This window comes from Streptomyces spinosisporus (assembly GCF_022698145.1).
In the GTDB taxonomy this organism is placed as follows: domain Bacteria; phylum Actinomycetota; class Actinomycetes; order Streptomycetales; family Streptomycetaceae; genus Streptomyces; species Streptomyces spinosisporus.
Genome location: NZ_JALDAX010000010.1, coordinates 1 through 113,374 on the forward strand (window position 1 = coordinate 1; position 113,374 = coordinate 113,374).

Annotated in this window: 103 protein-coding genes and 2 pseudogenes (1 of these 105 cut by a window edge); 68 read left to right on the forward strand and 37 right to left on the reverse strand. The window is 71.0% G+C overall.

What is annotated here, in order from left to right:
• The first annotated feature begins 283 nt into the window (after positions 1 to 283).
• Entirely contained in the window at positions 284 to 694 is a 411-nt protein-coding gene (locus MQN93_RS24720; RefSeq protein WP_242711327.1) for an ATP-binding protein, read from the forward strand.
• A gap of 33 nt (positions 695 to 727) precedes the next feature.
• A complete protein-coding gene (locus MQN93_RS24725; RefSeq protein WP_242711328.1) occupies positions 728 to 1,612 on the forward strand; it encodes an RpnC/YadD family protein in 885 nt (294 codons plus the stop codon).
• A 130-nt stretch (positions 1,613 to 1,742) separates the two neighbouring features.
• On the opposite strand, the gene MQN93_RS24730 is transcribed toward MQN93_RS24725, so the two are convergent.
• From MQN93_RS24730 to MQN93_RS24750, 5 genes are all read right to left on the reverse strand, one after another.
• A complete protein-coding gene (locus MQN93_RS24730) occupies positions 1,743 to 2,789 on the reverse strand; it encodes an ABC transporter ATP-binding protein (protein ID WP_242711329.1) in 1,047 nt (348 codons plus the stop codon).
• A gap of 26 nt (positions 2,790 to 2,815) precedes the next feature.
• Positions 2,816 to 3,841, reverse strand: a complete 1,026-nt coding sequence (locus tag MQN93_RS24735; RefSeq protein WP_016437794.1) for an ABC transporter ATP-binding protein — start codon at positions 3,839 to 3,841, stop codon at positions 2,816 to 2,818.
• 11 nt (positions 3,842 to 3,852) lie between these two features.
• Entirely contained in the window at positions 3,853 to 4,833 is a 981-nt protein-coding gene (locus MQN93_RS24740; protein WP_016437795.1) for an ABC transporter permease, read from the reverse strand.
• An 81-nt stretch (positions 4,834 to 4,914) separates the two neighbouring features.
• Positions 4,915 to 6,696 carry an ABC transporter substrate-binding protein gene (locus MQN93_RS24745; protein ID WP_016437796.1) on the reverse strand — a complete coding sequence of 594 codons (1,782 nt, stop codon included), beginning with the start codon at positions 6,694 to 6,696 and terminating at the stop codon, positions 4,915 to 4,917.
• Between the two features lie 81 nt (positions 6,697 to 6,777).
• On the reverse strand, positions 6,778 to 7,806 hold the full coding sequence (locus MQN93_RS24750) for an ABC transporter permease (RefSeq protein ID WP_016437797.1): 1,029 nt from the start codon (positions 7,804 to 7,806) through the stop codon (positions 6,778 to 6,780).
• A 426-nt stretch (positions 7,807 to 8,232) separates the two neighbouring features.
• Here MQN93_RS24750 and MQN93_RS24755 point away from each other — a divergent pair, with 426 nt between their 5' ends.
• The 5 genes from MQN93_RS24755 to MQN93_RS24775 are packed head-to-tail and all read left to right on the forward strand — an operon-like array spanning position 8,233 to position 13,815.
• A complete protein-coding gene (locus MQN93_RS24755) occupies positions 8,233 to 9,870 on the forward strand; it encodes a peptide ABC transporter substrate-binding protein (RefSeq protein ID WP_242711330.1) in 1,638 nt (545 codons plus the stop codon).
• 6 nt (positions 9,871 to 9,876) lie between these two features.
• On the forward strand, positions 9,877 to 10,800 hold the full coding sequence (locus MQN93_RS24760) for an ABC transporter permease (protein WP_016437799.1): 924 nt from the start codon (positions 9,877 to 9,879) through the stop codon (positions 10,798 to 10,800).
• Positions 10,793 to 11,770, forward strand: a complete 978-nt coding sequence (locus MQN93_RS24765) for an ABC transporter permease (protein WP_242711331.1) — start codon at positions 10,793 to 10,795, stop codon at positions 11,768 to 11,770. The genes MQN93_RS24760 and MQN93_RS24765 overlap by 8 nt, the downstream gene beginning before the upstream one ends.
• Positions 11,771 to 11,777: 7 nt before the next feature.
• Positions 11,778 to 12,752: an ABC transporter ATP-binding protein gene (locus tag MQN93_RS24770; RefSeq protein ID WP_242711332.1), complete on the forward strand. Its 975-nt coding sequence runs from the start codon at positions 11,778 to 11,780 to the stop codon at positions 12,750 to 12,752.
• The gene (locus MQN93_RS24775) at positions 12,745 to 13,815 is read left to right on the forward strand and encodes an ABC transporter ATP-binding protein (RefSeq protein ID WP_242711333.1); all 1,071 of its coding nucleotides are present in this window, start codon (positions 12,745 to 12,747) and stop codon (positions 13,813 to 13,815) included. The genes MQN93_RS24770 and MQN93_RS24775 overlap by 8 nt, the downstream gene beginning before the upstream one ends.
• Positions 13,816 to 13,960: 145 nt before the next feature.
• Here the strand turns inward: MQN93_RS24775 and MQN93_RS24780 are convergent, their stop codons facing one another.
• A complete protein-coding gene (locus MQN93_RS24780) occupies positions 13,961 to 16,081 on the reverse strand; it encodes a S9 family peptidase (protein WP_242711334.1) in 2,121 nt (706 codons plus the stop codon).
• Positions 16,082 to 16,257: 176 nt separating this feature from the next.
• On the opposite strand from MQN93_RS24780, the gene MQN93_RS24785 reads away from it, so the two are divergent.
• On the forward strand, positions 16,258 to 16,452 hold the full coding sequence (locus MQN93_RS24785) for a hypothetical protein (RefSeq protein ID WP_016437804.1): 195 nt from the start codon (positions 16,258 to 16,260) through the stop codon (positions 16,450 to 16,452).
• A 28-nt stretch (positions 16,453 to 16,480) separates the two neighbouring features.
• Here the strand turns inward: MQN93_RS24785 and MQN93_RS24790 are convergent, their stop codons facing one another.
• Complete coding sequence (locus MQN93_RS24790) at positions 16,481 to 16,675, reverse strand: DUF397 domain-containing protein (RefSeq protein WP_372504449.1); 195 nt, start codon at positions 16,673 to 16,675, stop codon at positions 16,481 to 16,483.
• A 5-nt stretch (positions 16,676 to 16,680) separates the two neighbouring features.
• A pseudogene (locus tag MQN93_RS24795) lies at positions 16,681 to 16,863 on the reverse strand (transcriptional regulator); the annotation flags it as partial.
• A 451-nt stretch (positions 16,864 to 17,314) separates the two neighbouring features.
• Between MQN93_RS24795 and MQN93_RS24800 the strand changes: the two are divergent.
• From MQN93_RS24800 to MQN93_RS24850, 11 genes are all read left to right on the forward strand, one after another.
• On the forward strand, positions 17,315 to 18,190 hold the full coding sequence (locus tag MQN93_RS24800) for a helix-turn-helix domain-containing protein (protein WP_242711336.1): 876 nt from the start codon (positions 17,315 to 17,317) through the stop codon (positions 18,188 to 18,190).
• 58 nt (positions 18,191 to 18,248) lie between these two features.
• On the forward strand, positions 18,249 to 18,626 hold the full coding sequence (locus tag MQN93_RS24805) for a hypothetical protein (protein WP_242711337.1): 378 nt from the start codon (positions 18,249 to 18,251) through the stop codon (positions 18,624 to 18,626).
• Between the two features lie 167 nt (positions 18,627 to 18,793).
• Positions 18,794 to 19,681 (forward strand): N-acetyl-1-D-myo-inositol-2-amino-2-deoxy-alpha-D-glucopyranoside deacetylase, encoded by an 888-nt coding sequence (mshB, locus tag MQN93_RS24810; protein WP_242711338.1) that lies wholly within the window; start codon positions 18,794 to 18,796, stop codon positions 19,679 to 19,681.
• On the forward strand, positions 19,678 to 20,088 hold the full coding sequence (locus MQN93_RS24815) for a DUF6113 family protein (protein WP_016437806.1): 411 nt from the start codon (positions 19,678 to 19,680) through the stop codon (positions 20,086 to 20,088). The genes mshB and MQN93_RS24815 overlap by 4 nt, the downstream gene beginning before the upstream one ends.
• A gap of 154 nt (positions 20,089 to 20,242) precedes the next feature.
• Positions 20,243 to 22,471 carry a hypothetical protein gene (locus MQN93_RS24820; RefSeq protein ID WP_242711339.1) on the forward strand — a complete coding sequence of 743 codons (2,229 nt, stop codon included), beginning with the start codon at positions 20,243 to 20,245 and terminating at the stop codon, positions 22,469 to 22,471.
• Between the two features lie 242 nt (positions 22,472 to 22,713).
• Entirely contained in the window at positions 22,714 to 23,118 is a 405-nt protein-coding gene (locus tag MQN93_RS24825; RefSeq protein WP_158693353.1) for a peptidase inhibitor family I36 protein, read from the forward strand.
• A gap of 72 nt (positions 23,119 to 23,190) precedes the next feature.
• Complete coding sequence (locus MQN93_RS24830) at positions 23,191 to 24,120, forward strand: hypothetical protein (RefSeq protein ID WP_016437809.1); 930 nt, start codon at positions 23,191 to 23,193, stop codon at positions 24,118 to 24,120.
• Positions 24,121 to 24,204: 84 nt separating this feature from the next.
• Positions 24,205 to 25,155, forward strand: a complete 951-nt coding sequence (locus MQN93_RS24835; RefSeq protein ID WP_242711340.1) for an ABC transporter ATP-binding protein — start codon at positions 24,205 to 24,207, stop codon at positions 25,153 to 25,155.
• Positions 25,152 to 25,883: an ABC transporter permease gene (locus MQN93_RS24840; RefSeq protein WP_242711341.1), complete on the forward strand. Its 732-nt coding sequence runs from the start codon at positions 25,152 to 25,154 to the stop codon at positions 25,881 to 25,883. Before MQN93_RS24835 ends, MQN93_RS24840 begins: the two co-directional genes overlap by 4 nt.
• 5 nt (positions 25,884 to 25,888) lie before the next feature.
• Complete coding sequence (locus tag MQN93_RS24845) at positions 25,889 to 27,082, forward strand: sensor histidine kinase (protein ID WP_242711509.1); 1,194 nt, start codon at positions 25,889 to 25,891, stop codon at positions 27,080 to 27,082.
• Positions 27,079 to 27,693, forward strand: coding sequence for a response regulator transcription factor (locus MQN93_RS24850; protein WP_242711342.1), 615 nt, complete (start codon positions 27,079 to 27,081; stop codon positions 27,691 to 27,693). Before MQN93_RS24845 ends, MQN93_RS24850 begins: the two co-directional genes overlap by 4 nt.
• Positions 27,694 to 27,737: 44 nt before the next feature.
• Here the strand turns inward: MQN93_RS24850 and MQN93_RS24855 are convergent, their stop codons facing one another.
• A complete protein-coding gene (locus MQN93_RS24855; protein WP_242711343.1) occupies positions 27,738 to 28,589 on the reverse strand; it encodes a transglutaminase family protein in 852 nt (283 codons plus the stop codon).
• A 29-nt stretch (positions 28,590 to 28,618) separates the two neighbouring features.
• The gene (locus tag MQN93_RS24860) at positions 28,619 to 29,629 is read right to left on the reverse strand and encodes a GNAT family N-acetyltransferase (protein ID WP_242711344.1); all 1,011 of its coding nucleotides are present in this window, start codon (positions 29,627 to 29,629) and stop codon (positions 28,619 to 28,621) included.
• A 140-nt stretch (positions 29,630 to 29,769) separates the two neighbouring features.
• On the opposite strand from MQN93_RS24860, the gene fdxA reads away from it, so the two are divergent.
• Both fdxA and MQN93_RS24870 read left to right on the forward strand, forming a co-directional pair.
• Complete coding sequence (gene fdxA / locus MQN93_RS24865; RefSeq protein ID WP_003973842.1) at positions 29,770 to 30,090, forward strand: ferredoxin; 321 nt, start codon at positions 29,770 to 29,772, stop codon at positions 30,088 to 30,090.
• A gap of 103 nt (positions 30,091 to 30,193) precedes the next feature.
• Positions 30,194 to 31,285 (forward strand): bifunctional succinyldiaminopimelate transaminase/glutamate-prephenate aminotransferase, encoded by a 1,092-nt coding sequence (locus MQN93_RS24870; RefSeq protein ID WP_242711345.1) that lies wholly within the window; start codon positions 30,194 to 30,196, stop codon positions 31,283 to 31,285.
• A gap of 74 nt (positions 31,286 to 31,359) precedes the next feature.
• Here the strand turns inward: MQN93_RS24870 and MQN93_RS24875 are convergent, their stop codons facing one another.
• Entirely contained in the window at positions 31,360 to 31,815 is a 456-nt protein-coding gene (locus MQN93_RS24875; protein ID WP_016437817.1) for a hypothetical protein, read from the reverse strand.
• A 279-nt stretch (positions 31,816 to 32,094) separates the two neighbouring features.
• Positions 32,095 to 33,060, reverse strand: a complete 966-nt coding sequence (locus MQN93_RS24880; RefSeq protein WP_242711346.1) for a heavy metal transporter — start codon at positions 33,058 to 33,060, stop codon at positions 32,095 to 32,097.
• An 85-nt stretch (positions 33,061 to 33,145) separates the two neighbouring features.
• Between MQN93_RS24880 and dapE the strand changes: the two genes are divergently transcribed.
• Entirely contained in the window at positions 33,146 to 34,225 is a 1,080-nt protein-coding gene (dapE, locus tag MQN93_RS24885) for a succinyl-diaminopimelate desuccinylase (RefSeq protein ID WP_016437819.1), read from the forward strand.
• A 69-nt stretch (positions 34,226 to 34,294) separates the two neighbouring features.
• Positions 34,295 to 35,053, forward strand: coding sequence for an LOG family protein (locus MQN93_RS24890; RefSeq protein WP_016437820.1), 759 nt, complete (start codon positions 34,295 to 34,297; stop codon positions 35,051 to 35,053).
• Positions 35,054 to 35,060: 7 nt separating this feature from the next.
• On the opposite strand, the gene folP is transcribed toward MQN93_RS24890, so the two are convergent.
• On the reverse strand, positions 35,061 to 35,921 hold the full coding sequence (gene folP / locus MQN93_RS24895; RefSeq protein WP_016437821.1) for a dihydropteroate synthase: 861 nt from the start codon (positions 35,919 to 35,921) through the stop codon (positions 35,061 to 35,063).
• A 141-nt stretch (positions 35,922 to 36,062) separates the two neighbouring features.
• Between folP and MQN93_RS24900 the strand changes: the two genes are divergently transcribed.
• Both MQN93_RS24900 and MQN93_RS24905 read left to right on the forward strand, forming a co-directional pair.
• Positions 36,063 to 36,419, forward strand: a complete 357-nt coding sequence (locus tag MQN93_RS24900; RefSeq protein WP_242711510.1) for a DivIVA domain-containing protein — start codon at positions 36,063 to 36,065, stop codon at positions 36,417 to 36,419.
• Positions 36,416 to 36,997, forward strand: a complete 582-nt coding sequence (locus MQN93_RS24905; RefSeq protein ID WP_308404392.1) for a DNA-3-methyladenine glycosylase I — start codon at positions 36,416 to 36,418, stop codon at positions 36,995 to 36,997. The genes MQN93_RS24900 and MQN93_RS24905 overlap by 4 nt, the downstream gene beginning before the upstream one ends.
• Positions 36,998 to 37,012: 15 nt before the next feature.
• On the opposite strand, the gene chcB is transcribed toward MQN93_RS24905, so the two are convergent.
• On the reverse strand, positions 37,013 to 37,816 hold the full coding sequence (gene chcB, locus MQN93_RS24910; RefSeq protein ID WP_242711347.1) for a 2-cyclohexenylcarbonyl CoA isomerase: 804 nt from the start codon (positions 37,814 to 37,816) through the stop codon (positions 37,013 to 37,015).
• A 383-nt stretch (positions 37,817 to 38,199) separates the two neighbouring features.
• On the opposite strand from chcB, the gene MQN93_RS24915 reads away from it, so the two are divergent.
• Complete coding sequence (locus MQN93_RS24915) at positions 38,200 to 38,367, forward strand: DUF3117 domain-containing protein (RefSeq protein ID WP_003966491.1); 168 nt, start codon at positions 38,200 to 38,202, stop codon at positions 38,365 to 38,367.
• A 96-nt stretch (positions 38,368 to 38,463) separates the two neighbouring features.
• Here MQN93_RS24915 and MQN93_RS24920 read toward each other — a convergent pair whose 3' ends face one another.
• Positions 38,464 to 39,096, reverse strand: a complete 633-nt coding sequence (locus MQN93_RS24920) for an O-methyltransferase (protein ID WP_078516769.1) — start codon at positions 39,094 to 39,096, stop codon at positions 38,464 to 38,466.
• A gap of 229 nt (positions 39,097 to 39,325) precedes the next feature.
• Between MQN93_RS24920 and sigE the strand changes: the two genes are divergently transcribed.
• The 5 genes from sigE (at position 39,326) to MQN93_RS24945 (ending at position 44,677) form a co-directional block, all read left to right on the forward strand.
• Positions 39,326 to 40,105 (forward strand): RNA polymerase sigma factor SigE, encoded by a 780-nt coding sequence (gene sigE, locus MQN93_RS24925; protein WP_016437826.1) that lies wholly within the window; start codon positions 39,326 to 39,328, stop codon positions 40,103 to 40,105.
• The gene (locus MQN93_RS24930; RefSeq protein ID WP_016437827.1) at positions 40,102 to 41,094 is read left to right on the forward strand and encodes an anti-sigma factor; all 993 of its coding nucleotides are present in this window, start codon (positions 40,102 to 40,104) and stop codon (positions 41,092 to 41,094) included. The genes sigE and MQN93_RS24930 overlap by 4 nt, the downstream gene beginning before the upstream one ends.
• 134 nt (positions 41,095 to 41,228) lie before the next feature.
• Entirely contained in the window at positions 41,229 to 43,070 is a 1,842-nt protein-coding gene (locus tag MQN93_RS24935; protein WP_242711348.1) for a trypsin-like peptidase domain-containing protein, read from the forward strand.
• A 248-nt stretch (positions 43,071 to 43,318) separates the two neighbouring features.
• A complete protein-coding gene (locus tag MQN93_RS24940) occupies positions 43,319 to 43,753 on the forward strand; it encodes a sec-independent translocase (protein ID WP_242711349.1) in 435 nt (144 codons plus the stop codon).
• 252 nt (positions 43,754 to 44,005) lie between these two features.
• Entirely contained in the window at positions 44,006 to 44,677 is a 672-nt protein-coding gene (locus MQN93_RS24945; protein WP_234024486.1) for a hypothetical protein, read from the forward strand.
• A gap of 76 nt (positions 44,678 to 44,753) precedes the next feature.
• Here the strand turns inward: MQN93_RS24945 and MQN93_RS24950 are convergent, their stop codons facing one another.
• Genes MQN93_RS24950 through MQN93_RS24960 form a run of 3 tightly spaced genes read right to left on the reverse strand, consistent with a single transcriptional unit; the run spans position 44,754 to position 47,803 of the window.
• Positions 44,754 to 45,887: an Mrp/NBP35 family ATP-binding protein gene (locus MQN93_RS24950; RefSeq protein WP_016437831.1), complete on the reverse strand. Its 1,134-nt coding sequence runs from the start codon at positions 45,885 to 45,887 to the stop codon at positions 44,754 to 44,756.
• Between the two features lie 43 nt (positions 45,888 to 45,930).
• Positions 45,931 to 46,524, reverse strand: a complete 594-nt coding sequence (locus MQN93_RS24955) for a DUF1003 domain-containing protein (protein WP_016437832.1) — start codon at positions 46,522 to 46,524, stop codon at positions 45,931 to 45,933.
• On the reverse strand, positions 46,514 to 47,803 hold the full coding sequence (locus tag MQN93_RS24960) for a magnesium transporter MgtE N-terminal domain-containing protein (RefSeq protein ID WP_016437833.1): 1,290 nt from the start codon (positions 47,801 to 47,803) through the stop codon (positions 46,514 to 46,516). The genes MQN93_RS24955 and MQN93_RS24960 overlap by 11 nt, the downstream gene beginning before the upstream one ends.
• 216 nt (positions 47,804 to 48,019) lie before the next feature.
• Here MQN93_RS24960 and MQN93_RS24965 point away from each other — a divergent pair, with 216 nt between their 5' ends.
• On the forward strand, positions 48,020 to 48,757 hold the full coding sequence (locus tag MQN93_RS24965; RefSeq protein WP_242711350.1) for a hypothetical protein: 738 nt from the start codon (positions 48,020 to 48,022) through the stop codon (positions 48,755 to 48,757).
• A gap of 28 nt (positions 48,758 to 48,785) precedes the next feature.
• On the opposite strand, the gene MQN93_RS24970 is transcribed toward MQN93_RS24965, so the two are convergent.
• Entirely contained in the window at positions 48,786 to 49,298 is a 513-nt protein-coding gene (locus MQN93_RS24970) for a hypothetical protein (protein ID WP_242711351.1), read from the reverse strand.
• A gap of 23 nt (positions 49,299 to 49,321) precedes the next feature.
• Complete coding sequence (locus tag MQN93_RS24975; RefSeq protein ID WP_242711352.1) at positions 49,322 to 50,440, reverse strand: magnesium and cobalt transport protein CorA; 1,119 nt, start codon at positions 50,438 to 50,440, stop codon at positions 49,322 to 49,324.
• A gap of 455 nt (positions 50,441 to 50,895) precedes the next feature.
• On the opposite strand from MQN93_RS24975, the gene MQN93_RS24980 reads away from it, so the two are divergent.
• Positions 50,896 to 51,480, forward strand: coding sequence for a suppressor of fused domain protein (locus tag MQN93_RS24980; RefSeq protein WP_016437837.1), 585 nt, complete (start codon positions 50,896 to 50,898; stop codon positions 51,478 to 51,480).
• A 52-nt stretch (positions 51,481 to 51,532) separates the two neighbouring features.
• Here the strand turns inward: MQN93_RS24980 and MQN93_RS24985 are convergent, their stop codons facing one another.
• The gene (locus MQN93_RS24985; RefSeq protein ID WP_242711353.1) at positions 51,533 to 52,759 is read right to left on the reverse strand and encodes an MFS transporter; all 1,227 of its coding nucleotides are present in this window, start codon (positions 52,757 to 52,759) and stop codon (positions 51,533 to 51,535) included.
• 148 nt (positions 52,760 to 52,907) lie between these two features.
• Between MQN93_RS24985 and MQN93_RS24990 the strand changes: the two genes are divergently transcribed.
• The 3 genes from MQN93_RS24990 to MQN93_RS25000 all read left to right on the forward strand — a co-directional run bounded on the left by MQN93_RS24990 (position 52,908) and on the right by MQN93_RS25000 (position 55,187).
• On the forward strand, positions 52,908 to 53,549 hold the full coding sequence (locus MQN93_RS24990) for a DUF6758 family protein (RefSeq protein WP_016437839.1): 642 nt from the start codon (positions 52,908 to 52,910) through the stop codon (positions 53,547 to 53,549).
• Between the two features lie 119 nt (positions 53,550 to 53,668).
• Positions 53,669 to 54,526 carry a PHP domain-containing protein gene (locus MQN93_RS24995; RefSeq protein ID WP_242711354.1) on the forward strand — a complete coding sequence of 286 codons (858 nt, stop codon included), beginning with the start codon at positions 53,669 to 53,671 and terminating at the stop codon, positions 54,524 to 54,526.
• Positions 54,527 to 54,581: 55 nt separating this feature from the next.
• Positions 54,582 to 55,187 (forward strand): MarC family protein, encoded by a 606-nt coding sequence (locus MQN93_RS25000; protein ID WP_016437841.1) that lies wholly within the window; start codon positions 54,582 to 54,584, stop codon positions 55,185 to 55,187.
• Between the two features lie 103 nt (positions 55,188 to 55,290).
• Here MQN93_RS25000 and MQN93_RS25005 read toward each other — a convergent pair whose 3' ends face one another.
• On the reverse strand, positions 55,291 to 55,443 hold the full coding sequence (locus tag MQN93_RS25005) for a DUF8834 family protein (RefSeq protein ID WP_016437842.1): 153 nt from the start codon (positions 55,441 to 55,443) through the stop codon (positions 55,291 to 55,293).
• A 173-nt stretch (positions 55,444 to 55,616) separates the two neighbouring features.
• Here MQN93_RS25005 and MQN93_RS25010 point away from each other — a divergent pair, with 173 nt between their 5' ends.
• The gene (locus tag MQN93_RS25010) at positions 55,617 to 56,510 is read left to right on the forward strand and encodes an NYN domain-containing protein (protein WP_016437843.1); all 894 of its coding nucleotides are present in this window, start codon (positions 55,617 to 55,619) and stop codon (positions 56,508 to 56,510) included.
• Positions 56,511 to 56,530: 20 nt separating this feature from the next.
• Here the strand turns inward: MQN93_RS25010 and MQN93_RS25015 are convergent, their stop codons facing one another.
• Together MQN93_RS25015 and MQN93_RS25020 are read right to left on the reverse strand one after the other, a co-directional pair.
• Entirely contained in the window at positions 56,531 to 57,439 is a 909-nt protein-coding gene (locus tag MQN93_RS25015; protein ID WP_242711355.1) for an alpha/beta fold hydrolase, read from the reverse strand.
• Between the two features lie 417 nt (positions 57,440 to 57,856).
• Positions 57,857 to 60,277, reverse strand: coding sequence for a DEAD/DEAH box helicase (locus tag MQN93_RS25020; protein WP_242711356.1), 2,421 nt, complete (start codon positions 60,275 to 60,277; stop codon positions 57,857 to 57,859).
• A gap of 471 nt (positions 60,278 to 60,748) precedes the next feature.
• Between MQN93_RS25020 and MQN93_RS25025 the strand changes: the two genes are divergently transcribed.
• The gene (locus MQN93_RS25025) at positions 60,749 to 61,486 is read left to right on the forward strand and encodes a ferritin-like fold-containing protein (RefSeq protein WP_016437846.1); all 738 of its coding nucleotides are present in this window, start codon (positions 60,749 to 60,751) and stop codon (positions 61,484 to 61,486) included.
• A gap of 57 nt (positions 61,487 to 61,543) precedes the next feature.
• Here the strand turns inward: MQN93_RS25025 and MQN93_RS25030 are convergent, their stop codons facing one another.
• From MQN93_RS25030 to MQN93_RS25045, 4 genes are all read right to left on the reverse strand, one after another.
• Positions 61,544 to 61,816, reverse strand: coding sequence for a hypothetical protein (locus MQN93_RS25030; protein ID WP_016437847.1), 273 nt, complete (start codon positions 61,814 to 61,816; stop codon positions 61,544 to 61,546).
• Positions 61,817 to 62,053: 237 nt separating this feature from the next.
• A complete protein-coding gene (locus MQN93_RS25035) occupies positions 62,054 to 62,281 on the reverse strand; it encodes a DUF3107 domain-containing protein (RefSeq protein ID WP_016437848.1) in 228 nt (75 codons plus the stop codon).
• A 156-nt stretch (positions 62,282 to 62,437) separates the two neighbouring features.
• The gene (locus MQN93_RS25040) at positions 62,438 to 63,082 is read right to left on the reverse strand and encodes a TetR/AcrR family transcriptional regulator (protein ID WP_016437849.1); all 645 of its coding nucleotides are present in this window, start codon (positions 63,080 to 63,082) and stop codon (positions 62,438 to 62,440) included.
• Between the two features lie 205 nt (positions 63,083 to 63,287).
• Positions 63,288 to 63,512, reverse strand: coding sequence for a hypothetical protein (locus MQN93_RS25045; protein ID WP_016437850.1), 225 nt, complete (start codon positions 63,510 to 63,512; stop codon positions 63,288 to 63,290).
• Between the two features lie 165 nt (positions 63,513 to 63,677).
• On the opposite strand from MQN93_RS25045, the pseudogene MQN93_RS25050 reads away from it, so the two are divergent.
• The 12 genes and pseudogenes from MQN93_RS25050 to moeZ all read left to right on the forward strand — a co-directional run.
• Positions 63,678 to 64,629 (forward strand): annotated as a pseudogene (locus tag MQN93_RS25050) (alpha/beta fold hydrolase); the annotation flags it as partial.
• 427 nt (positions 64,630 to 65,056) lie between these two features.
• Entirely contained in the window at positions 65,057 to 66,841 is a 1,785-nt protein-coding gene (locus tag MQN93_RS25055; protein ID WP_242711357.1) for a DUF3152 domain-containing protein, read from the forward strand.
• Between the two features lie 56 nt (positions 66,842 to 66,897).
• Positions 66,898 to 66,990 carry an Ms4533A family Cys-rich leader peptide gene (locus MQN93_RS44405; protein ID WP_324604415.1) on the forward strand — a complete coding sequence of 31 codons (93 nt, stop codon included), beginning with the start codon at positions 66,898 to 66,900 and terminating at the stop codon, positions 66,988 to 66,990.
• A 166-nt stretch (positions 66,991 to 67,156) separates the two neighbouring features.
• Positions 67,157 to 68,875 (forward strand): ABC transporter substrate-binding protein, encoded by a 1,719-nt coding sequence (locus MQN93_RS25060; RefSeq protein ID WP_242711358.1) that lies wholly within the window; start codon positions 67,157 to 67,159, stop codon positions 68,873 to 68,875.
• 4 nt (positions 68,876 to 68,879) lie between these two features.
• Entirely contained in the window at positions 68,880 to 69,908 is a 1,029-nt protein-coding gene (locus MQN93_RS25065; RefSeq protein ID WP_016437854.1) for an ABC transporter permease, read from the forward strand.
• Positions 69,905 to 70,903, forward strand: a complete 999-nt coding sequence (locus MQN93_RS25070; protein ID WP_016437855.1) for an ABC transporter permease — start codon at positions 69,905 to 69,907, stop codon at positions 70,901 to 70,903. Before MQN93_RS25065 ends, MQN93_RS25070 begins: the two co-directional genes overlap by 4 nt.
• A 50-nt stretch (positions 70,904 to 70,953) precedes the next feature.
• Complete coding sequence (locus MQN93_RS25075) at positions 70,954 to 72,663, forward strand: dipeptide ABC transporter ATP-binding protein (RefSeq protein WP_242711359.1); 1,710 nt, start codon at positions 70,954 to 70,956, stop codon at positions 72,661 to 72,663.
• A 190-nt stretch (positions 72,664 to 72,853) separates the two neighbouring features.
• Positions 72,854 to 74,587 (forward strand): DUF3492 domain-containing protein, encoded by a 1,734-nt coding sequence (locus MQN93_RS25080; RefSeq protein WP_242711360.1) that lies wholly within the window; start codon positions 72,854 to 72,856, stop codon positions 74,585 to 74,587.
• A complete protein-coding gene (locus MQN93_RS25085; RefSeq protein WP_242711361.1) occupies positions 74,584 to 75,849 on the forward strand; it encodes a hypothetical protein in 1,266 nt (421 codons plus the stop codon). Before MQN93_RS25080 ends, MQN93_RS25085 begins: the two co-directional genes overlap by 4 nt.
• A 393-nt stretch (positions 75,850 to 76,242) precedes the next feature.
• Positions 76,243 to 77,202 carry an NAD-dependent epimerase/dehydratase family protein gene (locus MQN93_RS25090; RefSeq protein WP_016437859.1) on the forward strand — a complete coding sequence of 320 codons (960 nt, stop codon included), beginning with the start codon at positions 76,243 to 76,245 and terminating at the stop codon, positions 77,200 to 77,202.
• Positions 77,190 to 77,939 (forward strand): spherulation-specific family 4 protein, encoded by a 750-nt coding sequence (locus MQN93_RS25095; protein WP_242711362.1) that lies wholly within the window; start codon positions 77,190 to 77,192, stop codon positions 77,937 to 77,939. The genes MQN93_RS25090 and MQN93_RS25095 overlap by 13 nt, the downstream gene beginning before the upstream one ends.
• 63 nt (positions 77,940 to 78,002) lie before the next feature.
• The gene (gene moeZ, locus MQN93_RS25100) at positions 78,003 to 79,181 is read left to right on the forward strand and encodes an adenylyltransferase/sulfurtransferase MoeZ (protein WP_016437861.1); all 1,179 of its coding nucleotides are present in this window, start codon (positions 78,003 to 78,005) and stop codon (positions 79,179 to 79,181) included.
• A 74-nt stretch (positions 79,182 to 79,255) separates the two neighbouring features.
• Here moeZ and MQN93_RS25105 read toward each other — a convergent pair whose 3' ends face one another.
• From MQN93_RS25105 to MQN93_RS25115, 3 genes are all read right to left on the reverse strand, one after another.
• A complete protein-coding gene (locus MQN93_RS25105) occupies positions 79,256 to 80,815 on the reverse strand; it encodes an alpha/beta hydrolase (RefSeq protein ID WP_242711363.1) in 1,560 nt (519 codons plus the stop codon).
• 137 nt (positions 80,816 to 80,952) lie between these two features.
• Positions 80,953 to 82,506, reverse strand: coding sequence for an alpha/beta hydrolase (locus MQN93_RS25110; RefSeq protein WP_016437863.1), 1,554 nt, complete (start codon positions 82,504 to 82,506; stop codon positions 80,953 to 80,955).
• Between the two features lie 95 nt (positions 82,507 to 82,601).
• Positions 82,602 to 85,400, reverse strand: a complete 2,799-nt coding sequence (locus MQN93_RS25115; RefSeq protein WP_242711364.1) for a lysylphosphatidylglycerol synthase domain-containing protein — start codon at positions 85,398 to 85,400, stop codon at positions 82,602 to 82,604.
• A gap of 185 nt (positions 85,401 to 85,585) precedes the next feature.
• Here MQN93_RS25115 and MQN93_RS25120 point away from each other — a divergent pair, with 185 nt between their 5' ends.
• From MQN93_RS25120 to nudC, 5 genes are all read left to right on the forward strand, one after another.
• Entirely contained in the window at positions 85,586 to 85,972 is a 387-nt protein-coding gene (locus MQN93_RS25120) for an MGMT family protein (protein ID WP_016437865.1), read from the forward strand.
• A gap of 258 nt (positions 85,973 to 86,230) precedes the next feature.
• The gene (locus MQN93_RS25125; protein WP_242711365.1) at positions 86,231 to 89,575 is read left to right on the forward strand and encodes an ATP-dependent helicase; all 3,345 of its coding nucleotides are present in this window, start codon (positions 86,231 to 86,233) and stop codon (positions 89,573 to 89,575) included.
• Positions 89,576 to 89,675: 100 nt separating this feature from the next.
• Complete coding sequence (locus tag MQN93_RS25130; RefSeq protein ID WP_242711366.1) at positions 89,676 to 93,311, forward strand: ATP-dependent helicase; 3,636 nt, start codon at positions 89,676 to 89,678, stop codon at positions 93,309 to 93,311.
• Positions 93,312 to 93,321: 10 nt separating this feature from the next.
• Positions 93,322 to 94,734 (forward strand): dipeptidase, encoded by a 1,413-nt coding sequence (locus tag MQN93_RS25135; protein WP_242711367.1) that lies wholly within the window; start codon positions 93,322 to 93,324, stop codon positions 94,732 to 94,734.
• Between the two features lie 156 nt (positions 94,735 to 94,890).
• The gene (gene nudC / locus MQN93_RS25140) at positions 94,891 to 95,835 is read left to right on the forward strand and encodes an NAD(+) diphosphatase (RefSeq protein ID WP_242711368.1); all 945 of its coding nucleotides are present in this window, start codon (positions 94,891 to 94,893) and stop codon (positions 95,833 to 95,835) included.
• Positions 95,836 to 95,913: 78 nt separating this feature from the next.
• Here nudC and MQN93_RS25145 read toward each other — a convergent pair whose 3' ends face one another.
• On the reverse strand, positions 95,914 to 96,156 hold the full coding sequence (locus MQN93_RS25145; RefSeq protein ID WP_016437870.1) for a mycoredoxin: 243 nt from the start codon (positions 96,154 to 96,156) through the stop codon (positions 95,914 to 95,916).
• A gap of 183 nt (positions 96,157 to 96,339) precedes the next feature.
• Here MQN93_RS25145 and MQN93_RS25150 point away from each other — a divergent pair, with 183 nt between their 5' ends.
• The 4 genes from MQN93_RS25150 to MQN93_RS25165 all read left to right on the forward strand — a co-directional run bounded on the left by MQN93_RS25150 (position 96,340) and on the right by MQN93_RS25165 (position 99,900).
• Positions 96,340 to 98,547, forward strand: a complete 2,208-nt coding sequence (locus tag MQN93_RS25150) for an ATP-dependent DNA helicase UvrD2 (RefSeq protein WP_242711369.1) — start codon at positions 96,340 to 96,342, stop codon at positions 98,545 to 98,547.
• Between the two features lie 164 nt (positions 98,548 to 98,711).
• Positions 98,712 to 99,035 carry a hypothetical protein gene (locus tag MQN93_RS25155; protein ID WP_242711370.1) on the forward strand — a complete coding sequence of 108 codons (324 nt, stop codon included), beginning with the start codon at positions 98,712 to 98,714 and terminating at the stop codon, positions 99,033 to 99,035.
• A 176-nt stretch (positions 99,036 to 99,211) separates the two neighbouring features.
• Complete coding sequence (locus tag MQN93_RS25160; protein ID WP_016437873.1) at positions 99,212 to 99,580, forward strand: WhiB family transcriptional regulator; 369 nt, start codon at positions 99,212 to 99,214, stop codon at positions 99,578 to 99,580.
• Complete coding sequence (locus MQN93_RS25165; protein ID WP_016437874.1) at positions 99,577 to 99,900, forward strand: putative WhiB-interacting protein; 324 nt, start codon at positions 99,577 to 99,579, stop codon at positions 99,898 to 99,900. Before MQN93_RS25160 ends, MQN93_RS25165 begins: the two co-directional genes overlap by 4 nt.
• Positions 99,901 to 100,012: 112 nt before the next feature.
• On the opposite strand, the gene MQN93_RS25170 is transcribed toward MQN93_RS25165, so the two are convergent.
• On the reverse strand, positions 100,013 to 101,374 hold the full coding sequence (locus MQN93_RS25170; protein ID WP_242711371.1) for an ABC1 kinase family protein: 1,362 nt from the start codon (positions 101,372 to 101,374) through the stop codon (positions 100,013 to 100,015).
• Entirely contained in the window at positions 101,367 to 102,581 is a 1,215-nt protein-coding gene (locus MQN93_RS25175) for a TOMM precursor leader peptide-binding protein (RefSeq protein ID WP_242711512.1), read from the reverse strand. The genes MQN93_RS25170 and MQN93_RS25175 overlap by 8 nt, the downstream gene beginning before the upstream one ends.
• Before the next feature lie 329 nt (positions 102,582 to 102,910).
• On the opposite strand from MQN93_RS25175, the gene MQN93_RS25180 reads away from it, so the two are divergent.
• From MQN93_RS25180 to MQN93_RS25195, 4 genes are all read left to right on the forward strand, one after another.
• On the forward strand, positions 102,911 to 103,507 hold the full coding sequence (locus MQN93_RS25180; RefSeq protein ID WP_242711372.1) for a M48 metallopeptidase family protein: 597 nt from the start codon (positions 102,911 to 102,913) through the stop codon (positions 103,505 to 103,507).
• Between the two features lie 117 nt (positions 103,508 to 103,624).
• Complete coding sequence (locus MQN93_RS25185) at positions 103,625 to 105,322, forward strand: TerD family protein (protein WP_242711373.1); 1,698 nt, start codon at positions 103,625 to 103,627, stop codon at positions 105,320 to 105,322.
• Between the two features lie 11 nt (positions 105,323 to 105,333).
• Entirely contained in the window at positions 105,334 to 106,011 is a 678-nt protein-coding gene (locus MQN93_RS25190; protein WP_242711374.1) for an AIM24 family protein, read from the forward strand.
• 18 nt (positions 106,012 to 106,029) lie between these two features.
• On the forward strand, positions 106,030 to 106,785 hold the full coding sequence (locus MQN93_RS25195; protein WP_016437880.1) for an AIM24 family protein: 756 nt from the start codon (positions 106,030 to 106,032) through the stop codon (positions 106,783 to 106,785).
• Positions 106,786 to 106,861: 76 nt separating this feature from the next.
• Here the strand turns inward: MQN93_RS25195 and MQN93_RS25200 are convergent, their stop codons facing one another.
• Both MQN93_RS25200 and MQN93_RS25205 read right to left on the reverse strand, forming a co-directional pair.
• Entirely contained in the window at positions 106,862 to 107,383 is a 522-nt protein-coding gene (locus tag MQN93_RS25200) for an NUDIX hydrolase (protein WP_016437881.1), read from the reverse strand.
• Positions 107,380 to 108,858 carry a zinc-dependent metalloprotease gene (locus MQN93_RS25205; RefSeq protein ID WP_242711375.1) on the reverse strand — a complete coding sequence of 493 codons (1,479 nt, stop codon included), beginning with the start codon at positions 108,856 to 108,858 and terminating at the stop codon, positions 107,380 to 107,382. Before MQN93_RS25205 ends, MQN93_RS25200 begins: the two co-directional genes overlap by 4 nt.
• A gap of 193 nt (positions 108,859 to 109,051) precedes the next feature.
• Between MQN93_RS25205 and MQN93_RS25210 the strand changes: the two genes are divergently transcribed.
• The 4 genes from MQN93_RS25210 to MQN93_RS25225 all read left to right on the forward strand — a co-directional run bounded on the left by MQN93_RS25210 (position 109,052) and on the right by MQN93_RS25225 (position 112,315).
• Positions 109,052 to 110,215, forward strand: a complete 1,164-nt coding sequence (locus MQN93_RS25210) for an SDR family oxidoreductase (RefSeq protein ID WP_242711376.1) — start codon at positions 109,052 to 109,054, stop codon at positions 110,213 to 110,215.
• 154 nt (positions 110,216 to 110,369) lie between these two features.
• Positions 110,370 to 110,831 (forward strand): molybdenum cofactor biosynthesis protein MoaE, encoded by a 462-nt coding sequence (locus MQN93_RS25215; protein ID WP_016437884.1) that lies wholly within the window; start codon positions 110,370 to 110,372, stop codon positions 110,829 to 110,831.
• Between the two features lie 168 nt (positions 110,832 to 110,999).
• Positions 111,000 to 111,164, forward strand: coding sequence for a hypothetical protein (locus tag MQN93_RS25220; RefSeq protein ID WP_016437885.1), 165 nt, complete (start codon positions 111,000 to 111,002; stop codon positions 111,162 to 111,164).
• 56 nt (positions 111,165 to 111,220) lie between these two features.
• Entirely contained in the window at positions 111,221 to 112,315 is a 1,095-nt protein-coding gene (locus MQN93_RS25225; RefSeq protein WP_016437886.1) for a YlbL family protein, read from the forward strand.
• Between the two features lie 45 nt (positions 112,316 to 112,360).
• Here MQN93_RS25225 and MQN93_RS25230 read toward each other — a convergent pair whose 3' ends face one another.
• Positions 112,361 to 112,903, reverse strand: coding sequence for a PPA1309 family protein (locus MQN93_RS25230; protein ID WP_016437887.1), 543 nt, complete (start codon positions 112,901 to 112,903; stop codon positions 112,361 to 112,363).
• 164 nt (positions 112,904 to 113,067) lie between these two features.
• Here MQN93_RS25230 and MQN93_RS25235 point away from each other — a divergent pair, with 164 nt between their 5' ends.
• A protein-coding gene (locus MQN93_RS25235) for a UPF0182 family membrane protein (RefSeq protein ID WP_037783616.1) crosses the window boundary here: on the forward strand, positions 113,068 to 113,374 show its 5' portion. 2,636 nt of this gene lie beyond the right edge of the window; 307 of the gene's 2,943 nt are visible here — the first part of the coding sequence; it begins with the start codon at positions 113,068 to 113,070; its stop codon lies beyond the right edge, outside the window.

Sequence of the window (113,374 nt, forward strand, 5' to 3'; positions counted from 1 at the left end):
CCGCGGCCTCACGCAGTTTCCGCAGCTCGATCCCTAGGCGCTCCTGACGTGCCGTGGCCTGCTGCCTGCGCGGCATGAATTCCTCCTTGCGCCCAACTGCCCGGTGGCAGCACCTCGTTCGGAGGGAAGATTACGGCAACGACTTGCACGGGACCAACATTGCGCCCTACCGTCAGTCACGCAACGTACACCCTGCGGAAGTGCACCGCTCCGTCGTGCCACGGCGGCTGCGGCAACGCCACCGCGTGCGGAACCCCAACTCACCACTCGCTGGAGCTGACCCATGCCCGAAAACGAACCGTGGGACTACACCCTCTACATCCCGAACGACCTCAGAGCCGTCACCGTCTGTCGCCGTACCCTGCGTCTGATCCTGACGCTGCACGGCCGGATCGGGCTCGTGGACACCGCCGAACTGGTCGCGACGGAGCTGATCTCCAACGCCGTACGACATACCAAGGGACCTGCGGCGCTCAGGGTCCGGCAGTCGATGGAGGGGGTGATCTGGATCGGGGCGTGGGACACCGACCCCGAACCACCGGAGCCCCCACGGCCGTTGAGTCAGGTCACGGAGCTGGAGGCGGGTCGCGGGCTGGGCCTGGTCATGGCGTGCGCGGACAGCTGGGGCTGGCAGCCGTCGGCCCGGTTCGGGGAGCGGGGCAAGTACATCTGGTGTGACCTGGCCGTCGCGTAGCTCGTTGATCAAGTCGGATGGAAAGGAGAGCCGATGGTCAGCTCGACGCACGAGGCGATGCACCGGATCTTCCAGAAGGACCCCGCGCTGCTGACGCGGGCGCTGCAGCAGGTGCTGGGTGTCGCCTTTCCCGAGCCGCGGGACTTCGCCGGCATGAACATCGACCTCACCGAGATCGAACCGGTGGAGCGGCGCGTGGACACGCTGTTACGGGCGGAGACGGACGAGGGTCCGTACCTGCTCGTGGTGGAGGCGCAGCGGCAGAAGGACGACCGCAAGCGCGGCAGCTGGCCGTACTACCTCACGTACCTGCACGAGAAGTACCGCTGCGAGCCCGTGCTCATCGTCACCACACAGTGCAGCGCCACGGCCCGCTGGGCGGCCGAGCCGATTCATCTCGGCGTGCCCGGCAGCCCCTCTCTGACGGTCCGCCCGCTCGTGCTCGGACCGGACAACGTACCGGTGATCGCCGATGCGCGGGAGGCCGCACGAGATGTACCTCTTGCGGTGCTCTCGGCCATGACACATGGCCGGGGATCGAAGGCCGCCGCCATACTGGAATCGCTGGCAACCGCCCTGAAAACCATTGACGCGGACAGTGCCGCGGCCTTCGCGCAGTTCGTCGACTCATGCCTGGACGACCCCCAGGTCAAGCACATGTGGAGGGACCTGATGACGGCGATGCAGTACTTCTGGCGGCACCCTCTGGCCGAGCAGGTGCGCGAGGAGGGGCGAGAGCAGGGACGGGCTCAGGCCAAGGCCGAGATGATCCTCCGCATCCTGGAGTGGCGTGGCATTCCTGTGCCTGAGGACGTCCGTGAGCGGGTGGAAGCCTGCACCGACCTGGAGCAGCTGGAACTCTGGGCGCAGCGGGCTGTGCATGCGGCCGATGCGGCGGAGCTGTTCGTCGACGGGTGACCGGGCAGGCAAAGGCCCGCGTCCAGTCAGACGCGGGCCTTCGATCCCCTGGAACCGGACACTCACGAGCTCGGGTCAATGGGCCGCAATAGTCCGTTCCGTGGTGGCGGCGGTGACGGAAAGGGGTGTGTCAGGCCGCTGCCTCGGGGTCTTTGGTGAGGTGGGGGGACGGGACAGTGTCCGCTGTTTCCGGGTAGTGGCAGGCCGTCAGGTGGCCGGGCTTGTTGCCCTCGACCTGGACCAGCGGCGGGGCCTCGCTCGCGCACTTGTCCGTCGCCTTCCAGCAGCGGGTACGGAAGCGGCAGCCGGAGGGCGGGGAGATGGGGGAGGGGACGTCGCCGACGAGGCGGATGCGCTCGCGGGCCGGGGTCTCGTCCGCCGTGGCCTCGGGGACGGCGGAGAGCAGAGCCCTCGTGTAGGGGTGGCGCGGGTTGCCGTACAGGTCGTCGCGGTCCGCGATCTCGACGATCTTGCCGAGGTACATGACGGCGACGCGCTGCGAGAAGTGGCGTACGACGGCCAGGTCGTGGGCGATGAAGACGAACGCGATGCCCAGGTCCCGCTGCAGCTGCTGCAGCAGGTTGACCACCTGCGCCTGGATGGAGACGTCGAGGGCCGAGACCGGCTCGTCCGCGACGATCAGTTTCGGTTCCAGGGCCAGGGCACGGGCGACACCGATGCGCTGGCGCTGGCCGCCGGAGAACTCGTGCGGGAAGCGGTTGTAGTGCTCGGGGTTGAGGCCGACGATCTCCAGGAGTTCACGGACGCGCTTCTCGCGGCCGCCCTCCGGTTTGATGTTGTTGATCTCCATCGGGCCCGAGATGATTTTTCCGACCGTCTGCCGCGGGTTCAGCGAGGCGTATGGGTCCTGGAAGATCATCTGGATCTCGGAGCGGATGGGTGCGAGGTCCTTGCGGCCCGCGTGGGTGATGTCCTGCCCGCGGTAGGAGATCTTGCCCGCTGTCGGCTCCAGCAGCCGGGTGATCAGCCGGCCCGTGGTCGACTTGCCGCAGCCCGACTCGCCGACCAGGCCCAGGCTCTCGCCCTCGGCGACCTGGAAGTCCAGCCCGTCGACCGCCTGCACGGCGCCGATCGTCCGCCGGATGGGGAAGCCGCCCTTGACCGGGAAGTGCTTGGTCAGACCCGCGACGTCCAGGAGGGGGGTGGTGCTGCTCATGGTGGTGAAGTCCCGTCTCTTGTACGTCAGTTGGTCCGCGCCGTGGCGTAGTCCGCGAACAGCTCGCGCTTCTGCTCCGGCGTCAGGTGGCACGCCGAGCCACGGCCGTCCGTGAGCTTCAGGGCCGGCTGCTCGGTGGAGCACAGGTCGCCGGGGACCTTCTCCGCGAACGTGCACCGGGGGTGGAAGCGGCAGCCCGACGGCGGGTTGAGCAGCGAGGGCGGGGCGCCCGGGATCGGCGACAGGGGCACGTCCACCGGTCCGTCCAGGCTCGGCATCGAACCGAGCAGCCCCAGCGTGTAGGGGTGCTCCGGCGTGCGCAGCACCTCCTGCTTGGTGCCCTTCTCCACACACCGCCCGCCGTACATCACCAGCACGTCGTCCGCGATGTCGGCGATGACCCCGAGGTCGTGGGTGATGAAGATGATCGCGGTGCCGAACTCCTGCTGCAGGTCCTTCAGCAGGTCCATGATCTGGGCCTGCACGGTGACGTCCAGCGCGGTCGTCGGCTCGTCGGCGATCAGCAGTTCGGGGTCGCAGACCAGCGCCATGGCGATCATCGCGCGCTGGCGCATACCGCCGGAGAACTGGTGCGGATAATCGTCGACCCGCATGTCCGGCTGCGGGATGCCCACCCGGCGCAGCATCTCGATCGCCCGTGCCCGGGCCACCCTCTTCGAGGCGCCGGTGTGCTTGCGGTACGTCTCGCCGATCTGCGCACCGATGGTGTGGTACGGCGACAGCGAGGCGAGCGCGTCCTGGAAGATCATGGACATCTTGTTGCCGCGCAGCTGCTCCATCTCCCGCTCGGAGGCGGTGATGAGCTCCTTGCCGTCGAGCAGGATCTCGCCGTCGAGCTTGGTGTTGCGCGGGTCGTGCAGGCCCAGGACCGCCAGGTTGGTCACGGACTTGCCGGAGCCGGACTCGCCCACGATGCCGAGGGTCCTGCCCTTCTCCAGGTCGAAGGAGAGCCCGTCGACGGCCTTGACGACACCGTCCTCGGTGCCGAAGTGCACGCGCAGGTCACGGATGGAGAGGAAGGGGGTGCTCATGGTCGCTCTCCTTACGCGAGGCGCACGCGCGGGTCGATGAAGGCGTAGACGCCGTCGACGATGATGTTGAAGACGACGATCGCAGCGGCGGCGACCATGACGACTCCGAGCAGCATGGGCAGGTCGTTGGTGCTGACCGCCTTCACGGAGAGCATGCCGAGGCCCTGCAGGCTGAACGTCGACTCGGTGATGATCGCGCCGCCGAGCAGCACACCGAGGTCGAGGCCGAAGATGGTGACGATCGGGCCCATCGCGCCGCGCCAGGCGAAGCGGAAGAAGACCGTACGGCGGGACATGCCCTTGGCGCGGGCCGTGCGGACGTAGTCCTCGCTGAGCGCCTCGACCATCTGCGAGCGCGTCATACGGGTGTAGTTGGCCGTCCAGATCAGGGACAGCACGATCCACGGCACCAGCAGGCCCTTGGCCCAGGCCGCCGGGTTGTCGGTAAAGGGCGTGTAGCTGGCCCGGTCCAGCAGGTGCCACTGGTCGACCAGCAGATACGTGGCGAGCACGCCGACGACGTAGATCTGCATCGAGGACGCGATCAGCGAGGCCGAGCTGGCGATCTTGTCCACGGCCTTGCCCTGCTTCACGGCGGCCAGCATGCCCGCGCCGATGCCGAAGATCAGGTAGATGACCGAGCTGCCCAGCGAGAGCGACAGGGTGGTCGGGAAGCGGTCCGCGATGGTGCTGAGGACCGACTCACGGCTCTGGAACGAGTAGCCCAGGCAGGGTGCGTGGCAGTGGCCGAACGACGTGTAGTCGCGGCCCACGAAGATGCCCTTGAGCCAGTCGAAGTACTGCACGGGAAGCGGATCGGCGATCCCCAGGTTCTTCCGCACCAGCTCCAGGGTCTCGGGGGTGCAGGCCTTGCCGCAGGCGATGCGGGCGGGGTCGCGCGGGGCGGCGTAGAACAGGACGAACACGATCGCGCTGATGATCACCAGGATCACCGCGGCACCGATGATTCGTCGGACAAGGAAGCGGAGCATGGCAGTTGGGTTTTCCTGACGGATGCCGAAGGGGGGTAGGAAGCGGGGCGGCCGGGAGCCGCCCCGCCACGAGGCCGGTCGTCAGGCCTTTACGTACGTCTTGTAGAGCAGGGTCGCGGAGAAGTTCGGGTCGAACATCGCACCGCCGACCTTGTTGCCGTAGACGTAGTAGCGGCGCTGGTACATCTCCGGGATGATCGGCGCCACTTCCTCCATGATCCGCTTGTCGAGCGCGGCCCAGGCGCTGCCGGCCTTCTTCTGGTCGGTGATGACCATGTTCTTCTGGATCGTGGAGTCGATCCAGGGGATGTTCGTCTGCGAGACGTTGTAGAGGCCGTCACCGATGTTGGCGCTGTCGAACAGCGGCTGGATCATCGTGTAGGCGGTCGGCCAGTCCGGGGACCAGCCGAACCACATCACGTCGTAGCTGTTGTCGACCTTCTGGACCTGGTCGTAGTACGTCGTGGAGTCGACCGGCTTGATGATCGGGGTGAAGCCGGCCTCCTTCAGGGCGTTCTCGATGACGACCTTGGTCTTGTTGTACGTCGGGTCCTGCGGGAAGGCGTAGACGATCTTCATGCCCTCCTTGCCGGCTTCCTTCAGCAGCTTCTTCGCGGCGGCCGGGTCGCCCTGCGGCTTCTTCAGCTTGCCGTAGACGTCGAACTTCTCGCGGCCCAGGATGTCGGGGCTGAGGATCGTCGTCGCGATGTCGCCGGAGGACGGGCCGCCGTAGATCTGCCGGATCTGCTGCAGCGGCCAGGCGTGGTTGAGGGCCTGGCGGACCTTCAGGTCGGTGACGCGCTTGGTGTTGATCGCGTAGTAGTAGGTGCCGGTGAGCAGACCGTTGAAGGTGCGCTTCTTGATCTCCGGGTCGGTGAGGACCTTCTGGATGCGCTCGGCGGGCACGCCCTTGTAGATGGAGACCGCGTAGGCGTCCTTGCCCTGGGAGGCGATGAGGCGGTCCACGCCGTCCAGGGTCTCGATGCCGAAGTCGAACTCGAAGCCGTCCGGGTAGGCGTTGCGGATCGAGTCGGTCGCCGGGTCCCAGTACTTGTTGCGGACCAGCGTCATCGACTTGTCGGTGACGTGGCTCTTGACCTTGTACGGGCCACAGGCGGCGGGGTGCTTGTCGTACTTCTCCTTGGTGTCCAGCTTCGGGGACACCGCGGCGTACGAGTGCATCGCCATCGTCCAGTTGAAGTCCGGGCGGGCCTCGGCGAGGTTGAAGGTGATGGTCCGCTTGGCCTTGTCCGTCACGATCTCGGACAGGTGCTTGCCCTTGTACGGGCCCTCGTACGCGTCACGCCACTTGCCGCCCTTGCCGGTCAGCGCGATCTGCACATAGCTGGCGGACTCGATGATGTACGGCGCCCACAGGCGCTCGATGCCGTGGCGGACGTCCTCGACGGTCAGCTCGCTGCCGTCCTCCCACTTCAGACCCTCCTTCAGCGTGAAGGTCCAGGTCTTGCCGCCGTTGGACATCGTGCCGGTGTCCGTGGCCAGGTCGCCGACGAGCTTCTGCGAGCCGTCGGAGGCGATCTTGTAGCCGGTCAGGCAGCGGTGCAGCAGCAGGGCCGCGGTGGAGTTGTACGCGTAGTAGATGCGGCCCGGGTCCAGGTGGGAGAAGTCGTCGGGGGCGATGCCGTAGATCGTGCCGCCCTTCTTGGCGCCCGGGACCTCCGGGGCCGGGCCCGTCGAGTCCTCCTTGGTGCCGATGGTGACCTTGGAGTAGGTCTTGGCGCCTCCGCCCGAGCCGCTGCCGCTGCCGCCGCCCGCGTCACCGCTGCTGCATGCGGACAGGAGCGTCGAGCCCGCGGCCGCGACAGAGGTGGCTATGACGAAGTTTCTGCGGGAGAGAGACATGGCAGACCCGTTTTCTCGTGGATGGGGAAGGTGCTTGGTGCGCTCCGGCCGGGCCCCGTCGCCCGTCGGAGTGGGGGACGTTCAGCGCTTGGTCTTCGGGTCCAACGCGTCGCGGACCGAGTCGCCGAGCAGGTTGAAGGCGACGACGAAGATCACCATCGACAGACCAGGGAAGAGCATGAAGGTGATGTCGTCCTGGTAGTACTTGGCGCCGAACTGGAGCATCACGCCCCAGTCCGGAGTGGGGTCCTGGAGGCCCACTCCGAGGAAGGCGAGACCGGCTTCCGCCGTGACGTAGATGGGCAGCAGGAGTGTCGACTGGATCAGGATCGGCGTCCACAGGTTGGGCAGCAGTTCCTTGAAGATGATCCGCGCCGGGGACGCGCCGGTGACCTTGGCGGCCTCCACGAACTCCCGCTCGCGCAGGGCGAGTACCTCGCCGCGCAGCAGTCGGGCGATGGAGGCCCAGCCGAACACGGTCATCACGATGATGAGGCTGGTGACGGTCAGCCAGACCGGGGTGTTCTCCTCGGGCGACACGAAGATCGCCAGCACGACCGGCCAGAACGCGATGAAGAACAGCGTCTGGGGGAAGGCCAGCAGGATGTCGATGACCCGGCCCACGAGGTAGTCCGTCTTGCCGCCCAGGTAGCCGGCGGTGATGCCGATGACGACGCCGAACAGGGTCGTCAGCAGCGTGGCCGCGGTGGCGATGAGCAGCGAGTTGCGGATGCCGTAGAGCAGGAAGGTGAAGACGTCGCGGCCGAGCTGCGGCTCGATGCCGAACCAGAACTCGGAGCTGATGCCGCCGTTGGGCTTGACCGGGAAGTTGAACTCGTTGAGCAGGCCCGGGATGTTGATGCCGTACGTCGTGTACGGATCCTTGCCGTACAGCTTGGAGATCAGCGGGGCGCAGATGGCCACGACGAAGAAGAAGAGAACCACGTAGCCGGATATGACGCCCGCGCGATCCCGCTTGAAGCGGCTCCAGGCGAGCCGTCCCGGTGAGCGGCTTTCATTGCCCTTGAGGGCCGAGGGCTTCGCCGGTGTCACGCTGTCTTCGTCGGTCACCTCGAGCGGGGCGGCCGGGGAAGGGGTAGGGGGGGTCATGATGCTCCGTGCCCTGTGGGTCAAGGACTCCGCAGGGCGCTCCCTACGGGCTACGCCGGACTTTTTCAACGCAATTCGTTCAAGGTCAATAAATTCTCACTCGACTTGGCGCGCTATTTACCTTCTTTGCCTGCGCTTGATCATTCTGTAGCTACGCGTGTAGCGCGTCGTAATCGATCCGTGTCCGGATTCGGGCCAACTGCGCGAAACGGGCAAGGAGTTCGATATACGGACGCCTCTGTATCGGAATCTGTACATCCCGGCGTCACAATCCAACGGTTCGGCATCGGATCGCGAAGATCCATTGCGCCCATTCGGATGGCGCGCCCCGTCCAAGATCCCCCAATGGCCTCGGTCCATGTGCGCCATGCCCCCTCTGAGCCGATATTTGCCGGTAATGGACCGGCAGTCATGAGGAGGCACTCCATGCGTGGAGCCACGCACGCCACATGGGCCGCAGGCGCGGCGGCGATCGCACTCGCCGCGACGGCCTGCGGGGGCGGCGGCAGCGACAACGGCGGTGGCAGTGGTGACAGCGGTGCGGTGCTCAGCTCCTCCTGGGGGGACCCGCAGAACCCGCTGGAGCCGGCCAACACCAACGAGGTGCAGGGCGGCAAGGTCCTCGACATGATCTTCCGGGGGCTGAAGAGGTACGACCCGAAGACCGGTGCCGCCCAGGACATGCTCGCCGAGAAGATCGACACCTCGGACTCGACGAACTTCACCGTCACCGTCAAGAGCGGCTGGAAGTTCAGCAACGGCGAGCCCGTCACCGCCCAGTCCTTCGTGGACGCCTGGAACTACGGCGCCAGCCTGAAGAACAACCAGAAGAACGCGTACTTCTTCGGCTACATCGAGGGCTACGACAAGGTCCACCCCGACAGCGGCAAGCAGACCGCCGACACGCTCTCCGGTCTGAAGGTCACCGGGGAGCGGACCTTCACGATCAAGCTCTCCCAGAAGTTCTCGACCTTCCCCGACACCCTCGGCTACCCGGCGTTCGCACCGCTGCCCAAGGCCTTCTTCGACAACCACGCCGCGTGGATCAAGAAGCCGGTCGGCAACGGGCCGTACCAGATCCAGTCGTACACCAAGGGCTCGAAGATGTCCCTGCGCAAGTGGGACGGCTACCCCGGCGACGACAAGGCGCAGAACGGCGGCGTCGACCTCAAGGTCTACACGGACAACAACACCGCCTACACCGACCTGATGGCCGGCAACCTCGACCTCGTCGACGACGTGCCCGCCGCCCAGCTCAAGAACGTCAAGGCCGACCTCCAGGGCCGGTATCTGAACACCCCGGCCGGCATCATCCAGACGCTCTCCTTCCCCTTCTACGACAAGAACTGGAACAAGAGCGGCTCGCAGAAGGTCCGCAAGGGCCTGTCCATGGCGATCAACCGCAAGCAGATCACCGACACGATCTTCCAGAAGACCCGCACCCCGGCCACCGACTGGACCTCCCCGGTCCTCGGCGAGAAGGGCGGCTTCCAGGACGGACTGTGCGGGGACGGCTGCGAGTACAAGCCCGACGAGGCCAAGAAGCTGGTCAAGGAGGGCGGCGGGCTGCCCGGCGGCCAGGTCAGGATCGGGTACAACGCGGACACGGGCTCGCACAAGGAGTGGGTGGACGCGGTCTGCAACTCCATCAACAACGCGCTCGACAACGACAAGGCCTGCGTCGGCAACCCGGTCGGCACCTTCGCCGACTTCCGCAACAAGATCACCGCGAAGAAGATGACGGGGCCGTTCCGGGCCGGCTGGCAGATGGACTACCCGCTCATCCAGAACTTCCTGCAGCCGCTCTACTACACCAACGCCTCCTCCAACGACGGCCACTGGTCGAACAAGGACTTCGACAAGCTGGTCAACCAGGCCAACAGCGAGACCGACACCGCCAAGGCGATCTCGCTGTTCCAGGACGCCGAGAAGGTCGTACGGGACAACATGGCGGCCATCCCGCTCTGGTACCAGAACGGCAGCGCCGGCTGGTCCGAGCGGCTCTCGAACGTCGCCCTCAACCCCTTCAGCGTCCCGGTCTACAACGAGATCAAGGTGGGCTGAGCGCCGATGGGCAGATACGTGGTCCGGCGTCTGCTCCAGATGATCCCGGTGTTCATCGGGGCCACGCTGCTGATCTTCCTGATGGTGAACGTGATGGGCGACCCCATCGCGGGACTGTGCGGCGAGCGGCAGTGCGACCCGGCCACGGCCGCCCAGCTGAAGAAGGAGTTCGGCCTCGACAAGCCCGTGTGGCAGCAATACCTGACCTACATGGGGAACGTCTTCACCGGCGACTTCGGCACCGCGTTCAACGGGCAGAAGGTCACCGAGCTGATGTCGACGGCGTTCCCGGTGACCATCCGGCTCACGATCGTCGCGATCCTCTTCGAGATCGTCATCGGCATCACGCTGGGCGTCGTCACGGGGCTCAGGCGCGGGCACCCGGTCGACACCTCGGTGCTGCTGCTCACCCTCGTCGTCATCTCCGTCCCCACCTTCGTCACCGGCCTGCTGCTGCAGCTGCTGCTCGGGGTCGAGTGGGGCTGGATCAAACCGTCGGTCTCGCCGGACGCGAACTTCGGCGAACTGATCGTGCCGGGCCTGGTCCTGGCCTCCGTCTCCCTCGCCTACGTCACCCGGCTGACCCGCACCTCCATCGCGGAGAACCGGCGCTCCGACTACGTCCGTACGGCCGTCGCCAAGGGACTGCCCCGCCGGCGGGTCGTCGTCCGGCATCTGCTGCGCAACTCGCTGATCCCCGTGATCACCTTCATCGGCACGGACATCGGGGCGCTGATGGGCGGCGCGATCGTCACCGAGCGGATCTTCAACATCCACGGCGTCGGCTACCAGCTCTACCAGGGCATCCTGCGCCAGAACACCCAGACGGTGGTCGGCTTCGTGACCGTGCTGGTGCTGGTCTTCCTGGTCGCCAACCTCCTCGTCGACCTCCTGTACGCCGTACTCGACCCGAGGATCCGCTATGCCTGAGCGCTACGAGTCCGAGGGGGCCATCTCCGGCGCGGGCATGGGCGGGGCCATGGACCTCGCGGTGACCGAGGCGGAGACGCTGGAGCGGACGCCCGAGGGGCCGGACGGCTCGGGCCCGGCCGGCAAGCCCCGCTCCCTGTGGTCCGACGCCTGGCGGGACCTGCGCCGCAACCCCGTCTTCATCGTCTCGGCCCTGGTGATCTGCTTCCTGGTCGTCATCTCCCTGTGGCCCTCGCTGATCGCCTCCGGCAACCCGCTCAAGTGCGACCTCGCCAAGGCCCAGGAGGGCTCCCAGCCGGGCCATCCCTTCGGCTACGACGGCCAGGGCTGCGACGTCTACACGCGGACCGTGTACGGGGCCCGCAAGTCCGTCACGGTCGGCGTCTGCGCCACGCTCGGGGTCGCGCTCCTCGGGTCGGTGCTGGGCGGGCTCGCGGGCTTCTTCGGCGGGTTCTGGGACTCGCTGCTGTCCCGCGTCACCGACATCTTCTTCGCGATCCCGGTCGTCCTCGGCGGCCTGGTCCTGCTCTCCGTCGTCACCAGCAACACGGTCTGGCCGGTGATCGGCTTCATGGTGCTGCTGGGCTGGCCGCAGATCTCCCGGATCGCCCGCGGTTCGGTGATCACCGCGAAACAGAACGACTACGTGCAGGCCGCCCGCGCCCTCGGCGCCTCCAACTCCCGCATCCTGCTGCGGCACATCGCGCCCAACGCGGTCGCGCCGGTGATCGTGGTGGCGACCATCGCGCTCGGCACGTACATCGCCCTGGAGGCGACCCTGTCGTACCTCGGCGTGGGTCTCAAACCCCCCACGGTCAGCTGGGGCATCGACATCTCGGCCGCCTCGCCCTACATCCGCAACGCCCCCCACATGCTGCTGTGGCCGGCCGGCGCCCTGGCCATCACGGTGCTGGCCTTCATCATGCTCGGCGACGCGGTGCGCGACGCCCTCGACCCGAAGCTGAGGTGATGACGCGATGCTGCTCGAAGTGCGGGATCTGCAGGTGGAGTTCAGGACCCGGGACGGGATCGCCAAGGCCGTCAACGGGGTCTCGTACAGCGTGGACGCCGGGGAGACCCTGGCCGTGCTCGGGGAGTCCGGGTCGGGCAAGTCCGTCACCGCGCAGGCGGTCATGGGCATCCTCGACATTCCGCCCGGCAGGATCACCGGCGGCGAGATCCTCTTCCGGGACCGGGACCTGCTGAAGCTCAAGGAGGACGAGCGGCGCAAGGTGCGCGGGGCCGAGATGGCGATGATCTTCCAGGACGCGCTGTCCTCCCTCAACCCCGTGCACTCCGTGGGCGACCAGCTCGGCGAGATGTTCGTCGTGCACCGGGGGATGTCGAGGAAGGACGCACGGGCCAGGGCCGTCGAGCTGATGGACCGGGTGCGCATCCCGGCCGCCAGGGAGCGGGTCAAGGACTATCCGCACCAGTTCTCCGGCGGTATGCGCCAGCGCATCATGATCGCGATGGCGCTCGCCCTGGAGCCGGCGCTCGTCATCGCCGACGAGCCCACCACCGCCCTCGACGTCACCGTCCAGGCCCAGGTGATGGATCTCCTCGCCGACCTGCAGCGCGAATACAACATGGGGCTCATCCTCATCACCCACGACCTCGGCGTGGTCGCCGACGTCGCCGACAAGATCGCCGTCATGTACGCGGGCCGGATCGTGGAGTCGGCCCCCGTGCACGACATCTACAAGGCCCCCGCGCACCCGTACACCCGGGGCCTTTTGGAGTCGATCCCGCGCCTGGACCAGAAGGGCCAGGAGCTCTATGCCATCAAGGGCCTGCCGCCCAACCTCATGAACATCCCGCCCGGCTGCGCCTTCAACCCCCGCTGCCCGATGGCCCAGGACGTGTGCCGCACCGATGTACCGCCCCTGTACGAGGTGGACGAAGTGCGGCGCAGCGCCTGCCACTTCTGGAGGGAGTGCCTGCATGGCTGAGCCGATTCTGCAGGTGAGCGGGCTGGTCAAGCACTACCCGCTCACCCAGGGCATCGTCTTCAGGAAGCAGGTCGGCGCCGTGAAGGCCGTCGACGGCGTGGACTTCGAGCTGGGCCGCGGCGAGACCCTCGGCATCGTCGGCGAGTCCGGCTGCGGCAAGTCGACGGTCGCCAAGATGCTGGTCAACCTGGAGAGGCCGACGGCCGGGGAGATCCGCTACAAGGGCGAGGACATCGCGCGCCTGTCCGGCAAGGCCCTGCGCGCGGTGCGACGCAACATCCAGATGGTCTTCCAGGACCCGTACACCTCCCTCAACCCCCGGATGACGGTGGGCGACATCATCGGGGAGCCGTACGAGATCCATCCCGAGGTGGCGCCCAAGGGGGACCGGCGCAAGAAGGTCCAGGAGCTGCTGGACGTCGTGGGGCTCAACCCCGAGTACATCAACCGCTATCCGCACCAGTTCTCCGGCGGCCAGCGACAGCGCATCGGCATCGCACGGGGGCTCGCCCTGCGCCCGGAGATCATCGTCGCCGACGAACCGGTCTCCGCCCTCGACGTGTCCGTCCAGGCCCAGGTGATCAACCTGCTCGACCGGCTGCAGAGCGAGTTCGAGCTGTCGTACATCTTCATCGCGCACGACCTGTCGATCGTCCGGCACATCTCGGACCGGGTCGGGGTGATGTACCTCGGGCGGATCGTGGAGACCGGCCGGGACAGCGAGATCTACGAGCACCCCACGCATCCGTACACCCAGGCGCTGCTGTCCGCCGTCCCGGTGCCCGACCCGGAGGCGCGCGAGCACCGGGAGCGGATCATCCTGACGGGCGACGTGCCGTCCCCGACGAACATCCCCTCCGGCTGCCGCTTCCGCACCCGCTGCTGGAAGGCGCAGGAGCGGTGCGCGCTGGAGGTGCCGGCGCTCGCGGTGCCCGCCGAGTTCCGGTACGCGGCCGGCCCCGCCGCGCACGACTCGGCCTGCCACTTCGCGGAGGAGAAACAGGTCGTGCCGCCCGAGGAGCCGGGGCGCAAGGAGCAGGCTCAAGAGCAGGCGGAGGAGTAACACGCAGGCAACTTCGCCGACCCGCATCCGATATACGGACGCGTCAGGCTCGGGAGCGTACGGCCGTGCGGGTGCCGTGAAGCGGGCCGGGGTGCGCCATGTCACCCCGGCCCGCTGCCGTGCTCCGTCAGAACTGCGCCAAGGACTACGCCAGGCCCAACGACCGCCGCAGGAAGTCCAGTTGCAGGAGCAGCAGGTTCTCGGCGACCGACTCCTGCGGGGTCATGTGCGTGACGCCTGACAGCGGCAGCACCTCGTGCGGCCGGCCGGCGGCCAGCAGGGCCGAGGAGAGCCGCAGGGAGTGGGCGACCACCACGTTGTCGTCCGCGAAACCATGGATGATCATCATCGGGCGGTGCTGCTCGGCCGGATCGACCAGACCCGCGTCGTCGATCAGCGAGTTGCGCCGGTAGACCTCCGGCTGCTCGCCGGGGTGCCCGAGGTAGCGCTCCTGGTAGTGGGTGTCGTACAGGCGCAGGTCGGTGACCGGGGCGCCCACCACGGCCGCGTGGAAGACGTCCGGGCGGCGCAGTGCCGCGAGGGCGGCGAGGTAGCCGCCGAAGGACCAGCCCCTGATGGCGACCCGGTTCAGGTCGAGCGGGAAGTCGCCGGCGAGCGACTGCAGCGCGTCCACCTGGTCCTGGAGGACGATCGCCGCGAGGTCGTCGCGCACCGCCTTCTCCCAGGCCGGGGAGCGGCCCGGGGTGCCGCGGCCGTCGGCGACCACGACCGCGAAGCCCTGGTCGGCGAACCACTGCGAGGTCAGATGCGGATTGTGCGCGACGACCACCCGCTGGCCGTGCGGACCGCCGTAGGGATCCATGAGCACGGGCAGCGGACGCACGCCGTCGTGATCGCGGGGGAGCAGGACGGCGCACGGGATGCGGCGCGTGCTCCCCTCGGTGAGGGTCACGCGCGGGGACATACCGGGATCTTCGGCATATGACGCGATGGTCGTCAGCTGCCTGCCGTCGCGAAGTACCTGCGCCTGGGCGCCGGGCCGGTCGAGCGTGGCGGACACCAGCACGGTCACGCCCCCGGCGCGCACCGCCGAGTGCACGCCGGGCTCCTGCGAGACGCGCTCCAGGCCGAGCTCGTTGACGCGGTAGACATGCACCTCGCCGGTCTCGGAGTCCTCCGCCTCGGCGCCCGCAGACGCCGCGACCAGCACGTCGTCGGGTCCGACGTCCAGCACCGCGCGCAGATGCAACTGCGGTCCGGTCAGCGGGCGTTCACCGACCGCGAGGACCCGGGCGCCACCCTCGTCGACGATCCGCACGAGCTGCCCGGAGGGGCTCCAGCAGGGCACCCCTGGGAAAAGATCAAGCCAAACTGGATCTTCGTCCGCGTGCACCAGCCGGGTCTGACCGCTCTCCGGGGAGACGGCGAGGAACAGCTGGCTGCGCTGGTCGCGCGCCTGTACGAGCAGCAGCGGTGCACCCGCTTGTGACCAGTGCACATGCGCCAGGTACGGATAGCGCGCCCGGTCCCAGACGACCTCCGTGCGCGTCCCGTCCAGGCCGATCACGAACAGCCGTACGTCCGCGTTGTCGGTGCCCGCCGCCGGGTAGGCGACGTGCAGTGGATCACGTTCCGGCTGGGCCGGGTCGGAGATCCACCAGCGCCGCACGGGCGTGTCGTCCACGCGCGCGACCAGCAGCCGCTCCGAGTCCGGCGACCACCAAAAGCCCCGCGAGCGCTGCATCTCCTCCGCCGCGATGAACTCGGCCAGGCCGTAGGTGACGTTCTCCGACTCCGGTTCCGCCAGGGCCCGTTCGTCCTTGCCCTCGGTGCTCACGACCCGCAGCGCGCGGTGCGCGACGTAGGCGACGTGCCGTCCGTCGGGGGAGGGGCGCGGGTCGATCACCGGCCCGGCGGCGGGCAGTTCGCGTGCCGTGCCGGCCCGCAGCTCGGCCGCGAAAAGCCGCCCTGACAAGGCGAAAGACGCCAACTCGACGGCCGCGTCGGTGGCGTAGCCGACGATGCCGGCGCCGCCCTCACGACTGCGTTCGCGGCGTGCGCGCTCCTCGGGCGGGAGGTTCTCGGCGGCGCCGCCCAGCAGCGTGCGCGGGTCGGCCGCGACCCGCTCCTCGCCCTGCGCCGTGTCGAGCACCCACAGGGAACTCGCTCTGTCCGTACCGGAGGTGGAGCGCAGGAAGGCGACACGCGCGCCGTCGGGCGCCACGGTGAACGCACGGGGCGCGCCGAGCGTGAATCGCTGGGTGCGGGCGTGCCTGCGGGGGAAGGAGTCGGACCTCGTCGTCATGCTCCGACCATATTGGCCATGCGCCCCCTTGTGCGGCCGTGCGCCGACCGATGCGCACGCCCGGATAGTTATGATCACTACCGCATAGTGGGTATGAACCTGCTGGTTATTGCATGGATTTATCTGGCCCCTGAGTCCGACCCCCGCGCCCTTGGGACCTTTGGAGGTGAGCCGCCGTGGCACTCTCGATTTCGGCGGTTGTGCTGCTGGCGATCATCGTCGTCCTGCTGATCAAGAAGTCAGGACTGAAGGCCGGGCACGCGATCGTCTGCGCGCTGCTCGGGTTCTATCTCGCCTCCTCGACCGTCGCTCCGACCATCAACGAGCTGACGACGAACATCGCGGGGATGATCGGGAGCATCAAGTTCTGACGCCGGTGCTGCCCGGTCGACTGCGCCGTCAGCCCTCGGACGCGTACGCCACGAAGTCGGACCATGCCTCCGGCGAGAGCTGGAGGCGGGGGCCGGTGGTGTGTTTGGAATCGCGGACGTGGATGGTGGCGGATGTGGTGGCGACCTCTACACAGGAGTCGCCCTCGCTGTTGCTGCTGTAACTGCTCTTGAACCAGGCCAGATCGCGGGCGTCCCCGGTCATGGGGATCATGTTTCCCCCAGCAGTTGCTCGATGAAGGCTGTCGACTCACGTGGGGTGAGAGCCTGAGCTCGGATGATGCCATACCGCAGTTCGAGGATACGGAGCTGTTTGGGCTCAGACACCGGACGCCCGTTGGCGACGGCCGGGGAGCGGCCCATCGCGGAGCCGTCGGGGAATTTCAGCACCTCGTCGGCCATGTCGAGATACTCAGGCCGGGGGATCCGCTTCCCGGCCTCGATCCTCCCAACCCGGCTCGTCCGACTCGCCCATGAGCCGGCTGACCTCACCGTCCACAGACATGCGCACACCCTCCGTCGTACGGCCGTACCTCTACGTAACCGCACGCCACGCTGAGTGATGCTAATCAAGAAACCGCCACCGGAACCCGACCGCTCGCGTTCCGGTGCCAGGGGCGATCTCTTTCAAGGACCACGATGGTGAAAGAACCCGGCCAAGCCCCACCCCTCCCGCCCGCGGCGCAGGCTCACTCGCCCGGGTGAACATTGCCAACTCGGCTGGATTTTCGGCCCCTTGATGGCTCTACGCTCGCCGCAACACAACCGCAGACATGCGACGGCCCCCGCCGGGACGGCAATCCCAGTGCGAGGGCCTGACCACCGAGGAAGTAGGAGCTTCCCGATGGACACGCAGCACCCTAGCGCGCCCTCGCGCACCCAGTCCCGGCTTGCCGCCAACAACCACCCGAACCAGGGGCAGCCCCACACGGGCGGCGGCCTCCGGCACGACAACACCCGTCACACCGCCCGCTTCACGGTGATCGGCAACCACCTCGCCCAGCACGCGGAACTCTCCCTCCTGGCGATCGGCCTGGCCTGCCACATCCAGTCGCTGCCCAAGGGCGCCCGCGTCGACATCAAAACCCTGACCGCCCGCTTCCCGGAGGGCGCCACCCGCATCGCCGCCGCCCTGCGCGAACTGGAGGCCCACGGCTACCTGCGTCGTGAACGCATCCGCCTCCCCGAGGGCCGCATCGTGACCCGCACCGTCTCCTGCAACCGGCCGGGGCGAGCCCGTCACGCCGACCGCGAGCCCGCACGGCCGTCCCACCCGAGGGAGGCGCCGACGAAGAAGCCGGCGCCCCGCAAGAAGGCTCTCCCTGCCATCCCGCAGCCCGCGTGCACCGCCCCCGCCCTCCTCCAGCAGGCCATCGACCTCCTCGCCGACCTGCGCCGCCACGACCCCCGCCTGCTCTTTTCGCCCTGCGACACGGCCCACCTGGCCTCGGGTGTCGCCGCCTGGCTGGAGCGAGACGTCACCCCAACCGCCGTACGCCTGGCCCTGACGGCAGATCTGCCGGACGAGCCCCTCCGCCGCCCAGCCGCCCTCCTGGCGCACCGACTCACCGCCCAGTTGCCCCCTCCACCCCCGTTCCGCGCCCCCACCCCGCCACCGCCCACCCGGCACCCCCTCCAAAACTGCGAAGGCTGCGACCGCGCTTTCCGTGCCCCGGCTCCAGGACGCTGCTATGACTGCCGTACACCCCTTGCCGCCTGAACCGCGTTCCCGACTCGGTGTCCCGATAACCTGGCCAGGGCACCCCCGGGAGGACACCATGAGCAGTCAGGCAGATCACGGGCACGAGCTGATCCCGCGACCCGAGCTGACGCCGGATGCCTTGCGTGCCGCCCTCGCCGTCGTTGCTCCTGGGCGCCTGGACGAGATGCAGGCCATGAAGGAGGATGCCTTCGCCAAGGCCGTCGAGTGGCAGTCGCTCAGTCCTGTGCAGAGCTGGGTCCTCATCTGGGCCAAGGAGATCGAGATCGCTCGCCGTCCAGACCTCTCCACTCGCCTCGCCCGAGCGCGGCGCGATCTCGAACATGAGGATCCGGACATCGCACGAGAAGCCCTGCGTGAACTGAGCGCAGTCATGGACGAGGCCCTGAAGGCAGTGCGCGAGTGGCTGGTTCGGCTATCAAGTCGTCGTGCGTAGCGAGCGCGTCTACGTCGTCCACATCACGTATCTAGGGTGCTGAGGGCCTTACGGCCGGTAGAAGCACGATCCGGAACCGAGGGACCGGAACCGGACACTTTCACCGGACGCACGTCCCCGCCCGAGCCCAAGCTCGCTTCCTCCCGCGACCCTCGTAGGGTTGCCCCATGACCGAAGAGCCCTCCCGGCGTCTGCTGCTGGTGCATGCGCATCCGGACGACGAGTCGATCAACAACGGCGCGACCATGGCCGCGTATGCCGCCGGGGGTGCCCGGGTGACCCTGGTCACCTGCACGCTCGGCGAGCGTGGCGAGGTCATCCCGCCGGAGCTGCAGCACCTGGCCGGCCCGGCCCTCGGCGCGTACCGGCAGCGTGAGCTCGCCGCCGCCATGGAGGCGCTCGGTGTCGAGGACTTCCGGCTGCTCGGCGGCCCGGGCCGCTACAGCGACTCCGGGATGATGGGCCTGCCCGACAACGACGACCCGGGCTGCTTCTGGCAGGCGGACGTCGACGAGGCGGCCCGGTATCTCGTCGAGGTGATCCTGGAGGTGCGCCCGCAGGTCCTCGTCACCTACGACGAGAACGGCGGCTACGGCCACCCCGACCACATCCAGGCCCACCGCGTCGCCATGCGCGCCGCCGACCTGGCCGCCGAGGCGGGATGGCCGATCCCCAAGGTCTACTGGAACCGGGTGCCCCGGTCCGTCGCCGAGGACGCCTTCGCCCGGCTTGCGGAGAATCTGCCCGCTCTGCCCTTCTCCAAGGCCGCCGTCGTCGACGACGTACCGGGTGTCGTGGCGGACGAGCGGATCACCGCCACCATCGACGGCACCGCGTACGCCGCCGCCAAGGCCGCCGCGATGCGGGCACACGCCACACAGATCGAGGTCGCCGAGGGCGGAGGCTCCTTCGCGCTCTCCAACGAACTCGCACAGCCCCTCTTCTCCACCGAGTACTACGAGTTGGTGCGCGGGCAGGCCGGCGGGCCGCGGGAGACCGACCTGTTCGCCGGGCTGAACCCCGATGCCGGCACGACTGCCGGGGAGGCGTCATGAACGAGCAAGGCTCCCTGCTCACCCAGCCCCTGCGGCCGCCGTCCGCCGGACGCACGGTCCTGTACCTCGGGCTCTTCGTGCTCGGTGTGGTCGTCGGCGCGGCCGGTGCGCTGTTGCAGGGCGCCTGGTTCCCGGGCGGTCTGCTGCTCGCCCTGGCCGGCGAGGCGGGGCTCTGCCTCGGCGGCGGATGGGCCACCGGCGGCCGGGGCGGTGCCATCGCGCCCGCCGCCGGCTGGATCATCGCCGTCATCCTGCTCACCGCCACCCGGCCCGAAGGAGACTTCCTCTTCGGCGCGGGAGGGGGCTCCTACCTCTTCCTCCTCGGTGGCATGGCTGTTGCTGTGATCTGCGCCACCCTTGGGCAGGGGCGGCAACCGGGCGGCCGTGACGTCCGACTTGGCAAGTGACGTACCACTTCGCCGTTAAAGGCGCGTGCGAGTCCCGTGTGGGTTTCCCCGGCGGTCATGGGATACACGCCAGAGGTGGCCAGTATGGTGGTGCGCGCCGCCGAGCCGCCCGTGAGGTTGTGTCGGGCGGCGGAGCCAACCGGGAGAACCTGCCTTGAGTCGTGAAACTGACACTCCGTCCTCCGGGCCCAACGGGCACGGCGGAGCCGCATACCCGTCGGGTACGCCGCCGTACGGGACGCCCACGGCTTCCGACGCCGGTGCGGACGCGGGCCGTTCGGCCGCGCAGCCGGAGGACCGCAAGACCGAGACCACGCTGACGACCCGGATCCGGATCAACATCCCCGGATCGCGGCCCATCCCGCCGGTCGTCGTGCGCACGCCGGTCGCGGACACCGAGAGCTCCGACGAGAGCCCCCGGACCGATCCTCCCGCGCCCGCGGCGACCCAGGCCATGGGCACCGTCGAGCCGCCGGCCGAGCCCGCCCAGCCCGCCGAGGAGAAGACCAGCGACTGGTTCGCGCCCCGCAAGTCGGCCGCGCCCAAGGGCGGTCAGGGCGGCGGCGCCACCAACGGCGCCGGAACACCGGGCGGTTCACCCGCGACGGGCACACCCGGCGCGGGTGCCGGGGCTCCCGGCCCGGGCGCCGCTCCCGGCGCTCCGCGCCCGGCCGGCGGACGCCCCGGCGGCGTGGTCGGCTCCATGAGCGTGCCGGGCGGCTCGCGCCCCGGCGGTGCGAGCGGCGCCGGAACCCGTCCCGGCCAGACGAACGGCTCCGGGCTGCCCGGAGCGACCGGCGGGCCCGTGGCCCCCGGGCACGGCGGCGGCACCGGCTCCTTCGACGTCACCGAGGCGCTGGGCGCGGGACCGCTCGGCAACGGCCCTCGCTCCGACGGCGGCGAACCGCGCCGCGACGAGCTGCCGTACTTCTCGGACTCCGACACGGGCACCCAGAACACCCCGAACGGCCAGGGCGGCTACGGCGCCCCTGTCGGCGTGAGCGACTTCAACGCGCCCGGCGGCCAGGGCCCCGCGGGCCCGACGAGCGGTCCGGTCACCGGCGAAGGGCCGCTGGCCCCGCCCCGCGGCACCGGCGGTCCCGGTGGACCCGCCGGACCGGGCGGCCCCGGCGGCATGGGCGGCCCGCACGGCGCGGGCCTCGGCCCCGGCGGCGGCCTCAGCGACGACACCGCGATCCTCACCCCGCAGAAGCCCGCCCCCGAGCCGGGTGCGCAGGGCGGCTACCCCGCGCCCGACAACATCTCCGGGCACACCGTCACCAGCGGCATCCCGGTCGTGCCGCCCGGCGCGAACTCGCCCTTCGGGCCCGGCGGCACGGGCGAGGCGCCGGTGCCGCACACACCCCCGAGGCTCCCCGAGCCGGTCGCGCAGAACGTGCCGTCCTCCTCCTCTTCGAAGAAGAAGCAGAAGAAGGGGAGCAACAAGCTGGTGCTCGTCGGCACCGCTGTGGTCGTCGTGGCCGGTCTCGCCTACGGCGCCGGGCTGCTGATGAACCACTCCGACGTGCCCAAGGGCACCACCGTGCTCGGCGTCGACATCGGCGGCGGCACCCGCGACGACGCCGTCAAGAAGCTCGACGAGGCCTTCGGCGGCAATGTGAACAAGCCGCTGAAGCTGTCGGTGGGCGGCAAGACGGTCTCGCTCAAGCCGGATCAGGCGGGCCTCCAGCTGGACGAGCAGGCCACCGTCGGCGCGGCCGCGCAGAGCGACTACAACCCGGTCTCCGTCATCGGCTCCCTCTTCGGCAACCACCGCGTCGTCGACCCGGTCATGCCCGTCGACGAGGAGAAGCTGGCCGCCGCCCTGAAGGCCACCTCCACCTCCGGCGGCTCCGGCTCGATGACCGAGGGCACGATCCAGTTCAAGTCCGGCAAGGCCGTCGCCGTCTACGGCAAGGCGGGCAAGGGCATCGACGTCGCCAAGTCCACCGAGGCCGTCGAGGAGGCGTACCGCACCCAGGTGGAGACCGGCTCGGCCCCGGCGGTCGCCGTCCCGACGACGACCCAGAAGCCGTCGGTCTCCGATGCCGAGGTCGACCGGATGATGAACGAGTTCGCCAAGCCGGCGATGTCGGGCATCGTCACCATCGAGGCGGGCGGGGTGCAGGTCAAGTTCAGCCCCCAGAACTCGCTGTGGAAGTTCCTCGGCGTCAGGGCGGTCGGCGGCAAGCTGGTCGAGCACTACGACACGACCGCGCTGAAGAACCTGTACGGCGGCGCCTGGGACGGCGTCCTGGTCACCCGCGGCAACGGCAAGAAGACCCCCGTGACACCCCAGGACGTCATCAGCGCCATGCGCAAGCCCCTCCTCGGCAAGACACCGGCCGAGCGCGTGGGCGTGATCGAGACCAACGCCGGTTAGCCGCAGGGCGGTTGACGTTCGAGGGGGCGCCCGGGTCCATGACCGGGGCGCCCCCTCCGGCGTGGTGGCGGCTTTCCGCCGCCGTCGAACAAAATCATTTTTTCCGCACTCCCGTGCCACCTAGGATCACTGCGGCGCATGGGCCGAACCAAGTTCACCCCATGGAGTCGGGGGGTTCGTCGTGCGCTCGTTCAGGCACTCCTGCCGGCTCCGGCGGGTCCGAGTGCAGGATGGGTGAGTGGATGAGCGCAAGGAAGAAAGCCCTCGTGGGCCTGGCGAGTGCGGCACTGGTTGTCGGCTTCACCGGTACCGCGTCCGCGGGGAGCTACAACGGCAAGTGTGAGTCCGCGGGCGGCGGCGAGGTGTGCATCTACCGCCTCGCGAACTACGGCGGCGGCCTGTACGACACGCTCTACAGCAAGACCACGTACAGCGGCAGCACGTACTACGGCACCAGCACGGCCATCGACAACACCATGTCCTCGGTGAAGAACATGGACCCCGACACGCTCGTGTACTTCTACCAGTACTCCGGCTACACCGGCGCCCTCACCGGCATCCCCCCGGGCGAGCAGATCAACCAGGTGCCCAACGACAACACGGCGAGCTCGCACTGCTTCGGCTCGAACTCCGCCTGCCCGAACTGAACGCGACGATGCGCCCCTTCACCGGGGCGCATCCCGTTCGGGCCGCCCTTCTCGAAGGAAGCGTCTGACCTGATGCGCAAGAGCCCAGCGGCCGTCGGCGTCGCCGCCCTGTGTGCCGTACTGCTGTCGGGATGCCAGTCGTCGGGTGACGGGACGCCGAGCGAGCCCGAGATCTCCGCCTCCCCGGCCACGAAGACCGTCGCCGGTGTCCGGGTGCCGGTCCTCCCTCTCGACGCCTACACCGTCGACGCGCAGCAGCAGGAAGAGCTCGACCGGGCCGTCGACCAGCTGGCCCAGACGTGCATGAAGGCGAAGGGCTACACCTGGCCCGCCCGTCTCGAGCAGCTCGGCGTACCGCGCTCGGCCAACGAGCGGCGCTACGGCGTCACCGACCCCGAAGCGGTGAAGGTCTACGGCTATCAGCTGGCCCCGCCGGTCGGCGTGACGCCGGCGCAACTGGCCGAGGAGGCGCGGCAGGAGAAGAAGCGCAAGGCCCTCATGACGGACGCGCTCACCAAGGCCTACACCGGCCGCAGCGGCAAGACGGCCTCGGCGAGCCACACGGGCGGCTGCCGCGGCAAGGCCCTGAAGCAACTCGGCCTGCCCCAGGGCGGCGAGGCGCTGACCGCCGTCGACCTGGCCCAGCAGCAGAGCTTCCAGCGCACGGAGGCGGACAGCCGGGCCAGGGCCGCGAACGCCAAGTGGAGCGCCTGCATGAAAAAGGCCGGCTACCGCTACGCGAACCCGCACGTCGCCGCGGCCGACCCGGCCTGGTGGACGAAGGGCGCGGACCCCGCCGCCCCGAACAGGGCCGGAGCCCGTGAGATCGCCACCGCGGTGGCCGATGTGCGGTGCAAGCGGCAGGTGGACTATGTGACCGTCTGGCAGTCCGTCGAGACCACCTACCAGCACAAGATCATCGCGGCCAACAGGAAGGAACTCGACGCCGTCCGGCAGGCGCGGCGCAACGCCCTGCGAAAGGCGCACGAAGTCCTCCGCTGAACCGGCAGCCATGACATCTGTCATACGCCACTCAGGACCGCCGACACTGCCGGGCCCCGGCCCCGCGCAGCCACGATGGTTCACATGACGACGACAGCGACAGTGACCGCCGCCCCGGTGGTCGGCTTCGATCAGGTGAGCAAGGTGTACGGGAGCGTCCGGGCCGTGGACGGGCTGACGCTCGCGCTGCACCCAGGGGAGACCGTGGCCCTGCTCGGGCCCAACGGCGCCGGGAAGTCGACCACGCTCGACCTGCTGCTCGGGCTGAAGCACGCCGACAGCGGCACGGTCCGCGTCTTCGGCACCTCTCCGCGCGAGGCGATCGTCGCCGGGCGGGTGGGCGCGATGCTGCAGAGCGGCGGGCTGATGGACGAGGTCACCGTCGCCGAGCTGGTCGGGCTCGGCTGCGCGCTGCACCCGAAGGCGTACAAGGTCACCGACGTCCTCGCCCGGGCCGGCATCAGCCAGATCGCCGACCGCAAGGTCAACAAGCTCTCCGGCGGCCAGGCCCAGCGCGTCCGCTTCGCCCTCGCCACCGCCGGCGACAGCGATCTGATCGTCCTGGACGAGCCCACCACCGGCATGGACGTCTCCGCCCGCCAGGCCTTCTGGGCGACCATGCGCGAGCAGGCCGACCAGGGCCGTACGGTCCTGTTCGCCACGCACTACCTGGAGGAGGCCGACGCCATCGCCGACCGGGTGCTCGTCCTGCACCGCGGGCGCCTCCTCGCCGACGGCACCGCGGCCGAGATCAAGGCGAAGGCCGGGGCGCGGCGGGTGGCGTTCGACCTGGAGGGCCAGGTCGACGAGGCGACCCTGCGCGGGCTTCCCTTCCTGACCTCGATCTCCGTGTCGAACAGCGGCCCCGCCGAGGGCTCCGTGCACACCGTCCGCCTGCAGTCCTCCGACGCCGACGCGACCGTGCACGCCCTCTACGGCCTCGGCCTCTACCCCCGCAATCTCGAAGTCGCCGGGCTCGGCCTGGAGCAGGCCTTCGTCGCCATCACCGCCGCCGAGGAGGCCAAGCAGTCGTGAACAGCCTGATCAAGCTGGAGCTCGCCCGAGCCCTGCGCAACCGCAAGTTCCTGTTCTTCTCCGTGATCTACCCCTCGGTCATCTTCCTGCTCGCCTCCAGCCAGACGGGCACGGTCGACGGCACCGGCCTGAGCGTGGCGTCGTACGTCATGGTCTCCATGGCCTCCTTCGGCGCCCTGACCGCCGTGCTGATGGGCAACAGCGAGCGCATCGCCAAGGAGCGCGAGAGCGGCTGGGTACGGCAGCTGCGGCTGACCACGCTGCCCGGGCGCGGCTACGTCCTCGCCAAGACCGCCAGCGCCGCCGTGGTCAGCCTGCCGTCGATCGTCGTCGTCTTCCTGGTCGCCGCCGCCGTGAAGGACGTACGCCTGGAGGCCTGGCAGTGGCTCGCCCTCACCGGCGCGATCTGGGCCGGCAGCCTGGTCTTCGCCGCGCTCGGGGTCGCCATCGGCTATATCGCCTCCGGCGACGCGGTCCGCCCCATCACGATGATCATCTACTTCGGTCTGTCGATCCTCGGCGGTCTGTGGTTCCCGTCCAACGGCTTCCCCCAGTGGCTGCAGGACATCGCGAAGTGGCTGCCCACGCACGCGTACGCTGCGGTGGGACGGGCCATCGAACAGAGCCAGGCCCCGCACGCCCAGGACGTCGGCATCCTCGTCGTCTTCTTCCTGCTCTTCGCGGGCGGCGCGGCCTGGCTGTACCGGAAGGACACGCTGAAGGCGTGAGCACCATGACGGAAGACCCGCATGTGGACGAGGCCCGGGCGGAGCGGCTGGTGCGCCTGGGGGAGCCGGCCCGCACCCCGCGTGAGGCCATGTACAAGCTGGTGTGGATCCTGCCCTGGCTGGTCTTCCTCGCCGCCCCGGTGCGCGACCTGACCGGCGGCCACCACTCCACCGGTGCCACCGCCGCCGGCTGGGCGGGCCTGCTCGCCTTCGTCGCGGTCTACATGACGGTGGTCTTCCGGAACATGGGCCGGGCCCTGCCCGCCCGCGTCGTCGCCGGCCTGCTCGCCGTGCTCGCCGTCCTCGCGGTCACCCTGTGCCTCACCCTCGGCGGCCACTGGCTCGGACTGTTCGTGTACGTCTCGGTCAGCTGCGGGCTGACCCTGCCGCTGCGGGCCTCGTACTGGACGATCCCGCTGACCACCGCGGCCTTCCTGGCCGTCGGGCTGCGCGAGGACCAGGACACCGCCTGGGGCCTGGTCCTGGTGGTGCTGCTGGTCGGTTACTCCATGACCGGTGTACGCCAACTGGTCAGCACGACCATCGAGTTGCAGAAGGCCCGCGCCACCGTCGCCCAACTGGCCGCCAACGAGGAGCGGTTGCGCCTCGCCCGCGACCTGCACGACCTGCTCGGCCACTCCCTGTCGCTGATCACGCTGAAGAGCGAGCTGGCGGGCCGTATGCTCCCCGGCCACCCCGACAAGGCGGCCCAGCAGGTCGCCGACATCGAGCAGGTCAGCCGCCAGGCCCTGGTGGACGTCCGCGAGGCCGTCACCGGCTACCGCCGCGCCCGGCTGTCCGCGGAGCTCGCGGGCGCCCAGGTCGCCCTGACGGCGGCCGGCATCGTCGCCGACGTGCCGCACGAACCGGACCTGTCCGCCGTCCCCGAGGAGAGCGAGGCCGCCCTGGCCTGGGCGGTGCGCGAGGCGGTCACCAACGTCGTACGGCACAGCGGCGCCGGGCGCTGCACGGTGGAGGTGCTCCGACGGCAGACCCTGGACGGGCAGATGCTGGAGGTCTCCGTCGAGGACGACGGCTCCGGCGGTTCCGGCGACGGCCCGGGCAACGGTCTGACGGGCCTGCGCGAACGGCTGGAGAAGGCGGGCGGCACCCTGGAGGCGGGCCGTGCCAGGCACGGCTTCCGGCTGGTCGCCCGGGCGCCCGCGGACCCGCCCCCGGCCGTAGGATCCGAGGCATGAGCCCTACGATCAAGGTCCTGCTCGCCGAGGACCAGTCGATGGTCCGTGAGGCCCTGGCGGCCCTGCTCGGGCTGGAGGACGACATCGAGGTCGTGGCGCAGGTGGCGCGCGGCGACGAGGTACTGGCGGCGGTGCGCGAGCACGCCGTGGACGTGGCCCTGCTGGACATCGAGATGCCGGGGTGCACCGGCATCGAGGCGGCCGCCCAGGTCCGCCGCTCGCTGCCGGAGGTGAAGCTGGTCGTCCTCACCACCTTCGGCCGCCCCGGCTACCTGCGCAGCGCCATGGAGGCCGGCGCCGACGCCTTCCTGGTCAAGGACGCCCCGGCCGCCCAACTCGCCGAAGCCGTACGCAAGGTGCTGGCGGGCGAACGGGTCATCGACCCCACCCTCGCCGCAGCCGCCCTCGCGGAGGGCGCCAACCCCCTCACCGACCGCGAACGAGAGATCCTCCGCGCCGCCTCCGACGGCTCCACCAACGCAGAACTGGCAAAAGCCCTCCACCTCTCCCAGGGCACGGTCCGCAACTACCTCTCGACAGCCATCCAAAAACTGGCGGTACGCAACAGAGCAGAAGCGGTCCGGATCGCACGGGAGAAGGGCTGGCTGTAGGGCTTTTTGCTTTTGGCTTTTAGGGGCGCGGGGAACCGCGCACGTCAATTCAACCGAGCCCGAGCAGCCCGAGCCTGCCCCAGCACCCGCTCCCCCGCCGCGACATCAACACCCCCCACCACATCGGCATACGCCTCCAACTCCGCGGCCCCCCGCAAAAACTCCCCCCTCTGCACCAGCAACTGCGCCCGCTCATACCGCAACCGCGCCGGATGCGACGGCAGCAACAACGACAACTCCACCGCCCACAACCCCACATCCGACCGCTCAGGCCGAGCAGCAGCCCACGCCCGCACATTGTTCAAGATCCGCACCACCACCTCCAAAGGCGCCGCAGGCACGAGCATCGACCGGTCCAACGGCGCCCCCGTCGCCCCGGCCACCAGCAACTCCGCGTCGCTCCCGTCGAGCACCCGCCCCCCGTCGAACGGATCGACGAGCACCTGCTGCTCCTCGGGGCCGAACCCGACGACGAAGTGCCCCGGCAGGGCGACCCCGTACACCGGCGCCCCCGCCCGCCGCGCGACCTCCATCCACACCACCGACAGCAGGATCGGCAGCCCGCGCCGCCGCCGCAGCACCTCGTGCAGCAGCGAGGACTCCAGACGCCGGTAGTCGGCGGGGGAGCCCCGGAAGCCCTCCCGTGCCCCGAGGAGATGGTGCAGCGCCGCCGCCCAGGACTGCGGGCCGCCCGGCCGGAACGGCAACTGCCCGGCCAGCCGGTCCAGCTCGATCTGCGCGGCGTCGATGCCCGCCTCGTCCAGCGTCCCGTCCGCCTCCGCGCCCAGCAGCAGACACAGCACGGCCAGGTCGGGCCGCTCGGAGCGCGCCTCCTCGGCGAACCGCCGCCGCACCTCGGCGGACCGTTCGGGCGAAGGGGGGTGTGGGGGACGCATAGCAGGCTCGTGCCCTTTCACGGCGATCGCTACGACTGGCCGCTGCCGGGAGCCGCCGGTTCCCGGTAGTGGTGGTACGCGTGGTGTGCGGCGAAGCCCAGCCCGGCGTACAGCACGCGCGCTCCCGTGTTGTCCTGCTCGACCTGCAGCCAGGCCGCCGAGGCGCCCTCGTCCAGGGCCGGCCGGGCCAGCGCGGCCAGCACGGTGGTGGCCAGGCCCCGCCGGCGCAGCGCCGGGTCCACCTCGACGGCGGCGAAGGACGCCCACCGCCCGTCCACCACACACCGTCCGATCGCGGCGGGCGACCCGTCGCCGGGGACGGTCGCGAACCACACCGAAGGGCCGCTCCCCAGCACCTTCAGCGCCACCTCGCTCACGCCCTTGCGCTGATAGCGCGTGAGCCACGCCTCGTCGGCCGTCCGGGACAGCTCCACGCCCGCGCCCTCCGCCCGGTCGGCGACCGGCGCGAGCGCTCCCGTCCACAGCTCGGCGCTCACCTCGCGCACCCACCCGCGCCGCTCCAGCTCCGCGCACAGCAGCTCCTGCGTGCCCTCGGCGCCGGTCGCGGTCTGGACGTAGGCGGGCAGCCCGCGCTCGCCGTACCAGTGCCGTACGGCGGTGAGTGCCTCGTCGAGCGGCAGGCCGGGGTCGCCGAGCGGCAGCACGGAGTTGGCGCGCCGGGTGAACCCGGAGGCGGCCCGCAGCTCCCACTCGCCGAGCCGCTCGCTCTCCACCGGCCGCCACGCGCGCGAGGAGACCTGTGCGAGCTCCTCGTAGGAGGCGGCGGGTCCGCGGCGCCGGGCCGGGGCCGCGGGCACGACCTTTCCCGCGACCAGCGCGGATTCCGGGATGCGGACGCTTTCGCCGTCCTTCCGTGTGATCAGCAGCACACCGTCGTCCCATGATGTGAGAACACCCACCGTGTCGGTGAACTTCTCCTCCGGGACTCCAGATTGGATCAAGCGCCGTACGGAGACTCGTTTACCCACGTCAGCAGCGGTGACACGGACCTCGAGACGGCCTCCTGCCGAGATTTCCACAGGTCAGTTCACCCCTCCTGTTCGGATCATGCCCAGGAACGGAGATACTAGGGGCGGGCATCGACGACGCCGCGCTCCCGCGCGCCAGGCGGCGGAGCCTGAGGAGGCCCGCCAGCGCCCAATCGAGGAGGAACGACAGCGTGACCTACGTCATCGCGCAGCCTTGTGTCGACGTCAAGGACAAGGCGTGCATCGAGGAGTGCCCGGTCGACTGCATCTACGAGGGCCAGCGGTCCTTGTACATCCACCCGGACGAATGCGTCGACTGCGGTGCCTGTGAGCCGGTCTGCCCGGTCGAGGCGATCTTCTACGAGGACGACACTCCGGAGGAGTGGAAGGACTACTACAAGGCGAACGTCGAGTTCTTCGACGAGCTCGGCTCCCCCGGCGGCGCCAGCAAGCTGGGCCTGATCGAGCGCGACCACCCCTTCGTCGCCGCGCTGCCGCCGCAGAACCAGTAAGAGCGGCCCGCACAGACGTGCCGCCTCGGTCCCGTACGGCCGGATCACCATGATCGCCGTACGGGGCCGAGGCGTTGCCGTACCAGAAAGTGAGTCAGAAACCGTGTCCGCAGTCTCAGACCGCCTGCCCACATTCCCCTGGGACAAGCTGGAGCCGTACAAGAAGACGGCCGCCGCGCACCCGGACGGCATCGTCGACCTCTCCGTCGGCACCCCGGTCGACCCGGTCCCCGAGCTGGTCCAGAAGGCTCTGATCGACGCGGCGGACTCCCCGGGCTACCCGACCGTCTGGGGCACCCCGGCACTGCGCGACGCGATCACGGGCTGGGTCGAGCGCAGACTCGGCGCCCGCGAGGTCACCCACCGGCACGTGCTGCCCGTCGTGGGCTCCAAGGAACTGGTCGCCTGGCTCCCCACGCAGCTGGGCCTCGGCCCCGGCGACCGGGTCGCGTACCCGCGCCTCGCGTACCCGACGTACGAGGTCGGCGCCCGGCTGGCCCGCGCCGAGTACGAGGCCTACGACGACCCGACCGAGCTGGACCCCGAGGGGTTGAGGCTCCTCTGGCTCAACTCGCCCTCCAACCCGACCGGCAGGGTCCTGCCGAAGGAGGAGCTGACCCGGATCGTCGCCTGGGCCCGCGAGCACGGCGTCCTGGTCTTCTCCGACGAGTGCTACCTGGAGCTCGGCTGGGAGGCCGACCCGGTCTCGGTGCTGCACCCGGACGTCAACGGCGGTTCCTACGACGGCATCGTGGCCGTCCACTCCCTGTCCAAGCGCTCCAACCTGGCCGGCTACCGCGCCGCCTTCCTCGCGGGCGACCCGGCGGTCCTCGGCCCCCTGCTGGAGATCCGCAAGCACGGCGGCATGATGACGCCGGCGCCGACGCAGGCGGCCGTCGTGGCGGCGCTGGGCGACGACGGCCATGTCCGCGAGCAGCGGGAGCGGTACGCGGCCCGCCGCACGGCCCTGCGCGCGGCGCTGGAGGGGCACGGCTTCCGCATCGAGCACAGCGAGGCCAGCCTGTATCTGTGGGCGACACGGAACGAGTCCTGCTGGGACACGGTGGCCCACCTCGCCGACCTCGGCATCCTGGTCGCGCCGGGCGACTTCTACGGCCCTGCGGGCGAGCGCTTTGTCCGGGTGGCGCTGACGGCGACGGACGAGCGGGTGCGGGCGGCCGTCGAGCGCCTGTAGCCGCTCCACAGACACGGCGAAGGGGCCCGGGAGACTCTCCCGGGCCCCTTCGCCATGCGGATCGTGCAGATCGGTCAGCCGCCGATCGGCAGGCCCTTCACCGGCAGGGTGCCGGTGGCCGGCAGGCCGCCCTTGGTCAGCGAGTCGGTCGGCAGGCCGCCGCCCTTGGTCGCGGACTGCGTGGTGACGCCGACGATCTCCCCGACGGAACCGGCCGCGGTGCCGGCCGCCTTCTGGGCCGCGGGCGCCGCCTTCTTCGCCACGCTGCCGCCGGTCTTGCCCGCGTTCGGAACCGCCTTCTTGACCGCGCTGGCACCGGCGTCGCCCGCGAGCCCGGTGACGTTCTGCGCGGCACCGTCGACGGTGTTGCCGACGCTCGCCCCGTCCAGGGCGGTCAGGCCGCCGACGTTCGGGGTCGCGGGCAGTTCGGGGGCCGCGCTCGCCGCGCCGGCCGCGCCGACACCGGCAGCCGCTGCGCCTGCGACGAGCAGGGCGGCCTGGGCGATGCGACGGGTCAGGGGGAGGGACATGATGCTCCTTCGATGGGCGTTGATCGTCCGGGCTCGGACGCAGTAACTACCGCTCGAAGTCCCCGAAGGTTGCGGCGCCCCAAGGTAAAGAGTTGGCAATGCGTCGCATTATCGGCTGCGGATAAAAACGGGCAAAAGGTGCGGGGGTTGAAAGCCTGCGGAATCCTTACACCCCTTTGCTTCCATGGGCTTTTACGGATTCGAGGGTGACGGCGCGAAAACCTGCGCCCACGGCGCCGGACGCATGCCCCGGGTAACCCGTGCGGGTGATCGGCCGTACTACTGCGCAGTGACGATCCGTACGGCGTCCGCCGTCCGCTGGGCACCGCCGGCCCCCGTCGTGGCGGCCCTGCGCCACTCGCTGTCGGTGTTCCCCGCGGTCCACTCCCGGCCGCCGTACGAGACGCGTTCGATGTGCAGTGCCGTCGCGTTGGCGACCGCCCAGTGGGCCAGCTGCCAGCCGCGCTGCCCGGCGGTGCGGCCCTTGGCGGGGCTGTCGCCGGAGCCGACGGGCAGGGTGACGGTCCGTGCGCCCGGGCTCGCGGACGGCTTCGGCGTCGCGGCGGAGCCCACTTCCGCGCCGGCCGGCTGCAGCACGTCGCGCCCGAAGTCCCGTACCAGCGCGGCCCGTACGCCGGCCGCTCCCGCCGCCAGCGTCGTGCCGGGGCGGCCGTCGCAGGTCAGCGTGGCGGCCGCGTTGCCCGTGAGGGCGGCGGAGAGCAGGGCGGCGTCCGGCTCGTGCTTGGCGTACGCCTCCGGGAAGCCGCTGCGCTGCACGCGCTGCGCGGCCACGGTGAGGGGGAGCTTCGTGTAGTCGCGCACCTTGGCCAGGTGCTCGTAGAAGACGGTCGCCGCGTACGTCGGGTCCAGGATCTCCTTCTCGGTGCCCCAGCCCTGGGAGGGCCGCTGCTGGAACAGGCCGAGCGAGTCCCGGTCGCCGTGCTCGATGTTGCGCAGCCCCGACTCCTGCAGCGCGGTGGCGAGCGCGATGGTCACCGCCCGCTCGGGCATCCTGCGGCCGGTGCCGACGGCGGCGATGGTCGCCGCGTTCACCGCCTGCTCGGGGGTGAACTGGTACATCGTCCCCTCGTCGTCGGCCGAGACCACCTTGCAGCCCGGAGCGCCTCTGCCCCCGGTGACGTACTGCACGACGAGATAGCCCGCGACGGCGAGGAGGACCACGAGGGCCGCCCCGAAGCGGAAGAGGCGGCCACGGCGTTTGAGGGTGGATGACGGCTCTGGCACGCCGTACAAGGTAGCGGAGGGCGCTGGGGCCCATGCGCCGGATGTGGACAGTGGGCCCAAGGGGTGGCGGGTTAGGGTCGACGGCATGGCCGACACCCCTCTTGACCTCACCCTGAACGCCGCGGAGCTCACCGCCCGGCTCGTCGACTTCCCCTCCGAGAGCGGCACCGAGAAGCCCCTCGCCGACGCGATCGAGGCCGCCCTGCGCGCCCTGCCGCACCTGACGGTCGAGCGGCTCGGCAACAACGTGGTCGCGCGAACGGAACTGGGCAGGCCGGAGCGGGTGATCCTGGCCGGTCACATCGACACCGTGCCGATCGCGGACAACGTCCCCTCCCGCCTGGACGAGGACGGCGTCCTGTGGGGCTGCGGCACCTGCGACATGAAGTCCGGCGTGGCGGTGCAGCTGCGCATCGCGGCCACGGTCCCGGCTCCCAACCGCGACCTGACCTTCGTCTTCTACGACAACGAAGAGGTGGCGGCGGAGCTCAACGGCCTCAAGCACGTGGCCGAGGCCCGCCCCGACTGGCTCCGGGGCGACTTCGCGGTACTGCTCGAACCGTCCGACGGCGAGGTCGAGGGCGGCTGCCAGGGCACCCTGCGGGTCCTGCTCAGGACCACCGGCGAGCGGGCCCACTCCGCGCGCGGCTGGATGGGCTCGAACGCGATCCACGCGGCCGCCCCGATCCTGGCCCGCCTCGCCTCCTACGAGCCCCGTTACCCGGTGATCGACGGCCTGGAGTACCGCGAGGGCCTGAACGCGGTGGGCATCACAGGCGGCGTGGCCGGCAACGTCATCCCCGACGAGTGCGTCGTGACGGTCAACTTCCGCTACGCGCCCGACCGCACCGAGGAGGAGGCGCTCGCCCACGTCCGCGAGGTCTTCGCCGACTGCGGGGTGGCGGAGTTCGTGGTGGACGACCACAGCGGCGCGGCACTGCCGGGCCTGAGCCACCCGGCCGCAGCGGCCTTCATCGAGGCGGTGGGCGGCACCCCGCAGCCCAAGTACGGCTGGACGGACGTCTCGCGCTTCGCCTCCCTCGGCATCCCGGCGGTCAACTACGGCCCCGGGAACCCGCATTTGGCACACAAGCGGGACGAGCGCGTCGAAACCGCCAAGATCCTCGCGGGCGAGGAACGACTGCGCAGCTGGCTGACACGCTGACGTCCCTCGTCCTTAACCCGCGTAGATCTACGCTGAGGTGGAAACACCCCGCAAGCGGAGGGAGCGCGCATGGCTACCGGAAACCCCGAGGGCAAGAAGCAGCCGCCCGAGGAGCAGCGCCTGGGACCGGTCCTCCGGAGGCGGGAGCAGGTCACGGCCAGCACCACCGACCAGCGTCTGCTGGACGCCGGCGGCCCGTCGGACTGGGTCCACACGGACCCCTGGCGGGTGCTGCGCATCCAGTCGGAGTTCATCGAGGGCTTCGGCACGCTCGCCGAACTCCCGCCCGCGATCAGCGTGTTCGGCTCGGCGCGCACCAAGGCGGACTCGCCGGAGTACGAGGCGGGCGTCCGGCTCGGCCGCGGCCTGGTGGAGGCGGGCTGGGCGGTGATCACCGGCGGCGGCCCCGGCGCCATGGAGGCGGCCAACAAGGGCGCCGTGGAGGCCAAGGGGATCTCGGTCGGCCTGGGCATCGAGCTGCCCTTCGAGCAGGGCCTGAACCCCTACGTCGACATCGGCCTGAACTTCCGCTACTTCTTCGTCCGCAAGATGATGTTCGTCAAGTACGCGCAGGGTTTCGTGGTCCTGCCCGGCGGCCTCGGCACCCTGGACGAACTCTTCGAGGCGCTCACCCTCGTGCAGACCCAGAAGGTCACCCGCTTCCCGATCGTCCTGTTCGGCAGCGCGTACTGGGGCGGACTGGTCGACTGGCTCAAGAACACGCTGATCGCCCAGGGCAAGGCCGCGGAGAAGGACCTGCTGCTGTTCCACGTCACGGACGACGTGGACGAGGCGGTCGCCCTGGTGTCCAAGGAGGCCGCCCGCTAGCGCGCCGCTATGCGAGCCCCCGGCGCGCGACCGCCGGGGGCCGGTGACCCGCGATCGTCGCCACCATGTCCAGCACCTGCCGGGTCTCGGCGACCTCGTGCACGCGGTACACCTGCGCCCCGAGCCACGCCGATACGGCGGTGGTCGCGAGCGTGCCCAGCACCCGCTCCTTCACGGGCTTGTCCAGCGTCTCGCCCACGAAGTCCTTGTTGGACAGCGAGACGAGGACGGGCCACCCGGTCTCGACCAGTTCGCCGAGCCGCCGCGTCGCCTCCAGGCTGTGCCGGGTGTTCTTCCCGAAGTCGTGCCCGGGGTCGATCAGCACCGACTCCCGGGGCACCCCCAGCGCGACGGCCCGCTCGGCCAGCCCCAGGGTCACCCTCAATATGTCCGCCACGACGTCGTCGTACGTCACCCGGTGCGGCCGGGTGCGCGGTTCGGCGCCCCCCGCGTGCGTGCACACCAGCCCGGCGCCGTACCGTGCGGCGACCTCCGCCAGGTGCGGGTCGACCCCGCCCCACGCGTCGTTGAGCAGATCCGCCCCGGCCTCGCACACGGCCTCGCCGACCTCGGCCCGCCAGGTGTCCACGCTGATGACGACGTCAGGGAAGCGCCGCCGTACCTCCGCCACGAACCCGACGGTGCGCCGCGCCTCCTCCTCGGCACTCACCTCGTCGCCCGGCCCCGCCTTCACCCCGCCGATGTCGATGATCGCCGCGCCCTCGGTGACGGCCTGCTCCACGCGCGCGAGGGCGGGCTCGTCGCGGAAGGTCGCCCCCTGGTCGTAGAAGGAGTCCGGGGTCCGGTTCACGATCGCCATGATCACCGGCTCATGGGGCCCGAATTCGCGCCTGCCCAGCCTGAGCATCCCCTGTGACCTCTCCTCGTACGTCCTGGGTGTCCCGGCCTTTCGGCCGCCTGCGACCCTAACTGTCGTAGCCGCATGGCACGATCGGACCCTGACACTTTCCGCTTACGAGCATCGAGCGTGGGGGCCACAGCGATGGTTATGTTCTTGTTCCTGGTCGTCGCACTCGCCGTCGTGGTCGCCGCGGTGACGCTCGCCGTGGTGGGCGGCGGCGAGGGCCGGGGCGCGCTGCCCGAGGTGGCCCCCGAGCGACTGCGGGACCCACTGCCGCCGGACCGCCCGGTGGGCCGGGCCGACGTCGACGCCCTGCGCTTCCCGCTGGCCGCCCGCGGCTACCGCATGGCGGACGTCGACGACGCCCTCAACCGCCTCGGCGCCGAACTGGACGAGCGTGACGCCCGCATCGCGGACCTGGAGTCGGCCCTGGCCGGCGCGCAGGCCGCCGCCCACCACGCCGCCATGGACAAGCCGCACCACGGCGAGGAGGGCCGGCAGTGAGCGACGGCACCGCGATCGCGGGCCCGGACGGCGGCCTGCGCTGCCCCTGGGCCCTGTCCACCGAGGACTATGTGGCGTACCACGACGAGGAGTGGGGCCGCCCGGTCCACGGCGACGACGCACTCTTCGAGCGACTGAGCCTGGAGGCCTTCCAGTCCGGCCTGTCCTGGATCACGATCCTGCGCCGCCGCCCCGGGTTCCGCGCGGCCTTCGCCGACTTCAGGATCGAGAAAGTCGCCGCCTTCACGGACGAGGACCGGGAGCGCCTGCTCCTCGACCCCGGCATCATCCGCAACCGCGCCAAGATCGACGCGACGCTGGCCAACGCGCGCGTGCTCGCCGAGTGGGCGCCGGGCGAGCTGGACGAGCTGATCTGGTCGCATGCGCCGGCGCCCGGCCGCCCGGCCCCGAAGGCACTCGGCGACGTCCCCGCGGTCACCCCGGAGTCGACGGCCCTGTCCAAGGCCCTGAAGAAGCGGGGCCTGCGCTTCGTGGGCCCGACCACGGCGTACGCACTGATGCAGGCGTGCGGCCTGGTCGACGACCATCTGGAAGCGTGCGTGGCACGTCGGTCCTGAGCGGTGCGGTGCGGGTCAGCGACCCAGGTACTTCGGCTTCTCCTTGTTCACGAAGGCCTGCACCGCGATCGCGTGGTCCTCGGACGACCCCGCCCGCGTCTGCAGCTCGTCCTCCTTGTCCAGCGTCTCGGACAGCGAGTGCGAGAGCCCGTGGGCGACGGACTCCTTGATCGCCGCGTAGGCGACCGTCGGCCCCTCGGCGAGCGCGCGCGCCACCTTCTCCGCCTCGGCGCGCAGCTCACCGGCCGGCACCAGACGACCGGCGATGCCCAGGTCGTACGCCTCCTGGGCGGTGATGCTCCGCGGGAAGAGCAGCAGGTCGGTGGCGCGCCCGGGGCCCACGACCCGCGGCAGCGTCCAGGAGATCCCCGAGTCCGCGGTCAGCGCCACACCCGCGAACGACGTGTTGAACGCGGCGGTGTCGGCCACCACCCGGTAGTCGGCGGCCAGCGCGAAGCCGAAGCCGGCGCCCGCCGCGACCCCGTTCACCCCGGCCACCACGGGCTTCGGCATCCCGGCGATCGCCCGCACGATGGGGTTGTAGTGCTCCTTGACCGTGCTCATCGTCTGCCCGGACCCCGACTCCCGGTCCTGCATCAGCAGCCCGATGTGCTCCTTGAGGTCCTGACCGACACAGAACGCGCGGTCACCGGCGGCGGTCAGCAGCACCGCCCGTACGGCATCGTCCCCGGCCGCGGAGCCGACCGCCTCCCGCAGGGCGACCTTCGTCGCCACGTTCAGCGCGTTCATCGCCTCGGGGCGGTTCAGCGTGATCGTCGCGAGTCCGTCGCTCACCTCGTAGAGCACGGTGTCGGCCATGGTGTGTCCCCTCCGCTGTCGCGGTTCAGGCGTACCGGCCGGTACGCCCCTGTCCGTAGGACAGCATGGCGGAGATCACCGTCGGCGGACCGGAGCGGACGTGTGACCTGCGTCAAAGAATTCCCGGCGGTTTCCGGCCGACGGACGTCGGGGCGGTGGCGCAGTATCGCAGTCACATCGCCGAATTGAGTGGTTTTGCTCGCGCGCGTTGCCCAAGCGATGCCGACTGATGTTGGTCATCGGGTCCTGAGATGCGGGATAATGGCTTGGAAGCAATGTGTTCGATGCCGGTGTCGCGTGTCCCAGTCCCACGCTGTGGCCCGCGCGTGCCCTCCCGGGCCGTCGGCTTTGACGATGAGCTGGTTTCAGGAAGGGGAACGAGCATGGCGGCCATGAAGCCGCGGACGGGCGATGGCCCGCTCGAGGTGACCAAGGAGGGGCGGGGCATCGTCATGCGCGTTCCGCTCGAAGGCGGCGGTCGGCTCGTCGTCGAGCTGACCCCTGACGAGGCCGACGCGCTCGGCGACGCCCTCAAGAAGGTCGTCGGCTGACGCGGAAGCGACCATACCCTTTCAGCTGCCCCGGCACCCAAGCGGTGCCGGGGCAGCTGTTTGCCGTCCCTGCACCGGTTCCGCGCGGGCTCCTTCTCAGCGTTTGACCGCGCACAGCAGGCCGTCGCCCACCGGCAGCAGCGAGGGCACCAGCTCCTGGCTCTCGCGGACCGCGCGCAGCAGCTCCCGCTGCCGCAGGACCTCCGTCGGCTGGGGTCCCGAGCCCACCGTGCGGCCGTTGGCGAAGACCCCTTCGAAGACGACAAGGCCCCCCGGGCGCAACAGGCGCAACGATTCAGCGAGGTACTCCATGACCTCCTGCCGGTCGCCGTCGCAGAAGACGAGGTCGTAGCCGGCGTCCGCGAGCCGGGGCAGGACGTCCAGGGCGCGGCCGGGGATGAAACGGGCACGGTTGCTGGCGAATCCGCAGGCGCGGAAGGCCTGGCGGGCGAACTGCTGGTGCTCGGGCTCGGGGTCCACGGTGGTCAGCACGCCGTCCGGGCGCATGCCGTGCAGCAGATGGATACCGGAGACGCCGGTGCCGGTGCCGATCTCGGCCACCGCCTTGGCGTCCACCGACGCCGCCAGCAACCGCAGCGCGGAGCCCGTGCCGGACGACACCGAGCGCAGCCCTGCCTCACGCGCCCGCTCGCGGGCCCACAGCAGCACTTCGTCCTCGGCGACGTAGGCGTCGGCGAACGCCCAGCTCGTCTGCCGGTTGCCGGTAATGACCCTCTCCTGTCCCCGTGTATGCCTCGGCGTGACTGTATCCGTTGGGCCCGGGAACCCGCAGATGGGACCGGGCGTTTAGAGGGGTGGAGACGACAGCGGGGGGACACGGTTGGATCACGATGAGGGGCAGGTTCCCGAGCAACTGCAGACGCAGGGGTCCGAGGGGTATCAGCCCAGATCAAATTCTCGTAAAACCGCTTATCCGGTCCTAACGGGCGAGGTGGCTATGGTAGGGGCTCCACTGGACACCACCAGAGTTGATAGGGGAGGTGCGGCCGCGCCCAACGGGGATCGGGGAGGAGCGCTCAGGCGCTTCCTCGGATCGGCGGGCAGGCCGAAATCCGTGAACGACACCGCTGCTGACCACAGCCACGCCGCTGACCAGGCCCAGACCGCGACTTTCTCCACCGACGCGGACGGGCAGGCGTGGACTCCGCCCACCTGGGAGGAGATCGTCAGCACCCACAGCGGCCGTGTGTACCGCCTGGCCTATCGCCTGACCGGTAACCAGCACGACGCGGAGGACCTCACCCAGGAGGTCTTCGTCCGAGTCTTCCGCTCCCTGTCGACCTATACGCCGGGCACCTTCGAGGGCTGGCTGCACCGCATCACCACCAACCTCTTCCTCGACATGGTCCGCCGCAAGCAGCGCATCCGCTTCGACGCGCTGGGCGAGGACGCCGCCGAGCGGCTGCCCAGCCGCGAGCCGTCACCGCAGCAGGTCTTCAACGACGCGCACTTCGACGCGGACGTCCAGCAGGCCCTCGACACCCTCGCGCCCGAGTTCCGCGCCGCGGTCGTCCTGTGCGACATCGAAGGACTGTCGTACGAGGAGATCGCCGCGACCCTCGGCGTCAAGCTCGGCACGGTCCGCTCCCGGATCCACCGCGGCCGTTCGCAGCTGCGCAAGGCCCTGGCGCACCGTGCGCCGCAGACCCGGACGACCGAGCGCCGCTCCCTCGCGGCCCGTGTGCCCGCTCTGGGGGGAGGGGGCGCGACCGCGTGAGTGGATCACGACCCACCCCCGCCGAGAGGCGGCTGGCCGAGCAGCACCTGGGAGACCGACTCTCCGCCCTGGTGGACGGAGAGCTCGGTCATGAGACGCGCGAGCGGGTCCTCGCCCACCTGGCCACCTGCGCCAAGTGCAAGGCGGAGGCCGACGCGCAGCGACAGCTGAAGAACGTGTTCGCGGAAGCGGCCCCGCCGCCGCCCTCCGAGAGCTTCCTGGCGCGGCTGCAGGGGCTCCCCGCAGGAGGTGACCCGGACGGCGGTGGCTCGCCGTTCGGCGGGGGAGGCCTGCCCGGCGGACTCTCCGGACGGCCTGCCCTCACCGGAGTCTTCGGCGTGAAGCGCGACGAGCCCTTCGAGTTCGGCTACGTCCCCGCCTCGTCCGCGCACGCGCCGGTCCTTCCGCCGTCCGCGGACCGCGGCTTCCGTATCCATGACGTCAGCCGCCACGAGTCCGAGCGGTCGGCCTCGCGCGGGATGCGGTTCGCGTTCGCCGCCGCCGGTGCGGTCTCGCTCGCCGCGATCGCGCTGGGCGGTGTCACGGCCGGCACGGCCACCGACACCGCGGACGCCCGCGGCGGTGCGGGCGCGGGCAGCAATGTGACGCCCGCGCGTACGCAGGGGACGGGCGCCGCGACGGCCCCCGACTCCCAGCGTCGCCGTGGCGTGGGCCCCCTGCTCGCACAGGGTCAGCAGCAGCTGGGTGACGCCCCGGTCGCCCCGACCGAGGTGTCCGCGCCGCTGCTCCCGGGAGTGCCGAGCCCGGCCGCCGCGGGGCAGGCCCGCCGGCAGAGCGTGCCCACGCTGACCACCCCCGTGATGGCGGGCGCCGCAGCGATGTCCCCGCTGATACGTCCGCTCGACGCCACCCCTCCGCTCACCCTGACCTCCTGGTCCACAGCTCCCGAGGCCCCGTCCGCGGGCCTGCTCGCCGCGCCCGTCCCCGACTCGACCGCCGCATCCTCCTCACCCGGCACCTCCCGCTGACCGGCCTCTGCGCCACGGCCCGTGAACCTGGTTGAATCCAGGGTGGGACCGCGCCCACGGCAGCACGCCGTGCGCGGAGTCGACAACTGAGGCCATCGCCGACGTGCCGTGCCGTGGCCAGCTGTGGGGAGCGCATGAACGAGGGGAAGCCCACAAAGCCGAAGTGGTGGAACCGTCCACGCCGGCCGGGCTCTTTGGGGGACGGGGACTATGAGCTGGAGCGGCCGGTGAGCGCCGGTGAGCGGGACTCCGGTGAGCCCGGCTCCGGTGAGTCCGCCCCCGACGGTGACTCCGGCGGTGACTTCGAACTGCGCAGCCCGCACGAGGTCGCCGCTCCGGAGGTCTCCCCGGTGCCGGACCGGTCGGACCGCTCGGACCAGCCGGGCCGGCCGGGCCCGGACGGCGGCGAGGGCGACTTCGTGCTGGACAGCCCCGCGCCGCAGCCCGCCGCGGAGCGCCCCAAGCCCCTGCACGACCCCGACCCCTACAGCACCCCGCCGTACGGCGAGCCCGGCCCCTGGGCGCCCGCTCCACCCGTACAGCACCCGGCGACCACACCGGCCGCCGGCACCGCGATACCGACACCACCACCGGCCCCGGCCCCGGCGCCGCCGCAGGCGCACGCCATGCCGACACCGGCCCCGCAAGCCCCGGCCCCGCACGGCTCGGCTCCGCAAGCCCCGGCCCCGCACAGCCCGGTCCCGCAAGCCCCCGCCCCGCACGTAGCCCCGCCCCCGGCCCCAGCAGCCGTGGCCCCCGGGCCCACCGCACCCCCCACCCCCTGGCAGAACTACGACCCCTGGTCCTCCACCCCCCTCCAGCAGAACGGCGCCGCGGTCGAGAGCAAGGACAAGCGGCGACGGCGCGTGCGGCGGGCCCTCGTCGGGGGAGCGGTGGCGCTGGCGCTGGTGTCCGGTGGGGTCGGCGGGGTCATCGGCGCGCAGCTCGAGCGCAACGGAGGCATAGGGGCCGTAGAGCTTCCGCAGGCCGGGAAGGAGCCGGCGGGGCGGGCTCCGGACAGCGTCGCCGGGATCGCCGCGCGGGCCCTGCCCAGCGTGGTGACGCTGCATGTCACGGGCGCCGAGGAGTCCGGCACCGGCACGGGCTTCGTGCTCGACCCCCAGGGCCACATCCTCACCAACAACCATGTCGTCGAACCGGCCGCCGACTCCACCGGCCAGATATCGGTGACCTTCAACAGCGGCGACACGGCCAAGGCCACCGTCGTCGGCCGGGACAGCGGCTACGACCTCGCCGTGGTCAAGGTCGGCCATGTCCGCGGACTCAAGCCGATGCCCCTCGGCAACTCCGACAACGTCCAGGTCGGCGACCCCGTCGTCGCCATCGGCGCACCCTTCGACCTGGAGGGCACCGTCACCTCCGGCATCATCAGCGCCAAGGAACGGCCCATCACGGCGGGCGGCGACAGCGCCGACGGCAGCGACGTGTCGTACGTCGACGCCCTGCAGACCGATGCGCCGATCAACCCCGGCAACTCCGGCGGCCCCCTGCTCGACAGCGCGGCCCGGGTCATCGGCATCAACTCCGCCATCCGGTCCGCCGACGAGGGTCCGGACTCCGGCAGCGGCCAGGCCGGCTCCATCGGGCTCGGCTTCGCCATCCCGGTCAACCAGGCCAAGCGCGTCGCCGAGGAACTCATCAACACCGGCAAGGCGACCCACCCGGTCATCGGCGTCACCCTCGACATGAACTACACGGGCGACGGCGCCCGCGTCGGCACGAAGGCCGAGGGCGGCGGCCCCGCCGTCACCGCGGGCGGTCCGGGCGAGAAGGCCGGCCTCAAGGCGGGCGACGTCATCACCGCGGTGGACGGCCAGCGCGTGCACTCCGGCGAGGAACTGATCGTCAAGACCCGGGCCCACCGCCCCGGCGACCATCTGGAGCTGACCGTCCGGCGCGACGGCAAGGAACGGCGCATCTCACTGGTGCTCGGCTCCTCGGACGGCGACCGATGACCGCGGAGGGCGGCCCATGACCGTGGACGCACATCACAAAAAGTCACAGTGCGGACGTCCTGTCGCGGCCCCACCTGGGCTCCCACAAGGCAAACATCCCCCAAAACCGCCCACGCGACCGCACTCGGAACGCCCGGGACAGTACCGGTCGTACGGGGTGGCCGGGTACCGTGGATCCGGCCCGGACCACGGAAGACCCGCACAGACCACCGAGGGCCGAGGACCGAGGGACTCGCGAGGAGCTTCAGGTGTTCAATGACATAGGACCGCTCGAGCTGGTGACGCTCGTTGTCCTTGCCGTGCTCGTCTTCGGTCCGGACAAGCTCCCGAAGGTCATCCAGGACGTCACGCGGACCATCCGCAAGATCCGGGACTTCTCGGAGAGCGCCAAGGACGACATCCGGCAGGAACTGGGCCCGGAGTTCAAGGACTTCGAGTTCGAGGACCTCAACCCCAAGACGTTCATCCGCAAGCAGTTGGACAACGACGACCTGGGGCTCAAGGAGATCCGCAACGGCTTCGACCTGAAGAAGGAGATGGCCGAGGTCACGGACGCGGTGCACGGCCGCGAGACCGAGACGCCGTCCTCCTCGTCCGGCTCGTCGTCCTCCGGCGGCCGCGTCGACATGACCAAGAAGCCCGAGGAAGACGACCGCCCGCCCTTCGACGCGGACGCCACCTGAGCGCACACCACCCGGGTCGTGCGTCCGCCCTGCCCACGTGCGCCGGACGTGATGCGTTTCATACTCCGGGACGCCTTTGCACGGCTTGATCCCGCCCCTCGGTGCGACCCACGCGCCGGGCGATTTCCCTGCGCTCCGGAGTGGGGTGGCTATGCTGCCGAGTTGTTGTGCGGGCCGCATGCGAAAAAGTAACGCCGCCCGATGGGGGGCGGGCCGCTGCGGTCCGACGAGAACGAGGAGGCGTCCGGGCACATGGAGACGACGAGTCAGGCAGTCGCGCAGGCGCCGGGCACAGAGGGCGGCGGACCGCTCCCCTCGACCCGGCGCACGGTCGACGGCTACCTGCTGGCGCCCTTCCCGTGGTACGGCCTCGACGAGGCCTTCACGGGGCCGCGCTGGCTAATGCAGGTCGGGACGGCGGCCGACGGAGCCGTCGAGCACGGTTCCCTCGGACACGGCGACGAGCCCTCCGTGAAGAACGAGTATGCGGTCGGCTCGGGCGACGAGCCGCGGGAGAAGTTCGCGGTCGTGGTGACCGTCGCCGCGAGCCCCGTGCGGCGCAGCGCCGACGGCACGGGGCTGCTGGAGGCCACGTCGGTCTCCTCGGCGGCCTGGCTGGCCGGTGTGGGGCTGCTGTCCTTCACCTGGCCCGGACAGATGGACCACTCCCTGCGCGACGACTGGCTGGAGCAGCAGACGGAGACCGCGTGGGCGCTGGCGGACGATCTGACGGGCCCCGAGTGGTCGACGCTCTCCCTGCCGGTGGACGGCGTTCCCACGCCCTTCCACTACCGGGAGTCCGAGTTCGGGTGGGTGCTCGCCGGGTCCACCTCCGAGGGGGTCCATGTGGGGGCGTACGGCAGAGGCATGAGCGCGTACGGACTCGGCTTCGCCATGATCAAGGAGATCAAGGCGTACGCGTAGACGGATCAAGGCGTACGCATGACTGCATACGTATGACGAAGGGGCGCCGCACGGATGCGGCGCCCCTTCGCTGTGGTCAGAACTTGTTCTTCGGCGTGATCCCCAGGGACAGGCCCGACAGGCCGCGCTGCCGTCCGCCGAGCTTGCCCGCGATGCCCCGCAGGGCGGCGCCCGCCGGGGAGTCCGGGTCGCTGAGCACGACCGGCTTGCCCTCGTCGCCGCCCTCGCGCAGGCGGACGTCGATCGGGATGGCGCCGAGGACGGGGACCGTGGCACCTGTCGTACGGGTCAGGCCGTCCGCCACCGTCTGGCCGCCGCCGGTGCCGAAGACGTCGACCATCTCGCCGCAGTGCGGGCAGGGCAGGCCGGACATGTTCTCGACGACGCCGACGATCTTCTGGTGGGTCTGCACGGCGATGGAGCCGGCCCGCTCGGCGACCTCGGCCGCCGCCTGCTGCGGGGTGGTGACGACCAGGATCTCGGCGTTCGGGACCAGCTGGGCGACCGAGATGGCGATGTCGCCGGTGCCGGGCGGCAGGTCGAGGAGCAGGACGTCCAGGTCGCCCCAGTAGACGTCCGCCAGGAACTGCTGCAGGGCGCGGTGGAGCATCGGGCCGCGCCAGACCACCGGGGCGTTGCCCGGGGTGAACATGCCGATGGAGATGACCTTCACGCCGTTGGCCGAAGGCGGCATGATCATGTTCTCGACCTGGGTGGGACGGCCGTCGGCGCCCAGCATGCGCGGCACGGAGTGGCCGTAGATGTCGGCGTCGACGACACCGACCTTCAGTCCGTCGGCCGCCATGGCCGCCGCCAGGTTCACCGTCACCGAGGACTTGCCGACGCCGCCCTTGCCGGACGCGACCGCGTAGACCCGGGTCAGCGAGCCGGGCTTGGCGAAGGGCACCTCCCGCTCGGTCTGGCCGCCGCGCAGCGCGGTCGCCAGCTCCTTGCGCTGCTCGTCGCTCATCACGTCGAGGGTGACGTCGACGCGGGAGACGCCCTCGACCGCCGAGACCGCGTCCGTCACGCGCTGCGTGATCGTCTCGCGCATCGGGCAGCCGGAGACCGTCAGGTACACGGTGACCGCGACCGTCCCGTCCGCGCCGATGTCCACCGACTTGACCATCCCCAGCTCGGTGATGGGTCGGTTGATCTCGGGGTCGTTCACCGTCGCCAGTGCCTCGCGCACCGCGTCTTCGCTAGCCATAGGGTCGATGGTACGGCGCCGCGCGGCGAGCCCGGGATGCCCGTCACCGGTCGTCTACGTCACGTCCGTGGGACCGTTCTGCCGGGAATACGACATGCCCGTGATGACCGTCCTGCCGCTCCTCCAGCTCCTTGACGAGGTCCTGCAGCTCCGAGCGGATCCAGTCACGGGTGGCGACCTCGCCCAGGCCGATGCGCAGGGCGGCGATCTCGCGGGTCAGATACTCGGTGTCGGCGATGGAGCGCTCGTTCTGCTTGCGGTCCTGTTCGAGGTTGACCCGGTCGCGGTCGTCCTGCCGGTTCTGCGCGAGCAGGATCAGCGGGGCCGCGTAGGAGGCCTGCAGCGACAGCATCAGGGTCAGGAAGATGAACGGGTAGTTGTCGAAGCGCAGGACGCTCGGCGCGAAGACGTTCCACACCACCCACAGCACGATGACGACCGTCATCCAGACGATGAACCGCCCCGTGCCGAGGAAGCGCGCGATGCGCTCCGAGAGCCGCCCGAAGGCCTCCGGGTCCCACTCGGGGATGAGTCGGCGGCGTGGCGCCCGCGGCTGGTCGAGCCGGGCCCGCGGGCGCGAGGCGGCCGTCGCCCCCGCGGGCGTGCGCTCACGCGTGCCCTCCCGCTCAGGCGTCATGGGCACCCACCCCCTCGCCCTCCTCCAGATGGAACTCCGTCTCCCGCCAGTCGTCGGGCAGCATGTGGTCCAGTACGTCGTCCACGGTCACCGCGCCGAGCAGCGCCCCGGCCTCGTCGACCACGGGCGCCGCCACCATGTCGTAGGCCGCGAAGAACCCGGCGACGACGGGCAGCGCGGAATCGGGGGCCAGGGTCTGCAGATCGTCGTCGATGATCGAGCTGACCAGGGTGTACGGCGGATCGCGCAGCAGCCGCTGGAAGTGGACGGTGCCGAGGTACTTGCCGGTCGGCGTCTCGTCCGGCGGGCGGCAGACGTAGACCTGGGCGGCGAGTGCGGGGGAGAGGTCGCGGTTGCGGACCCGGGCGAGCGCGTCGGCGACCGTGGCGTCCGGCCGCAGCACGATCGGCTCGGTCGTCATCAGACCGCCCGCCGTGTGCTCCTCGTACGCCATCAGACGCCGCATGTCGGCCGCGTCGGAGGGCTGCATCAGGCTCAGCAGCCGCTCCTTGTCCTCCTCGGGGAGTTCGGCGAGCAGGTCGGCCGCGTCGTCGGGGTCCATGGCCTCCAGGACGTCGGCGGCGCGCTCCTCCTTCAGCTTGCCGAGGATCTCGATCTGGTCGTCCTCGGGCAGCTCTTCGAGCACGTCGGCCAGCCGGTCGTCGTCGAGCGCGGCGGCGACCTCGGCCCGGCGCTTGGCCGACAGATGGTGCAGCACGTTGGCGAGGTCGGCGGGGCGCAGCTGCTCGAAGGTGGCGAGCAGGTTCTCGGCGCCCTGTCCGTGCTCCTCCAGGGAGAAGCCGGTGACGGCCGACCACTCGACGGTCAGCTGCTCGCCCTTGGCGCGCCGGAAGGCGCCGCTGCGCCTGCCCTTGCGGACGAAGACACGGTCGACCTCCCAGTCCCGGCGGGCCGGCAGCTGCTGCACCGACAGGTCGAGGACGGTGACCTCCTCGCCGGTGTCGGTGAGCGTGACCCGGCGGTCCAGCAGCTCGCCGAAGACCAGGCGTTCGGTGGGGCGTTGCTCGAAGCGGCGGACGTTGAGCACACCGGTCGCGATGACCTGGCCCGACTCGATGCTGGTGACCCGGGTCATCTGCAGGAAGATGCGGCGCCGTGTGGGCAGTTCGACGACCAGCCCGAGCACACGCGGAGGCCGCCGGCCGACGCGCAGCATGACGACCAGATCGCGCACGCGGCCCACCTGATCACCGTTCGGATCGAAGACGGCGACACCGGCGAGGTGCGAGACGAAGATCCGGGGGGCGCCCGCTGCCATGGCTGCGCCTCCTTTCCTTGCGGGGTGTTTCGCAGTGCTTGTCGACGGGTGTGGTGCTTTTTTCGAATTGCCCGCTCGGATGGGCTTCAGGCTAGCTCGTACCGATCGGGTCCGCCCTGACAGGGGGTCCGGACGGACTGCTTCCGCCGGGCCCTCGTACCCCCGGTACGCTGCCGTACGCCGCTTACCTCCCACGACGGAAAGGCAGCCCCTTCTGTGACTGCGATTGCCCAGGGCCCCATCCGCCGGCCCGCGCTGCTGGGAGCGATGTGCGCACTGGTCGTGACGGGGCTGCTGGCAGGCTGCAGTGAGGACCCGGACGCGGGCACGAACGGCGTCGGCAAGCTGCCGGCCGACAAGATCCAGTCGAAGACCCGGGCGGCCGCCGAGTCCGCCGACTCCGTACGTCTCGCCGGGAACGTGGTCACCAACGGGCACACGTACAAGCTCGACATGCGGCTGAAGTCGGAGGGCGCGAGCGGCTCGGTCACCTCGGACGGGGTGGCCTTCGGGTTGCTGCGGATCGGCGAGCAGCTGTATCTGAAGGCGGACGCGAGCTTCTGGAACCACGCGGACGGCGACGACGACAAGACGTCCGTGAGCAAGCTCGATGGCAAGTACGTGAAGGTGCCGCAGCGCGATCCCGCGTACAAGAAGTTCAGCGGTTTCACGGACATGGACGTCCTCCTCGACGGTCTGCTCAGCCTGCACGGCCCGCTCGCCACGGACGGCCATCACGAGCAGTCGGGCACCCGCACCATCCGCATCACCGGCGACAAGGGCTCCGGCGGCACCCTCGACGTCTCGCTGGAGGGCAAGCCGTACCCCCTCCGGCTGGAGCGGGCGGGCGGCGCCGGAACGATCGCCTTCTCGGCCTGGGGCGAGGACTTCGCCCTGAACGAGCCGAAGAAGAACGAGACGGTGGACTACGGCAAGCAGCTGCCGACGTCCTGACACCGCCCGGCTCCTCACACCGCCCGGTTCAGCGGCGTCGCCTCTTCTTCAGCAGCAGCCGGTGCAGCGCCGCGGGCATGGGCCGGCGTGTCGTGGCCGGTGTCGGCAGCGGCGCCTCGGCCAGACTGCCGTCGGGCAACGGCGTCGTCGTCCCGGTCGGCTCCAGGCGCAGCACCCGGCACTCACGCGCCCAACGCCCGGTCATGGCCTCGCCGTCGGGGGCGTTGAGCCGCTTGCCCTTCAGCTCGGCCACCGCGGCCGCCCACTCCTCCGACTCCGGTGCCAGCTCGACCACCTTGGCCTGCCAGGCCACCAGCCGGCCGCCCTTGTCCTTGCTGCGGACCGTCACCTCGGCCGAGCCCCCGTCGGTCAGCCCCGGCAGCGGCTGCTCGTCCGGGCCGTCGCCGACCACGCAGGCGGCGCCCTCGTGCCACACATGCCACAGCGCACGCGCCGGGACGCCGGGACCGGCCACCCAGACGAGGCCGGACTTCTTGGTGGCCTCCTCGACGAGGGCCTGGTCGAGCAGCTCGCTTGTCATGGGCTCAGCCTATCCAGGCACCCTCATAGCCAGCCGTTGCGCTTGAGCGTGCGGTGGATGCCCAGACAGATGCAGACCGTGATGCTCATGATCACCGGGTAGCCGTACTTCGCGTGCAGCTCCGGCATGTACTTGAAGTTCATGCCGTAGACCCCGCACACCATCGTCGGTACGGCGATGATCGCGGCCCAGGACGTGATCTTCCGCATGTCCTCGTTCTGCGCCACGGACGCCTGCGCGAGGTTGGCCTGGAGGATCGAGTTGAGCAGCTCGTCGAAGCCGACGACCTGCTCCTGCACGCGGGCGAGGTGGTCGGCGACGTCCCGGAAGTACTTCTGGATGTCGGGGTCGATCAGCCGCATCGGCCGCTCGCTCAGCAGCTGCATGGGGCGCAGCAGCGGCGAGACGGCCCGCTTGAACTCCAGCACCTCGCGCTTGAGCTGGTAGATGCGCGCCGAGTCCACACCGCGCGAGACACCACCGCGGCGGCCCGGCGAGAACACCTCGGTCTCGACGTCGTCGATGTCGTCCTGCACGGCGTCGGCGACCGCCACATAGCCGTCCACGACATGGTCGGCGATCGAGTGCAGCACCGCCGAGGGGCCCTTGGCGAGCAGCTCGGGGTCGTCCTGCAGCCGGTGCCGCAGGGCGCGCAGCGAGCCCTGGCCGCCGTGCCGGACGGTGATGAAGAAGTCCCGTCCGGTGAAGCACATGACCTCGCCGGTCTCGACGACCTCGCTGTTGGCGGTCAGCCGGTCGTGCTCGACGTAGTGGATGGTCTTGAAGACGGTGAAGAGGGTGTCGTCGTAGCGCTCCAGCTTGGGCCGCTGGTGGGCCTGGACGGCGTCCTCCACGGCCAGCGGGTGCAGCCCGAACTCGGCGGCGATACCGGAGAATTCGGCCTCCGTCGGCTCGTGCAGACCGATCCACACGAAGCCCCCGTCGCGGCGCACCAGGCGCATCGCCTCGTGCGGGGTCAGGGGCCTGCCGCTGTCGACGCGGGCGCCGTCGCGGTAGACGGCGCAGTCGACGACGGCGGAGGGCGTCGAGGGGTCGCGAGTCGTGTCGTACGGCCCGGTCTCCTTGCGCAGGGAGATGCGGGACGGCCGGACCGCGGCGCGGAGGTCACGGATCATCGACATGGCTGGCTCCTTCGTGTCAGGCGACGAAAGGCGCCTACGACGGCTGGAACTGCCCGGAATGGGGACGTCCTGCTTCAGGTGTTTGGCACGTCCACAAAGCGGGGAGCACCGCACCGTCGCGGTGGCGTACTTCGCTGCTGAGTCAGATCAGACAGATCAGGCAAAAGGAAACGAAGTGCTCTTCCGCAGGAAGACATGAGCGTGAAAGGCGGCGGTCAGCCAGAGCCGGATCAGCTGTATCAGCGGCAGGAAGAGCGAGTGGTACTGCACGGGTGACTTCGATCCATGACAGCCCCACCTCCTCCGGCCGGTCCCTCGTAAGGGAGTCTCTACGGCGTCGGGACCCGATCGCGACGCTTCAGCGTGCTGCCCCGAACGACCCGGGCAAGACTATCAGCCGACCAAAGTGTCAAGGCGCCGCTTTGCCCGGTACTGACGAGTTCTATGCTCGCCGCATGGTTGATGTTCTTCCTCTGGTCGAGGCCAGGTTGCGCACCGCGCTGGGTGAACCGGACGCCCGCGCGGCGGTCACGTTCCTCGGCGCGGACCGTGTCGAGGTGCTCCGGTTCCACGAGGACGACATCGTCCGCTACGCCACGCTCGGCATGTCCGCGCAGCCGATGAGCGACCCCACGGCGATGCTCGCCGATCCGGTCGAGGGCCCGCGGGCCGAGCTGATCCTCTCGGTGCGCGGCGGTCTCGCCGACACCGACAAGGCGCTGCGCCCGCTCGCCGTGCTCGCCGCGTCCCCGCAGGTGGAGGGCGTGGTCGTGGCGCCGGGCGCATCTCTCGACGTCGGTGAGCCGCTGTGGCCCGGCGCGCCGTTCAGCTCCGTCCTGGTCGCCGAGGCCGGCGGCCTGGTCGAGGACCTCGACCTGGACGAGCCGCTCGACCCGGTCCGCTTCCTGCCCCTGCTCCCGATGACCCCGAACGAGGCCGCCTGGAAGCGGGTGCACGGCGCCCAGGCCCTCCAGGAGCGCTGGCTGACCCACGGGACGGACCTCAGGGATCCGGCCCGCACATCCGTCCCGCTGGACTGACCGACGAGTGAGCAAGCTCACCAACGGGCGTCCGAAAAGCGTCAGTTGGCCGTCAGCCGGCAAAAACGGCGACGCTGTCCTCGGCCGAGTGCCGCGGCTCCAGCTCCTCGGCCTCGTGCGTGAGTGACCTGCGGCGTACGAGCACGACGGCGGCGCCCAGCACAGCGGTGACCGCCGCGACCACGAACGGGACGTGGATGTCGGTCCACTCCTCGATCCTCGGCGCGAAGAACGGCGCCGCCGCGGCGGCGAACCAGCGCACGAAGTTGTAGCCGGCGCTCGCCACGGGCCGCGGCGCGTCCGAGACGCCGAGGGCGAGTTCCGTGTACACGGTGTTGTTCACGCCGATGAAGGCGCCGGACAGGATCGTGCAGACGACGGCGGTGGTGTGGTCGCCGTAGCCGAGCACGAGGACGTCGGCGGCCAGCAGTACGAGTGAGCCGCCGAGCACCTTCAGCGAACCGAGGCGCTCCTGCAGACGCGGGGCCACCAGTACGGAGAAGATGGCGAGCAGCACGCCCCAGCCGAAGAACACGGCGCCCGACCTGTACGGGGTCATGTTCAGCACGAACGGCGTGAAGGCCAGCACGGTGAAGAACGTGTAGTTGTAGAAGAACGCGGAGGCCGCCGCGGAGGCGAGACCGCCGTGACCGAGCGCCCTGAGGGGGTCGAGCAGCGAGGTCCTGCGGGCCGGCTTCGGCTGCTCCTTCAAAAACGCCGTGATGCACAGGAAGCCGACCGCCATCAGGAACGCGGTGCCGAAGAAGGGGTAGCGCCAGCTCTGGTTGCCGAGGAGGGCGCCCAGCAGCGGGCCGCACGCCATGCCGAGGCCGAGCGCGGACTCGTAGAGCAGGATCGCGGCGGCGCTGCCGCCCGCCGCAGCGCCGACGATGACCGCGAGCGCCGTGGAGACGAAGAGGGCGTTGCCCAGGCCCCACCCGGCCCGGAATCCGACGAGTTCGGCGACCGAGCCCGAGGTGCCCGCGAGTCCGGCGAAGACGACCACGAAGGCGAGCCCGAGCAGCAGGGTCCTGCGGCCGCCGATGCGGCTGGAGACGAAGCCGGTGACCAGCATGGCCACGGCGGTGATCAGGAAGTACGAGGTGAAGAGCAGCGAGACCTGGCCGGCCGTGGCGTCCAGGCCCTTGGCGATGGACGGCAGGATCGGGTCGACGAGTCCGATGCCCATGAAGGCCACGACGGACGCGCCGGCCGTGGCCCACACGGCCTTCGGCTGCCGCAGGATGCCGGCCGCTCCCGCGTCGAAGGGGTCGTCCATGCTTGCTCAGCTCCGTTCGTAATAGTTGGTGTATGCACATAGTAAGTTAGCGATGCTAATTAATGCAAATTACATCTAACTCATCGGGTTCCGTCCGACGGGTGATCGTCCTTGACGTGGGGGAGCCGGGGTAGGACCGTGGGGGCCTATGAGGGGCGAACCCAGTTGCCCGAAGTGTGGTGGCCGGGTCAGGGCTCCCGGACTCTTCGCCGATTCCTGGCAGTGCGATGTGCACGGCACCGTGCATCCGCTGCAGCCCGTGATCCCGCCCAGCGTCGAGGCCCTCAGCGTGGTGGTGCATCGCACGCAGGTACCGGTGTGGATGCCGTGGCCCCTGCCGGTCGGCTGGTTGTTCACCGGAGTGGCCTGCGCGGGCGACGACCGCCACGGCGGCCGGGCGACCGCGGTGGCCTGCTCGGGGCCGGGACCGCTCGGCGGCATAGGAGAGCTGATCCTGGTCGCGGAGGAACTCGGCGTCGGGCTCGGCGCGCGGTACGCGGGCATCGACGGTCCGGACCCGGGGCCGTACATGAACGTCGAGAAGCCGCCCCAGGCCAAGGTGTTGGCGGGTGGGCGGCCCACCCCGCTCTGGCATGTCTCCGGCAGTCCCGACGACCGGGCCGTCTTCGCGGGTGAGGCGCGGGGGTTGTGGCTGTGGGCGGTCGTGTGGCCCGAGCAGTCGGGGCTGTTGATGTACGACGAGCTGGTGCTGACGGATCTGCGGGATGCGGGGGCCGAGGTCGATCTCGTGCCCTGTGGGGCGTTGTCGCCGCGGTTGCTGGAGCCCTAGGGCTGAAGGTCGGCTGTGGGTAGGGGGTGCTTGGGCTGTGCGGGTGTGACAGGGGTGCCGGAACGTCTGGTTATCCTTGAGCGTCCTCATCCGTTCCGTCGTCGCCTGGAGTTCGCGTAGTGCGTATCGATCTGCACGCCCACTCCACCGCGTCCGACGGTACGGACACGCCCGCCGAGCTGGTGCGCAATGCCGCCGCTGCCGGGCTGGACGTCGTCGCGCTGACCGATCACGACACCACCCGTGGATACGCCGAGGCGATCGCCGCGCTGCCCGAGGGGCTCACGCTCGTCACTGGCGCCGAGCTGTCGTGCCGTATCGACGGCGTCTCCCTGCACATGCTCGCCTACCTCTTCGACCCCGAGGAGCCGGCGCTGCTCGCCGAGCGCGAGCTGGTGCGCGACGACCGGGTGCCGCGGGCCCAGGGCATGGTCGCCAAGCTGAACGCACTGGGCGTGCCGGTCACCTGGGAGCAGGTGCGGCGGATCGCCGGGGAGGGTTCCGTCGGGCGTCCGCACGTCGCGACCGCGCTCGTCGAGCTCGGCGTCGTGGCGAGCGTGAGCGACGCCTTCACCCAGGACTGGCTGGCCGACGGCGGCCGGGCCTACGTCGAGAAGCACGAGACGGACCCCTTCGAGGCGATCCGGCTGGTCAAGGCCGCGGGCGGGGTCACCGTGTTCGCGCACCCGGCCGCCGCCAAGCGAGGCCGTACGGTTCCGGAGTCCGCGATCGCCGAGATGGCCGCCGCAGGGCTCGACGGCATCGAGGTCGACCACATGGACCACGACGAGGACACCCGGGCGCGGCTGCGCGGGCTCGCGAAGGAACTGGGGCTGCTCGCGACCGGGTCCAGCGACTACCACGGCAGCCGCAAGACGTGCCTGCTCGGCGAGAACGTCACGGACCCCGAGGTGTACGGGGAGATCACACGGCGGGCGACGGGCGCCTTCCCGGTGCCGGGGACCGGCGGGGCCTGAGCCCTCGCCCCGGCCCTTTCACGTCCGTCCTCCTCCGCAAGGCCTGTAGCTCACCATGTTCGACCTCGCCGTCTTCGGCTCTCTCTTCCTGACCCTTTTCGTCATCATGGATCCCCCTGGGATCACCCCGATCTTCCTCGCGCTGACCGCCGGACGCCCCGGCAAGGTGCAGCGGCGGATGGCCTTCCAGGCCGTCTGCGTCGCCGGCGGCGTGATCACCGTCTTCGGGCTGCTCGGGCATCAGATCCTCGACTATCTGCATGTCTCCGTGCCCGCCCTGATGATCGCGGGCGGACTGCTGCTCCTGCTCATCGCGCTCGACCTGCTGACCGGCAAGAACGACGAGCCGAAGCAGACCAAGGACGTCAATGTGGCGCTCGTGCCGCTGGGCATGCCGCTGCTGGCCGGGCCGGGCGCGATCGTCTCCGTGATCCTCGCCGTGCAGAAGGCCGGCAGTTTCGCCGCCCAGGCGTCGGTGTGGGCGGCGATCCTGGCCATCCATGTGGTGCTGTGGCTGGTGATGCGGTACTCGCTGCTGATCATCCGGATCATCAAGGACGGCGGCGTGGTCCTGGTGACACGGCTCGCGGGCATGATGCTCTCGGCGATCGCCGTGCAGCAGATCATCAACGGCGTGACGCAGGTGATCAAGGGCGCCTAGGGGGAGCGGGAGCCGGTCGTGTCGCGCGTCCGAAACGCAGAGCCCCCGCGCGGCGTACGTGCCGTGCGGGGGCTCTGAAGGCTGTGCGGGTGATCCGCGTCGGTTATGCGGCCGAGTCCTCGGCCGGCCGGATCCAGAGTCGCTGTCCGATGGCGGCGGCCTGCTGGACGATCCGGTTGACGGAGGCGGCGTCCACGACGGTGCTGTCCACGGTCGTGCCGTTGACCTCGTCGAGTCGCATGATTTCGAAGCGCATGCCTCTCCCTTCGTCGCGCTGTGTATCTGACGTAGTCAACGGTCTGCGCGTTACAAACATTCCCTACGCTAAATAAATTTTTCGAACGACTAACTACTGACCGGTAAAGCACATTCACGAGACTGACCGGGACCGGTTGTGTTCGCAGCGTGACCGCCGGGACAATGGAGGCGATGAACGAAGACCTCGTGGCCCTCAACGCCCGCATCGATCGCACGAACGAGCTGCTGCAGCGCATGCTCGCCGAGGTGGCGAAGACGCCCTCGACGCATGCGATCTTCGTCGACGCGGGATACCTCTACGCGGCCGCGGGACGACTCGTCGCCGGCACGGAGGACCGCCGGGCCTTCGACCTCGACTCCGAGGGCCTGATCGAGGCGCTCATCGACAAGGCCCGCACCATCTTCGCCGACAGCCGGCTGCTGCGCGTCTACTGGTACGACGGCGCACGGCGCCGCATCCACACCTCCGAGCAGCAGTCGATCGCCGAACTGCCGGACGTCAAGGTCCGGTTGGGCAACCTCAACGCCAACAACCAGCAGAAGGGCGTCGATTCACTGATCAGATCGGACCTGGAGTCACTGGCCAGACACCGGGCGATCAGCGACGCGGCACTGCTGGGCGGCGACGAGGACCTGGTGTCCGCCGTGGAGGCGGCGCAGGGGTACGGCGCGCGTGTCCACCTGTGGGGCATCGAGGCCCCCGAGGGGCGCAACCAGGCCGAACCCCTGCTCTGGGAGGTCGACAGCCAGCGCACCCTCGACCTCGACTTCTTCAAGCCGTACGTCGCCCGGCGTACGGCCGTCGCCTACGAGGCCACCGCCACCCGGCCCGCCCGCGAGGACGTCCGCTTCGTGGGCGCGCAGATCGCGGCGAAATGGCTGGCGGCGCGGGGCCGGGAGGCACTGGCGGAGCTGCTGCCCGGCCACCCCTATCTGCCCGGCTCCATCGACCAGGACCTGCTGGTGGAGGCGGAGAGCCTGCTGCAGTACTCACTGCGCGGCCAGGCGGACCTGCGGCGGGCGCTGCGGGACGGGTTCTGGGAGCACTTGCAGGCGCAGTACTAGGCGCGCTGCTGGGCGCAGTATCAGCCGGAGCCGCGGTGCTGGTCGGACTGGCCGTCGGCGGTGATGCGGTCCCAGAAGTCGGCGAAGGCGCGGGCCGTGGCCCGGGGCTGGTCCGTGTTGGGGGAGTGCTCGGCGCCCTGGACGACCGTGCGGTGTGCGCGCAGACGTAGCGCCATGTCGTCGAGCAGGGGTACCGGCCAGGTGTCGTCGCGGGAACCCGAAAGGACGTGGAACGGCAGTGCCGTGGCGGCCAGTTCGGCCACGCGGTCGGGTTCCGTGCACAACTGGCGGCCGGTGGCGATGAGCTGGGCCGGCTTGTTGCCCAGCCAGCGGCGGCGCAGGTCCTCCTGGTCGGCGAGCCCCGCGTCCAGCTCGCCGGTCTCGGTCTCCTCGGGCGGCTCCATGGCCTGGATCGCCTCCCAGACCTCGGCCATGTTCATCACCGCGAGCGCGTCCCGCAGCAGCTTGACGCGCTGCTGCTGGGAGACGGAGATCTGGGCGGGTCCCGAGGACATGAGGGTGAGGGACAGGAAGGGGGAGCGGTCCAGCAGGACCGCGGCCCGTGCGATCTGCCCGCCGAGGGAGTGGCCCACCAGGTGCACCGGGGTGCCGACGGCCGCGGCCTGAGCGAGCACGTCCCGCGCCAACTCGCCCTGCGCGTAGGCCGATTCGTCGTCCTCGGGGCCGTCGGACTCGTACTGCCCCCGCCCGTCCACCGCGACGGTCCGGTAACCACGCTCACCGAGCGCCTCGTGCAGCGGATTGAAGTCCTCCTTGCTGCCGGTGAACCCGGGCAGCAACAACGCGGTTCCCTTGAGCGCGACACCCTCCGCCTGGGGGGAATCGACAACGGCAAACTCCCCACGCGCGGTGTGCAGCGTGTACGCACGGGCGCCGGGGGGCGGGGCGAAGGTCGGGGGCCTGCTCATGGGGTGAGGTTATCCGGCGCGGGTGACATGGGGACGGACGGGCGGGGACGGGGAGGAGTTTCGGTGCGCCCGGACGCCGACGGTCCGGTGCGCGTGAGGGGGGTTGGGCGGGGCGGAGCCTCGGCGCGCTCCAGGGCCGACGGTCCGGTGCACGCTAGGCGGGCCGGTCGGGCAGGGCGGGGCGGTGCGGGGCCTGGTGTGTATCAATGCGGGGGGCCGGGCGGAGTCCCGGTGCGCTCCAGGGCCGACGGTCCGGCGGATGCTAGGCGGGCTGGGCTGGGCTGGGCTGGGCTGGGCCGGGCCGGGGCGGGGCCCGGTGTGCATCAAAGCGCGGGGACGGGGCGGAAGCCCCAGTGCGCCCCAATGCCGACGGCCCGGTCCACACGAGGTGGGCCGGGCCGTTGGTTGGGCGGTTGCTCAGCTCTCTGCGGGCTCCGCGGCAGCCGTGGCCTTGCGCGTGCGGCGCGCCCTGGGCTTCGCCTCCGCCGCGTCGGCGGTGACCTCGGCGGCTGCCGTGGCCTTCCGGGCGCGGGTACGGGGCTTGGCGGCGGGTTCGTCGGCCGCCTGGGCCGGGATCTCGGTGGCGGCGGTCTTGCGGGTCCGGCGCGGCTTGGCCTCGGTGGCTTCCGCCGTGTCGACGGCAGCCTCGGCGGCCTTGCGCGTACGGCGCGGCTTCGCCTCCGCAGCCTCGGCGGTTTCCGCCGTGGCGGCCGTCTTACGGGTCCGGCGCGGCTTGGCCTCGTCGGCGGTTTCGGCGGTGGCGGCCGTCTTGGGCGTGCGGCGCGGCTTGGTCTCCGCGGCCTCCGCCGTGTCGACCGCTGCCTCCGCCGCAGCCGCGGCCTTGCGGGTCCGCGTGCGGGGCTTGGCGGCGGGTTCGTCGGCCGCCTGGGCCGGGATCTCGGTGGCGGCGGTCTTGCGGGTCCGGCGCGGCTTGGCCTCGGTGGCTTCCGCCGTGTCGACGGCAGCCTCGGCAGCCTTGCGCGTACGGCGCGGCTTCGCCTCCGCAGCCTCGGTGGTCTCGACCGCCGCCTCCGCGGCAGCCGTCGCCTTACGGGTTCGGCGGCGCGGCTTGGCTGCGGGGGCCTCGGGCTCCGCAACCGCGGGGGCCTCCACGACGGCCACGGTCTCCGCGGCGGGCGTGCTGTCCGCGGACTTGCGGGTCCGGCGGCGCGGCTTGGTGACGGCAGCCTCGGGCTCCGCCACAGCCGGCGCCTCGACGGCCGGAGCCTCCGTGAGCACCGGTGCCTGCGCGGCGACGGTCTCCGCGGCGGGCGTGCTCTCCGCGGACTTGCGGGTCCGGCGGCGGCGCGGCTTCTCCGGGGTCTCGGGAGCGTCCAGGGCCGGGCCCTCCGCCGTGGTGACGGCGGCTTCCGCGGCCTCGGGCGCGACGGCCGCGGCCGTCACCGGCTCGGACGCAGCACCACCGCGCGTACGGCGACGGCGGCGCAGGGAACGGGAACCGGTCTCCCCGGACGACGCCTTCTCCGCCACGGCCTCCGATGCAGGGGCCGCGTCCAGCGGCGAACCGCCGCGCGTACGGCGACGGCGACGCGGCGGACGGGCCTCGCGCTCACGGTCGGCGGACCGGGACTCGCCCCGGCCGCCCCGCTCGCCCCGGCCACCGCGACCGCGTGCACCACGGCCGCCGGTCTCGCCCAGGTCCTCCAGCTCCTCCGCGTCGAGCCCCGCGCGCGTGCGCTCGGCGCGCGGCAGGACACCCTTGGTGCCCGCGGGGATCCTCAGCTCCTCGAAGAGGTGCGCGGAGGTGGAGTAGGTCTCCGGCGGGTCGTTGAAGTTCAGCTCCAGCGCCTTGTTGATCAGCTGCCAGCGCGGGATGTCGTCCCAGTCGACCAGCGTGATCGCGATGCCCTTGTTGCCCGCGCGGCCGGTGCGGCCGATGCGGTGCAGATAGGTCTTCTCGTCCTCGGGCGACTGGTAGTTGATGACGTGCGTCACGCCCTCGACGTCGATGCCGCGCGCGGCGACGTCGGTGCAGACGAGGACGTCCACCTTGCCGTTGCGGAACGCGCGCAGCGCCTGCTCACGGGCGCCCTGGCCGAGGTCGCCGTGGACCGCGCCGGAGGCGAAGCCGCGCTGCTTGAGCTGGTCGGCGAGATCGGCTGCCGTACGCTTCGTACGGCAGAAGATCATCGCCAGACCGCGGCCCTCGGCCTGCAGTATCCGCGCGACCATCTCGGCCTTGTCCATGTTGTGCGCGCGGTAGACGTGCTGCGAGATGTTCGCGACCGTCACGCCCTCGTCGTCCGGCGCGGCGGCGCGGATGTGCGTGGGCTGCGACATGTAGCGGCGGGCGAGACCGATGACCGCGCCCGGCATGGTGGCCGAGAACAGCATGGTCTGGCGCCGGACCGGAAGCATGTTGATGATCTTCTCGACGTCGGGCAGGAAGCCCAGGTCGAGCATCTCGTCGGCCTCGTCGAGCACCAGGCACTTGACGTGCTTGAGGTTGAGCTTCTTCTGGCCCGCGAGGTCGAGGAGACGGCCCGGGGTGCCGACGACCACGTCGACGCCCTTCTTGAGGGCCTCGACCTGCGGCTCGTAGGCCCGGCCGCCGTAGATCGCCGTCACGCGGACGTTGCGCACCTTGCCGGCGGTCAGCAGGTCGTTGGTGACCTGCTGGCACAGCTCGCGGGTGGGGACGACGACGAGCGCCTGCGGGGCGTCGGTGAGGTCCTCGGGCCTGGCGCGGCCCGCCTCCACGTCCGCGGGGACGGTGACGCGCTCGAGGAGCGGGAGGCCGAAGCCCAGCGTCTTGCCGGTGCCGGTCTTGGCCTGGCCGATGACGTCCGTGCCGGAGAGGGCGACGGGGAGCGTCATCTCCTGGATGGGGAAGGGGGTGGTGATGCCGACGGCGTCGAGGGCCTCGGCGGTCTCGGGGAGGATTCCGAGATCTCTGAACGTGGTAGTCAGGGTGCTGCCTCTTCTGTGTACGCGGTGCGAGGCGAGCGCGGGGGTCGTAGACGGACCGTGCCGGGGGACGTCGGCTGCCTTACGGGCTTGCCGTAACGCACGGGACCTCTGCCGACGCTCTAGCGCTCGTACCGCTGAGGTGTCCCTCCGAGCGTCGTACGCGATGTGCCGTACGGCCTTTGGAGGGCTGTCGGGTCGGAGCCGATCGGGCCACCGACCGGGCATCCTCATACGTGCGGCCCGTCGAGTACTCGGCAGGCGCATTACCACCATACCCCGGAATCGCGCACACACGATGGCCGATTTGGTCACGTAGCCGTCGTCACACTGATTGACCAGGGACTTCCGCGGCTCGGCAAGCCGACTATTGTGCGCTCCATGACGACGTCTGACAACACCTCCGACGCACCCGCCGAGCCCACCGGAGTGGCCGCCCAGGACTGGGCCAAGGCCTCCGCGGACCCGCAGTACCGGGCCGCGGTCGTCGATCTCCTCGGAGCACTCGCGTACGGCGAACTCGCGGCGTTCGAGCGGCTCGCGGAAGACGCCAAGCTGGCGCCCACGCTGGCGGACAAGGCGGAACTGGCGAAGATGGCGTCGGCCGAGTTCCACCACTTCGAGAGGCTGCGCGACCGGCTCACGGAGATCGGCGAGGAGCCCACGCACGCGATGGAGCCGTTCGTCGCCGCCCTGGACGGGTTCCACAAGCAGACGGCGCCCTCGGACTGGCTGGAGGGCCTCGTCAAGGCGTACGTCGGCGACTCGATCGCCAGCGACTTCTACCGCGAGGTCGCGGCCCGGCTCGACGCGGACTCGCGCGAGCTGGTGCTGGCCGTGCTGGACGACACCGGGCACGCAGGCTTCGCCGTGGAGAAGGTCCGTGCGGCGATCGACGCCGACCCGCGCGTGGGTGGACGTCTCGCTCTGTGGGCGCGGCGTCTCATGGGCGAGGCGCTGTCGCAGTCCCAGCGGGTGGTCGCGGACCGGGACGCCCTCTCGACGATGCTCGTCGGCGGCGTCGCGGACGGCTTCGATCTCGCCGAGGTCGGCCGGATGTTCTCCCGGATCACCGAGGCGCACACGAAGAGGATGGCCGCCCTGGGGCTCGCCGCCTAGCTTCCGCTTCCTCCGTCGTCCGGGTCGTCCGGACCGCTTGCATCGTCCCCGTCGAGATCACGCCGGCGCCGAGCGTCGGCGGAGTCTCCCTGCCGGGCGCACCAGGAGGGAGAGCGAGGCGGCGGACACGATCGCCGCGCCGAGCAAAATCAGCAGCACGTTGCCGGGGTCGAAGGCGCTGTGCGTGACGAAGGCGCCGAACAGGGCCCCGGCGGCACCCGTCGCGAGCACCAGCGCACGGGAGGGCAGACGGTGGCCGAGCCGCTGGTGCGCGGCCCACGCCAGCACCAGACCGAGCACAGCGGAGCCGAGTGCTTCGAACAACAACATGGGGTCCCTCCCACACGGCCACACTGCGCGTCACGGTCGTAGCCCGTCATACCCGTGACCTGCGGAATGCAATCCTCCTCTGTGTGCCCTCTGTGCTCCATATGTGGAGAGAAAATCCTGGAGAAAGTCCTGATCCCGGGGCAGTCCTGATTTCGGGACAGTCCTGGAGGAAGTCTCGGGGAAAGCGAGAGGGGCCCGGCGGCGGACGGCCGCCGGGCCCCTCTCGTGATGCTGTGCCTACAGCGCGCCGAAGCCCACCTTGCGCGGGGCCGGCTCGCCGAGCTCGACGTAGGCCAGGCGGTCCGCCGGGACGAGGACCTTGCGCCCGTGCTCGTCCACGAGGGTCAGCAGCTGCGACTTCCCGGCCAGTGCCTCGGCCACGACCCGCTCGACCTCCTCGGCACTCTGACCGCTCTCCAGAACGATCTCGCGGGGCGCGTGCTGCACGCCGATCTTGACCTCCACGGCTATGTCCCTCCGACGGTCAGTGAAGTGCGCGATCTGTACGCGCCGTACCCAGCACACATTAGCCCGGTGAGGGGACCCGCATGCTCCGCCCGGGAACGCCAAGAGCGAACAGGGAGCGGGAACAAAGCGGGAACAAAGCGGGAACAAACGCGGTCAGTGAGCCTGCTCGGTGCCGTGCAGCGGGAAGCCCGCGATACCGCGCCAGGCGAGCGAGGTCAGCAGCTGTACGGCCTGGTCGCGCGGCACGCTGCGGTCGCTGTGCAGCCAGGAGCGCGCCACGACCTGCGCGAGCCCGCCGAGGCCGGAGGCCAGCAGCATCGACTCCGCGCGCGAGAGGCCGGTGTCCTCGGCGATCACGTCGCAGATCGCCTCCGCGCACTCGTTCGTGACCTTGTCGACGCGCTCGCGCACCGCGGGCTCGTTCGTCAGGTCCGACTCGAACACCAGACGGAAGGCGCCACCGTCGTCCTCCACATATGCGAAGTAGGCGTCCATGGTCGCGCGGACACGCTGCTTGTTGTCGGTGGTCGACGCGAGCGCGCCCCGCACCGAACCGATCAGTGACTCGCAGTGCTGGTCCAGCAGGGCGAGGTAGAGGTCGAGCTTGCCCGGGAAGTGCTGGTAGAGCACCGGCTTGCTGACTCCGGCGCGCTCGGCGATGTCGTCCATCGCGGCCGCGTGGTAACCCTGTGCCACGAACACTTCCTGTGCGGCACCCAGCAGCTGATTCCGTCGGGCACGGCGCGGCAGGCGCGTGCCCCGCGGGCGTGCCGCCTCTGTCTGCTCGATGGCTGTCACGCCGCCTCCCAATTTCGTCCACATGCGGTGTGCGCCGCGCCGCCATCGTACTTTTCGGTAACCCCGGTGTGCGCGGTGCGAGCGCAGAATTTCACGGACCGGACAGTGGCGAAAGCCGTGCAGGTGGGGCCGAACCGGATCGAAACAGGCAGCCGACCGTCTCCCTCCAGCTCAGCGGCACCCTCTCGGGCCCCCGCGTCCCCCGTCAGCGGTAGTCGTCCTCGTCGATGGAGACGACGCGGCGCTGCTCGACGAGATCGGCCTCGTTCGCGCGGGCCGGGTCCACGTCCTCCAGAGGGTCGTCCTTGTCCGCCGTGAGGTCCTCGGACTGCTCCGCGGCGTCGTTCTCCGGTGCCTCGACGTCGATCTCCCGGGCCTCCTGCGCGTCCTCGTCCTCGAAGGTGTCGGGATCGCTCGGGTCTACGGCCATGATTGGGCTCCCTTCCTACGAATGTCCCTGGAAGAAGCAGGGGCCAACAGCGGGTGCCCTCTTTACGAGCCTAGGAGACACCGGATCCGGATGCTATGCGGTGTGCATGCAATCTGTGACGGCGAACACATGAGCCACTACGTGATCGTCTCGTAACATTGCCGCATGTCTTCGACCGAGCTGCCGTCCGTTCCGGCGACCAATGTGCTCCCGAAGGTGGCGCCCGTAAGGGTCGCGGAGGGTGAGCGGCTGAGGTCCGTCGGGCTGCCGGGGATCACGCTGACGGTGCGGTCGAGACCACCCGCGCGCGAGGGACTGCCGCCCGCGCTGTACGTCCACGGTCTGGGCGGTTCCTCGCAGAACTGGTCGGCCCTGATGGAGCAGCTCGACGACGTCGTCGACGGCGAGGCCATCGACCTGCCGGGTTTCGGCGACTCGCCGCCGCCGGACGACGGTGACTACTCGATCACCGGGCACGCGCGCGCGGTGATCCGTTTTCTCGACGCCTCCGGGCGCGGTCCGGTGCATCTGCTGGGCAACTCGCTCGGCGGCGCGGTCACCACGCGCGTGGCGGCGCTGCGGCCCGACCTCGTGCGGACGCTCACGCTGGTGTCGCCGGCGCTGCCGGAGATCCTCGTCCAACGCAGTGCGGTGCCGACGGCGCTGCTGGCGCTGCCCGGCGCCGCCGGACTGTTCACCCGCGCCACCAGGAAGTGGTCCGCGGAGGCACGCGTCCGCGGCGTAATGGCGCTCTGCTACGGCGACCCCGGTCTGGTGTCGCCGGAAGGATTCCGCAATGCAGTGGAGGAGATGGAACGGCGGCTGCAGCTGCCGTATCTCTGGGACGCGATGACGCGTTCCGCGCGCGGCATCGTCAACGCGTACACGCTCGGCGGGCAGCACGGTCTGTGGCGCCAGGCGGAGCGCGTCCTCGCCCCGACCCTCCTCGTCTACGGCGGCCGGGACCAGCTCGTCGGCTTCCGGATGGCCCGAAAGGCGGCCCGCGCCTTCCGCGACTCACGCCTGCTGACCCTGCCGGAGGCGGGGCACGTGGCGATGATGGAGTACCCGGCCACCGTGGCCCGCGCATTTCGTGAACTCCTTGCTGAGACGGGGGAGTTGGGTCTGCCTGGTGAGACGGGGGAGTCGAGGGAGTTGGGTGGGCCTGGCGGGACGCGTGGGCCGGGCGGACGGAGTAAGACGCGTGGTGCTGGCGAGTCGGGCGGGACTGGTGAGTCGGTCGCGTCAGGCGGGGTCGGCGAGTCGGGCAGGGGCGGCGACTCGGACGGGACTGGGGAGTCGGGCTGGGCAGGCAAGGTCGGCGAGTTGGGCAGGACTGGGGAGTCGAGCGGGACTGGCAGGGTCGGCGAACCGGGCGGGACTGACGAGTCGGGCGGGACTGACAGGGTCGGCGACTCGGGCAGGGTCGGCGAGTCGGACGGTGGTGCGCCGTTGAGTGCGGACCGGGCCTCCCTCGACCGGGGTGACGTGTTCGCCGACGACGGCGAGGGTGCCGCCGAGAGCACGGGGAGCTGAGGGCCGGCGTGGGACGTCACAGCCGCCGCGGCCCCGGTGCCGCGAAGGGCGAGACCAGGGATGCGGATGCGGTGCGTGGGGGGCAGAGGGGTGCCTCCGCGGACTCCGGAGGCTTCGACTCCGGCTCCGGTGCGGGTGCTTCGGGTGCTCGGCGGGTGCCCGGGCAGCCGTCCGGGCCGTTGCCCGGGCAGCAGGGGATACCGGCGTACGGACCGCCGCGACGGCCTGACGGCACTCCCGCGCGCGGGGTGCCGCGTTTCGCCGAGGGGACTCCCGCGCGCGGGGTGCCGCGTTTGGCCGACGGCACGCCTGCCCGGGGTGTGCCTCGTCTTCCGGACGGTAGTCCTGCGGGTGGGGTGTCTGGGTTCCCGGGTGGCTCGCCTGCCGGGGGTGTCTCCCGTCTTCCGGACGGTAGTCCTGCGGGTGGGGTGTCCGGTTTCCCAGGTGGCACGCCTGCCCGGGGTGTGCCCAGAAGCCCCGACGGCGCCCCCGCGCGCGGGGTGCCCCGCTTCCCGGACGGCACCCCCGCGCGTGGAGTGCCCCGGTTCCCCGACGGCACCCCTGCCCAGGGGATGCCGCGGTTTTCCGACGGCGTGCCTGCGCACGGTGTTCCCCGTCCTGCTGACGGCACCCCCGTCCATGGCACGCCCCAGATTCGCGGTGGCCATCCCGAGCAGCGGGAAGCCGGTGGGGGATGGGGCGAGTTGAGGAGCCCCGGGGTGTCCGTTCCGCGGCAGCGCCAGGCGCCGCCCGGAGGGCCGCGGCAGGACTACGTCGACGCGTTCGACGACTTCGACACCTTCGGCGGCCTCGACGAGGACGACGACGTCTTCGCGCCCCGGAACGGCGGCTCCGCGCGCGCCCCGGGCGCGTATGCGTCCGCGTACGCCTCGGACCCGTACGCCTCCGTCACCGACTGGGACCCGGACACAGGGGTCGGCGTCCCCTCCGAGACCGACGAGGACGCGGCGCCGACCGGCGTGCCCGCGCAGACCAGGGGCAGCAAGGGGCGGACGTTCACCGGCATAGCGGCTGCCGCCGTCACGACCGTGCTTGCCGTCGTCGTGGCCGGTCAGGTCGCCAACGGACGCGACGACGCCGCCATCGGGACGCAGTCGGCCACCGACCAGGCGCGGGACGCCCGCGACTCAGGCGCGAGCGCGAAGCCGTCCGCCTCGGCCGGCGTGGCGACGCTGACGTACTCCGAGGCCATGGCGAAGCGGTATCCGCTCAGCGCCACGCTCAAGGGGCCGGGGAAGTTCGACGCGGTCCCCGGGGTCGCCAAGGCGCCGGGCAAGGGACAGAAGTACACCTACCGCGTGGATGTGGAGCAGGGCCTCGGACTCGACGGCGAACTCTTCGCGCAGGCCGTGCAGACGACCCTCAACGACAACCGGAGCTGGGCCCACGGCGGCGCCCGCACCTTCGAGCGCATCCACACCGGCAAGCCCGACTTCGTGATCACGCTCGCCAGCCCCGGGACCACCGCGGAGTGGTGCGCCAAGTCCGGGCTCGACACCACCGAGGACAACGTCTCGTGCGACTCGGCCGCCACCGAGCGAGTGATGATCAATGCATACAGATGGGCACAGGGGTCGAAGACCTACGGCGACCACATGCAGGCCTACCGGCAGATGTTGATCAACCACGAGGTCGGTCACCGGCTCGGCTACAACCATGTCACCTGCAGCAAGAACGGCGCGCTCGCCCCGGTGATGCAGCAGCAGACCAAGTTCCTCGACCACGACGGGATCCACTGCCGGGCCAACCCCTGGCCGTATCCCGGGAGTTGACCGGTGCCGTATATGACACATTGACATGCGCAGAAAGTTGATTCATATTTCTGGTCATGTCGACCCTCCACGCCTCCGCGCGCGCCGCCATCGAGCTGGCGCTCATCGGCGTGACCGCGCTCTGCGTGGCCGACATCCACTGTCGCTGACGCTCGCCCACGGGCGCTCGCGTCGCGATCCCTTTCCGCCGCCATGACACGGCCTTCCGCCGTGCCCCGGCAGCCGCTTTCGACGACCTGACGCCCGGGCGGACATCTGCTCACATCCGTCTCACATTTCGTCAATCTGTCTCATCATTCGAGAGGTCGTCATCCGATGCGTCACCCGTCCGTAAGCAGAGCCCGTGTGGCGGCGATATCCGCAGGCCTGGTCCTGGCCCTGGGCGCCGCCGCCTGCGGGCCGGAGGACAACGATGCCAAGGGCGCCGGCGGCGACTCCACGCCTCACAAGGGCGGCACCCTCACGGTCCTCAACTCCGAGGCCCAGACGGACTTCGACCCCGCGCGCCTGTACACCTCCGGCGGCGGCAACGTGCCCTCCCTGGTCTTCCGTACGCTCACCACCCGCAACCGCGAGAACGGCGCCGCCGGCTCCAAGGTCGTCCCGGACCTCGCCACCGACACCGGGCGCCCCAACAAGGACGCGACCGTGTGGACGTACACCTTGAAGAAGGGCCTCAAGTACGAGGACGGCACCGCGATCACATCCGCGGACATCAAGTACGGCATCGAGCGCTCCTTCGCGGCCGAACTGTCCGGCGGCGCGCCCTACCTGAGGGACTGGCTGGTCGGCGCGGCCGACTACCAGGGGCCGTACAAGGACAAGAAGGGTCTGTCGGCGATCGAGACGCCGGACAGCCGGACCATCGTCTTCCATCTGAACAAGCCCGAGGGCGAGTTCCCGTACCTGGCCACGCAGACGCAGTTCACGCCCGTCCCGAAGGCCAAGGACACGGGCACGAAGTACGAGGAGCACCCGGTCTCGTCCGGGCCGTACAGGGTCGTCAGCAACGAGAACGACGGTGAGCACCTGGTCCTGGAGCGCAACACCCACTGGTCGGCCGCCACGGACTCCGAGCGCAAGGCCTACCCGGACAAGATCGACGTACGCTCCGGCCTCGACTCGTCCGTGATCAACCAGCGGCTGTCGGCGTCACAGGGCGCGGACGCGGCGGCCGTGACCACGGACACCAACCTCGGCCCCGCCGAACTCGCCAAGGTGAGCGGCGACAAGAAGCTGGCCGCGCGGGTCGGCACGGGCCACTTCGGCTACACGAACTACATAGCGTTCAACCCGACCGTCAAGCCGTTCAACAACGTCAAGGTGCGGCAGGCGATCTCGTACGCCATCGACCGGTCGTCCGTGGTCAACGCGGCGGGTGGCTCGGCGCTCGCCGAGTCGGCCACCACGTTCCTGCCGAACCAGAAGTCCTTCGGCTATACGCCGTACGACCTGTTCCCGGCCGGTGCGACCGGCAACGCGGCCAAGGCCAAGGAGCTGCTGTCCGAGGCGGGTTACAAGAACGGCCTCACCGTCACGCTGACCCACTCCAACGCCAAGGACTTCGAGACCAGCCCGGAGATCGCGACCGCGATCCAGGACGCGCTCAAGAAGGCCGGCATCACGGTCAAGCTGCAGGGCCTGGAGGACAACGACTACCGGGACAAGATCCACAACGTGAAGACCGAGCCCGGTTTCTTCCTCGCCCACTGGGGTGCCGACTGGCCCTCCGGCGGCCCCTTCCTCGCCCCGATCTTCGACGGCCGTCAGATCGTCAAGAACGGCGCGAACTTCAACAACGGCCTGCTCAATGACACGTCGGTCAATGACGAGATTGACGCGATCAACAAGTTGACCGATCTTGACGCGGCCGCCAAGAGGTGGGGTGCACTGGACAAGAAGATCGGCGAGCAGGCCCTGACCGTGCCGCTGTTCCACCCCGTCTACAAGCGACTGGTCGGCAGCGACATCAAGAACGTCGTGATCAGCGACTGGACCGGCGTGCTGGACATCTCGCAGGTCGCGGTGAAGTAGCGCCGTGAGCGAGGCACTTGTCGCCACCCAGGTCCCCGAGGTGTCCGCCTCGGGGACCTCGGGGGCCCTTCGGTTCTGGCGGCGGCTGCGCACGCAGCGCGCCGCCCTCGTCGCGGCGTCCGTCGTCGCCCTGCTCGTCCTGATCGCGCTCGCCGCGCCGCTGCTCACCGCCCTGGAGGGCCAGGACCCGACCACGTACCACCCCTCGCTCGTCGACTCCGCGCGCGGAGGCGTGCCGGTCGGCTCCCTCGGGGGCATCGGCGCCGACCACTGGCTGGGCGTCGAACCCCAGACCGGCCGCGACCTGTTCGCCCGGCTCGTCTACGGGGCGAGGGTCTCCCTGGGCGTCGCGCTGGCGGCGACCGTGATCCAGGTCTTCCTGGGCGTCGTGATCGGCATCGCCTCCGCGATCGGTGCCGGATGGGTTGATCAACTGTTGAGCCGGATCACCGACATCTTCGTCGCCATGCCTTTGATGATCATGTCGTTGGCGCTGCTCGCGATCGTCCCGTCGAGCTTCCCGCGGCCCGTTCTGGTCACGTTGGTCATCGGGTTCATCGCCTGGGGCAACATCGCGAAGATCGTGCGGGCCCAGACGCTGACGCTCAAGGGGCTCGACTACGTTTCCGCCGCCCGGCTCAGCGGCTGGGGAACCTGGCGCATCGCGCGCAGGGAACTGCTGCCCGGGCTCGCCGCGCCCGTCATCACGTACGCCGCGATCCTCATGCCGGTCAACATCAGCGTCGAGGCCGCACTGTCGTTCCTCGGCGTCGGCGTGAAGCCGCCGACGCCGTCCTGGGGGCAGATGCTCACCGCCGCCGACGTCTGGTACCAGGCGGCCCCGCAGTACCTGCTGCTCCCGGCGGGCGCACTCTTCGTCACCGTGCTCGCGCTGACCGTCCTCGGCGACGGCGTCCGCACCGCCCTGGACCCACGGGCCGCCTCCCGGCTGCGCGTCGGGACGGGCAGCAAGCGGGAGGCCAGGGCGGCCGGCAAGGACTCGGGAGCGGCACCCGAGGAGGGCTCCGCATGAGCGGCTTCTCGGGCTTCCTGGTCCGGCGCGCCATCGGCACGGTCGTCACCCTGCTGGCCATCTCGGTCATCGTCTACGTCGTCTTCTACGCCACCCCCGGCAACGTCGCGCAGATCACCTGCGGCCCGCGCTGCTCCCCGGAGCAGGTGCACCAGGTGGCCCAGCAACTCAGGCTCGACGACCCGCTGTACGTGCGCTACTGGCACTTCCTCGAAGGCCTGGTCGCCGGTCAGGACTACTCCACGGGCACCTCGGTGGAGCACTGCCCGGCGCCGTGCCTCGGGCTGTCGTACCAGAGCGACCGTCAGGTCATGGACATCATCCTGACCAAGCTGCCGGTGAGCCTCTCGCTGGTGCTCGGCGCGATGGTCCTGTGGCTGGTCCTCGGGGTCGGCACGGGTGTGCTCTCCGCGTGGCGGCGCGGCCGCTTCACCGAGCGGCTGCTGACCGCCCTCACCCTCGCGGGCTGGGCCACCCCGGTCTTCGTCATCGGCCTGGTACTGATGATCGTCGTCTGCGGCGAACTGCAGCTGCTGCCCTTCCCGCAGTACGTGAAGTTCACCGACGACCCCGAGCAGTGGGCGTGGAACCTGCTGCTGCCCTGGCTCTCGCTCGCCCTCATCGAGGCTGCCGCGTTCGCGCGGCTGACCAGGGCGTCGATGCTGGAGACGTTGGCCGAGGACCACATCCGCACCTTCCGGGCCTATGGGGTCGCCGAGCGGTCGATCGTGGGGCGGCACGCGCTGCGCGGCGCCCTCGCGCCCGTCATCGCGCTGAACGCCAACAACGTCGGCTCGGCGATCGGCGGCGCCGTCCTCACCGAGACCCTCTTCGGACTGCCCGGCATCGGACAGGAACTCGTCCACGCGGTCAACGTCGTCGACCTGCCCGTCGTCGTCGGGATGGTCCTGGTGATCGGCTTCTTCGTGGTCCTCGCCAACGCCGTCGCGGACGTCCTGTACGCGGTGGCCGACCGACGGGTGGTGCTGACGTGAGTGGCGGTGTGGACGTGAGTGGCCGTACTGACGTGAGTGGTGGCACCGACGTGAGTCTCGTCCGGGTGACGGACCTGTCCGTGGAGTTCGGCGACCTGCGGGCCGTGGACGGGCTCTCGTTCGGCCTGGCCCGGGGCGCCGCCCTGGCGCTGGTCGGTGAGTCCGGATCCGGCAAGTCCACGGTCGCCTCGGCCCTGCTGGGGCTGCACCGCGGAACCGGCGCGCGGGTCGGCGGTTCGATCGAGGTCGCCGGCACCGACGTACAGCAGGCGTCCGAGGACGAACTGCGGCGGCTGCGCGGGGCGAAGGCCGCCATGGTCTTCCAGGACCCGCTGTCGTCCCTCGATCCGTACTACGCGATCGGCGACCAGATCGCCGAGGTGTACCGCGTGCACACGCGCGTGTCACGACGGGCGGCGCGCGCGCGTGCGGTGGACGTGCTCGACCGGGTGGGAATCCCGGACGCGGTGCGGCGCTCGCGTTCCCGGCCGCACGAGTTCAGCGGTGGCATGCGCCAGCGTGCGCTGATCGCGATGGCGCTCGCCTGTGAGCCCGACCTGCTGATCGCCGACGAGCCGACCACCGCACTCGACGTCACGGTCCAGGCCCAGATCCTCGACCTGCTGCACACGCTGCGCGAGGAGACCGGCATGGGCCTGCTGCTCGTCACGCACGACGTGGGCGTCGCCGCCGAGAGCGTCGACGAGGTGCTCGTCATGCGACACGGGCGCAGCGTCGAACACGGTCCGGTGGCCGACGTGTTGAGCGCCCCGGCCCAGACATACACACGGGAGCTGCTGGCAGCGGTACCGCGGGTGGACGCACGGCGGATCGCGGCGAAGGCCGGCGAGGAGACCGCCGCGGCTGTACCGGCGGTGTCCGTGGTGGAGGACGCCGGGGCCGCTTCTGCGGTGTCCGCGACGGAGAACGCCGAGGGCGTTCCCGACGGCCCTCCGGAGGCGACCGGGCACGTCGTTCTGGAAGCGACCGGTCTGCGGCGTGAGTTCGGGCGCGGCAAGCGAACCTTCGCCGCCGTGGACGACGTGTCGCTGACCATCCGCCGGGGCGAGACCCTCGGCGTCGTGGGCGAGAGCGGCAGCGGCAAGACGACGCTCGGCCGGATGCTGGTCGGGCTGCTGGAGCCGACGGCCGGCGAGGTCCGCTACGACGGGCACGCGCGCGTGGGCGTGCATCCGGCCGTCCAGATGGTCTTCCAGGACCCCGTCTCCTCCCTCAACCCCCGCCGCAGCGTGGGCGAGTCGATAGCCGACCCGCTCCGCGCGCGTGGTGAGAAGGACGAGCAGCGCATCAGAGGGCGCGTGACGGAACTGCTGGAGCGCGTGGGGCTCGAAGGGGCGCACTACGACCGCTATCCGCACGAGTTCAGCGGCGGACAGCGCCAGCGCGTGGGCATTGCGCGGGCGCTCGCCGCCGACCCGCGCGTGATCGTCTGCGACGAGCCGGTCTCCGCGCTCGACGTGACGACACAGGCCCAGGTCGTCGCCCTGCTCGGCGAGCTGCAGCGCGAACTCGGGCTGGTGCTCGTCTTCGTCGCGCACGACCTCGCCGTCGTGCGACAGGTCAGCGACCGGGTCGCGGTGATGCGCCGCGGCCGGATCGTCGAGTCGGGGCCCGCCGACGAGGTGTACGACAACCCCCAGGACCCGTACACCAAGCAGCTGCTGGCCGCCGTACCGTCGCTCGATCCGCAGGTCGCCGCCCGGCGCAGGGCGGCCCGGCGAGAGTTGGCCGCCGCCTGACGGAACGTAACTGCTTGATCTCTTAGCGCGATCGAACGCGAACCGCAAAGGAAAGTTACGACCGTTCACCCCTTTTGGTGGCGCGACGGACAACCGTCCATCGCGCCACCGCCTTGTCCGCATACGTTCTTCCCGCTGCGAGTCGCCGGGTCAACGGCGGCTCCCCATACGGGAGATCGGGGGTGCGCTCGTGCGCATCGGACTGCTTACGGAGGGTGGCTATCCGTATCTGAGCGGTGACGCCAGGCTCTGGTGCGACCGGCTCGTGCGCGGGCTCGGGCAGCACGAGTTCGAGGTCTACGCGCTCAGCCGCACCGAGCGCCAGGAGACCGAGGGCTGGGTCCCGTTGCCGTCGCAGGTCGGCCGGGTCATCACCGCTCCGCTGTGGACGGCCGAGGACGACGGGGTCTCCTACGGCCGGCGGGCACGACGCCGGTTCACCGAGTGCTACGGCGAGTTGGCGACCGCGTTGTGCACGGGAAGGCCCGGGGACCCCGCCGCGGCCCCGGGAGAGGCCCCGGCCGCCGAGGCGGACCGTTTCGGCAGCGCGCTGTACGGCCTCGCCGAACTCGCCCGCGACGAAGGCGGACTCGTGGGAGCGCTCCGCTCCGAGGCCGCCGTACGCGCCCTGGAGCGTGCCTGCCGCGCACCGGGCGCCCTGCGGGCCGCGCGGGAGGCGCGCGTACCGGATCTGCTCGCCGTCGCCGCACACCTCGAACGCGCCCTGCGCCCCCTCTCGCTCGACTGGTACGAGGACGACGCGCTCGGCTCGGTCGACCTGTGCCACGCGACGTCCGGCGGCCCCGCCGCCCTGCCCGGACTGCTCGCGCGCCACTTCCACGGCGTACCGCTCCTGGTGACCGAGTACGGCGTGCGGCTGCGCACGCACTACCTCGCCACCACGGACGCGCCGCCCGCCGTGCGCTCCCTGCTCGCCGCCTTCCACGGCAGGCTGGCCGCCGAGACCTACGAGCGGGCCGCGGTCATCACACCGGGCAACGCGCACGCCCGCCGCTGGCAGGAGCGCTGCGGCGCCGACCGGACCAGGATCCGCACGGTCTACCCGGGCATGGACGCCTCCCGCTTCGCCGAGGTGGGCGAGTCCACGGAGTGCGCCGAACCCGACACGCTGGTCTGGGTCGGCCGCGTCGAACCCGCCAAGGACCTGGTCTCCCTGCTGCACGCCTTCGCCGAGATCCGCAAGGAGGAGCCGAAGACGCGGCTGCGGATCGTTGGCGCGCCGGCCGGCCCCGAGGGCACGGCCTACCTCGGGCACTGCAAGGCGCTCGCGGCGCAGCTCTTCCCCGACGAGGCCGAGGGACTGCACTCCGTCGGCGACAACCCCGTCTCCTTCGAGGAGATCGGCGGCCCTGAACTGCCCACGCTCGCCGACGCGTACGCCGCCGGAGCCGTGACCGTGCTCTCCAGCGTCGTCGAGGGCTTCCCGATCAGCCTGGTCGAGGCCATGTTCTGCGGCCGCGCGACGGTGTCCACGGATGTCGGCGCGGTCGTGGAGGTCATCGGCGGCACCGGGCTCGTGGTGCCGCCGCGCAACCCGCGGGCGCTCGGCGAGGCGTGCCTTGCGCTGCTGCGGGACCCCGAGCGCCGGGAGCGCCTGGGTGCGGCCGCACGCGCGCGTGCGCTCGAACTGTTCACCGTCGAGCAGAACAACACGGCATTTCACGGCATTTACCTGGAGATCGTCTCGCACACCCCGGTGCGCCGGGTCGTCCTCGACGACACCGGCGAGCCCCTGCCGTTCGCCGCCCCCGCCGAGGCCCATGTGCCCGGCCGCTGGACCGGCCCCGCCACGCGCGTGGTGGCCCGTGGCGGCCCCGCCTGGGCGGCGGGAGGCCCTGGCCGGGCCGAGGGCGCCGCCGTGCGCGCCGGTTCCGCGACGCCCGCCACGGAGGGCGCCCGATGAGCGGCCTGGGAGAACTGGACCGACCCGGCGCACCGGGCGGCGCCGAGGCGTGGGACGAGCGCTCGGGGGAGTGGGTCGCGACGCCGGAGGGCGCTGCGGCGTCCGCGGTGTCCGAGGAGGCCCACGTCCCTGCGCCGAGCCGTCGGCCGAACCCCCGCCGCACCGGCGCCGACCCCGTGAAGGCGCTGATGCACCGTCATCGCGAGCTGTGCGCACGGGCCGTGGACCCCCTGGAGATCGCGGCGGGCCTGGAGGCCCACGGCGTCACCGACCGGACCGCCACCCGCTTCCGCCACCGGGACGTCTTCTCCCTCGCGGAGGAGATGTACGCGCGCGCCGCCCACGACGAGGAGACGGCGCCGCGCCCCACCACCCCCACGGCCATCCGGACACACACCTCCTGGATCCTCCTCACCCTGCTGCCCGGAGCGCTCTGCGCCGCCACCGTGGCCGCCCTCCGTCTCACCCACGGCCGGGCCCACGCCATCGCGCTCGCCGTCGGCGTCCTGGCAGGAGTCCTCGCCCTGCGTGCGGCGCTCGCCCGCGGCCCCCTCGCCCCGACCGACGGCACGCCCCCGGGATCCGCGCGGCACGCCTCCGGCAGCTCGGTCTGGACGTGCTGGCTCCTCGCCTACGCCCTCCTCGGCGACGGTCTGCTCGACGCGGCCGTCGCCGGAGGCCCCGACGGCCCGCCCGGCGCCTCCGCCGACAGCTCCTGGACCGTGGCCACGGCCCCTGTCCTGGCCCTGAGCCTGGCGTGCGCCCCCGCCGCATGGTGCGCCCACCTCTTCGCGGTGAGCGCCCGCCGCAGACTGGACACCAGCCGGGGTCTGGAGGAGTTCACCGCGTCCGCACGGCCCCTGCTGCTCGGCGCGTTCGCCCTCTTCCTGTCCGCCCTGTCGGCCCTGCTCGCCGTGTGCGGCGTCGTCCTGGGCGAGAGCGCGGCCTACGCCCAGACCGTCACCCTGGGCGCCCTGCTGCTCCTCGCCCGCCTCCTCACCGCGCACGGTTTCCACCACGCCCCCGCCATCGTCCTCGCGGCAGCGGCGGCCGCCGAGGCGACGGCCCTCGCCACGGTGTTCGCGGGCCGCCTGCCCGGCTGCGGCTTCCTCGCCACCCCCGTGGAAACCGCCGTCGACGCCTGGGGCCCCGGCAGCATCCCGGCCCTCGCCTGCGCGGCGGCCGCAACAGCCCTGCTGGTCCATGCGACTCGCACCCTCACCCGGGCCTCGGCCCATGCGCCCGCGGACAGGCCGTGCTGACGCCGCGGCCGTCCCCGTGGCACTGGCTGGGGCCGCCCGCGCGCCGTAGCTGGCCGCCTGCCGTTTGGCCGCCGGCGCTTGGTGTGCGCGGCGGCCGCGGTGGCCCTGCTGGTCTATGCGACCCGCACTGTCACCCGGGCCTCGGCCCATGCGCCCGCGGACCGGCCGTGCTGACGCCGCGTCCGTCCCTGCGGCACCGGCCGGGGCTGCCCGCGCGCCGCGGCAGGCCGCCTGCCACTTGGCGGCCGGCGCTTCGTGTGCGCGGCGGCCGCAACCCCCACTTTGCCGCCGGCGCCCGGACCCGCCGCTCGGGGGCAACCGCACCTCCCCCTCCGAAGGAGAAGTCCAGATGATCACCTCCCGATCTGACGCCGCGGCCCCGGGAGCCGCCCGATGAGAGTCCTGCTGATCGGAGCCAACGGCTACCTGGGCCGATTCGTCGCCGACCGTCTGCTCGCCGACCCGGCCGTCCAGCTCACCGCGCTCGGCCGCGGCGACGACGCCGACGTCCGCTTCGACCTCGCGTCCGGCAGCCCCGGCGCCCTCACCCGCTTCCTCGACGCGGTCCACCCGGGTGTCGTCATCAACTGCGCCGGTGCCACCCGGGGCGGCGCCCGCGACCTGACCCGCCACAACACCGTCGCCGTCGCCACCATCTGCGAGGCCCTGCGGCGCAGCGGCTGCGGCGCACGCCTGGTGCAGATCGGCTGCGGCGCGGAGTACGGGCCCAGCCAGCCCGGCTCGTCCACGGCCGAGGACGCCGTCCCCCGCCCCGGCGGCCCGTACGGCGTGAGCAAGCTCGCCGCCACCGAACTCGTCCTCGGCTCCGGCCTGGACGCGGTCGTCCTGCGGGTCTTCTCACCGGCCGGCCCGGGCACGCCCGCCGGCTCACCGCTCGGCCGGCTCGCCGAGGCCATGCGCCGGGCCATGCAGTCCGGCGACGGTGAGCTCAAGCTCGGCGGCCTCGGCGTCCAGCGCGACTTCGTCGACGTACGCGATGTGGCCCGTGCCGTGCACGCCGCCTCGCTCTCGGCCGCGCAGGGCGTCATTAACATCGGCGCGGGCCGCGCCGTCCGGCTGCGCGACGCCGCGGCCATGCTCGCCCGCGTGGCCGGATACGGCGGCGCCCTCCATGAACTCGACGGCCCGCCCGGCCCATTGCGGTCGACCATCGGGCACCCGCGCCCGGATCCCGACCACGCGGCCCCGGTGGCGTACCCGTACCCGGACGGCTGCGGAAGCTGGCAGCAGGCCGATGTGCGCACCGCACGCGACCGGCTCGGCTGGCGGCCGCGGATCAACCTCGAGGAATCACTCGCCGACATCTGGATGGAGGCGGCATGTCGTATGTGACCAGCACCAGAACAGGCATCGCGAGCACCCGGGTCCGCACCGGCTTCGGCATCCCCGGCTACGCACACCCCCTCGTCGCGCCCACCGAATGGGGCGAACTCACCCGCCCCGGAACCCCCTTGCACTGGGTCGTGCTCAATGTCGCCGACGGCCCCGGCACCCGCCCCGACCCGCACTGCCTGGAGGCGGCGGGCCGGCTGCGCAACGCGGGCGTCCGCGTCCTCGGCCACCTCGACTCCGCGTCCGGCGGCCGCAACCTCGGCGAGGTGATCGCCGACGCGCAGCGCCACGTCGACTGGTACCAGGTCGACGGCTTCCTCCTGGACCGCTGTCCGACCGACGGCGTCTCGCTCCCCGAGACCCGTCGCACCGTCGCCACCCTCCGCGCAGTCTGTGAAGACGCTCACATCGTCCTGGGCCATGGCACCCACCCGCACCCCGGCTATGCCGAGAGCGCCGACCAGCTGGTCACCTTCAGCGGCCCCTGGAGCGACTACCGCTGGTCGCAGGTGGCCGAGTGGACCGCCGAGCATCCGCCCGAGCGCTTCTGTCACTTCGTCCACGGAGTGCCCCTCCCGCACCTGGAGGAGGCCCTGCGCATCGCCCGCTGGCAGGGCGCGGCGACGATCTACTTCACCGACCGCACGGACCAGGGCGGCCACAGCGACCCCTGGGAGGCCATGCCCGGTTACTGGGACGAAATCGTCTCGCGGATCGGAACGGGTGTCTCGGAATGAAAAAGCGCGTGGCAGTGTTGCAGCAAGAACACCCGTAGTGATTGACCGACCAACGGAGTCCCCGTGTCGCTGCCACCCCTGGTCGAGCCGGCTGCCGAGCTCACCGTAGACGAGGTCCGCAGGTACTCCCGCCACCTGATCATCCCCGACGTGGGGATGGACGGGCAGAAGCGGCTGAAGAACGCCAAGGTGCTCTGTGTGGGCGCCGGCGGCCTGGGCTCGCCGGCACTGATGTACCTGGCCGCCGCGGGCGTCGGCACCCTCGGCATCGTCGAGTTCGACGAGGTCGACGAATCGAACCTGCAGCGTCAGATCATCCACAGCCAGTCCGACATCGGCCGCTCCAAGGCCGAGTCCGCCCGTGACTCCGTCAAGGGCATCAACCCGTACGTGAACGTGATCCTTCACGAGGAGCGGCTCGAGGCCGACAACGTGATGGACATCTTCAGCCAGTACGACCTGATCGTCGACGGCACGGACAACTTCGCGACCCGCTACCTGGTCAACGACGCCTGCGTGCTGCTGAACAAGCCGTACGTGTGGGGCTCGATCTACCGCTTCGACGGCCAGGCCTCCGTCTTCTGGTCCGAGCACGGTCCCTGCTACCGCTGCCTGTACCCGGAGCCCCCGCCCCCGGGCATGGTCCCCTCCTGCGCCGAGGGCGGCGTCCTCGGCGTGCTGTGCGCGTCCATCGGCTCCATCCAGGTCAACGAGGCCATCAAGCTCCTCGCGGGCATCGGCGAGCCGCTGGTCGGCCGCCTGATGATCTACGACGCCCTGGAGATGCAGTACCGCCAGGTCAAGGTCCGCAAGGACCCCAACTGCGCGGTCTGCGGCGAGAACCCGACCGTCACCGAGCTCATCGACTACGAGGCCTTCTGCGGCGTCGTCTCCGAGGAGGCCCAGGAGGCGGCCGCCGGCTCGACGATCACTCCCAAGCAGCTCAAGGAGTGGATCGACGACGGCGAGAACATCGAGATCATCGACGTCCGTGAGATCAACGAGTACGAGATCGTCAACATCCCGGGCGCCAAGCTGATCCCGAAGAACGAGTTCCTGATGGGCACCGCCCTGGAGAGCCTCCCGCAGGACAAGAAGATCGTCCTGCACTGCAAGACGGGTGTCCGCAGTGCGGAAGTCCTCGCGGTCCTGAAGTCCGCGGGCTTCTCCGACGCCGTGCACGTCGGCGGCGGCGTCATCGGCTGGGTCAACCAGATCGAGCCGCACAAGCCGGTCTACTAGGCGGCCACAGGGGCTCGGCACCAAGGGTGCCGGGCCCCTTTCCGCTGCCCGGGCGCCGGAGCCCCCTGCCGCGACTACGAGGCGCAGATCTTGCCGTCCTTCGGCACCGTCCCGTCCAGCAGATACGCGTTCACCGTCGAGTCGACGCAGTCGCTCCCGCTGCCGTACGCACCGTGTCCCTCGCCCTTCCAGGTGAGCTCCACGCCGACGCCCTTGCCCAGCTCGTCGGCCATCTTCCGGGCGCCCTCGTACGGCGTCGCAGGGTCGCCGGTGTTGCCCACCACGAGAATCGGCGCCGCTCCCGGTGCACTCACCTCCGGGGTGTCGAACTGCCCGGCCACCGGCCAGTCGTGGCACCAGCCGGCCGTGTCCCAGCCGAGGAAGTCGCCGAACACGGGCGAGATCTTCTCGAACGCCGACAGCCTCTTCTTCGTCTCCTCGGCGGTCGGGCGCTCCTTGTCGTCCAGGCACGATATGACCCGTTGGGAGTGGGTCGTCGTGCCGTAGTGCCCCGAGGAGTCGCGTTCGTTGTAACCGTCGGCGAGTGCCAGCAGCTCGGAACCGTCGCCCTGTTCGGCCGCGTCGAGGGCGCTGGTCAGGGTCGGCCAGCCGGACTTGCTGTACAGCGGCAGGACGATGCCGGTGAGGGCGAGCGTCTGGGTCAGCTTCCGGCCGGACGAGGTGGGCAGCGGCTTCGAGTCGAGTCGCTCGACCAGGTCCGCGATCTTCTGGGAGCCCTGCTTCGGGTCCTGGCCGGTCGACTTGAGGTAGTCGTCCAGGGCGCGCTGGAAGCCCCTGGTCTGGTTCTCCGCGTGCCCCACGGTGTCGGCGCTCGGGTCGACGACCGCGTCGAGGATCAGCCGTCCCACGTTCTTCGGGAACAAGTGGGCGTAGACACCGCCGAGTTCCGTGCCGTACGAGATGCCGAAGTAGTGCATCTTCCTGTCGCCGAGGACCTGGCGCATCAGGTCCATGTCGCGGGCGGTGTCCGTCGTCGACACATGCGCCAGCAGCTTTCCCGCGGCCTTCTCGCAGCCCTTGCCGAAGTCGGCGGCGTCCTGGAAGTACGCCTTCTCCTCCGCCGGGGTGTCCGGGGTGGCGTCCACGTCCTCGGCCGCCTGGATGTCCTTGTCGCTGCGGCAGCGCACACCCTCGCTGGCGGCGACTCCGCGCGGGTCCCAGCTCACCAGGTCGTACTGCTCGCGCAGTTTGGACACCATGGAGGCGTACGACGGCATCGTGGAGACGCCCGAGCCGCCGGGGCCGCCGAAGTTGAACAGGAGCGAGCCGGTGCGCTTGTCGCCGTTGGCCTTGGCGCGGATGAGCGCGAGGCCGATGGTCTCGCCCTCGGGCTTCGACCAGTCCAGCGGTGCCTTGAGCGTCGCGCACTGCCAGTCGTTGCCCGGCGCGGGGGAGTCGGCGGTGGCCTTGCAGGCTTCCCAGGCGAGCTTCTGTCCGGTCAGTGAGGAGGGCAGCGCGGCCGTCGTGCCGGAGGAGCGGGACGGCGACGAGGCGGGCGCGCTCGTACGGTCACCGCCCTTGCCGTCGTCGTCGGAGGACGAACCGCTGCCGCAGCCGCCCACCAGGAGCGCGGCGGCGGCGCTCAGTGCCGTCCACCGTAGGAGTCGTGCCATGTGCTTTCCCCCCTCACAGGCCCTCCGCATCGAGCGGCGGAAGGCGGTCAGGCCATAGTAGGCGGATCAAGCCGCACCTGCCGGAGCCTGTGGATAACGTTCTGACCTGCTGCTTTATTGGCGATCTGGCTCGGGTCTCAGGAACAGACGGTCCCTGCCTTCGGCACTCTCCCGTCGAGCAGATAGCCGTTCACCGCGGCCTGCACGCACTTGTTCTTGCTGTCGTACGAGCCGTGCCCCTGGCCCTTGTACGTCAGCTCGACACCGACGCCCCGGCCCAGCGACTCCACCATCTTCCGCGCACCCTCGTACGGCGTGGCCGGGTCGCCGGTGTTGCCCACGACGAGGATCGGCGCGGAGCCCGGCGCGCTCACGTCGGGGTGGTCGCCGGCCCCCGCCACGGCCCAGTCGGTGCAGCTGACCATGCCCCAGGCCAGGAAGTCGCCGAACAGCGGTGAGGCGGACCGGAACTCGGGCAGTTTCTGCTGCACGAAGCCGGGGCTGTAGCGCGGCTTGTCGTCGGCGCAGTTGATGGCGATGTTGGCAGCGGAGATGTTGCTGTACTCGCCGTTCTCGCTGCGCCCGTTCAGCGAGTCGGACAGCGCCAGAAGCGTCCTGCCGTCGCCCTGGTAGGCCTGCTCCAGGCCCTCGGTGAGGTACTGCCAGAAGTCCTTCGAGTACAGCGCCTGCGCGATGCCGTTGGTCGCGGCGGTCTGTGTCAGCCGGCGGGGGAAGATACCGGCGATCGGCTTGCTGTCGAGGTCCTTGAGCAGGGTGGCGATGCGGTCCTTCACGTCCTGCGCGGTGTCGCCGATGGGGCAGTCCGTGGTCTTGGACGTGCAGTCCTCGGCGAAGTTGTCGAGCGCGAGCTGGAAGCCCTTGGCCTGTCCGAGCGAGCCCTGCTCGGCGTTCTGCGTCGGGTCGACGACCGCGTCGAAGACGGCGCGGCCCACCTTCTTCGGGAACAGGTGGGCGTAGACGCCGCCGAGTTCGGTGCCGTACGAGATGCCGAAGTAGTGCAGCTTGTCGTCGCCGAGGACCTGGCGCATCAGATCCATGTCACGGGCCGCGTCGGTGGTGCGCACATGCGGCAGCACCTTCTTGGAGTTCTTCTCGCAGGCCGCGTTGAAGTCCTTGGTGTTGTCCAGGTACTCGGTCCGCTCACGGGCGTCGTCCGGGGTCGCGTCCTGCTGGAAGTACGCGTCGAGCTCCTGGTCGCTCTCGCACTTCACGGGGGCGCTGCGGCCCACTCCGCGGGGGTCGAAGCTGACCAGGTCGTAACGCGTGCGCAGGGTGGCGTAGTCCTCGCCGAAGGAGGGCAGCGTGGTGACGCCCGAGCCGCCCGGCCCGCCGAAGTTGAAGACGAGCGAACCGATGCGCTTGTTCTGCGGGCCGCTCGTCCTGGCCCGGATCAGCGCGATGCCGATGGTGTCGCCCTTGGGCTTGTTCCAGTCGAGGGGCGCCTTCATGGTGGCGCACTGCCAGGTGCCGCCCTTCGGCAGCGGTGAGGGCGCGTTTCCGCCGCCCTGCGCGGCCGATGGCGCGGGGCAGTCCTTCCAGTCCAGCTTCTGGGCCGACAGATCCCCGGAGTCGTCGCTCCCGGAGTCGTCGCTGCAGCCCGCCATCAGGGAGGACAGGAGCACGACGGTGGCGGTCACGGCAGCGGCGCGCAGACGGGAAGGGTTCGGCATGCCTCCATCCTGCGGCCGTGCGGGGCGGGATGCTCGGGACACGGGCCGTACGAGGTACGCGCGCGTACAGCCGCCGTACCAGAAAAGCCGTCGTACTAGAGCGAGCCCTTGCGGGAGAGGTGGTTGAAGGCCAGCCAGCCCGGCAGCACCGGCAGCCAGAGCGTCAGCAGCCGGAACAGCAGGACGGCGGGCGCCGCGACCTCCTTGGGCAGGCCCACCGCGATCAGACCGACGGTCAGCGTCGCCTCCACCGCGCCCACGCCGCCCGGGGTCGGGGCCGCGGACCCGAGCGCGTTGCCGGCGAGGAAGACGACGGCGACGCTGGCGATGCTGAGCGTGGTCCCCTCACTGCCGAAGGCGCGGATCGAGGCGTCCAGGCACATTACGAAGCAGGCGGTCAGCAGCAGGGTGCCGCCGATGCCGCTGATGAGCTTCTGCGGCCGCTGCAGCACGTCCAGCATGCGCGGCACGACGCCGGCGAAAAGCGACCGCACGCGCGTGACGACGAACTTGCGCAGGAACGGCACCGAGGTGACCACCAGGACGAGTACCGCCACGGTGAGCAGACCCGCGATGACCGTACGGGACGGCGAGAGCGACGGGGTCTTCTCGGTGCCCGTCAGATAGCCGAACGACAGCAGCATGAGGATGTGGCAGCCGAGCCCGAACAGCTGCGAGGCGCCGACGCTCGCCACCGCGAGTCCCGGGCGCACACCGGAGCGCTGGAGGAAGCGCGTGTTGAGGGCGACGCCGCCCACCGCGGCCGGGGCGACGATCTTGACGAACGATCCGGCGACCTGCGCGGCCACGGCCCGCACGAACGGCACCCGCTCGGGCACGAACCCCAGCAGCGCCATGGCCGCGGCGAAGTAGCTGGCCGCCGAGAACGCCACGGCCGCAAGGACCCAGCCCCACTGCGCGTTCGAGATCAGGGGACCGAACTCGATGTGGGTGAGCTGCGTCAGCAGGAAGTACGCACCGAAGGCGCCCGCGATGAAGCTGATCAGCGTGCGCGGCCGCACCCGTTCGAGACGGGCAGGCTCGACCGGCGCCTGCGGCCTGATCAGCAGCACCTGGTGGCGGATCTGGGTGAGCAGATCGTCCTCGCGCGCCTCGTCCAGGGCCTCGTCGATGGCCCGCTTCTCGGCGCGCTGCTCGGCCCGCTGCTCAGCCCGTACGGCCTTTTTGTCGGGCTTGTCGGATACGGAGGTGTCGTCGTCCGGCGCCTCGTCCAGCCGGGTCTGCTTGAGCTGCCGGGAGGCCTCCAGGACCGCCTCGCGCTCGCGCTGGGCGCGCTCGCGGGCCAGTCTGCGCAGGGTCGCGCGCGAGGTGCGGCTGAGCGCGATGGGCTGCAGCATCGGCAGGCAGTCGGCCACGGCGTCCGGGCCGAGCACGCCCACCGCGGAGGCCACCGCGCGCTCGGCGCCCACCCGCAGGCCGAGCGTGACGAGGAGCTGCGAGATGTCCATGCGCAGCAGCAGATCGCCGGCCGCGATCTCGCCGACGCGCAGATCGGTCAGGATCACCGTGCCGGAACGATCCACCAGGATCGCGTCGCCCACCAGCCTGCGGTGCGCGATGCGCCGCGACTGCAGGGCCCGGACCTGGTGCCAGGCGTCGTGCAGCAGCTCGTCGGTGATCTCGTCGTCCGCCAGGGTGTCCAGGGTGCGCCCGCCGGTGTGCTCGTAGATGAGCATCACGGCGTCGGGGCCGAGCTCCGAGGTCGCGATCAGCTTGGGGGCGTTGGCACCGGCCGCGATCGCCGCGTAGGCGAGCAGCGCCTCCTGCTCCAGCGCCTGACGCAGGGACTGCAGGCTGCTGCGTGTGGCGAAGCCGCGCAGCGTCAGATTGCGCCACGCGCGGTAGAAGAAGCCCTGCGCCTGCTGCTCCCGGTCGACCACCGTCACGTCCAGCGGCGGGCCGTCCTCCAGCGTGACGAAGTACCGCCGGCCGCGGTCGCCCGTCTCGGGCGTCTCCGTCACTTCCTCGCGCGCGGCGGTCACCGGCCGGAAGCCGACGTGCCGCAGGCCCGCCATCAGCGTGCGTCCCGTGGGACGGACGTTGGGCGAGCCGACCGCGTACAGCGTGCCGTAGGCCACGGTCCAGCCGATCAGCACCGTCAGGATGATCGAGAACGGCGTGGTGTAGCCGGTGACGAGCATCGAGAAGGCGTCGAGGAGCAGCACGATCCACAGCACCGCGCGCCAGCGCGGACGGCGGGACATGCCGACCGCCGTCATGTACGCGATGACCGGCGCGAGATAGCCGTGCACCGGGTCGGTCAGTGCGTGGATGTCGCCCGGGGAGGGCTGGGTGAGCGCCTCCTGGATGGAGTCGGGGGCGGCCTTGGCGACCCAGAGGTCAGTGGCGAGCGTCACACCGTGGGCGAGGACCGCCGCGAGCACGCCGTCGGCGATGCGCAGCCCGTCGCGCTTGATCAGCCGCTCGATCGCGAAGGCGACCGGCACGAGCAGGATCGCGATGCTGGAGGCCAGGCCGGCGATCTTGATGAGCAGGTCGGGCGCCTGGCCGGTGCCCTTGTTGATGTCCTGTTCGAGCCCCGAGGTGGTGCCGTGCGCGAACGCGGCGATGGCGAGCAGGACGGCGACGGCCAGCACGCCCACCAGGAGGCGCATCAGATCGGACGGGCGGTGCACGCGCGCGGGGAGCAGCGGTTCGTCGCCCTCCACCTCGTCGATGTGGGCCTCGTCGAGGTACGGGTCCTCGCTCCTGGCCGCGCTCTTCGAGGCGGCCGGCCTGCCGTCCGGAGCGGTCTTGTCGCCGTCCGGGGCGGCGGCCTCGGCATCCGTGCCGGAGCCGGTGGGGCTGCCCGGGCGCGACGAAGCGTCAGAGGTGCTCTCCGCGTCCTCTGGGTGCGCACCCTGCTGCTTCATCGTCTCTTCTTGATCTCGTATCACCGGTCACCGCCCGCATGATGGTGGCATGCCCCACCGACACGCGGGGGTATCAGGGTGCACGTGCGGGGCGCACAGTCTGCCCGAAGCGCCGTCCAGGGGCGAGGGTCACGGACGGTCACAGGCCCGTCGCACTGTCGGTGGCATGGGGCAGGATGAGCCGGATGAGCGAGGAGAGCCTGCCGCACGACGACCCCCCGGAGCACCCCGACGCGCTGCCGGAGTACGCGGAGCGGGTCCTGGAGGTCGCCGAACTGATCCCGCCCGGGCGCGTGATGACGTACGGGGACGTCGCCGAATGGCTGGAGGAGGGTGGCCCTCGTCAGGTCGGCCGGGTGATGGCCCTCTACGGCGGAGCCGTTCCGTGGTGGCGTGTCGTCCGCGCGGACGGCGTTCTGCTTCCGGGCCACGAACTGCGGGCCCTCGACCGCTACCGCGCCGAGGGCACCCCCCTCAAGGAGGCGAGCAGGGCCGCCGAGGGCCACCTGCCGCGCCTCGACATGAGACGGGCGCGGTGGGACGGCGGCGGACGCGCAGAGGGTCACACCTGACAGCTTCCGCCATGGGACAGGTCCGCGTGTGACCCGTGATCCGTACGGGGGAACCGAGGCACGTTTGTGGCATGCCGTACGTTCGTGGGGCGAGGGGCCTGCGGGTCGCGAGTGCCGGGAGGGAAGAAGCGGAAGACCGACTTCCGTACGTCTCGTCGGCGTAGCGTCGGCTGCACCAGTCCCCCTCACCCCCTTGACCACCGTCCTCCACGCACTGTGGTCCGACAACCAGCGCAACCACCAGGACCGGCGAACCACGTGAGCTCCTCTTCCTCCACCAGGCGCCTGCCGCACCCCCAGGTGCGGCAGGGGAACCGTGGCGCTTACCGTCTGGTGCGTACTCCGCCGACCCGACAGGATCCCCCTCGTCTTGACGCGTCACAGCGCTCCGTGGTTGACCACGAGGGCGGCCCGCTGCTCGTCCTCGCAGGTCCGGGCACCGGCAAGACCACCACGCTCGTCGAGTCCGTGGCGGCGCACGTCGCCCGCGGCGGGGACCCCGAACGCATCCTGGTGCTGACCTTCAGCCGCAAGGCCGCCGTCGAGCTGCGCGACCGCATGGCCCTGCGCATCGGGGCGGCACACGCGCCCCGGGCGACCACCTTCCACTCGTTCTGCTACGCCCTGGTCCGTGCCCACCAGGACAGCGACCTCTTCGTGGAGCCCCTGCGGCTGCTGTCCGGCCCCGAGCAGGACGTGACGGTCCGCGAACTGCTCGCGGGCCAGGCCGACCTGGAGCGGCTCGGCCTCGCGCACGTGCGCTGGCCCGACGAACTGCGTGCCTGTCTCACCACCCGCGGCTTCGCCGACGAGGTCCGCGCCGTCCTCGCCCGCAGCCGCGAACTGGGTCTGGGCCCCGGCTCCCTGGACGCCTTCGCCCGCCGCATCGGCCGCCCCGACTGGCGCGCCGCGGCCGCCTTCCTCGCCGAGTACCTCGACGTGCTCGACCTGCAGGGCGTGCTCGACTACGCCGAACTGGTCCACAGGGCCGTCCTCCTCGCCCGCCGCCCCGAGGTGGCCGGGCAGCTCGCCGCGCAGTACGACGCCGTCTTCGTGGACGAGTACCAGGACACGGACGCCGCCCAGGTACGGCTGCTGCACGCCCTCGCCGGCGGCGGCCGCACCCTTGTCGCCTTCGGCGACCCCGACCAGTCGATCTACGCGTTCCGCGGTGCGGACGTGAACGGCATTCTCGAGTTCCCGGACACCTTCCCGCGCGCGGACGGCCGCCCGGCACCCGTGGAGGTCCTGCGCACCTCACGTCGCTCCGGTGCCGCGCTGCTGGCGGCGACCCGTCTGGTCACCCAGCGCATGCCGCTCACCCGCCTCCCCGCGGAGAAGGTGCGCGCACACCGTGCGCTCGCCCCGGTGCGCGACGGCGGCCGCGTCGAGGTGTACACGTACCCGACACCCGGTACGGAGCTGGACAACATCGCCGACATCCTCCGCCGGGCCCACCTGGAGGACGGGATCCCGTGGAGTGAGATGGCGGTGCTGGTGCGCGCCGGATCCCGCACCATCCCGACGGTCCGCCGCGCCCTCACCGCCGCCGGCGTCCCCCTGGACATAGACGGCGACGACCTCCCCCTGCGCCACGAGCCGGCGGTGGCACCACTGCTCACGGCCCTGCGGGCGGTGGCCGCGGCGGAGGCGGAGCAGCCCGAGGAGTCCCCTTCGGGCGAAACCCAGCCCGCAGAACCCGAAACGCCGCCCACCGAGCCGCCCACGTCATGGCTCGACACCGAAACCGCCCTCACCCTGCTCGCCTCACCCCTCGCGGGCATGGACGCCGCCGATCTGCGCCGTCTCGGGCGGGCCCTGCGCGACGAGGAGCGGGCCGCGGGCAACGCCCTGCCGCCGCCCTCGGACGAGCTGCTCGCGCGGGCGCTGGCCGAGCCCGAGCGGCTCGCCGTCCACGACCCCGCGTACGCGCGCGGCGCCCAGCGGCTCGGCGCGCTGCTGCGCAAGGCCCGGGAGCGCCTCGCCCGGGGCGGCACGGCCGAAGAGGCGCTGTGGGACCTGTGGGAGGGCACGCCCTGGCCGGTTCGCCTGGAGCGGTCCGCGCGCCGCGGCGGCGTCGCCGGACGCAACGCCGACCGTGACCTGGACGCCGTGTGCGCCCTCTTCGCGACCGCCACGCGCGCGGAGGAACGCACCGGCGGCCGAGGCGCCCTCAACTTCCTGGAGGAGATCGAGGCCGAGGACATCGCCGCCGACACCCTCACCCGGCGTGCGGTACGACCCGACGCCGTACGCCTGATGACCGCGCACCGTTCCAAGGGCCTGGAATGGCGCCTGGTCGTCGTCGCCGGAGTCCAGGAGGGCCTGTGGCCCGACCTGCGCCGCCGCGGCTCGCTCCTGGAGGCCGACCGCATCGGCCGCGACGGACTCGCCGAACCGCTGACCCCGGGTGCGCTGTTGGCGGAGGAGCGCCGGCTGTTCTACGTGGCCGCCACGCGCGCGCGTGAACGTCTCGTCGTCACCGCGGTGAAGGCCCCCGCGGACGACGGCGACCAGCCCTCCCGCTTCCTCACCGAGCTCGGCGTCGAGCCCAAGGACGTCACCGGTCGCCCCCGCCGCCCGCTGTCGGTCGCCGCGCTCGTCGCCGAGCTGCGTGCCACGACGGTCGACCCGCGCGTCTCGGACACCCTCAGGGAGGCCGCGGCCCACCGGCTGGCACGGCTCGCCGCGCTCGCCGACGAGGACGGCCGCCCGCTCGTCCCCTCGGCCCACCCCTACCGCTGGTGGGGCATGTACGAGCCGACCGAGAGCAAGGTGCCGCTGCGCGACCGCGACCAGCCCGTCGTGCTCTCCGGCAGCGCCCTGGACCAGCTCGCCAACACCTGCACCCTGCAGTGGTTCCTGGGCCGCGAGGTGAAGGCCGACGCCCCCGCGACCACCGCCCAGGGCTTCGGCAACGTGGTGCACGTCCTCGCCGACGAGGTCGCCTCCGGGCACACCCCCGCCGACCTCGCCGTCCTCATGGAGCGCCTCGACTCCGTGTGGAACGCGCTCGCCTTCGACGCGCCGTGGAAGTCGGCGCAGGAGAAGGAGAACGCGCGCGTGGCGCTCGAACGCTTCCTGAAGTGGCACGTCATGGACCGCGCGGGCCGCACACCCGTCGCCAGCGAGCAGGGCTTCGACGTCACGCTCGAAGCGGGCGACTACGAGGTCCGCATCCGCGGTTCCATGGACCGCGTCGAGACGGACGGCGAGGGCCGCGCCTACGTCGTCGACTTCAAGACCGGCAAACAGGCGCCCACCGCGCGCGAGATGGAGCGCCATCCCCAGCTCGCCGTCTACCAGCTCGCCGTCCGTGAGGGTGCCGTCGACGACGCCTTCGACGGGGAGCGTCCCGAGCCCGGGGGCGCCGAACTGGTCCAGCTGCGCCAGGGCGCCGCCCGGCGCGACGGCGGCGAGACCCTCCCCAAAGTGCAGGCGCAGGAGCCGCTGGAGGGGGAGTGGGTCGGCGAACTGCTCGCCACCGCCGCCGGCAAGGTGCTCGACGAACGCTTCACGCCGACCGCCGGACAGCACTGCGCGCACTGCGCGTTCCGGGCCTCCTGCAGTGCCCGGCCCGAAGGACGGCACATCGTCGAGTGACGAGGGTGATCCATCACACCACCCGTTCTGACCTGCACTTCTCGCCGACCGGGGGCCGACGCGGCCTCCACTGTCAGTGACCGCCGCTAGCCTCTCTGACGTGCCGCCACGTATCACCGATCCCGATCAGCTCAAGGAGCTCCTCGGGATCCCGTTCACCCCGGAGCAGACGGCCTGCATCATCGCGCCGCCCGCCCCGCAGGTGATCGTGGCCGGAGCCGGGTCCGGCAAGACGACCGTGATGGCGGCACGCGTGGTGTGGCTGGTCGGCACCGGGCAGGTCGCCCCGGAACAGGTCCTCGGACTCACCTTCACCAACAAGGCGGCCGGTGAACTCGCCGAGCGCGTCCGCAAGGCGCTCATCAAGGCGGGCGTCACCGACCCGGACGTCATCGATCCGGACAACCCGCCCGGCGAGCCCGTGATCTCCACGTACCACGCCTTCGCGGGCCGCCTCCTGACCGACCACGGACTGCGCATCGGCCTCGAACCCAGCGCGCGCCTGCTCGCCGACGCCACCCGCTACCAACTCGCCGCGCGCGTGCTGCGCGAGGCGCCGGGCCCCTACCCGGGACTCACCCGTTCCTTCGCGGACCTCGTCAGCGACCTGCTCACGCTCGACGCCGAACTGTCCGAACACCTCGTGGCACCGGCAGAGGTACGCGCGTACGACTCCGAGCTGCTGCGCACCCTGGAGGGCGTCAGGCTCGGCAACGACGCCCTGCGACAGGTACCCAAAGCGGCCGCCGCCCGCCGTGAACTCGCCGACCTCGTGGTCCGCTACCGTGCCGCCAAACGCGAGCGCGATCTGCTCGACTTCGGCGACCAGATCGCCCTGTCCGCGCAGCTCGCGCAGATCACCGAGGTCGGCCGCATCCTGCGCGACGAGTTCCGTGTGGTCCTCCTCGACGAGTACCAGGACACCTCGGTGGCCCAACGCATCCTCCTGGCAGGGCTGTTCGGGGGCGGCACCGGCCACCCGGTCACCGCCGTCGGCGACCCCTGCCAGGCGATCTACGGCTGGCGCGGTGCCTCCGTCGCCAACCTGGACGACTTCCCGGAGCACTTCGCCCACCCCGACGGCCGCCCCGCCACCCGGCAGTCGCTCAGCGAGAACCGCCGCAGCGGCGGCCGCCTCCTCGACCTGGCCAACGGGCTCGCGGAGCCGCTGCGCGCCATGCACGCGGGCGTGGAGGCCCTTCGACCCGCCCCCGGCGCCGAGCGGGACGGCACGGTGCGCTGCGCGCTGCTGACCACCCACGCCGAGGAGATCGAGTGGCTCGCCGACTCCGTCGCCCACCTGGTGAACACCGGGAAGGCACCCGGTGAGATCGCCGTCCTGTGCCGCACGGCGACCGACTTCGCGGAGATCCAGGGCGCGCTCGTCGCACGGGACGTCCCCGTCGAGGTGGTCGGTCTGTCCGGGCTGCTGCACCTGCCCGAGATCGCCGACCTGGTCGCCGTCTGCGAGGTCCTGCAGGACCCCGGCGCCAACGCCTCCCTGGTCCGGCTGCTGACCGGCCCGCGCTGGCGCATCGGACCGCGCGACCTCGCCCTCCTGGGACGCCGTGCGCGACTCCTCGTCAGCCACGCGCGCGTGGACGACGACGACCGGGACCGCCGGCTCGCCGAGGCCGTCGAGGGGACCGACCCCTCGGAGGTGACCTCGCTCGCGGACGCCCTCGACACCTTCCTGGAGATGCCGCTCGACGCCGACCGGGAGGACGACGGGCTGCCCTTCTCGCCGGACGCACGCGTGCGGTTCGCGCGCCTGGCCGCCGAACTGCGCGATCTGCGCCGGTCGTTGTCCGACCCGCTGATGGACGTGCTGCACCGCGTCCTCGCCGTGACCGGCCTGGAGGTGGAACTGTCCGCGTCCCCGCACGCCCTGGCCGCACGCCGCCGCGAGACCCTCTCCAACTTCCTGGACATCGCCGCCTCGTTCGCCGCCGGCGACCAGGAGGCCACGCTGCTCGCCTTTCTGGCCTTCCTGCGCACCGCCGCCCAGTACGAGAAGGGCCTCGACAACGCCCTCCCCGGCGGCGAGAACACCGTGAAGGTCCTCACCGCGCACAAGTCCAAGGGCCTGGAGTGGGACGTCGTGGCCGTCCCCGGACTGGTCACCGGCACCTTCCCCAGCACCCAGGGGCGCGAGCGGTGGACCTCCCAGGGCAAGGTACTCCCGCACGAGCTGCGCGGCGACGCCACCACCCTGCCCGACGTCGAGGCCTGGGACTCCCGGGGCCTGAAGGCCTTCCAGGAGGCGATGAAGGAGCACCAGCACACCGAGGAACTCCGCCTCGGCTACGTCACCTTCACCCGCCCCCGCTCGCTGCTGCTGGGTTCGGGCCACTGGTGGGGCCCCACGCAGAAGAAACCGCGCGGTCCCTCCGACTTCCTCCAGGCCCTGTACGAACACTGCGAGGCCGGACACGGCGAGATCGAGGCATGGGCGGACGAGCCCGCCGAGGGCGAGGAGAACCCGGCCCTGCACACGGAGAGCGTCGAGCAGGTCTGGCCCCTGCCCCTGGACGAGGCGTCCCTCGCCCGGCGCCGCTCGGCCGCCGAAACGGTCCTCGCCCACCTCGAAGAACTCGCCTCCCAGGACGGTCACCCCGCGGCCGCACACGACCCCGACAGCCACGACGACCCGGACTGGCCCGCACCGCCGGACGACGACGAACTGCCGTACGAGGACGGGCTTCCGTACGAGGACGAGCCGCCGTACGGCGAGGAACCGCCGCCCTACGACGACGAGCCGCTCTACGACGACGAGCCGTCCCTCGAGGGCGAAGCGCTGGACGAGAAGCTCCCCTTCACAGGCGAGGAGCCCCCCTTCACGGACGAACCCCCGTCCGACTGGGACGCCTGGTCCACAGCCCGTCCCACCGTCCCGCACCAGGCACCGCCCCCACAGGTCCCGGAGGCCTCGGAACCGCGTGGCGGCACGCGTGCGTACCCGCACCGCCCGCCTCGCGAGCCCGCCCGCCTCACTCCGGAGGAGGCCCGCACCCTCGCCTCCTGGGACCGCGACCTGGACGCCCTCACCGGTGAGCTCCTGCGCGCGCGGGAGGCCGTCACGGACGTCCCCCTGCCCGCGTCGCTCACCGCGTCCCAGGTGCTGCGCCTGGCGGCCGACCCGGACGGCTTCGCACAGGAGCTCGCGCGCCCGATGCCCCGCCCGCCGCAGCCTGCCGCCCGCCGGGGCACCCGTTTCCACGCCTGGGTCGAAGCACGCTTCGAAGAGCTGACCCTGCCCGTCCTGGAGCCGGAGGAGCTGCCCGGTACCGAGGCCGAGATCGCCGACGAGCGTGACCTGGAAGCGCTCAAGGACGCCTTCGAGCGGACCGAGTACGCGCACCGCACGCCCCACCGCGTGGAGGCGCCCTTCCAGCTCGCCATCGCCGGCCGCGTGGTCCGGGGCCGTATCGACGCCGTCTACAGGGAGAGCACCGACGACGGCGGGACGACGTACGAGATCGTGGACTGGAAGACCAGCCGCACCCGCTCCGCCGACCCCCTCCAGCTCGCCCTGTACCGGCTCGCCTGGGCCGAGCAGCAGGGCGTCCCCCTGGAGTCCGTCAACGCCGCGTTCCTCTACGTACGCACTGGTGAGGTCGTACGACCGCGGGACCTGCCGGACCGGGCCGCACTGGAGCGGCTGCTGCTGGGGGAGCCGGCCGAGCCAGCAAACTGTGAGGAACCGCCCAACGAGGATGTCGGTGCGGGCCGATAGGCTCGTGACCATGAGCCAGCCCGTTGACAGTGCCGTCAGCGCCGTCCGTACGTACCTCGCACAGCACCGAGCCGCCTTCCTCGACGATCTCGCCGAGTGGCTGCGCATTCCGTCCGTGTCGGCCCAGCCCGACCACGCGCCCGACGTGCGCCGCAGCGCGGAATGGCTCGCCGGCAAGCTGCCAGAGACCGGTTTCACGACCGTCGAGGTCTGGGACACCCCGGGAGCCCCGGCCGTCTTCGCCGAGTGGCCCTCCACCGACCCCGAGGCGCCCACCGTCCTCGTCTACGGCCATCACGACGTGCAGCCCGCTGCCCGCGAGGACGGCTGTGACAGCGACCCCTTCGAGCCCGTCGTCCAGGAGAACCGTCTCCACGCGCGCGGGGCGGCCGACGACAAGGGCCAGGTGTTCTTCCACACACTCGGCGTCCGCGCCCACCTCGCCGCCACCGGCCGCACGGCGCCCGCGGTCGGCCTGAAGCTGCTGATCGAGGGCGAGGAGGAGTCCGGCTCCCCCCACTTCCGCGCCCTCGTCGAGCAGCACGCGCAGCGGCTCGCCGCCGACACCGTGATCGTCTCCGACACCGGCATGTGGTCCGAGGACACCCCCACCGTGTGCACCGGCATGCGCGGCCTCGCCGAGTGCGAGATCCGCTTCCACGGCCCCGACCAGGACATCCACTCCGGCTCCTTCGGCGGCGCCGTCCCGAACCCGGCCACCGCCGCGGCCCGTCTCGTCGCCGCCCTGCACGACGAGCACGCACGCGTGGCGGTCCCCGGCTTCTACGACGGCGTCGTCGAGCTCACCGACAGCGAGCGGAAACTCTTCGCCGAACTGCCCTTCGACGAGGAGCAGTGGCTGCGCACCGCCAAGTCCCACGCCGCCCACGGCGAGGCGGGGCACACCACCCTGGAGCGCGTCTGGGCCCGCCCCACGGCCGAGGTGAACGGCATCGGCGGCGGCTACCAGGGCCCCGGCAGCAAGACGATCATCCCGTCGTCGGCGATGGTGAAGCTCTCCTTCCGGCTGGTCGCGGGCCAGGACCCCGACCACATCGAGAAGGTCGTCCGCGCCTGGGTCACCGAGCAGGTGCCCGCCGGTATCAGGTGCGAGATCACGTTCGCCCCGGCCACGCGCCCGTGCCTGACGCCACTGGACCACCCGGCCCTGCAGTCCGTGGTCCGGGCCATGGGCCGCGCCTTCGAGCAGAAGATCCGCTTCACGCGCGAGGGCGGTTCCGGACCGGCGGCCGACCTCCAGGAGGTCCTCGGTGCACCTGTGCTCTTCCTGGGCATCTCCGTCCCGTCCGACGGCTGGCACGCTCCGAACGAGAAGGTCGAACTCGATCTTCTCCTCAAGGGCGCCGAGACCAGCGCACACCTGTGGGGCGATCTCGCCGAGACCTGGCGTCATGCGCCCTGAAGCCCCCGCGCCGTCCGGAGCGGCACCGCGCGCGGGGCACACTGGAAGGACCGCCCCGCACCGCCCAGCCCCACCGGACCCGGCCGCCCGCTGCCCCACGTACCGCCGAACCACCCGCCGAAACAATCCGTTCCACCGGGGGAGTTGGAAGCACCCGTGACCACCAGGACCGACCACACCGCCGACCGCCCCATCTCGCTCACCGCACCGAGCGGAATCGACCGCGCCGCCCACCACCGCCTCGACGAGGCCTGGCTCGCGGCGGCTTGGAGCCACCCCACGACCCGCTGCTTCGTGGTCTCCGGCGGCCAGGTCCTCATCGACGAGACACCCGACGGCCGTACCGAACTCGTCATGACGCCCTCTTTCGAGGCCCCCCTCACCGAGGCCCACCGCTACTTCCTGGGCACCGACGAGGACGGCGTCAGCTACTTCGCCCTCCAGAAGGACGCCCTGCCCGGCCGTATCGACCAGTCCGCCCGCCCGGCCGGGCTGCGCGAGGCGGGCCTGCTGCTCTCGCCGCGCGACGCGGGCCTGATGGTGCACGCGGTCGGCCTGGAGAACTGGCAGCGCACCCATCGCTTCTGCTCCCGCTGCGGCGAGCGCACGGTGATCGCCGCAGCCGGCCACATCCGCCGCTGCCCCGCCTGCGGCGCCGAGCACTACCCACGCACCGACCCCGCCGTGATCATGGCCGTCACCGACGACCAGGACCGCATCCTGCTCGGGCGTCAGGTGCACTGGCCCGAGGGCCGCTTCTCGACGCTGGCCGGGTTCGTCGAGCCGGGAGAGTCCATCGAGCAGTCGGTGCGCCGCGAGGTCTTCGAGGAGGCGGGCATCGTCGTCGGCGACGTGGAGTACGTCGCCAGCCAGCCCTGGCCCTTCCCGTCCAGCCTGATGCTCGGCTTCATGGCCCACGCGACCTCGACCGACATCACCGTCGACGGCGACGAGATCCACGAGGCCCGCTTCTTCTCCCGCGACGAACTGGGCGCGGCCTTCGAGTCCGGCGAGGTGCTGCCCCCGTACGGCATCTCTATCGCGGCCCGCCTGATCGAGATGTGGTACGGCAAGCCACTGCCGACGAGGAGCTTCGTCTAGACGGCCAGAACCGCGAGAAGGCGGCCCCTGAGTGACTCAGGAGCCGCCTTCCCGGCGAAGCCGTGGGGTGTGAGGTGTCTACGCGCCGATCTTCTGCTTGACCTGCGCCAGCGACGGGTTGGTGAGCGTCGAGCCGTCCGGGAACAGCACGGTCGGGACCGTCTGGTTTCCGCCGTTCGCCTTCTCGACGAACGCCGCCGACTCCGGGTCCTGCTCGATGTTGATCTCGTTGTACGTGATGCCCTCGCGGTCCAGCTGGCTCTTCAGCCGGCGGCAGTAGCCGCACCACGTGGTGCTGTACATCGTCACAGTGCCCGACATGTCTCTCGCGCTCCTCAAACAGCTGGGGGATCGGTGCTCGCAGTGAGGGAACGTACTTGAAAGCGCCACCATTCCCCGGGGTGGTATCCGGTCGCCGTGACGCCTGCCGCATTAGTACGACTGCAGGTGCCTGCCTGTGGACAACCGCCGCACTCGTCTCCGGCGACCTGGCAGCATGGCGGTGTGACAGCAGCAACGCACTCCACGCTCTTCCCGCAGGTACCGGACTCGGCCGACGCGGTGCTCGAGGGGCTCGACCCCGAGCAGCGCGAGGTGGCCACCGCCCTGCGCGGCCCGGTGTGCGTGCTGGCCGGCGCCGGCACGGGCAAGACGCGGGCGATCACCCACCGCATCGCCTACGGAGTGCGGGCCGGCATCCTGCAGCCCTCCAGCGTGCTGGCTGTCACCTTCACCAACCGCGCCGCCGGCGAGATGCGCGGCCGTCTGCGCCAGCTCGGCGCAGCAGGCGTCCAGGCCCGCACCTTCCACTCGGCCGCCCTCCGCCAGCTGCAGTACTTCTGGCCGAAAGCGGTCGGCGGCTCCATGCCACGGCTCGTCGACCGCAAGATCCAGCTCGTCGCCGACGCGGCCGCCGCCTGCCGCATCCGCCTCGACCGGGGCGAGCTGCGGGACGTCACCGCCGAGATCGAATGGTCCAAGGTCACCCAGACCGTCCCCGCCGACTACGCACCCGCCGCCGCCAAGGCCGGCCGGGAGTCCCCCCGCGACCCGGCCGAGATCGCCCAGCTCTACTCCGTCTACGAGGACCTCAAGCGGGACCGCTCCGTCATCGACTTCGAGGACGTCCTGCTGCTGACCGTCGCCGTCCTCCAGGACCGGCACGACATCGCCGAGCAGGTCCGCTCCCAGTACCAGCACTTCGTGGTCGACGAGTACCAGGACGTCAGCCCCCTCCAGCAGCGCCTGCTGGAGCTGTGGCTGGGCGAGCGGGACAACCTGTGCGTCGTGGGCGACGCCAGCCAGACGATCTACTCGTTCACCGGGGCAACCCCCGACCACCTTCTCGACTTCCGCACCCGCCACCCCGGAGCCACCGTCGTCAAGCTGGTCCGGGACTACCGCTCCACCCCCCAGGTCGTCCACCTCGCCAACGGCCTCCTCGCCCAGGCCCGCGGCCGCGCCGCCGACCACCGCCTGGAGCTGATCTCCCAGCGCGAGCCGGGCCCCGAGCCCGGGTACACCGAGTACACCGACGAGCCCATGGAGGCCGAGGGCGCCGCCCGCCGCATCCGCGAACTCATGGACGCGGGCGTCCCGGCGAGCGAGATCGCCATCCTGTTCCGTACGAACGCCCAGTCCGAGACCTACGAGCAGGCCCTGGCCGACGCGGGCATCCCCTACCAGCTGCGCGGCGCCGAGCGATTCTTCGACCGACCCGAGGTGCGCAAGGCGGGCGTCGCCCTGCGCGGCGCCGCCCGCTTCGGGGGGAACGACTCCCTCCTCGACGACGCCGTGGACCTGCCCTCCCAGGTCCGCGCCGTGCTGTCCGGGGAGGGCTGGACGGCCCAGCCCCCGGCGGGCTCCGGCGCGGTCAGAGAGCGCTGGGAGTCCCTCGCCGCGCTGGTGAACCTCGCGCGCGACTTCGCTGCGGCCAGACCGGGCGCCACACTCGGCGACCTCGTGGCCGAGCTCGACGAGCGGGCCAACGCACAGCACGCCCCGACCGTCCAGGGCGTCACCCTGGCCTCCCTGCACTCGGCCAAGGGCCTCGAGTGGGACGTCGTCTTCCTGGTCGGCGTCGCCGAGGGCATGATGCCGATCACCTACGCGAAGACCGACGAACAGATCGAGGAGGAGCGCCGCCTCCTCTACGTCGGAGTCACCCGGGCCCGGGAGCACCTCTACGTCTCCTGGTCGCTGTCCCGCTCGCCCGGCGGCCGCCCCAGCCGCCGGCCCAGCCGCTTCCTGGACGGGCTGCGCCCGGGCTCCACCGGCACGGCGTCCCGCGCTGCCGCGGGCGGGGCGGGAGGAGTCGAGCGCGGTTTCACGAGCGCACCGGCGGCCGTGCCGCGGCGCAAGCAGCGCACCCCGGCGCGCTGCCGGGTGTGCGGGCGCACGCTCACCGACGCCGGCGAGATGAAACTGATGCGCTGCGAGGACTGTCCCTCCGACATGGACGAGGGGCTCTACGAGCGGCTGCGGGAGTGGCGCGCGGACCAGGCCGAGCGTAGCGGGCAGCCCGCCTTCTGCGTCTTCACCGACAAGACCCTGATGGCCATCGCGGAGTCCGTTCCCGGGGACGAGCGCGAGCTGGCACGGATCCCCGGGGTCGGCATGCGCAAGCTCAATCGCTACGGGACCGACGTCCTCGCCCTCTGCGCAGGCCGCGTGCTCGTGGGAGAGGACGAAGGAGAGGACGAAGACGACTGATTCAAACTCGTCGGAAAAATAGTTTGCGCATGCCCCAGCGATCCCCATAGGTTCTTGTCCACGGGGACGGAGGCCTTCTCGGAGGCCCCGATTCCGTGTTCTACTTGCATATCCGTCGGACTGGTTCATCCAGTCCCCCGAGACGCCGAGAGGAGGCGATTGAAGTGATCAGCATCAGCAACAGCACCGCCGGCACCGCCAAACTGACCGATCGCGCGATCGTCTCCCTGTGCATGCTCGGCGCCTCGAACCAGGGCACCGGTCTGTCCGGCATTCCTGCCGCCGGTCCGGCGTCCGCCCTCGTGTCTCTCGCGGGCCTTCCCGTCCGTGAGCGCAATGAGCGACCGATCAAGGCACTGGAAGCGGTAGTGGCACAGGCGAAGGCCTATGCCTTTACGGCGGCCGGTGCCGGAAGCCGGAAGCAGACGACGCAGCACCACCTGATGTGGGCCTTCCGTGGGCCAGATCCCTGGAGTGATCCAGCCTGATCCTTGATCAGGCCGGCGCCTTCAGGGCCGCGGAACCCCATCCGGGATCCGCGGCCCTTCTGTTTGCCCCACAACCGGGGACGACGGAGCGAAGGGGCCTCGGGACAAAAAAGAACCCGGTACCAGCCGACCACCGGTCCAACAGGGCCGGAACGACCAGACGAGGAAGACGAACCGTGCAACTCGAAGCGCACGCCCCGTCCGTACCGCCTTCAGACACGATCCCCAAGCCCGGCCCCACGGAGGACTCCACCTTGATCCCGCTCACCGCGCTCACCGCGCTCGACGACGCCATCGAGAACCTCGGTGTACCCGTCCCGTGCCGCTCCTACGACCCGGAGGTCTTCTTCGCCGAGTCGCCGGCCGACGTCGAGTACGCCAAGTCCCTGTGCCGCACCTGCCCGCTGATCGAGGCCTGCCTCGCCGGTGCCAAGGAGCGGCGTGAGCCCTGGGGCGTCTGGGGTGGCGAGCTGTTCGTCCAGGGTGTTGTTGTCGCCCGGAAGCGGCCGCGTGGTCGCCCGCGCAAGAACCCGGTCACGGCATGAACATCACCGGAACGATCGACCGCCCCCTCACGAACGACCCCAAGAAGCAGGCCCCGATGAAGCCGTCCACCCATGAGCCCTCCGGCTCCGCGATCGAAGACCTCACCACCACCGGCGTGACCGGCTCGCGCCAGAACAGGACCCGAGAGATGCAACTCATCCCAGAAGCCATGGCTCGTGCGCATATGCACGAGCGGCTGCATGAGGCCGAGCGGGAACGCCGGGCCGTGAGCCTGGTGGTCGCCCGCCGGATGCAGCGCCGGGCCGAGCGCGCCTCGCGGCGTGCTCGCCGCGCGCTCGCCGTGGCGGTCATGCAGTAGACAAACGACACCTGAAGCGGTGGCCTCCCCGACCGGGAGGCGGTAGCTGCCCCTGGGGGCCGGTCCGGCCGAACGGACCGGCCCCCGCGCTGCGTTCACACGGCAGCGGTTCTCACGCCTCGACGGCTTCCTCCTCGTCCGCCTCCACCACGAACCCCGGCAGCCACTCCTCCAACTCCTCGCGCAGCCGCACCGTCGCCCCCAACTGGCACAGCACACCGATCGTGCTCAGCGTGACGCGGTGTATCAGCAGATAGGCCGGCGGGAGATTGAGCTGCTTGCCCAGCTGGTACGCGGGGGAGCGGGGGTCGGCGATCCGGGCTGCCTGGCTGCGCATCCAGCCGCGGGTGAAGGTGAACTCGTCGGCCCTGGCCGGTTCGATGATCGGCAGGAGATAGTCGAGGACGGCGCTCGGATCCAGCTCTATGGATTCCTTGACGAAGCCCTCCGTGCACAGGAGGTCGTAGACGGCCTCCGCCTCGCCGTCGAGTGTCATCCGCAGAGAGTTGCCGATGGGGGTGGGCAGGCCGCCCGGGAGACGGTCGACCGTGCCGAAGTCCAGTACGCCCAGGCGCCATTGCTCCTCGTCGTCCGGGCCGCCCGGCAGCAGGCGGAAGTTGCCCGGGTGCGGGTCGGCGTGCAGCAGACCGGTGCGGGCCGGGCCGGAGAAGAGGAAGCGGGCCAGGAGCTGGCCGGCCCGGTCCCGCTGTTCCTGGGTGCCCTCCGAGATGATCTCCGACAGCGGTATGCCGTCGATCCACTCGGTGATCAGCACCTGGTCGCACTGGTGGACAACGCCGGGCACCAGGACGTCCGGGTCGTCCGCGAACTCCTCGGCGTGGGCCTGCTGGGCCTGGGCCTCCAGGGCGTAGTCCAGCTCCTCGGAGACGCGGTCCCTGAGCTCCGCGATCAGCGGTTTGATGTCCATGCCGGGGATGAGCGGCCCCAACAGGCGGGCGAACCGGCTCAATTGCCCCAGGTCGGACAGAAGGGCGTCGCCGGCTCCCGGGTACTGGACCTTGACCGCCACCTCGCGGCCGTCGTGCCACACCCCGCGGTGCACCTGTCCGATCGAGGCCGCCGCGGCGGGCTTGTCCTCGAACTCGAGGAACAGCTCGGCCCAGTCCTCGCCGAGCCGCTCGCCCAGCACCCGGTGCACGGTGCTGGTCGGCATCGGCGGCGCCGCCTCCTGCAGCTTCGTCAGCGCCGCGCGGTAGGGACCGGCGACCTCCTCGGGCAGTGCGGACTCGAAGACCGACAGGGCCTGGCCGAACTTCATGGCGCCGCCCTTGAGCTCGCCGAGCACCTTGAACAGCTGCTCCGCCGTGCGCTGTTGCATTTCGCGGCCGACGATCTCCGCGGACTCGCCGACGATCCGCTTGCCGAGCCCCCAGGTGGCCCGCCCGGCGAAGCCGAGCGGAAGCGCGGCGAGCTTGGCGGTCCGGGTGACCGCCTTGCGCGGAAGATCAGACATGCGCCCTCCAAGTCCCTGCCGGTCGCGCCACGTCTGCCTCACGGCACAACTTTCCCGGCGACCGCTGCCCCGCCATTGTCTCGTGTGACTCCTCGTCCTTTGAGGGGCGTTCACCCTTTCCTTTCTCCGCTGTCCCGCAGGGGCATGCGGGATGTGCCCAGACGGGCCGGGCGTGCCAGGTCAGACCCGGTAGCGAGACCTCCCAGCGCGCGCCTGCGGTCGTCGGGAGCTGCCCGTCCAGGAAGGAGAGCGCGTGCGCGGCCGCCAGCCCGGCGACCGTTGTGGCAAGTGTCACATCGCAGGCGCGCCCCGGGCGAGACCCGCCGGAGCGCCACTGGGCGACCAGCCGGGGCCAGGCCGGATCCCGGTCGGTGCGCGCCTCGTGCAGACAGCCCGCGCAGCTGGTCTCTCCGGGCAGGACGAGGGGGCCGACGACGCCCGTCGCCTCCACGACCCCTGCGTACAGATGCGGCGTGCCCGAGGCGATGAGCGGTTCCGCGGTGGACGGCGCGGGCGCGTGCACGGCGACGTCGTCGCGCGGGGCCAGGATCACCAGGGAGAAGCCGGGCTCGCCGGCCGAGAGCCGGTCGGCACGGCCGCGCCGGGGCGGCCGGTCCGGCGCGGCCCGGCGTACGGCCCGGCGGGCCGCTTCCTCCCTGCGCTCGCCGACGGACTCGGCGGGCAGGCCGCCCGGCGCCACGTCCCCCGCCTCGACCCGGCCGACGTCCCGCACGTCGACCTCCCCGATCCCCGCGCCCGCCAGCAGTGAGGCGAGCACCGTGCCCACCCGGCCGGCGCCCCGTACCTGGACGCGCAGCGAGCGGCGCGCGGCCAGGCGTGCGATCGCCTCGCCCGGTTCGGTGGTGAGCAGCGAGAGCGAGGCGAGATCCGGGCGCAGCCGGGCCATGACCTCCTTCCTGCTCCGCAGTTCGTCGGCGGCCGGCCCTCCGCCCCTGGCGTCGTCCAGGAGGCCCGCTCGCGCCAGCCGCTCCACCAGTTGGTCGACATGCCCGTCGGGCAGATCCATCCGGCGCCCCTCCTCGCGCAGAAGAGGCAGCCCGCGGGTGCCGTTGAGGAGATCGAGAAAGCTGCCCGTCGCCGTGTCCACCGGTCCCAGCGTCAGCGCATGCGCCGGTGCCATCCCGAACTGCACCGTGTTGAGATCGCGCCATCCGCGCCTGAGCGCCGGCTTCACCGCCGGAGCGATCAGAGCGGCCGCAGCCGTAGAACCGGCCGGCGCACCCGGCGCACCCGGCGCACCCGGCGCACCCGGCGCTTCCGATGCAGCCGGAATCATCGCTTCCATCGCGTCCATCACAAGCCCCCGTAATCTCCGCAGAACATCCCCGTTCGCCGGCCGAGCCCGGTCATGGCTTCGTCCGGCAGGAACCAGCATGCCCAAACCGGCCGACAGCCACCGAAAGTTGTCCACAAGCAGCGAGGATTCGTCGTACAAATCAAACGCCCGGTGGGCGATCCGCACGGAACCGTCCCGGAGTCGGGACTTCCCCCATGTGCAACGGGTAACGTCGGGGCGTGCCCGCCGACCCACTGCACAGCGCCAGAACGCCACAGCGCAGTACGACGAGCCAGCCGCCGAGCGGCTCGGGGGCGAGCGCGATCGAGGTCCGCAGGAGCGCCCGTCGACGCAGGACGGTCTCCGCGTACCGCGAGGGCGATCGCACCGTTGTACTCATCCCTGCCCGGATGTCCGAGGCGGAGGAGCAGCGCTGGGTGACCGTCATGCTCGACAAGCTGGCCGCCCAGGAGAGCAAGCGGGTCCTCGGCGACGACGAGCTGGCCGAGCGCGCCGAGCGGCTGTCGGCCCAGTACTTCGACGGACGCGCCCGGCCCACCTCGGTGCGCTGGGTCACCAACCAGAACACGCGCTGGGGCTCGTGCACCCCCTCCGAGGGCAGCATCCGCCTCTCGCACCGGCTGCAGGGCATGCCCGAGTACGTCGTCGACTACGTTCTCGTCCACGAGCTCGCGCATCTGCTCGTGCCCGGACACGGGCCCCGCTTCTGGCGCCTCCTGGAGGCGTATCCGCGCACCGAACGCGCCCGGGGCTATCTCGAAGGCGTGGTCGCCGCCGAACGGCTGCCGCATCTGCCCGGCGCCCGCGGGGAGTGAGCGCCGCCCCCGGGCGGTGGTTGTGTACCGGGTCTGTACCGACTTCATCCGGTGTCCGAGTTTGCCGTTAGCCTGGCGCGACGCACTCACATTCGGGATGGGGGACGGTCGTTACGCATGGCCAGGGAATTCCAACGCGGCCACAAGGCCAAGATCAGTGACCTCACCGCGGGCACCGATCTGTACGTAGGCGTGCAGATCAGCGGCCCCGGACTGACCTTCGACATCAGCTGCTTCGGTCTCGACGCCGACGAACGGCTCTCGGACGACCGCTACTTCGTCTTCTTCAACCAGCCGAAGTCCCCCGAGGAGTCCATTCAGCTCCTGGGCGCACAGGCCGGTGACACGGAGTCCTTCCGTGTCACGCTCGACAGGATCCCGGCGCAGATCCAGAAGCTGTCGTTCACGGCGACCCTCGACGGCGCCGGGCAGATGTCGCAGATCGCTCCCGGATACATCCGCATCGTCGCGGGCGGCGAGGAGGTGGCCCGCTACGCCTTCAACGGCTCGGAGTTCACCACCGAGCGAGCCGTGATGCTGGGTGACTTCTACCTGAAGGACGTGTGGCGCTTCGCCGCCGTCGGACAGGGCTTCGACGGAGGCCTCGACGCGCTGCTGAAGAACTTCGGCGGCGAGGTCATGGAGGAGGAGCAGCCCGCCGCCCCCGCTCCGCAGCAGCCGCAGCAGACCGGCGCCGCCCCCGGTTTCGCCCCGCCCGCGTTCGCGGCCCCGGCCGCTCCGGCGCCGGCTCCCGCGCCCGCACCTGCCCCCGCGCCCGCCCCCGCTCCGCAGGGCTTCGCGCCGCCTCCGGGACAGACTCCGCCCCCGGCCCCCGCGCCGAACGTCCATGCCGCGCCCACCGTCATCGCACCGATGACCCCGCCCGGCGGCGCCCCGGTGCCGCCGCCCGGCCCGGCGCCCGCTCCGTACGGCCAGCCGCCCCAGCAGCAGCCGTACGGCCAGCCCGGCGCCCCGACCGCACCGCCGCCGCCCGGCTACGGCCAGCCCCAGGCACCGCAGGCACCCCAGGTCCCGACCCCGCCGCCCGGTTACGGCCAGCCGACCCCGCCTCCCGGATACGGTCAGCAGCCGCCCATGGGGCAGGTCCCGGCGCAGCAGGGCTACGGCGTCCCGCAGGGTGCTCCCCAGGGCGGCGTGGGAGTCGCCGCCGCGCTGCAGCAGTTCAAGGAGACGCCCACCGGGCAGCGCTGGACGCAGCAGAACAAGAAGCTCGTCCGGGTCGACCTCGGCATCGGCGGCCAGCCCGTGCTCGCCCGGCAGGGCAGCATGGTGCTCTACCAGGGCAAGGTCGACTTCAGCTACAAGGGCGCGGGCTTCGCGGGCCGGATCGTGGGCAACGCCACCGGTCAGGAGATGCAGCTGATGCGCTGCACCGGCCAGGGCCAGGTCTTCCTCGCCGAGAACTCGACCCACCTGCACCCCATCGAACTCCAGGGCGACGCCATCTGCGTCTCCGCGGAGAACGTCCTCGCCTTCGACGAGAGCCTCCAGTACGAGGTCCGCCGGATCGAGGGACACGGCATCCCCGGGGGCGCGCTGTTCACGATGCAGTTCCAGGGGACCGGCACGATCATCGTCAAGACGCACGGCACCCCCGTCGTCCTGCCGGTCACACCGACCACCTTCGCCGACTGCAACGCGGTCGTCGCCTGGTCGGCCGCCGCCCAGGTGATCGTCTCCAGCCAGGTCCGCATGCGCCGCAACGCCTACCCGGGCGACACCGGCGAGAGCGTCAACCTGCAGTTCCGGGCCGCGCCCGGCAACTTCGTCGTCGTACAGCCCTACGAGGTCTGAGGGAGCCCGTCATGAACCAGCCGCTCGCGGGCTATGCCCCCGCACCCGTCACCGCCCGCATGGAGAACCACGGCAACCAGATGCTGAAGGTCGCCATGCAGACCGGGAACGACCTCCTCGCGCGCGTGGGGTCGATGGTCGCCTACGAGGGCTTCATCCAGTACGAGCCCAATCCGCCCGCCGTGCGCCAGATCGCCCGCGACTGGATGACCGGCGAGGGCGCGCCCCTGATGAAGTGCTCCGGCGACGGACTGCTCTACCTCGCCGACTACGGCGCGAACGTCGTGATCATCAACCTCAACGGCGACGGCATCTCCGTCAACGCCACCAACCTCCTCGCCTTCGACGCGTCCCTCACCTGGGGCGTCGAGCGGGTCAAGGGACTTGCGAAGTTCGCCGGCCAGGGCCTGTGGAACACCAAGATCTCCGGGCAGGGCTGGGTCGCGCTGACCTCCCGGGGCAAGCCGATCGTCGTCGACTGCGGCGGCGAGGACGAGACCTACGTCGACCCGGACGCGCTCGTCGCCTGGTCCCCGAACCTCAAGGTGAAGGGCAAGCGCAGCTTCAAGGCGCAGTCGCTGATCGGCCGCGGCAGCGGCGAGGCCTACCAGATGGCCTTCTCCGGTCAGGGCATCGTCGTCGTCCAGCCCAGCGAGGACAGCACCGACCGCCTTCGGGTCCGGGGCTGAGGGGGAGCCAGAAACGCCATGCAGAGTCCGCTTTTCGCCTTCAACGACTCGCAGTCCCAGGACCGCTACAGCCTGCAGAACAAGCAGATGCTGCGCGTCACCCTGCAGGGTCACGACGACATCCTGGCCCGCAAGGGCACCATGGTCGCCTACCAGGGACTCGTCGAGTTCGACGCCGAGTACGAGAACAACCAGCAGGCACGCGCGCGTGCGTACACCGGCGAGGGCCTCAGCCTGATGCGCTGCCACGGGCAGGGCACGGTCTTCTTCGCCAACCTCGCCCAGCACATCCACGTGGTGGACGTGGAGCAGGACGGCCTCACCGTCGACAGCAGCTATGTGCTCGCGATGGACTCCTCGCTGCACCACGAGGTCATCGCCGTCGACAGCCAGTACGGCATCTCCGGCTCGGGGAAGTACCAGCTCAACATCACCGGCCGCGGCAAGGTCGCCCTGATGACCTCCGGTGCGCCGCTGATGATGCAGGTGACGCCCGACAAGTACGTCAACTGCGACGCGGACGCGATCGTCGCCTGGTCGACGAGCCTGCGTGTCCAGATGCAGGCCCAGACGCACTCCTCGGGGGTGTGGCGGCGCCGCGGCAACACCGGTGAGGGCTGGGAGCTCAGCTTCATGGGCAGCGGCTTCGCGCTCGTGCAGCCGAGCGAGCTGCTGCCGCCGCAGAACGCGCAGATCGGTTCGGGCCTCGCCGCGCAGTACGGCATGGGACAGCAGGGAGCGCGGGCGCAGAACCAGGGCAACGTCTGGAGCTGACCGTCCGGAAAGCAGACGTAAGGGGCGCCGGCAGTTGCGGGCGCCCCTTACACACGTCGGCATACGGGTTGGCGGTTCACAGCCGCGCCCGCGTCGCCTCCAGCAGGCGTACGACCGAGTCGTCGGCCACGTCCGCCACCTCGTCATAGCCGAACCAGCGCAGGTCGAGCGACTCGTCGCTGATCTCCTGGACGGCGCCGGGCGGGGCCAGGACGGCGTACTGCACGTCCAGATGCCAGTGACAGGGCGCCGGGATGGGATGGCGGTCCAGGCGCACCGGACCGCCCGGCAGCAGCGTCAGACCCGCGATGCCCGACTCCTCGGTGGCCTCGCGCAGGGCGGCGGCCTGCACGGACGTGTCCTCCGGCTCGCAGTGGCCGCCCATCTGCAGCCACATCTGCAGCTTCCGGTGGAGGGTCAGCAGAACGCGCTCGCGCGACGGATCGACCACCAGGGCGCTCGCCGTGATGTGTCCCGCGTGACAGGCCTTCCACAGGCCGTCCGGATGGGCCTCCAGGTGGTCCAGATAGAGCCGGCGCAGCTCCGGCTGGTCCTCGTAACCCTTCAGGACGAGGACCGCGTCGTCGTACAGGCTCACTCGGTGCCGTCGCCCTTGGTGCCGTCGCCCTTGGTGTCGTCGTCGGTCCCGTCGCTCCCGGGCTCGTCCTTCTTCAGGTTCGGCTTCTCCGCGGAGCCGCCCGCCGCCTCGCCGAGCATCTTGTCCAGCTCGGAGAAGTCCAGCTGCTCGCGGTGCACGAAGCCGTCCGGGTCGTCCAGGTCGGAGGCCGTCGGCAGCATGTCCGGGTGGGCCCACAGGGCGTCCCGGCCGTCGACCCCGCGCGCGTCCGTGAGGGACGCCCACAGACGGGAGGCGTCCCGCAGGCGGCGCGGGCGCAGCTCCAGGCCGATCAGCGTGGCGAACGTCTGCTCCGCCGGGCCGCCCGTCGCACGACGGCGGCGCAGGGTCTCGCGCAGCGCGTCCGCGGACGCCAGGCGCGGCTTCGCGGCCGCGTGCACCACCGCGTCCACCCAGCCCTCGACGAGTGCCAGAGCGGTCTCCAGACGGGCCAGGGCCGCCTTCTGCTCCGGGGTGTCCTCCGGCTGGAACATGCCCTGCTGCAGGGCGTCCTGCAGCTGCTCCGGGTTCTGCGGGTCGAACTGTCCGACCACGTCCTCCAGCTTGGCCGTGTCGACCTTGATCCCGCGCGCGTACCCGTCGACTGCGCCGAACAGGTGGGAGCGCAGCCACGGCACGTGCGCGAACAGGCGCTGGTGCGCCGCCTCGCGCAGGGCGAGGTAGAGCTGCACCTCCTCCTTCTTCACGCCCAGGTCCTTGCCGAACGCCTCGATGTTCACCGGCAGCAGCGCGGCCTTGCCGGCCGGGCCGAGCGGCAGGCCGATGTCGGTGGAGCCGACGACCTCGCCCGCGAGCACGCCGACGGCCTGCCCGATCTGCGTGCCGAACATCGCGCCCCCCATGGAGCGCATCATGCCGATCAGCGGGCCCGCCATGGCCTGCATCTCCTCGGGCAGGACGTCGCCCATCGCGGCGCCGACCCGCTCGGCGACCGGGTCGACGAGCTCCTGCCAGGCGGGCAGGGTCGCCTCGACCCACTCCGCGCGGGACCAGGCCACGGCGCTGCCCGCGCCGGACGGCAGCGACGTCGCGTCGTCGAGCCACAGGTCGGCCAGGCGGACGGCTTCCTGGACCGCATTGCGCTCGGCGGGGCCGATGCTCGAGTCCTTGGTGCCGTCGGAGGTGCCCTGGGAGACCGTCTGGCGGGCGATCTGCTTGGCCATGTCCCAGTTCACCGGACCGCCCTCGTACGAGAGCATCTGGCCGAGCTGCTGGAAGGCGGCGCCCAGGTCGTTGGGGTTCAGCGAACCGAACATCGCAGCGAGCGGATTGTCCGCGCCGGGGCCGCCGAAGCCCCCGGCGCCGGGCAGCCCGCCGAAACCGAACGGGTTGGCCGGGCCCTGACCACCACCGCTCTCCTGGTCCTTCTTCTTGCCCTCGTCGCCGTCTTCCGGCTCCTCCGGCGGAAGGCCGAATCCGAATGGGGTGTCACTCACGGGATTCCTCGGCTGGTAAGGCCGCCGGATGTCCACCGACGGCACGACTGCCCGATAACACCACCCAGCGTAGACACCGCGGGCGGTTCGGGCCTCAGTGCTTCGCCGACTGTTGGCCTGCGGCAGGATGGATGCCACCTGGTACGGACGCGTCACTCGCGTTCGTACTGAAGACAACCGCTGGAGACGCCCGGTGAGTTCCCCAGATCCGCAGGTTCGCGCAGCGCGAAACGAGTCAACCCGCCCGTCGCCCGACCACGGCCTCTCGCCGGCGCCGCTCCGCGCCGACGAGTCGATCGCGGTGCGCGGGCCCGTCGTCGCGGTGACCGGCGCCGCGTCCGGCGTCGGTGCCCTGCTCACCGAGCGGCTCGCCGCCTCGGAGGAGATCAAGCAGGTCATCGCCATCGACGAGCGGCGCGGGGAGTGCGCGGCGGCACAGTGGCACATCCTGGACGTGCGGGACCCGGCCATCGCGGACAAGCTGCGGGGCGCGGACGTCGTGGTGCATCTGGCGCTCGACCTGGATCTGGAGACCGACCCCGCCGCCCGTACGGCCTACAACGTGCGCGGTACGCAGACCGTGCTGACCGCGGCGGCGGCCGCGGGGGTCCACCGGGTCGTGCTGTGCACCTCCGCCATGGTCTACGGGGCGCTGCCGGACAACGAGCTGCCGCTGTCCGAGGACGCCGAGCTGCGCGCCACGGCCGAGGCCACCGGTGTCGGGGATCTGCTGGAGATCGAGCGGCTCGCGCGGCGCGCCCCGCGCGCGCATCCGGGGCTCAACGTCAGCGTCGTACGCCCCGGGGTGCTGGTGGGAGGCACGGACACCGCGCTGACCCGGTACTTCGAGTCGCCCCGCCTCCTTGTCGTGGCCGGTTCGCGGCCGGCCTGGCAGTTCTGCCATGTCGAGGACCTGTGCAGCGCTCTGGAGTACGCCGTCCTGGAGAAGGTCGAGGGCGAACTCGCCGTCGGGTGCGACGGCTGGCTGGAGCAGGAGGAGGTCGAGGAGCTCAGCGGGATCCGGCGGATGGAGCTGCCCTCCGCGGTGGCCCTGGGGGCGGCGGCCCGGCTGCACCGGATCGGGCTGACACCGTCCCCGGCCGGGGACCTGGCCTACACGATGTACCCCTGGGTGGTGAGCGGGAGCCGGCTGCACGAGGCGGGATGGCGGCCCCAGTGGACCAACGAGGAGGTCCTCGCGGAGCTGCTGGAGGAGGTCTCCGGTAGGCACACGGTCGCCGGACGGCGGCTGGGCCGCAAGGACGCCACGGCGGCCGGAGCCGCGGGCGCGACGGTCGCGCTGCTGGGCGCGGCAGCCGTGGTCCGACGCGCACGCAAGGCGCGCCGCCGCATCTGAGAACGGCTCACCCTGAGCGGGGTCCTCCCGAACGGGCCCCCTTGAACGGCTCCTCCCGAACAGCCCCTCCTGTAGGACACTCCAGCCCCTCACGCGCGCGTGCCGGTCGAAACGACTGTTCCGTGTTCTCCGGAGGGTGCGGCACGATGGGGGCATGGCATCCACCGACGATCACCCCGGCGAGCAGGCAGCGCCAGATCCCATCAAGCTGATCGCCGTCCGTGAGACCGCGCTCTCCCTGGACGAGGTGTTCCGGGCCGTCGGTGACGACGCGGCCGGCGGGATCGCGCTCTTCGTGGGAACCGTACGCAATCACGACGGGGGCGCCGACGTCGACCGGCTCGGCTACTCCTGCCACCCCAGCGCCGAGGCCGAGATGCGGCGGGTCGCGGAGAAGGTCGTCGCCGGATACCCGGTACGCGCGCTCGCCGCCGTGCACCGGATCGGTGACCTGGCCGTCGGGGATCTCGCGGTCGTCGTCGCCGTGTCGTGCCCGCACCGGGCCGAGGCCTTCGAGGCCTGCCGGAAGCTGATCGACGACCTGAAGCACGAAGTGCCCATCTGGAAGCACCAGACCTTCTCCGACGGCACGGAGGAGTGGGTGGGCGCCTGCTGACCCCCGGCCTGTCGGGCCCCCGGCCCGCTGACCCCCCGGCCTGATGAACCCCCTTTGCCGCCCCTCCGGTTGCGTAACCGCACCCCTGCCGTGAGCGTTGTCAGTGCGGATGGTTAATCTGCTGATCAGTCAGTTCGAGCGGTTGCTCACCGGGGTTGGGAGGTCGGCATGGGGGCACTCCTGTGGTTGCTGATTCCGCTCTTCGCCGCGATAGGCGCGGGTCTGTGGGGCAGCTGGGCCAACCGGACCCGCAAGCAGCGGGGCGACGGGCCCGAACTCACCGGGTACGCCCGTTTCCGTGAGGCCATGGAGAAGTCCGACTCCGGTACGTGACATGACAGGGGTGGGGCTGACGGTGCGCTGACAGCACCGTCCCGTACTGTCGTGGCATGCCACGCCGCACCGCGACGATGCTCGCCTCCACCCTGATGCTGATCGCGCTCCTGTGCGCGGGAGTGTTCATCCCCGTGCCGTACTCGGAGATGTCCCCGGGCCCGACGGTGAACACGCTCGGGGACCATGACGGCGAGCCCGTGCTGCAGATCTCCGGGCACAAGACGTACGCCACGAGCGGCCACCTGAACATGACCACGGTGCGGGTCACCAGCGCCGACTACCGCATGAACCTCGTCGAGGCGGTCTACGGCTGGCTCGCCCACGACAACAAGGTCGTGCCGCACGACACGCTCTACCCGGACGGCAAGACCGAGGAGCAGTCGACGCAGGAGAACGCCGAGGAGTTCAGCCAGTCCCAGGAGAGCGCCAAGGTCGCCGCCCTGAAGGAGCTCGGCATCCCGGTGAAGTCCTTCGTGATCGTCTCGACGGTGGTCAAGGACTCGCCGTCCCAGGGCAAGCTGCACGCCGGAGACGTGATCAAGGCCGTCGACGGCACGGCCGTGAAGGAGCCGACCGACGTCTCCAAGCTGGTCACCAAGCACAAGCCCGGCCAGGACGTCACGTTCACCATCGTGCCCGCCAAGGAGCAGGCCGCCGCCGAGAAGCAGAAGAAGACGGCGACCAAAACCCAGGACGTCACGATCACGACCACCACGTCCCACGACGACCTCGAGAAGCGCGCCATCGTCGGGATCTCCGCGGGCCTGGACCACACGTTCCCGTTCGACATCGACATCAAGCTCGCCGACGTCGGCGGGCCGAGCGCCGGTCTGATGTTCTCGCTCGGCCTCTACGACAAGCTCACCCCCGGCAGCCTGACCGGCGGCAGGTTCGTGGCGGGCACCGGCACGATCGACGACAACGGCAAGGTCGGCCCCATCGGCGGCATCGAGATGAAGACGGTCGGCGCGCGCAACAAGGGCGCCCGGTACTTCCTGACGCCGGCCGACAACTGTGCGGCAGCCGCCAAGGACACCCCCAGCGGGCTCACCCTGATCAAGGTGAACACCATCGACGACGCCCTCGGCGCGCTGAAGGACCTTCGCGCGGGCAGGACGTCCGACCTGCCGAAGTGCACCACCAAGTAGCCGGCCCGAACGGCCCGCCGAGCAGCCCGCCCGAGTGGGGGCCGGCTACTCCTCGAAGGTCGCCGACAGCGCCTGGGCCAGACCCGGCACCAGGTCCGCGCCCGTGAGGACCTCCGTGGGGCTGTCCTTCTCGCGCAGGCGCAGCGCCGAGTCGCGGGTGCCGTCGCGCAGGACCGCCACTGTCATGCGGACCTCCTGGCGCTCCGGGTGGTCCGCCACCCACTTCGCGAGCGCGGCCTCGTCGAGGTTCTCGGGGACCTGGGCCTCGGCGGACGGCGGCAGCATCAGCCGCTCCACCGTCAGCGCGCAGCCGGCCACCGCGTCGGGCCAGGCGATGGTGGCGAGGAACTCGTCCAGCGGCTTCCCTGCCGGGATCTCGTCCTGCTCGATCGGGGTGAGACCGCCGGTCTCCGACTCGTCCTCCAGTCCGAGCTGGGCCGCGAGCGCGGGTTCCTGGGACCGCAGCCGGGCGGTGTCGACGAGGGCGAAGAGGCGGGCGGGGCGGTCCCAGCCGAGGCCGGAGACGTACTCGTCGATCTCGAGTACGGCCCGGGTGAGCGGGTTCGCTGCCATGGGAGTGTTGGACATGGTCACAATCCTGCCTCGTTCATCGCCGGAATCGGGAACCGCGTAAACGGTGAGTAAGTTGCATAGGTGTGGGCCCACGATCACGGGGGGCCACGGCAGGTCCGTGAACACGCGGGTCTGACGGATCGACAGCGAACTTCGAGGTGCGCACCTTGGCTTTCCAGATGCCGGACCGCGGCGGAGGCCCGACGGGGCCACGGATCAGAGTGGGCCGCCCGTCCCGGCGCGTCCGGACCCTGCTCATGACACTGGGCGTCCTGGCCGTCCTCGGCATGGCGTTCACCATGTTCGCGGGCTTCTGGACCGACTGGCTCTGGTATCGCTCCGTGAAGTACTCCTCCGTCTTCACCACCACCCTGTGGACGAAGATCGGGCTGTTCTTCGTCTTCGGACTGCTGATGGCCCTGGCCGTCGGCTTCAACATCTGGCTGGCGCACCGTCTGCGTCCGCCGCTGAGCGCCATGTCGATGG

What these genes read in the sequence shown, in the direction of transcription:
- MQN93_RS25025 (WP_016437846.1), top strand. Translation starts at nt 60,749, where the DNA reads ATGACGACGTCTGACAACACCTCCGACGCACCCGCCGAGCCCACCGGA.
- MQN93_RS25020 (WP_242711356.1), bottom strand. Translation starts at nt 60,277, where the DNA reads ATGACGCTCCCCGTCGCCCTCTCCGGCACGGACGTCATCGGCCAGGCC.
- MQN93_RS24760 (WP_016437799.1), top strand. Translation starts at nt 9,877, where the DNA reads ATGGGCAGATACGTGGTCCGGCGTCTGCTCCAGATGATCCCGGTGTTC.
- MQN93_RS25195 (WP_016437880.1), top strand. Translation starts at nt 106,030, where the DNA reads ATGCAGAGTCCGCTTTTCGCCTTCAACGACTCGCAGTCCCAGGACCGC.
- MQN93_RS24890 (WP_016437820.1), top strand. Translation starts at nt 34,295, where the DNA reads ATGGCTACCGGAAACCCCGAGGGCAAGAAGCAGCCGCCCGAGGAGCAG.
- MQN93_RS24750 (WP_016437797.1), bottom strand. Translation starts at nt 7,806, where the DNA reads ATGACCCCCCCTACCCCTTCCCCGGCCGCCCCGCTCGAGGTGACCGAC.
- MQN93_RS25190 (WP_242711374.1), top strand. Translation starts at nt 105,334, where the DNA reads ATGAACCAGCCGCTCGCGGGCTATGCCCCCGCACCCGTCACCGCCCGC.
- MQN93_RS24745 (WP_016437796.1), bottom strand. Translation starts at nt 6,696, where the DNA reads ATGTCTCTCTCCCGCAGAAACTTCGTCATAGCCACCTCTGTCGCGGCC.
- MQN93_RS25215 (WP_016437884.1), top strand. Translation starts at nt 110,370, where the DNA reads ATGGCATCCACCGACGATCACCCCGGCGAGCAGGCAGCGCCAGATCCC.
- MQN93_RS25220 (WP_016437885.1), top strand. Translation starts at nt 111,000, where the DNA reads ATGGGGGCACTCCTGTGGTTGCTGATTCCGCTCTTCGCCGCGATAGGC.
- MQN93_RS24735 (WP_016437794.1), bottom strand. Translation starts at nt 3,841, where the DNA reads ATGAGCACCCCCTTCCTCTCCATCCGTGACCTGCGCGTGCACTTCGGC.
- MQN93_RS24980 (WP_016437837.1), top strand. Translation starts at nt 50,896, where the DNA reads ATGGTTGATGTTCTTCCTCTGGTCGAGGCCAGGTTGCGCACCGCGCTG.
- MQN93_RS24955 (WP_016437832.1), bottom strand. Translation starts at nt 46,524, where the DNA reads ATGACGCCTGAGCGGGAGGGCACGCGTGAGCGCACGCCCGCGGGGGCG.
- MQN93_RS24950 (WP_016437831.1), bottom strand. Translation starts at nt 45,887, where the DNA reads ATGGCTAGCGAAGACGCGGTGCGCGAGGCACTGGCGACGGTGAACGAC.
- MQN93_RS25015 (WP_242711355.1), bottom strand. Translation starts at nt 57,439, where the DNA reads ATGAGCAGGCCCCCGACCTTCGCCCCGCCCCCCGGCGCCCGTGCGTAC.
- MQN93_RS24900 (WP_242711510.1), top strand. Translation starts at nt 36,063, where the DNA reads ATGTTCTTGTTCCTGGTCGTCGCACTCGCCGTCGTGGTCGCCGCGGTG.
- MQN93_RS24815 (WP_016437806.1), top strand. Translation starts at nt 19,678, where the DNA reads ATGAACGAGCAAGGCTCCCTGCTCACCCAGCCCCTGCGGCCGCCGTCC.
- MQN93_RS24800 (WP_242711336.1), top strand. Translation starts at nt 17,315, where the DNA reads ATGGACACGCAGCACCCTAGCGCGCCCTCGCGCACCCAGTCCCGGCTT.
- MQN93_RS24845 (WP_242711509.1), top strand. Translation starts at nt 25,889, where the DNA reads ATGACGGAAGACCCGCATGTGGACGAGGCCCGGGCGGAGCGGCTGGTG.
- MQN93_RS24725 (WP_242711328.1), top strand. Translation starts at nt 728, where the DNA reads ATGGTCAGCTCGACGCACGAGGCGATGCACCGGATCTTCCAGAAGGAC.
- MQN93_RS25165 (WP_016437874.1), top strand. Translation starts at nt 99,577, where the DNA reads ATGAACATCACCGGAACGATCGACCGCCCCCTCACGAACGACCCCAAG.
- MQN93_RS25060 (WP_242711358.1), top strand. Translation starts at nt 67,157, where the DNA reads ATGCGTCACCCGTCCGTAAGCAGAGCCCGTGTGGCGGCGATATCCGCA.
- MQN93_RS25135 (WP_242711367.1), top strand. Translation starts at nt 93,322, where the DNA reads ATGAGCCAGCCCGTTGACAGTGCCGTCAGCGCCGTCCGTACGTACCTC.
- MQN93_RS24805 (WP_242711337.1), top strand. Translation starts at nt 18,249, where the DNA reads ATGAGCAGTCAGGCAGATCACGGGCACGAGCTGATCCCGCGACCCGAG.
- MQN93_RS25185 (WP_242711373.1), top strand. Translation starts at nt 103,625, where the DNA reads ATGGCCAGGGAATTCCAACGCGGCCACAAGGCCAAGATCAGTGACCTC.
- mshB (WP_242711338.1), top strand. Translation starts at nt 18,794, where the DNA reads ATGACCGAAGAGCCCTCCCGGCGTCTGCTGCTGGTGCATGCGCATCCG.
- MQN93_RS25225 (WP_016437886.1), top strand. Translation starts at nt 111,221, where the DNA reads ATGCCACGCCGCACCGCGACGATGCTCGCCTCCACCCTGATGCTGATC.
- MQN93_RS24765 (WP_242711331.1), top strand. Translation starts at nt 10,793, where the DNA reads ATGCCTGAGCGCTACGAGTCCGAGGGGGCCATCTCCGGCGCGGGCATG.
- MQN93_RS24970 (WP_242711351.1), bottom strand. Translation starts at nt 49,298, where the DNA reads ATGACAAGCGAGCTGCTCGACCAGGCCCTCGTCGAGGAGGCCACCAAG.
- MQN93_RS25110 (WP_016437863.1), bottom strand. Translation starts at nt 82,506, where the DNA reads ATGCCGAACCCTTCCCGTCTGCGCGCCGCTGCCGTGACCGCCACCGTC.
- MQN93_RS24775 (WP_242711333.1), top strand. Translation starts at nt 12,745, where the DNA reads ATGGCTGAGCCGATTCTGCAGGTGAGCGGGCTGGTCAAGCACTACCCG.
- MQN93_RS24755 (WP_242711330.1), top strand. Translation starts at nt 8,233, where the DNA reads ATGCGTGGAGCCACGCACGCCACATGGGCCGCAGGCGCGGCGGCGATC.
- MQN93_RS24770 (WP_242711332.1), top strand. Translation starts at nt 11,778, where the DNA reads ATGCTGCTCGAAGTGCGGGATCTGCAGGTGGAGTTCAGGACCCGGGAC.
- MQN93_RS24945 (WP_234024486.1), top strand. Translation starts at nt 44,006, where the DNA reads ATGGAGACGACGAGTCAGGCAGTCGCGCAGGCGCCGGGCACAGAGGGC.
- MQN93_RS25170 (WP_242711371.1), bottom strand. Translation starts at nt 101,374, where the DNA reads ATGTCTGATCTTCCGCGCAAGGCGGTCACCCGGACCGCCAAGCTCGCC.
- MQN93_RS44405 (WP_324604415.1), top strand. Translation starts at nt 66,898, where the DNA reads ATGTCGACCCTCCACGCCTCCGCGCGCGCCGCCATCGAGCTGGCGCTC.
- MQN93_RS24740 (WP_016437795.1), bottom strand. Translation starts at nt 4,833, where the DNA reads ATGCTCCGCTTCCTTGTCCGACGAATCATCGGTGCCGCGGTGATCCTG.
- MQN93_RS24790 (WP_372504449.1), bottom strand. Translation starts at nt 16,675, where the DNA reads ATGACCGGGGACGCCCGCGATCTGGCCTGGTTCAAGAGCAGTTACAGC.
- MQN93_RS25070 (WP_016437855.1), top strand. Translation starts at nt 69,905, where the DNA reads ATGAGCGGCTTCTCGGGCTTCCTGGTCCGGCGCGCCATCGGCACGGTC.
- MQN93_RS25000 (WP_016437841.1), top strand. Translation starts at nt 54,582, where the DNA reads ATGTTCGACCTCGCCGTCTTCGGCTCTCTCTTCCTGACCCTTTTCGTC.
- MQN93_RS24855 (WP_242711343.1), bottom strand. Translation starts at nt 28,589, where the DNA reads ATGCGTCCCCCACACCCCCCTTCGCCCGAACGGTCCGCCGAGGTGCGG.
- MQN93_RS24830 (WP_016437809.1), top strand. Translation starts at nt 23,191, where the DNA reads ATGCGCAAGAGCCCAGCGGCCGTCGGCGTCGCCGCCCTGTGTGCCGTA.
- MQN93_RS24960 (WP_016437833.1), bottom strand. Translation starts at nt 47,803, where the DNA reads ATGGCAGCGGGCGCCCCCCGGATCTTCGTCTCGCACCTCGCCGGTGTC.
- MQN93_RS25005 (WP_016437842.1), bottom strand. Translation starts at nt 55,443, where the DNA reads ATGCGCTTCGAAATCATGCGACTCGACGAGGTCAACGGCACGACCGTG.
- MQN93_RS24915 (WP_003966491.1), top strand. Translation starts at nt 38,200, where the DNA reads ATGGCGGCCATGAAGCCGCGGACGGGCGATGGCCCGCTCGAGGTGACC.
- MQN93_RS24730 (WP_242711329.1), bottom strand. Translation starts at nt 2,789, where the DNA reads ATGAGCAGCACCACCCCCCTCCTGGACGTCGCGGGTCTGACCAAGCAC.
- MQN93_RS25030 (WP_016437847.1), bottom strand. Translation starts at nt 61,816, where the DNA reads ATGTTGTTGTTCGAAGCACTCGGCTCCGCTGTGCTCGGTCTGGTGCTG.
- MQN93_RS24985 (WP_242711353.1), bottom strand. Translation starts at nt 52,759, where the DNA reads ATGGACGACCCCTTCGACGCGGGAGCGGCCGGCATCCTGCGGCAGCCG.
- MQN93_RS25120 (WP_016437865.1), top strand. Translation starts at nt 85,586, where the DNA reads ATGAGCGAGGAGAGCCTGCCGCACGACGACCCCCCGGAGCACCCCGAC.
- MQN93_RS24780 (WP_242711334.1), bottom strand. Translation starts at nt 16,081, where the DNA reads ATGACGACGAGGTCCGACTCCTTCCCCCGCAGGCACGCCCGCACCCAG.
- MQN93_RS25145 (WP_016437870.1), bottom strand. Translation starts at nt 96,156, where the DNA reads ATGTCGGGCACTGTGACGATGTACAGCACCACGTGGTGCGGCTACTGC.
- MQN93_RS24850 (WP_242711342.1), top strand. Translation starts at nt 27,079, where the DNA reads ATGAGCCCTACGATCAAGGTCCTGCTCGCCGAGGACCAGTCGATGGTC.
- MQN93_RS24720 (WP_242711327.1), top strand. Translation starts at nt 284, where the DNA reads ATGCCCGAAAACGAACCGTGGGACTACACCCTCTACATCCCGAACGAC.
- MQN93_RS25010 (WP_016437843.1), top strand. Translation starts at nt 55,617, where the DNA reads ATGAACGAAGACCTCGTGGCCCTCAACGCCCGCATCGATCGCACGAAC.
- MQN93_RS24875 (WP_016437817.1), bottom strand. Translation starts at nt 31,815, where the DNA reads ATGTCCCTCCCCCTGACCCGTCGCATCGCCCAGGCCGCCCTGCTCGTC.
- MQN93_RS25085 (WP_242711361.1), top strand. Translation starts at nt 74,584, where the DNA reads ATGAGCGGCCTGGGAGAACTGGACCGACCCGGCGCACCGGGCGGCGCC.
- MQN93_RS24835 (WP_242711340.1), top strand. Translation starts at nt 24,205, where the DNA reads ATGACGACGACAGCGACAGTGACCGCCGCCCCGGTGGTCGGCTTCGAT.
- sigE (WP_016437826.1), top strand. Translation starts at nt 39,326, where the DNA reads ATGGTAGGGGCTCCACTGGACACCACCAGAGTTGATAGGGGAGGTGCG.
- MQN93_RS24990 (WP_016437839.1), top strand. Translation starts at nt 52,908, where the DNA reads ATGAGGGGCGAACCCAGTTGCCCGAAGTGTGGTGGCCGGGTCAGGGCT.
- MQN93_RS24975 (WP_242711352.1), bottom strand. Translation starts at nt 50,440, where the DNA reads ATGTCGATGATCCGTGACCTCCGCGCCGCGGTCCGGCCGTCCCGCATC.
- MQN93_RS24825 (WP_158693353.1), top strand. Translation starts at nt 22,714, where the DNA reads ATGAGCGCAAGGAAGAAAGCCCTCGTGGGCCTGGCGAGTGCGGCACTG.
- chcB (WP_242711347.1), bottom strand. Translation starts at nt 37,816, where the DNA reads ATGGCCGACACCGTGCTCTACGAGGTGAGCGACGGACTCGCGACGATC.
- MQN93_RS25105 (WP_242711363.1), bottom strand. Translation starts at nt 80,815, where the DNA reads ATGGCACGACTCCTACGGTGGACGGCACTGAGCGCCGCCGCCGCGCTC.
- MQN93_RS25115 (WP_242711364.1), bottom strand. Translation starts at nt 85,400, where the DNA reads ATGAAGCAGCAGGGTGCGCACCCAGAGGACGCGGAGAGCACCTCTGAC.
- dapE (WP_016437819.1), top strand. Translation starts at nt 33,146, where the DNA reads ATGGCCGACACCCCTCTTGACCTCACCCTGAACGCCGCGGAGCTCACC.
- folP (WP_016437821.1), bottom strand. Translation starts at nt 35,921, where the DNA reads ATGCTCAGGCTGGGCAGGCGCGAATTCGGGCCCCATGAGCCGGTGATC.
- MQN93_RS25230 (WP_016437887.1), bottom strand. Translation starts at nt 112,903, where the DNA reads ATGTCCAACACTCCCATGGCAGCGAACCCGCTCACCCGGGCCGTACTC.
- MQN93_RS25095 (WP_242711362.1), top strand. Translation starts at nt 77,190, where the DNA reads ATGTCGTATGTGACCAGCACCAGAACAGGCATCGCGAGCACCCGGGTC.
- MQN93_RS24935 (WP_242711348.1), top strand. Translation starts at nt 41,229, where the DNA reads ATGAACGAGGGGAAGCCCACAAAGCCGAAGTGGTGGAACCGTCCACGC.
- MQN93_RS25045 (WP_016437850.1), bottom strand. Translation starts at nt 63,512, where the DNA reads ATGGCCGTAGACCCGAGCGATCCCGACACCTTCGAGGACGAGGACGCG.
- MQN93_RS25090 (WP_016437859.1), top strand. Translation starts at nt 76,243, where the DNA reads ATGAGAGTCCTGCTGATCGGAGCCAACGGCTACCTGGGCCGATTCGTC.